This window comes from Rhizobium sp. LARHSG275 (assembly GCF_052871115.1).
Map to the genome: position 1 here is coordinate 57,672 of NZ_JBIXJN010000011.1, position 110,738 is coordinate 168,409.

General features: G+C 60.7%; 112 protein-coding genes and 1 pseudogene (2 of these 113 cut by a window edge). 65 read left to right on the forward strand and 48 right to left on the reverse strand.

The window, feature by feature from the left end; translation table 11 throughout:
- Positions 1 to 439: the 5' portion of an aldose 1-epimerase family protein gene (locus tag ACIPSK_RS16390; RefSeq protein WP_162116616.1), read on the reverse strand. The gene continues 431 nt to the left of window position 1, outside the view; only the first 439 of its 870 coding nucleotides appear in the window; it begins with the start codon at positions 437 to 439; the stop codon falls past the left edge of the window.
- Positions 440 to 544: 105 nt separating this feature from the next.
- Entirely contained in the window at positions 545 to 874 is a 330-nt protein-coding gene (locus ACIPSK_RS16395) for a DUF6665 family protein (RefSeq protein WP_162116617.1), read from the reverse strand.
- 203 nt (positions 875 to 1,077) lie between these two features.
- Here ACIPSK_RS16395 and ACIPSK_RS16400 point away from each other — a divergent pair, with 203 nt between their 5' ends.
- The 4 genes from ACIPSK_RS16400 to ACIPSK_RS16415 all read left to right on the forward strand — a co-directional run bounded on the left by ACIPSK_RS16400 (position 1,078) and on the right by ACIPSK_RS16415 (position 4,065).
- The gene (locus tag ACIPSK_RS16400) at positions 1,078 to 2,700 is read left to right on the forward strand and encodes an ABC-F family ATP-binding cassette domain-containing protein (RefSeq protein ID WP_162116618.1); all 1,623 of its coding nucleotides are present in this window, start codon (positions 1,078 to 1,080) and stop codon (positions 2,698 to 2,700) included.
- An 18-nt stretch (positions 2,701 to 2,718) separates the two neighbouring features.
- Positions 2,719 to 3,063 (forward strand): VOC family protein, encoded by a 345-nt coding sequence (locus ACIPSK_RS16405; RefSeq protein WP_246709712.1) that lies wholly within the window; start codon positions 2,719 to 2,721, stop codon positions 3,061 to 3,063.
- A 147-nt stretch (positions 3,064 to 3,210) separates the two neighbouring features.
- Complete coding sequence (locus ACIPSK_RS16410) at positions 3,211 to 3,801, forward strand: hypothetical protein (protein ID WP_162116619.1); 591 nt, start codon at positions 3,211 to 3,213, stop codon at positions 3,799 to 3,801.
- A gap of 99 nt (positions 3,802 to 3,900) precedes the next feature.
- A complete protein-coding gene (locus ACIPSK_RS16415; RefSeq protein ID WP_162116620.1) occupies positions 3,901 to 4,065 on the forward strand; it encodes a DUF1328 domain-containing protein in 165 nt (54 codons plus the stop codon).
- A gap of 77 nt (positions 4,066 to 4,142) precedes the next feature.
- On the opposite strand, the gene ACIPSK_RS16420 is transcribed toward ACIPSK_RS16415, so the two are convergent.
- Both ACIPSK_RS16420 and ACIPSK_RS16425 read right to left on the reverse strand, forming a co-directional pair.
- Positions 4,143 to 4,502 carry an EF-hand domain-containing protein gene (locus ACIPSK_RS16420; protein WP_162116621.1) on the reverse strand — a complete coding sequence of 120 codons (360 nt, stop codon included), beginning with the start codon at positions 4,500 to 4,502 and terminating at the stop codon, positions 4,143 to 4,145.
- Between the two features lie 20 nt (positions 4,503 to 4,522).
- Entirely contained in the window at positions 4,523 to 4,771 is a 249-nt protein-coding gene (locus tag ACIPSK_RS16425; RefSeq protein WP_162116622.1) for a hypothetical protein, read from the reverse strand.
- Positions 4,772 to 5,362: 591 nt separating this feature from the next.
- On the opposite strand from ACIPSK_RS16425, the gene ACIPSK_RS16430 reads away from it, so the two are divergent.
- Together ACIPSK_RS16430 and ACIPSK_RS16435 are read left to right on the forward strand one after the other, a co-directional pair.
- Positions 5,363 to 5,884: a DUF992 domain-containing protein gene (locus tag ACIPSK_RS16430; RefSeq protein ID WP_017969341.1), complete on the forward strand. Its 522-nt coding sequence runs from the start codon at positions 5,363 to 5,365 to the stop codon at positions 5,882 to 5,884.
- Between the two features lie 100 nt (positions 5,885 to 5,984).
- Positions 5,985 to 6,083 (forward strand): annotated as a pseudogene (locus tag ACIPSK_RS16435) (GNAT family N-acetyltransferase); the annotation flags it as partial.
- Between the two features lie 56 nt (positions 6,084 to 6,139).
- Here ACIPSK_RS16435 and ACIPSK_RS16440 read toward each other — a convergent pair.
- Together ACIPSK_RS16440 and ACIPSK_RS16445 are read right to left on the reverse strand one after the other, a co-directional pair.
- Positions 6,140 to 6,910: a hypothetical protein gene (locus ACIPSK_RS16440; RefSeq protein WP_162116623.1), complete on the reverse strand. Its 771-nt coding sequence runs from the start codon at positions 6,908 to 6,910 to the stop codon at positions 6,140 to 6,142.
- Between the two features lie 189 nt (positions 6,911 to 7,099).
- Positions 7,100 to 8,029: a LysR family transcriptional regulator gene (locus ACIPSK_RS16445; RefSeq protein ID WP_162116624.1), complete on the reverse strand. Its 930-nt coding sequence runs from the start codon at positions 8,027 to 8,029 to the stop codon at positions 7,100 to 7,102.
- A 73-nt stretch (positions 8,030 to 8,102) separates the two neighbouring features.
- Here ACIPSK_RS16445 and ACIPSK_RS16450 point away from each other — a divergent pair, with 73 nt between their 5' ends.
- The 10 genes from ACIPSK_RS16450 (at position 8,103) to glpK (ending at position 19,266) form a co-directional block, all read left to right on the forward strand.
- Positions 8,103 to 9,020 (forward strand): DMT family transporter, encoded by a 918-nt coding sequence (locus ACIPSK_RS16450; protein ID WP_170280650.1) that lies wholly within the window; start codon positions 8,103 to 8,105, stop codon positions 9,018 to 9,020.
- A 97-nt stretch (positions 9,021 to 9,117) separates the two neighbouring features.
- Positions 9,118 to 9,891, forward strand: coding sequence for a DeoR/GlpR family DNA-binding transcription regulator (locus tag ACIPSK_RS16455; RefSeq protein WP_017969345.1), 774 nt, complete (start codon positions 9,118 to 9,120; stop codon positions 9,889 to 9,891).
- 122 nt (positions 9,892 to 10,013) lie between these two features.
- Positions 10,014 to 11,528, forward strand: a complete 1,515-nt coding sequence (glpD, locus tag ACIPSK_RS16460) for a glycerol-3-phosphate dehydrogenase (RefSeq protein ID WP_017969346.1) — start codon at positions 10,014 to 10,016, stop codon at positions 11,526 to 11,528.
- 41 nt (positions 11,529 to 11,569) lie between these two features.
- Positions 11,570 to 12,649, forward strand: coding sequence for an ABC transporter ATP-binding protein (locus ACIPSK_RS16465; protein ID WP_017969347.1), 1,080 nt, complete (start codon positions 11,570 to 11,572; stop codon positions 12,647 to 12,649).
- A 9-nt stretch (positions 12,650 to 12,658) separates the two neighbouring features.
- A complete protein-coding gene (locus ACIPSK_RS16470; RefSeq protein ID WP_162116626.1) occupies positions 12,659 to 13,729 on the forward strand; it encodes an ABC transporter ATP-binding protein in 1,071 nt (356 codons plus the stop codon).
- A gap of 2 nt (positions 13,730 to 13,731) precedes the next feature.
- Complete coding sequence (locus tag ACIPSK_RS16475) at positions 13,732 to 14,598, forward strand: carbohydrate ABC transporter permease (protein WP_162116627.1); 867 nt, start codon at positions 13,732 to 13,734, stop codon at positions 14,596 to 14,598.
- Position 14,599: 1 nt separating this feature from the next.
- The gene (locus tag ACIPSK_RS16480; protein ID WP_017969350.1) at positions 14,600 to 15,511 is read left to right on the forward strand and encodes a carbohydrate ABC transporter permease; all 912 of its coding nucleotides are present in this window, start codon (positions 14,600 to 14,602) and stop codon (positions 15,509 to 15,511) included.
- Positions 15,511 to 15,807: a DUF2160 domain-containing protein gene (locus ACIPSK_RS16485; RefSeq protein WP_162116628.1), complete on the forward strand. Its 297-nt coding sequence runs from the start codon at positions 15,511 to 15,513 to the stop codon at positions 15,805 to 15,807. Before ACIPSK_RS16480 ends, ACIPSK_RS16485 begins: the two co-directional genes overlap by 1 nt.
- 81 nt (positions 15,808 to 15,888) lie before the next feature.
- The gene (locus ACIPSK_RS16490) at positions 15,889 to 17,613 is read left to right on the forward strand and encodes an ABC transporter substrate-binding protein (protein WP_162116629.1); all 1,725 of its coding nucleotides are present in this window, start codon (positions 15,889 to 15,891) and stop codon (positions 17,611 to 17,613) included.
- Positions 17,614 to 17,763: 150 nt separating this feature from the next.
- Entirely contained in the window at positions 17,764 to 19,266 is a 1,503-nt protein-coding gene (glpK, locus tag ACIPSK_RS16495; RefSeq protein ID WP_162116630.1) for a glycerol kinase GlpK, read from the forward strand.
- Between the two features lie 78 nt (positions 19,267 to 19,344).
- On the opposite strand, the gene ACIPSK_RS16500 is transcribed toward glpK, so the two are convergent.
- Complete coding sequence (locus ACIPSK_RS16500) at positions 19,345 to 20,223, reverse strand: alanine--tRNA ligase-related protein (protein WP_017969354.1); 879 nt, start codon at positions 20,221 to 20,223, stop codon at positions 19,345 to 19,347.
- 139 nt (positions 20,224 to 20,362) lie between these two features.
- Here ACIPSK_RS16500 and ACIPSK_RS16505 point away from each other — a divergent pair, with 139 nt between their 5' ends.
- Both ACIPSK_RS16505 and ACIPSK_RS16510 read left to right on the forward strand, forming a co-directional pair.
- A complete protein-coding gene (locus ACIPSK_RS16505) occupies positions 20,363 to 20,794 on the forward strand; it encodes an antitoxin Xre-like helix-turn-helix domain-containing protein (RefSeq protein WP_017969355.1) in 432 nt (143 codons plus the stop codon).
- A complete protein-coding gene (locus tag ACIPSK_RS16510; RefSeq protein WP_162116631.1) occupies positions 20,791 to 21,273 on the forward strand; it encodes an RES family NAD+ phosphorylase in 483 nt (160 codons plus the stop codon). The genes ACIPSK_RS16505 and ACIPSK_RS16510 overlap by 4 nt, the downstream gene beginning before the upstream one ends.
- Before the next feature lie 270 nt (positions 21,274 to 21,543).
- Here ACIPSK_RS16510 and ACIPSK_RS16515 read toward each other — a convergent pair whose 3' ends face one another.
- The 7 genes from ACIPSK_RS16515 to ACIPSK_RS16545 all read right to left on the reverse strand — a co-directional run bounded on the left by ACIPSK_RS16515 (position 21,544) and on the right by ACIPSK_RS16545 (position 27,343).
- Positions 21,544 to 21,840 (reverse strand): hypothetical protein, encoded by a 297-nt coding sequence (locus tag ACIPSK_RS16515; protein WP_162116632.1) that lies wholly within the window; start codon positions 21,838 to 21,840, stop codon positions 21,544 to 21,546.
- A 58-nt stretch (positions 21,841 to 21,898) separates the two neighbouring features.
- On the reverse strand, positions 21,899 to 22,306 hold the full coding sequence (locus tag ACIPSK_RS16520) for a type II toxin-antitoxin system VapC family toxin (RefSeq protein WP_162116633.1): 408 nt from the start codon (positions 22,304 to 22,306) through the stop codon (positions 21,899 to 21,901).
- On the reverse strand, positions 22,306 to 22,560 hold the full coding sequence (locus tag ACIPSK_RS16525; protein ID WP_011649626.1) for a type II toxin-antitoxin system Phd/YefM family antitoxin: 255 nt from the start codon (positions 22,558 to 22,560) through the stop codon (positions 22,306 to 22,308). Before ACIPSK_RS16525 ends, ACIPSK_RS16520 begins: the two co-directional genes overlap by 1 nt.
- 168 nt (positions 22,561 to 22,728) lie before the next feature.
- Positions 22,729 to 23,715, reverse strand: coding sequence for a 4-hydroxythreonine-4-phosphate dehydrogenase PdxA (gene pdxA / locus ACIPSK_RS16530; protein ID WP_162116634.1), 987 nt, complete (start codon positions 23,713 to 23,715; stop codon positions 22,729 to 22,731).
- A gap of 30 nt (positions 23,716 to 23,745) precedes the next feature.
- Positions 23,746 to 24,879: an iron-containing alcohol dehydrogenase gene (locus ACIPSK_RS16535; RefSeq protein WP_162116635.1), complete on the reverse strand. Its 1,134-nt coding sequence runs from the start codon at positions 24,877 to 24,879 to the stop codon at positions 23,746 to 23,748.
- A gap of 359 nt (positions 24,880 to 25,238) precedes the next feature.
- The gene (locus ACIPSK_RS16540) at positions 25,239 to 26,426 is read right to left on the reverse strand and encodes a sialidase family protein (protein ID WP_162116636.1); all 1,188 of its coding nucleotides are present in this window, start codon (positions 26,424 to 26,426) and stop codon (positions 25,239 to 25,241) included.
- 11 nt (positions 26,427 to 26,437) lie between these two features.
- Positions 26,438 to 27,343 (reverse strand): dihydrodipicolinate synthase family protein, encoded by a 906-nt coding sequence (locus ACIPSK_RS16545; RefSeq protein ID WP_162116637.1) that lies wholly within the window; start codon positions 27,341 to 27,343, stop codon positions 26,438 to 26,440.
- Between the two features lie 322 nt (positions 27,344 to 27,665).
- On the opposite strand from ACIPSK_RS16545, the gene ACIPSK_RS16550 reads away from it, so the two are divergent.
- The 7 genes from ACIPSK_RS16550 (at position 27,666) to ACIPSK_RS16580 (ending at position 35,192) form a co-directional block, all read left to right on the forward strand.
- Positions 27,666 to 29,300, forward strand: coding sequence for an ABC transporter substrate-binding protein (locus ACIPSK_RS16550; RefSeq protein ID WP_162116638.1), 1,635 nt, complete (start codon positions 27,666 to 27,668; stop codon positions 29,298 to 29,300).
- A gap of 130 nt (positions 29,301 to 29,430) precedes the next feature.
- On the forward strand, positions 29,431 to 30,387 hold the full coding sequence (locus ACIPSK_RS16555) for an ABC transporter permease (RefSeq protein ID WP_026154671.1): 957 nt from the start codon (positions 29,431 to 29,433) through the stop codon (positions 30,385 to 30,387).
- A 2-nt stretch (positions 30,388 to 30,389) separates the two neighbouring features.
- Complete coding sequence (locus tag ACIPSK_RS16560) at positions 30,390 to 31,346, forward strand: ABC transporter permease (RefSeq protein WP_130676566.1); 957 nt, start codon at positions 30,390 to 30,392, stop codon at positions 31,344 to 31,346.
- Complete coding sequence (locus tag ACIPSK_RS16565) at positions 31,343 to 32,350, forward strand: ABC transporter ATP-binding protein (RefSeq protein ID WP_162116639.1); 1,008 nt, start codon at positions 31,343 to 31,345, stop codon at positions 32,348 to 32,350. Before ACIPSK_RS16560 ends, ACIPSK_RS16565 begins: the two co-directional genes overlap by 4 nt.
- On the forward strand, positions 32,350 to 33,342 hold the full coding sequence (locus ACIPSK_RS16570; RefSeq protein ID WP_162116756.1) for an ABC transporter ATP-binding protein: 993 nt from the start codon (positions 32,350 to 32,352) through the stop codon (positions 33,340 to 33,342). Before ACIPSK_RS16565 ends, ACIPSK_RS16570 begins: the two co-directional genes overlap by 1 nt.
- Positions 33,339 to 34,403 carry a four-carbon acid sugar kinase family protein gene (locus tag ACIPSK_RS16575; RefSeq protein ID WP_162116640.1) on the forward strand — a complete coding sequence of 355 codons (1,065 nt, stop codon included), beginning with the start codon at positions 33,339 to 33,341 and terminating at the stop codon, positions 34,401 to 34,403. The genes ACIPSK_RS16570 and ACIPSK_RS16575 overlap by 4 nt, the downstream gene beginning before the upstream one ends.
- 24 nt (positions 34,404 to 34,427) lie before the next feature.
- The gene (locus tag ACIPSK_RS16580; RefSeq protein ID WP_017969151.1) at positions 34,428 to 35,192 is read left to right on the forward strand and encodes a FadR/GntR family transcriptional regulator; all 765 of its coding nucleotides are present in this window, start codon (positions 34,428 to 34,430) and stop codon (positions 35,190 to 35,192) included.
- A gap of 78 nt (positions 35,193 to 35,270) precedes the next feature.
- Here ACIPSK_RS16580 and ACIPSK_RS16585 read toward each other — a convergent pair whose 3' ends face one another.
- Together ACIPSK_RS16585 and ACIPSK_RS16590 are read right to left on the reverse strand one after the other, a co-directional pair.
- A complete protein-coding gene (locus ACIPSK_RS16585; protein WP_017969152.1) occupies positions 35,271 to 35,723 on the reverse strand; it encodes a DUF421 domain-containing protein in 453 nt (150 codons plus the stop codon).
- Positions 35,724 to 35,733: 10 nt separating this feature from the next.
- The gene (locus tag ACIPSK_RS16590; protein ID WP_162116641.1) at positions 35,734 to 36,966 is read right to left on the reverse strand and encodes a protein-L-isoaspartate(D-aspartate) O-methyltransferase; all 1,233 of its coding nucleotides are present in this window, start codon (positions 36,964 to 36,966) and stop codon (positions 35,734 to 35,736) included.
- Between the two features lie 592 nt (positions 36,967 to 37,558).
- On the opposite strand from ACIPSK_RS16590, the gene ACIPSK_RS16595 reads away from it, so the two are divergent.
- The 5 genes from ACIPSK_RS16595 to ACIPSK_RS16615 all read left to right on the forward strand — a co-directional run bounded on the left by ACIPSK_RS16595 (position 37,559) and on the right by ACIPSK_RS16615 (position 42,347).
- On the forward strand, positions 37,559 to 38,440 hold the full coding sequence (locus ACIPSK_RS16595; RefSeq protein ID WP_162116642.1) for an alpha/beta hydrolase: 882 nt from the start codon (positions 37,559 to 37,561) through the stop codon (positions 38,438 to 38,440).
- 167 nt (positions 38,441 to 38,607) lie between these two features.
- The gene (locus ACIPSK_RS16600; protein ID WP_162116643.1) at positions 38,608 to 39,264 is read left to right on the forward strand and encodes a class I SAM-dependent methyltransferase; all 657 of its coding nucleotides are present in this window, start codon (positions 38,608 to 38,610) and stop codon (positions 39,262 to 39,264) included.
- Positions 39,265 to 39,677: 413 nt separating this feature from the next.
- Positions 39,678 to 40,550 (forward strand): glycosyltransferase family 2 protein, encoded by an 873-nt coding sequence (locus tag ACIPSK_RS16605; protein ID WP_162116644.1) that lies wholly within the window; start codon positions 39,678 to 39,680, stop codon positions 40,548 to 40,550.
- A gap of 67 nt (positions 40,551 to 40,617) precedes the next feature.
- Positions 40,618 to 41,355, forward strand: a complete 738-nt coding sequence (locus ACIPSK_RS16610; RefSeq protein ID WP_162116645.1) for a class I SAM-dependent methyltransferase — start codon at positions 40,618 to 40,620, stop codon at positions 41,353 to 41,355.
- A 2-nt stretch (positions 41,356 to 41,357) separates the two neighbouring features.
- Complete coding sequence (locus ACIPSK_RS16615; RefSeq protein ID WP_162116646.1) at positions 41,358 to 42,347, forward strand: fatty acid desaturase family protein; 990 nt, start codon at positions 41,358 to 41,360, stop codon at positions 42,345 to 42,347.
- A gap of 41 nt (positions 42,348 to 42,388) precedes the next feature.
- On the opposite strand, the gene ACIPSK_RS16620 is transcribed toward ACIPSK_RS16615, so the two are convergent.
- On the reverse strand, positions 42,389 to 43,408 hold the full coding sequence (locus ACIPSK_RS16620; protein WP_162116647.1) for a hypothetical protein: 1,020 nt from the start codon (positions 43,406 to 43,408) through the stop codon (positions 42,389 to 42,391).
- 128 nt (positions 43,409 to 43,536) lie between these two features.
- Between ACIPSK_RS16620 and ACIPSK_RS16625 the strand changes: the two genes are divergently transcribed.
- Together ACIPSK_RS16625 and ACIPSK_RS16630 are read left to right on the forward strand one after the other, a co-directional pair.
- Complete coding sequence (locus tag ACIPSK_RS16625) at positions 43,537 to 44,718, forward strand: ATP-grasp domain-containing protein (RefSeq protein ID WP_246709714.1); 1,182 nt, start codon at positions 43,537 to 43,539, stop codon at positions 44,716 to 44,718.
- Entirely contained in the window at positions 44,715 to 45,929 is a 1,215-nt protein-coding gene (locus ACIPSK_RS16630) for a Gfo/Idh/MocA family protein (protein WP_162116649.1), read from the forward strand. The genes ACIPSK_RS16625 and ACIPSK_RS16630 overlap by 4 nt, the downstream gene beginning before the upstream one ends.
- Positions 45,930 to 46,202: 273 nt before the next feature.
- Here ACIPSK_RS16630 and ACIPSK_RS16635 read toward each other — a convergent pair whose 3' ends face one another.
- From ACIPSK_RS16635 to ACIPSK_RS16650, 4 genes are all read right to left on the reverse strand, one after another.
- Positions 46,203 to 47,312, reverse strand: coding sequence for a DegT/DnrJ/EryC1/StrS family aminotransferase (locus ACIPSK_RS16635; RefSeq protein WP_162116650.1), 1,110 nt, complete (start codon positions 47,310 to 47,312; stop codon positions 46,203 to 46,205).
- A 225-nt stretch (positions 47,313 to 47,537) separates the two neighbouring features.
- A complete protein-coding gene (locus ACIPSK_RS16640) occupies positions 47,538 to 47,798 on the reverse strand; it encodes a hypothetical protein (RefSeq protein ID WP_246709716.1) in 261 nt (86 codons plus the stop codon).
- Between the two features lie 91 nt (positions 47,799 to 47,889).
- Positions 47,890 to 48,792: a proline iminopeptidase-family hydrolase gene (locus ACIPSK_RS16645; RefSeq protein ID WP_162116651.1), complete on the reverse strand. Its 903-nt coding sequence runs from the start codon at positions 48,790 to 48,792 to the stop codon at positions 47,890 to 47,892.
- Between the two features lie 65 nt (positions 48,793 to 48,857).
- The gene (locus ACIPSK_RS16650; protein ID WP_026154676.1) at positions 48,858 to 49,655 is read right to left on the reverse strand and encodes a helix-turn-helix transcriptional regulator; all 798 of its coding nucleotides are present in this window, start codon (positions 49,653 to 49,655) and stop codon (positions 48,858 to 48,860) included.
- A 158-nt stretch (positions 49,656 to 49,813) separates the two neighbouring features.
- Here ACIPSK_RS16650 and ACIPSK_RS16655 point away from each other — a divergent pair, with 158 nt between their 5' ends.
- The 5 genes from ACIPSK_RS16655 to ACIPSK_RS16675 are packed head-to-tail and all read left to right on the forward strand — an operon-like array spanning position 49,814 to position 55,783.
- On the forward strand, positions 49,814 to 50,704 hold the full coding sequence (locus ACIPSK_RS16655) for a proline iminopeptidase-family hydrolase (protein WP_162116652.1): 891 nt from the start codon (positions 49,814 to 49,816) through the stop codon (positions 50,702 to 50,704).
- A gap of 51 nt (positions 50,705 to 50,755) precedes the next feature.
- Entirely contained in the window at positions 50,756 to 51,694 is a 939-nt protein-coding gene (locus ACIPSK_RS16660; protein ID WP_017969169.1) for an ABC transporter permease, read from the forward strand.
- Positions 51,691 to 52,542, forward strand: a complete 852-nt coding sequence (locus tag ACIPSK_RS16665; protein WP_017969170.1) for an ABC transporter permease — start codon at positions 51,691 to 51,693, stop codon at positions 52,540 to 52,542. The genes ACIPSK_RS16660 and ACIPSK_RS16665 overlap by 4 nt, the downstream gene beginning before the upstream one ends.
- Complete coding sequence (locus ACIPSK_RS16670; RefSeq protein ID WP_162116653.1) at positions 52,539 to 54,272, forward strand: dipeptide ABC transporter ATP-binding protein; 1,734 nt, start codon at positions 52,539 to 52,541, stop codon at positions 54,270 to 54,272. The genes ACIPSK_RS16665 and ACIPSK_RS16670 overlap by 4 nt, the downstream gene beginning before the upstream one ends.
- Positions 54,269 to 55,783, forward strand: coding sequence for an ABC transporter substrate-binding protein (locus ACIPSK_RS16675; RefSeq protein ID WP_162116654.1), 1,515 nt, complete (start codon positions 54,269 to 54,271; stop codon positions 55,781 to 55,783). The genes ACIPSK_RS16670 and ACIPSK_RS16675 overlap by 4 nt, the downstream gene beginning before the upstream one ends.
- Positions 55,784 to 55,867: 84 nt before the next feature.
- Here ACIPSK_RS16675 and yghU read toward each other — a convergent pair whose 3' ends face one another.
- Positions 55,868 to 56,743: a glutathione-dependent disulfide-bond oxidoreductase gene (gene yghU, locus ACIPSK_RS16680; protein WP_162116655.1), complete on the reverse strand. Its 876-nt coding sequence runs from the start codon at positions 56,741 to 56,743 to the stop codon at positions 55,868 to 55,870.
- Positions 56,744 to 56,957: 214 nt separating this feature from the next.
- On the opposite strand from yghU, the gene ACIPSK_RS16685 reads away from it, so the two are divergent.
- A complete protein-coding gene (locus ACIPSK_RS16685; RefSeq protein WP_003551937.1) occupies positions 56,958 to 57,206 on the forward strand; it encodes a type II toxin-antitoxin system ParD family antitoxin in 249 nt (82 codons plus the stop codon).
- Positions 57,203 to 57,493, forward strand: coding sequence for a type II toxin-antitoxin system RelE/ParE family toxin (locus ACIPSK_RS16690; protein WP_017969175.1), 291 nt, complete (start codon positions 57,203 to 57,205; stop codon positions 57,491 to 57,493). Before ACIPSK_RS16685 ends, ACIPSK_RS16690 begins: the two co-directional genes overlap by 4 nt.
- 11 nt (positions 57,494 to 57,504) lie before the next feature.
- Here the strand turns inward: ACIPSK_RS16690 and ACIPSK_RS16695 are convergent, their stop codons facing one another.
- The gene (locus tag ACIPSK_RS16695; protein WP_162116656.1) at positions 57,505 to 58,407 is read right to left on the reverse strand and encodes an NAD(P)-dependent oxidoreductase; all 903 of its coding nucleotides are present in this window, start codon (positions 58,405 to 58,407) and stop codon (positions 57,505 to 57,507) included.
- Between the two features lie 160 nt (positions 58,408 to 58,567).
- Here ACIPSK_RS16695 and ACIPSK_RS16700 point away from each other — a divergent pair, with 160 nt between their 5' ends.
- The 3 genes from ACIPSK_RS16700 (at position 58,568) to ACIPSK_RS16710 (ending at position 60,396) form a co-directional block, all read left to right on the forward strand.
- Positions 58,568 to 59,035, forward strand: a complete 468-nt coding sequence (locus ACIPSK_RS16700) for a universal stress protein (RefSeq protein WP_017969177.1) — start codon at positions 58,568 to 58,570, stop codon at positions 59,033 to 59,035.
- 120 nt (positions 59,036 to 59,155) lie between these two features.
- Positions 59,156 to 60,070, forward strand: a complete 915-nt coding sequence (locus ACIPSK_RS16705) for a DnaJ C-terminal domain-containing protein (protein WP_017969178.1) — start codon at positions 59,156 to 59,158, stop codon at positions 60,068 to 60,070.
- 2 nt (positions 60,071 to 60,072) lie between these two features.
- Positions 60,073 to 60,396: a chaperone modulator CbpM gene (locus tag ACIPSK_RS16710; RefSeq protein ID WP_162116657.1), complete on the forward strand. Its 324-nt coding sequence runs from the start codon at positions 60,073 to 60,075 to the stop codon at positions 60,394 to 60,396.
- A 14-nt stretch (positions 60,397 to 60,410) separates the two neighbouring features.
- Here ACIPSK_RS16710 and ACIPSK_RS16715 read toward each other — a convergent pair whose 3' ends face one another.
- From ACIPSK_RS16715 to ACIPSK_RS16725, 3 genes are read right to left on the reverse strand one after another with little or no spacing between them, the layout of a single operon-like run.
- Positions 60,411 to 61,340 carry a phosphatidate cytidylyltransferase gene (locus ACIPSK_RS16715; protein ID WP_162116658.1) on the reverse strand — a complete coding sequence of 310 codons (930 nt, stop codon included), beginning with the start codon at positions 61,338 to 61,340 and terminating at the stop codon, positions 60,411 to 60,413.
- A complete protein-coding gene (locus ACIPSK_RS16720) occupies positions 61,337 to 61,957 on the reverse strand; it encodes a lysophospholipid acyltransferase family protein (protein ID WP_162116659.1) in 621 nt (206 codons plus the stop codon). Before ACIPSK_RS16720 ends, ACIPSK_RS16715 begins: the two co-directional genes overlap by 4 nt.
- A complete protein-coding gene (locus tag ACIPSK_RS16725; RefSeq protein ID WP_162116757.1) occupies positions 61,954 to 62,583 on the reverse strand; it encodes a CDP-alcohol phosphatidyltransferase family protein in 630 nt (209 codons plus the stop codon). Before ACIPSK_RS16725 ends, ACIPSK_RS16720 begins: the two co-directional genes overlap by 4 nt.
- Positions 62,584 to 62,790: 207 nt before the next feature.
- Here ACIPSK_RS16725 and ACIPSK_RS16730 point away from each other — a divergent pair, with 207 nt between their 5' ends.
- From ACIPSK_RS16730 to ACIPSK_RS16755, 6 genes are read left to right on the forward strand one after another with little or no spacing between them, the layout of a single operon-like run.
- Entirely contained in the window at positions 62,791 to 63,777 is a 987-nt protein-coding gene (locus ACIPSK_RS16730; protein ID WP_130705739.1) for a BMP family protein, read from the forward strand.
- A gap of 8 nt (positions 63,778 to 63,785) precedes the next feature.
- Positions 63,786 to 65,198 (forward strand): amidase, encoded by a 1,413-nt coding sequence (locus tag ACIPSK_RS16735; RefSeq protein WP_162116660.1) that lies wholly within the window; start codon positions 63,786 to 63,788, stop codon positions 65,196 to 65,198.
- Positions 65,195 to 66,727 carry an ABC transporter ATP-binding protein gene (locus ACIPSK_RS16740; RefSeq protein ID WP_162116661.1) on the forward strand — a complete coding sequence of 511 codons (1,533 nt, stop codon included), beginning with the start codon at positions 65,195 to 65,197 and terminating at the stop codon, positions 66,725 to 66,727. The genes ACIPSK_RS16735 and ACIPSK_RS16740 overlap by 4 nt, the downstream gene beginning before the upstream one ends.
- Positions 66,717 to 67,766, forward strand: coding sequence for an ABC transporter permease (locus tag ACIPSK_RS16745; protein WP_162116662.1), 1,050 nt, complete (start codon positions 66,717 to 66,719; stop codon positions 67,764 to 67,766). Before ACIPSK_RS16740 ends, ACIPSK_RS16745 begins: the two co-directional genes overlap by 11 nt.
- Entirely contained in the window at positions 67,763 to 68,707 is a 945-nt protein-coding gene (locus tag ACIPSK_RS16750) for an ABC transporter permease (protein ID WP_162116663.1), read from the forward strand. The genes ACIPSK_RS16745 and ACIPSK_RS16750 overlap by 4 nt, the downstream gene beginning before the upstream one ends.
- 32 nt (positions 68,708 to 68,739) lie before the next feature.
- Positions 68,740 to 70,029 (forward strand): amidohydrolase family protein, encoded by a 1,290-nt coding sequence (locus ACIPSK_RS16755; protein WP_162116664.1) that lies wholly within the window; start codon positions 68,740 to 68,742, stop codon positions 70,027 to 70,029.
- A gap of 63 nt (positions 70,030 to 70,092) precedes the next feature.
- On the opposite strand, the gene ACIPSK_RS16760 is transcribed toward ACIPSK_RS16755, so the two are convergent.
- Positions 70,093 to 70,791: a ribonuclease activity regulator RraA gene (locus ACIPSK_RS16760; protein ID WP_162116665.1), complete on the reverse strand. Its 699-nt coding sequence runs from the start codon at positions 70,789 to 70,791 to the stop codon at positions 70,093 to 70,095.
- A gap of 27 nt (positions 70,792 to 70,818) precedes the next feature.
- Positions 70,819 to 71,604 (reverse strand): SDR family oxidoreductase, encoded by a 786-nt coding sequence (locus ACIPSK_RS16765; RefSeq protein ID WP_162116666.1) that lies wholly within the window; start codon positions 71,602 to 71,604, stop codon positions 70,819 to 70,821.
- Positions 71,605 to 71,699: 95 nt separating this feature from the next.
- On the opposite strand from ACIPSK_RS16765, the gene ACIPSK_RS16770 reads away from it, so the two are divergent.
- Positions 71,700 to 72,572 (forward strand): LysR family transcriptional regulator, encoded by an 873-nt coding sequence (locus ACIPSK_RS16770; protein ID WP_162116667.1) that lies wholly within the window; start codon positions 71,700 to 71,702, stop codon positions 72,570 to 72,572.
- Between the two features lie 6 nt (positions 72,573 to 72,578).
- Here ACIPSK_RS16770 and msrA read toward each other — a convergent pair whose 3' ends face one another.
- A complete protein-coding gene (msrA, locus tag ACIPSK_RS16775; RefSeq protein ID WP_012760071.1) occupies positions 72,579 to 73,088 on the reverse strand; it encodes a peptide-methionine (S)-S-oxide reductase MsrA in 510 nt (169 codons plus the stop codon).
- Between the two features lie 187 nt (positions 73,089 to 73,275).
- Here msrA and ACIPSK_RS16780 point away from each other — a divergent pair, with 187 nt between their 5' ends.
- The 6 genes from ACIPSK_RS16780 (at position 73,276) to ACIPSK_RS16805 (ending at position 79,837) form a co-directional block, all read left to right on the forward strand.
- Positions 73,276 to 74,421 carry an extracellular solute-binding protein gene (locus tag ACIPSK_RS16780; protein ID WP_162116668.1) on the forward strand — a complete coding sequence of 382 codons (1,146 nt, stop codon included), beginning with the start codon at positions 73,276 to 73,278 and terminating at the stop codon, positions 74,419 to 74,421.
- The gene (locus tag ACIPSK_RS16785; protein ID WP_162116669.1) at positions 74,421 to 75,311 is read left to right on the forward strand and encodes an ABC transporter permease; all 891 of its coding nucleotides are present in this window, start codon (positions 74,421 to 74,423) and stop codon (positions 75,309 to 75,311) included. Before ACIPSK_RS16780 ends, ACIPSK_RS16785 begins: the two co-directional genes overlap by 1 nt.
- Complete coding sequence (locus ACIPSK_RS16790; RefSeq protein ID WP_162116670.1) at positions 75,308 to 76,135, forward strand: ABC transporter permease; 828 nt, start codon at positions 75,308 to 75,310, stop codon at positions 76,133 to 76,135. The genes ACIPSK_RS16785 and ACIPSK_RS16790 overlap by 4 nt, the downstream gene beginning before the upstream one ends.
- A 29-nt stretch (positions 76,136 to 76,164) precedes the next feature.
- Positions 76,165 to 77,253: an ABC transporter ATP-binding protein gene (locus tag ACIPSK_RS16795; RefSeq protein ID WP_162116671.1), complete on the forward strand. Its 1,089-nt coding sequence runs from the start codon at positions 76,165 to 76,167 to the stop codon at positions 77,251 to 77,253.
- A 320-nt stretch (positions 77,254 to 77,573) separates the two neighbouring features.
- On the forward strand, positions 77,574 to 79,364 hold the full coding sequence (locus tag ACIPSK_RS16800) for a methyl-accepting chemotaxis protein (protein WP_162116672.1): 1,791 nt from the start codon (positions 77,574 to 77,576) through the stop codon (positions 79,362 to 79,364).
- Positions 79,364 to 79,837, forward strand: a complete 474-nt coding sequence (locus tag ACIPSK_RS16805; protein ID WP_017969197.1) for a chemotaxis protein CheW — start codon at positions 79,364 to 79,366, stop codon at positions 79,835 to 79,837. The genes ACIPSK_RS16800 and ACIPSK_RS16805 overlap by 1 nt, the downstream gene beginning before the upstream one ends.
- Positions 79,838 to 80,018: 181 nt before the next feature.
- On the opposite strand, the gene ACIPSK_RS16810 is transcribed toward ACIPSK_RS16805, so the two are convergent.
- From ACIPSK_RS16810 to ACIPSK_RS16855, 10 genes are all read right to left on the reverse strand, one after another.
- A complete protein-coding gene (locus ACIPSK_RS16810) occupies positions 80,019 to 80,852 on the reverse strand; it encodes an inositol monophosphatase family protein (protein ID WP_162116673.1) in 834 nt (277 codons plus the stop codon).
- A 105-nt stretch (positions 80,853 to 80,957) separates the two neighbouring features.
- Complete coding sequence (locus ACIPSK_RS16815; RefSeq protein ID WP_162116674.1) at positions 80,958 to 81,851, reverse strand: ribokinase; 894 nt, start codon at positions 81,849 to 81,851, stop codon at positions 80,958 to 80,960.
- Positions 81,852 to 81,974: 123 nt separating this feature from the next.
- Positions 81,975 to 82,622: a TenA family protein gene (locus ACIPSK_RS16820; RefSeq protein ID WP_162116675.1), complete on the reverse strand. Its 648-nt coding sequence runs from the start codon at positions 82,620 to 82,622 to the stop codon at positions 81,975 to 81,977.
- A gap of 2 nt (positions 82,623 to 82,624) precedes the next feature.
- A complete protein-coding gene (locus ACIPSK_RS16825; RefSeq protein WP_162116676.1) occupies positions 82,625 to 83,467 on the reverse strand; it encodes a BtpA/SgcQ family protein in 843 nt (280 codons plus the stop codon).
- A 35-nt stretch (positions 83,468 to 83,502) separates the two neighbouring features.
- Complete coding sequence (locus ACIPSK_RS16830) at positions 83,503 to 84,276, reverse strand: glutamine amidotransferase (RefSeq protein ID WP_162116677.1); 774 nt, start codon at positions 84,274 to 84,276, stop codon at positions 83,503 to 83,505.
- A 117-nt stretch (positions 84,277 to 84,393) separates the two neighbouring features.
- Positions 84,394 to 85,473 (reverse strand): phosphotriesterase family protein, encoded by a 1,080-nt coding sequence (locus ACIPSK_RS16835; protein WP_162116678.1) that lies wholly within the window; start codon positions 85,471 to 85,473, stop codon positions 84,394 to 84,396.
- A 4-nt stretch (positions 85,474 to 85,477) separates the two neighbouring features.
- Complete coding sequence (locus tag ACIPSK_RS16840; RefSeq protein ID WP_162116679.1) at positions 85,478 to 86,482, reverse strand: ABC transporter permease; 1,005 nt, start codon at positions 86,480 to 86,482, stop codon at positions 85,478 to 85,480.
- On the reverse strand, positions 86,479 to 87,300 hold the full coding sequence (locus tag ACIPSK_RS16845; protein ID WP_017969205.1) for an ATP-binding cassette domain-containing protein: 822 nt from the start codon (positions 87,298 to 87,300) through the stop codon (positions 86,479 to 86,481). The genes ACIPSK_RS16840 and ACIPSK_RS16845 overlap by 4 nt, the downstream gene beginning before the upstream one ends.
- Complete coding sequence (locus tag ACIPSK_RS16850) at positions 87,297 to 88,250, reverse strand: ABC transporter substrate-binding protein (protein WP_162116680.1); 954 nt, start codon at positions 88,248 to 88,250, stop codon at positions 87,297 to 87,299. Before ACIPSK_RS16850 ends, ACIPSK_RS16845 begins: the two co-directional genes overlap by 4 nt.
- Positions 88,251 to 88,288: 38 nt before the next feature.
- Complete coding sequence (locus tag ACIPSK_RS16855; protein ID WP_162116681.1) at positions 88,289 to 89,311, reverse strand: LacI family DNA-binding transcriptional regulator; 1,023 nt, start codon at positions 89,309 to 89,311, stop codon at positions 88,289 to 88,291.
- A gap of 54 nt (positions 89,312 to 89,365) precedes the next feature.
- On the opposite strand from ACIPSK_RS16855, the gene ACIPSK_RS16860 reads away from it, so the two are divergent.
- Positions 89,366 to 89,536, forward strand: coding sequence for a hypothetical protein (locus ACIPSK_RS16860; protein WP_162116682.1), 171 nt, complete (start codon positions 89,366 to 89,368; stop codon positions 89,534 to 89,536).
- A 27-nt stretch (positions 89,537 to 89,563) separates the two neighbouring features.
- Here ACIPSK_RS16860 and ACIPSK_RS16865 read toward each other — a convergent pair whose 3' ends face one another.
- The 6 genes from ACIPSK_RS16865 to ACIPSK_RS16890 all read right to left on the reverse strand — a co-directional run bounded on the left by ACIPSK_RS16865 (position 89,564) and on the right by ACIPSK_RS16890 (position 95,877).
- Positions 89,564 to 90,640 (reverse strand): ABC transporter ATP-binding protein, encoded by a 1,077-nt coding sequence (locus ACIPSK_RS16865; protein WP_162116683.1) that lies wholly within the window; start codon positions 90,638 to 90,640, stop codon positions 89,564 to 89,566.
- 61 nt (positions 90,641 to 90,701) lie between these two features.
- Entirely contained in the window at positions 90,702 to 91,589 is an 888-nt protein-coding gene (locus ACIPSK_RS16870) for a carbohydrate ABC transporter permease (RefSeq protein ID WP_162116684.1), read from the reverse strand.
- A 3-nt stretch (positions 91,590 to 91,592) separates the two neighbouring features.
- Positions 91,593 to 92,501 carry a carbohydrate ABC transporter permease gene (locus ACIPSK_RS16875; protein WP_162116685.1) on the reverse strand — a complete coding sequence of 303 codons (909 nt, stop codon included), beginning with the start codon at positions 92,499 to 92,501 and terminating at the stop codon, positions 91,593 to 91,595.
- A 66-nt stretch (positions 92,502 to 92,567) separates the two neighbouring features.
- Entirely contained in the window at positions 92,568 to 93,830 is a 1,263-nt protein-coding gene (locus ACIPSK_RS16880) for an ABC transporter substrate-binding protein (protein ID WP_162116686.1), read from the reverse strand.
- Positions 93,831 to 93,931: 101 nt separating this feature from the next.
- A complete protein-coding gene (locus ACIPSK_RS16885) occupies positions 93,932 to 94,831 on the reverse strand; it encodes a sugar phosphate isomerase/epimerase family protein (protein ID WP_162116687.1) in 900 nt (299 codons plus the stop codon).
- An 11-nt stretch (positions 94,832 to 94,842) separates the two neighbouring features.
- On the reverse strand, positions 94,843 to 95,877 hold the full coding sequence (locus ACIPSK_RS16890; protein ID WP_162116688.1) for a Gfo/Idh/MocA family protein: 1,035 nt from the start codon (positions 95,875 to 95,877) through the stop codon (positions 94,843 to 94,845).
- Positions 95,878 to 96,092: 215 nt separating this feature from the next.
- On the opposite strand from ACIPSK_RS16890, the gene ACIPSK_RS16895 reads away from it, so the two are divergent.
- Positions 96,093 to 97,136 (forward strand): substrate-binding domain-containing protein, encoded by a 1,044-nt coding sequence (locus tag ACIPSK_RS16895; RefSeq protein WP_162116689.1) that lies wholly within the window; start codon positions 96,093 to 96,095, stop codon positions 97,134 to 97,136.
- A 40-nt stretch (positions 97,137 to 97,176) separates the two neighbouring features.
- Here ACIPSK_RS16895 and ACIPSK_RS16900 read toward each other — a convergent pair whose 3' ends face one another.
- Complete coding sequence (locus ACIPSK_RS16900; protein ID WP_162116690.1) at positions 97,177 to 98,511, reverse strand: LLM class flavin-dependent oxidoreductase; 1,335 nt, start codon at positions 98,509 to 98,511, stop codon at positions 97,177 to 97,179.
- Positions 98,512 to 98,832: 321 nt separating this feature from the next.
- Here ACIPSK_RS16900 and ACIPSK_RS16905 point away from each other — a divergent pair, with 321 nt between their 5' ends.
- Positions 98,833 to 100,050 (forward strand): SfnB family sulfur acquisition oxidoreductase, encoded by a 1,218-nt coding sequence (locus ACIPSK_RS16905; protein WP_162116691.1) that lies wholly within the window; start codon positions 98,833 to 98,835, stop codon positions 100,048 to 100,050.
- 81 nt (positions 100,051 to 100,131) lie between these two features.
- Here ACIPSK_RS16905 and ACIPSK_RS16910 read toward each other — a convergent pair whose 3' ends face one another.
- Both ACIPSK_RS16910 and ACIPSK_RS16915 read right to left on the reverse strand, forming a co-directional pair.
- Positions 100,132 to 101,340, reverse strand: coding sequence for an acyl-CoA dehydrogenase family protein (locus ACIPSK_RS16910; RefSeq protein ID WP_162116692.1), 1,209 nt, complete (start codon positions 101,338 to 101,340; stop codon positions 100,132 to 100,134).
- A gap of 78 nt (positions 101,341 to 101,418) precedes the next feature.
- Entirely contained in the window at positions 101,419 to 102,465 is a 1,047-nt protein-coding gene (locus tag ACIPSK_RS16915; protein WP_162116693.1) for a substrate-binding domain-containing protein, read from the reverse strand.
- Positions 102,466 to 102,700: 235 nt separating this feature from the next.
- Here ACIPSK_RS16915 and ACIPSK_RS16920 point away from each other — a divergent pair, with 235 nt between their 5' ends.
- From ACIPSK_RS16920 to ACIPSK_RS16950, 7 genes are all read left to right on the forward strand, one after another.
- Positions 102,701 to 104,185, forward strand: coding sequence for a sugar ABC transporter ATP-binding protein (locus ACIPSK_RS16920; protein WP_162116694.1), 1,485 nt, complete (start codon positions 102,701 to 102,703; stop codon positions 104,183 to 104,185).
- Positions 104,182 to 105,243, forward strand: a complete 1,062-nt coding sequence (locus tag ACIPSK_RS16925; protein WP_162116695.1) for an ABC transporter permease — start codon at positions 104,182 to 104,184, stop codon at positions 105,241 to 105,243. Before ACIPSK_RS16920 ends, ACIPSK_RS16925 begins: the two co-directional genes overlap by 4 nt.
- A 17-nt stretch (positions 105,244 to 105,260) precedes the next feature.
- A complete protein-coding gene (locus ACIPSK_RS16930; RefSeq protein WP_162116696.1) occupies positions 105,261 to 106,658 on the forward strand; it encodes an LLM class flavin-dependent oxidoreductase in 1,398 nt (465 codons plus the stop codon).
- A 122-nt stretch (positions 106,659 to 106,780) separates the two neighbouring features.
- Positions 106,781 to 108,391, forward strand: a complete 1,611-nt coding sequence (locus ACIPSK_RS16935) for an ABC transporter substrate-binding protein (protein WP_162116697.1) — start codon at positions 106,781 to 106,783, stop codon at positions 108,389 to 108,391.
- A gap of 40 nt (positions 108,392 to 108,431) precedes the next feature.
- A complete protein-coding gene (locus ACIPSK_RS16940) occupies positions 108,432 to 109,421 on the forward strand; it encodes an ABC transporter permease subunit (RefSeq protein WP_162116698.1) in 990 nt (329 codons plus the stop codon).
- The gene (locus ACIPSK_RS16945; protein WP_162116699.1) at positions 109,418 to 110,251 is read left to right on the forward strand and encodes an ABC transporter permease; all 834 of its coding nucleotides are present in this window, start codon (positions 109,418 to 109,420) and stop codon (positions 110,249 to 110,251) included. Before ACIPSK_RS16940 ends, ACIPSK_RS16945 begins: the two co-directional genes overlap by 4 nt.
- On the forward strand, positions 110,248 to 110,738 hold the 5' portion of the coding sequence (locus tag ACIPSK_RS16950; RefSeq protein WP_162116700.1) for an ABC transporter ATP-binding protein. It continues 301 nt past the right edge of the window; 491 of the gene's 792 nt are visible here — the first part of the coding sequence; the start codon lies at positions 110,248 to 110,250; its stop codon lies off the right edge, out of view. The genes ACIPSK_RS16945 and ACIPSK_RS16950 overlap by 4 nt, the downstream gene beginning before the upstream one ends.

The window sequence follows — 110,738 nt, forward strand, 5'->3', positions numbered from 1 at the left end:
AGGCGGAATGGAAGCCGAGGCCGAAGGGCATCGGCTTAGGGTCGCGATTGGTGACCTCCGCCGTGACAGTCAACGCGCGGCCCTCGACCGCATGCACCACGGCCAGCTGAAATTCGAACGGATAGACCGCCCGCGTCGCCTCCGAGGCTGCCAGTTCGAACCGGCACATCGTCTCAGTGGAGGCCGCAAGGGCGAATTCGCTGCGGCGGGCAAAGCCATGCTGGGCCATTGGATAGACCGCGCCGTCAATCGCGATCATGTCATCAGGCGCCTTGCCGACGATCGGAAACAAGATAGGTGACCGCCCGGTCCAGAAGGCTGCATCGCCGGTCCATAACCACGAGCGTCCGTCGCTTGATGTCAGCGCCTGCATCTCGGCGCCGAGAGAGGAGACATCGATGGTGAGATCCTGATTCCCGATCCTGATGGAGATTGGCATCGCGTTTCCTTTCGCATTGGTGCGGCACCAAGCCATACCGTTCCGAACGGAGGATTTCCACCCAGTAGAGGGGCGGTACGGCAGCCACACCAGCCGCTGCCCTCGTCATTTCCTGATCGCGCCCAATCTCGCGATCACTTCGTTCGGGATGCCGTAGCGCTGGATGGCGTCGCGGTTGTTCCGCAAGCCGCAAATCTCACGCTGGATGAAGAACGCCCAGACGGCATCGGAGGCTTCGTTGAGAAGCCTCTCGCGGTCTTCGGCGCTCTGGCGGTCAGCAGCCCAGGCCTTCAGGGCGGCAAGGGCTGCCTCCACCTTTAGCCCGTGCCGTCCGAGCGAATCCGCGCGCGCCGACATCAACTCGTATTCGAGGACGTTGAAGCCGTTTCTATCCTGCTCGGATTGTCTGAAGGATTGCGGCAGACGAACGCTCATTGGCACAGGTCTCCGTTGGCGCGAGCCACAATATTAGCCAATCCTGCCCAAAATTAAAGAAGGTGAGCATGATGTCGTCCGAAAACCGCTCACAGTTTCAGTATCATGCTCCTGACATCGAGAGGGTGGAAACAGGCCTATCCTGCCGTGTCGGCGCGTGGCATAAGGGCGCCAAAATCTCTTTCCAGGCTCCCGCGCAAACCATGATCCGTATCGAAAATATCAGCAAGCAGCTCAGCCATCGCATCCTCTTCATCGAGGCGTCCGCAGCGCTCAACAGAGGCGAGAAGATCGGTCTCGTCGGCCCGAACGGCGCCGGCAAGACGACCGTCTTCCGGATGATCAACGGCGAGGAGCAGCCCGACGAGGGGCAGGTCTCCTGCGAGAAGGGCGTCACCATCGGCTATTTCAACCAGGATGTCGGTGAGATGGCAGGCCACAGCGCCGTTGCCGAGGTGATGAATGGCGCAGGTCCTGTCAGCATCGTTGCTGGGGAATTGCGTGAGCTCGAGGCGGCCATGGCCGATCCCGAGCAGGCCGACAACATGGAAGAGATCATCGATCGCTACGGCGAGGTGCAGGCGCGCTACGAGGAGCTGGATGGTTATGCGCTCGAGGGACGCGCCCGCGAAGTGCTCGCCGGCCTAAACTTCAGCCAGGAGATGATGGATGGCGATGTCGGTGCGCTGTCGGGCGGCTGGAAGATGCGCGTGGCGCTCGCCCGCATTCTGCTGATGCGTCCCGACGTCATGCTGCTCGACGAGCCGAGCAACCATCTGGATCTGGAAAGCCTGATCTGGCTGGAAGAATTCCTGAAAGGCTATGAAGGCGCGCTGCTGATGACCTCCCACGACCGCGAGTTCATGAACCGTATCGTCACCAAGATCATCGAGATCGACGGCGGCACGCTGACGGCCTATTCCGGCGACTATGAATTCTACGAGCAGCAGCGGGCGCAGAACGAGAAGCAGCAGCAGGCCCAGTTCGAACGCCAGCAGGCGATGCTCGCCAAGGAGATCAAGTTCATCGAGCGCTTCAAGGCACGCGCCTCGCATGCCTCCCAGGTGCAGAGCCGCGTGAAGAAACTCGAGAAGATCGATCGGGTGGAGCCGCCCAAGCGCCGTCAAATCGTTTCCTTCGAGTTCCAGCCGGCGCCGCGCTCCGGCGAGGACGTGGTCAACCTGAAGAATGTCCATAAGAAATACGGCAGCCGCAGCATCTATGAGGGTTTGGATTTCGTCGTGCGCCGTCGGGAACGCTGGTGCATCATGGGCATCAACGGCGCCGGCAAGTCGACGCTGCTGAAGCTGGTGACCGGCTCCACCGCGCCTGATCAGGGCAGCGTTGCGCTGGGCGCCAGCGTCAAGATGGGTTATTTCGCCCAGCACGCCATGGACATATTGGATGGCGAACGCACGGTGTTCCAGATGCTGGAAGACCAATTTCCCCAGGCCGGGCAGGGGCCCTTGCGCGCGCTGGCCGGCTGTTTCGGGTTCTCCGGCGACGATGTCGAGAAGCGGTGCCGGGTCCTATCCGGCGGCGAGAAGGCGCGGCTGGTCATGGCGATCATGCTGTTCGACCCGCCGAACCTGCTCGTGCTCGACGAGCCGACGAACCATCTCGACCTCGACACCAAGGAAATGCTGATCAAGGCGCTGTCGCAATATGAGGGCACGATGCTGTTCGTCTCGCACGATCGGCATTTCCTGGCCGCACTCTCCAACCGGGTACTGGAGCTGACGCCCGAGGGCATCCATCAATATGGCGGCGGCTATACCGAATATGTGGCGCGCACCGGCCACGAGGCGCCCGGCCTGCGAAGCTGACGATTTTCTTTGCGCGGCATGTCGAAACCGTCAGCGTCGGAACGACAAGCGGAGAGCCGGCCAGCGATATCGGTTGGCCGCTCGAAGCAACTCGATGCAGCGCAGGCGCATCAACTGGTCGAGCCGGTCGCAGTGTCAGCGCTCGGTTCGGGCGCACGCGTGCTGCTGACGATCAAGGTCGATGACGTCGATGCGGTTTTTGCAGAACTGCGCAAACTCGGGGTCACGCTGCTCAACGGCCCGACCGATCGCCCATGGGGCCGCCGCACCGCGGCTTTTGCCGATCCGTCGGGCCATGTCTGGGAGGTCGCGCGGAATTGCGCCAAAGCATGTCGCGCAAAAGTGTGCAGCGGTTTGCGATAACGATATGCGCAAAAATAAAGATTTAAAGCGACGCACTTTAGACGGCTGTTGCAGTACTCTGATGCCACCTTCGTATTTTGCCGTCATCGGCCGTACAGGCAGGCGGCTTCTTCCACGCAAAGAACGGATTCGGCGGCTGTTGCCACGATGATGACCAAATTCCGTGGTGTTCGGAGGCCTCTTCATGCAATCGGGGACGGGCGCATCGGCATGGACTGGATCAATCGCTACATCGATCAGCCGCTACTGCACGGCGCGGCGGGTTTGCTGCGGAGTTGGCATATCCGCACGCGGCAACCGCCGGAGCTGCTGGAGCCGACGTGGAATCTCGTTGTGCTCTCCTTTCTCCTGATCGCGAGCGGGCAGGTCATGGCCGGCGAGACTTTCACGCTCAGTGTTGCCGCGCTGGTCATGCTGGCGCTGCCCTCCGCTCGAAAGCTGCTTTCGGCTGTGAAGGCAGGGCAAGGCGGATACGGCGCCCGGGAATACAAGTCGCTGAGAGCGCGCGCCATCGCTAAACGTGAGGCGGAGTGGTCGGTGCGGATCATCGTCCTCTTCGCATCCGCCTGCCTTCCGTTCATCGCCCGCATCGACGATCCGGTGGGAGCCTATTTCATGCTGGGAGCCAGCATCTGGTTCGTCCTGACCGGGCCGCTCAAGGCCTATCTCGACGCAGCCGAACCTCCCGAGCCGAATGAAGGCGACCGGATGTACAGCGGCGTCTTTCACGTCGGCTGAATGGAGCTGATGCGACGCTGCATGTCCCGGCCATCAGACGGACGGGAACCAAATGGGGCTGCCTTCGTTATCACCGCAGCAACGTACAAGGAGATTGCGATGCTTTATTACGCTCTCGTGTTTCTCGTCGTGGCCTTGATTGCCGGCGTCCTCGGATTTGGCGGCATCGCAGGGGCTTCAGCTTCCATTGCCCAGGTTCTGTTCTTCATTTTCCTGGTGCTGTTCGTCGTCTCGCTCGTTATGCAACTGATGAGAAGAACCTAGTGCGAACAAATCGAGCATAAAACCCGGCGAACATTGCCGGGTTTTTCTTCATTGCCACATCCGGTTTGACGCCTCCGTCACTGAAGGTTTCCGTCCCGGTCGTGGTCGGCTGTCGCGAAATCCGCCATCACCCGCTGCATGAATTCGCTGCGGCTGATGCGGCCGTCGTGGTTCGCGTCAGTCAAAGTGAATTGCGCGACCGTCAGAATCTGCACCGTCTCATCGGACTGCAGGCTGCCGTCCTTGTTTTTGTCGAGACTTCCGAAAGCCGTGCCCATGAAGGTCTCGTATTCCGATCGGTCGACGGTCTTGCTGGTATTCGTGTCAAGCCGATCCATCTGGCCCTGATACATCGATCCAGGCTGTTGCTGTTGTTGCGCCACTGCCCCAACGCATTGGCCCAGTATGAATGTGGTCACCAAAGCAAAGGTCTTCATCGCTTGTTATCCCTCCCCAATTAGCGGCAAGCCAGACGGTTGCCGACGTAACCGCCGCCGCCGATGCCGGCGCCGATAGCAAGCACTTGCCCGGTTCCGGCGCCGATCGTGCTGCCGATCAAGCCGCCGACAATCGCGCCGCCGACGGTTCCCGCAATGCAGCCGAATTCGGAATTGCGATCCGAGACGGCCTGTGACGTCGGGCCGGACTGGCAGGCGGAGATGGCAAGGCATCCCGCCAGTATGATGTTTGTCCTGCTTATGCGCATCTTTCCCTCCCGATAGATTGCCCGCCATCTCCAATAGAGATCGGCGGGCGTACGATTGTCCGCCCCCCGCGAAAATATCGCCTGATTATATTTCTCAAATTCAAACTTTGGTTTCTGTTCGAACAGAAGCATAATTCCGGAAAGCAAGCGGAAATTCTGCGGCAATGCCAAGACATCATGCCGTTTCCTCTCCAGTTAAAGTGCCGCATGGAGAGTATCTTCAAATAGTACAGATATCTATATGGCATGGCAACCTACGCGATCATCGATCGTCTACGCAAATAGGGGTGCCTGCGATGTGCATAGTACCGCTCGTTGAGAGTTGACAGCGCTCGGGATCGTGCCTTTCCGGCAACCATCGCTGATAACATCGTTAAATAACCGGATGACGCGAAAAGATGCCTTCGAAATGTCCCAAAGGGGGCTGAACCGTATGCGTGTTTGTCGCTTGCGCCCTCCCACGCGCTTCGACATGCGATGCGTAAATGATGCCGGTTCGGGATCGTTTTGCGGTTCCGTCCGTTATCTGTTGCCGAATCTGGTGGCGAGTAGCCGGGTATGCTCCCGTCACGATTTGAGAAGGAGAGACTTATGAAGAAAATTGTTGCGACGGCGTTTGCCGCGGTATCGTTGACGCTTGTCGGCGCAGGGGCGGTCAATGCCGCTGACCTCGTCACGAGGACATATGAAGAGCCGGACCTGCGCAATGGCGTGAAAATCGGCTACCTCACCTGCGATATTGGTGGCGGCACGGGTTATGTGCTTGGTTCATCCAAGGAAGCTGATTGCATCTTCCAGTCGACCGTCGGCAACGAACTTTCGGATCGTTATACCGGCGAAGTGAGAAAGCTCGGCATCGACATTGGCTTCACCACGCGCAGCCGCCTGATCTGGGCCGTGTTCGCGCCGACGGCCGGCTATCACCGCGGATCGCTCGCCGGCCTCTATGTCGGCGCTACCGCCGAGGCGACGCTCGGCGCCGGTGTCGGCGCCAATCTCCTGGTTGGCGGCACCTCCGGTTCGATCCATCTGCAGACGGTCAGCCTGACCGGTCAGCTCGGCCTCAACGTTGCGGCCGGCAGTGCCTCGATGACGCTGACGGCAGCGAATTAATATGCCTGTTTGGCGCCTCCCGCCGCATAGCGGCAAGGGGCGCTATCTCTTCTGAGGAGCGATTTCGCGCGCTCGCACGCCCAAGCCGGATCACGACATCATGGATATTCGAATAGGAACGCCCGACGAGGACGAGGTCTTGGTTGGGCATTGTCGGAAGATCGGGGATGGCTACGGCACGCCGCCCGAGCACTATAGAGGGCGTAGCATTGGTTTCACATCAAACTACGCTATTTGAGAGCAAATAGAGGACGCTTAGGAAGCGTCGTCAGATAGCCAAATCCTCAGTTTGCCGACTGACCTGAAGCCGAGCTTTGTCATTTCGTTTAATGCTGCGCCACTGTCATACCCGACCAGCGGCACATCGGGTGAAAAGGCGATAGTGGCCAACGAAATGACATCTCGGAAAGCCTGCGGCGAACCAGTCAAGCTAAAGATATTGGAGATCCCTACAGCTTGGGGTGATCGATTTACGATGCAGCCCGCATCAAAACCATCGCCGGCCCATCGGCCGTAGATATGCATGTTGGGATCGGAAAGCAGCGCCGGTGTGAAGACGTTGGCATCGGTCGGGCTACCAGCCTCTTTCCAGGAATGTTCCCAGCGATCCAGTGCCGCCGCATCGCGAATGCGTGCCCAATCTTGAGGCGTACGCGCTGAAAGTCTGTGAGGTTCAGCCCAAATCCATGATGCGGAAAACAACAACTGGAATCCCTTGTTGACGAGATCCAGCCTGGAAAACCCGTCTTTGAAACCAGGTCGCCGTCCTAGTCGATCTGTCAGTCGACCGATTTCAATCAGCTGTTCCTCTGTTGCGTCCGGGTCGAGTGTCGTCATGTTGGAATAGTAGGGGGGCGCGATCGCATCGCTTGACCAAAATGCACTGGTCCGCTGATCAGGCAGTCCATGGGCACGGAGCATCGCCTGATAAAGGTCTGCATTGTTCGCGGCACAAATGCGCGCTTTTTCTGCATCGGATCGCACTGTGTGTTTCAGGATATTGCTTGGCGAGGAGCTGCGTATCATAAGAAATCCTATTGCTCGGAGGTCTGACATCTAGCCGGTGCATTCGCGATAAACAGTTGAGCGGCCCCGACTCTCTTGCCATCGAGTGGCTGGCGCCATGGTTTCTTTCCCTTCGCCCGCGTAGCGGCATGCCGTCGTTTGTCTGCTCTGAGATCAACTGGTTCGATTAGCGCGGGCCGTCCGTTCCGCCTACGCTTTTACTCGACCGGGTGCGATAAAAGTAGCGATCGTCGCCTCGTCATGGCCAGCCTCGCGCAGAAAGCGGCTGGCGAATTCGATGGCAGGGCTTCTAAGCGCATCGTCCGGTCTAATCAGGTGAAAGGCCACATGGTAATCGAGTGTCCGCTCCGAGACGGCTACGACGCGCCCGGTGGCCAGCGCGGCATCCGACAGCGGCGGGCGCGCGAGCGCGATGCCGAGCCCCTGCGCACAGGCATCGATCACCAGATTGTAGTCCTCGAAGCGCCGGTCGTGGCCGCGCGGCGTGTAGTCGACACCCTCACGGGAGAGCCAGCGGCGCCAGCCTTCAATATTCGAATCATGCAGGATCGGCATCTCGAGCAGCGAAAGGGCATCGGAGCGCTGCCCGAGCCGGTCCGCCAGCATCGAGGCGGCGATCGGAAACGATTTCTCCTGCCAGAGCGGCAGGGCACGCACGCCGGCCCACGGCCCCTTGCCGCAGCGAATGGCGAGATCCGTGCCTTCGCCGAAATCCGCCAGCCGGTGTTCGAGCGTCAACTCGACATGCAGCTCGTTTCCTTCGAGCTTCGGCAGGCGCTGAAACAGCCATAGAGAGGCGACGGAGGGCGTCACCGAAAGGCGCACCACTGCTTTGTTGCGACGAGGCAGCCAGCGCTCGCCGCTATTGCCGAGCAGCGCGAGCGCTTCCTCCGCCCGCGCGAAGAACCGCATACCTTCCGGCGTCAGGCGCACGCCCCGAGCTTCGCGCGCAAACAGCCGTACGCCCATCCAGCGCTCCAGGCGCGAGACCTGCCGAGACACCGCGCCGTGGGTGATGCCGCTTTCCTCCGCCGCGGCCGAGAACGATCCGAGCCGGGCGGCACGGGCAAAGGTCTCGAGCGTATCGAGCGGCGGAAGCACTGGCGAGCTGTGAACCATACGCACATTTGATCATCGATTGCGATGCTTTTCAAGCACGCATCGATGGCCTAATCCACTGTTGCAGGAACATGTGGAGGCGAAAATGAGCATGGCGGCAAGCGCACCGATTTCGACGAAACAGCAAGGCGGGTTTGATCTGGTGGCCTTTGCGGCGATCCTCGTCACCATCCTCTTCTGGGCGTCCTCCTTCGTGGTGATCCGGATCTGCCTCGGACCGCTGACGCCGATCGAACTGGCGACAGCCCGCTATGTGGCAGCCGGTGTCATCGCGCTCGTCTATCTCGTTATCTACCGGCCGATGCCGGAAAAACGCGATTTCGTTCGTCTCTCCGTTGCCGCCGTGCTTTTCATTGCTGCCTATGCGGTTCTGCTGAACACCGGCGAGCAGACCGTTGCCGCTGGACCGGCGAGCTTCATCATTAACACCATGCCGGTCTTCACCGCCCTCATCGCCACATTCGCGCTCGGCGAGCGCTTCGGCCGCTGGGGCTGGGCGGGCACCGCGATTTCCTTCGGCGGCGTGGCGCTGATTGCAGTCGCCTCCGACGGTGGTTTCAAGCTCGATCCAAATGCGGTCCTCATCCTTGGCGCAGCGCTTTGCTCAGCGATCGCCAGCGTGTTGCAGAAGCCGCTGCTCGGGCGGCTGCCGGCGCTTGCCGTCACTGCCTGGATCCTGCTGATCGGTTCCGTGCCGCTGTTTCCGGCCGTTCCAGCGACGATCCAGGCGCTTGCCGCCGCACCGGCGAAGGTGAACTGGGGGGTTGCCTATCTCGTCATCTTCCCAACCGCGATCGGCTACCTCACTTGGGCGATTGCCCTGAAGCGGTTGACCGCCGCCCGCGCCTCGAATTTCCTCTACGGCGTTCCGCCGGTCGCCACGCTGATCGGGTTCGTCTGGCTGAGCGAAACACCGACCATGCTCGGCGCAATCGGCGGCGTCATGGCAATCTTCGGCGTGCTGGTCGTCAACGTGATGCGGAAGCGGTAGCGTCGAATTCGGGCCGGGAAGGCGGCCCGGCAACAGATAGGCATTGCGCTGCGGTTCGCTTTCTCTAAAACGAAAGCAGATCGAAAGGCGCGCGCTCATGTTCTTGACCGACCGGCAAATTGAAATCGTGGCGATTGCGAAATCGAGCGGCAGGGTTCTGGTGGAGGAGCTCGCCTCCCGCTTTTCGGTGACGCCCCAGACGATCCGCAAGGACCTGAACGATCTCTGCGATGCGCAGCTGCTGACGCGCATCCATGGCGGCGCCACATTCCCGAGTGGGACGGAGAATGTCAAATACGAAGCGCGCCGCCAGATCGCCGCTTCCGAGAAACAGGCGATCGGCATTGCGACGGTCGAGCTCATCCCGAGCGGCGCCTCGCTCTTCATCAACATCGGAACGACGACAGAGGCGGTGGGCGAGGCGCTCGCCAACCATCACGAGCTGATGGTGATCACCAACAATATAAACGTTGCCAATAGGTTGCGCCTTTTCCCGGCAATCGAGGTGGTAATCGCAGGCGGGGTCGTGCGCGGTTCGGACGGCGGGATCGTCGGCGAGGCGGCCGTCGATTTCATCCGCCAGTTCAAAGTCGACTACGCCGTGATCGGCGCGTCTGCGATCGACATCGACGGTGCGCTTCTTGACTATGATTTTCGCGAAGTGAAGGTCGCTCAGGCAATCATCGCCAATGCCCGACATGTCATTCTCGTTGCCGATTCGACGAAGTTTGAACGCACCGCACCCGTCAGGATCGGCCAGCTTTCCCAGGTTCATACCTTCATCACCGATCACTGTCCGGTGCCGTCGATCCGCAGTCTCTGCCTCGAAAACAATGTGAAGCTGATCGAAACCAACGGCAGATTTCGTTAGACAGCCATCTCCCCACCAAACATTCGTTTGACATTCGGATCTCTTTCGTTTTAACTGATGTTGCTTTCGCAATTGCGCAAGTTTTGTGCGATGCGAAATTGGGAGTGGGCTCGGAGGGGATATTGGGCCGGGAGATTTACGACATATTCGTCATCGGCGGCGGCATCAACGGCTGCGGCATCGCGCGCGATGCCGTCGGGCGCGGCTATTCGGTGGCGCTGGCGGAAATGAACGATTTCGCCTCGGGTACCTCGTCGGGCGCCACCAAGCTGATCCATGGCGGCCTGCGTTATCTCGAGCATTACGAGTTCCGCCTGGTGCGAGAATCGCTGATGGAGCGCGAGATCCTCTGGGCGATGGCGCCGCACATCATCTGGCCTCTGCGTTTCGTGCTGCCCTACCACAAGGGCGGCATCCGGCCGGCCTGGCTGATCCGGCTCGGTCTCTTCCTTTACGACCATCTTGGCGGCCGCAAGCTGTTGCCACCGACATCGGTGCTTGACTTGCGCCGCGATCCGGCCGGAAAGCCGCTGAAGGCGCTGTTTTCCAAGGCCTTTGAATATTCCGACGGCTGGGTCGACGATGCCCGCATGGTGGTGCTGAACGCCCGCGATGCCGCCGACAAGGGCGCGACCATCATGCCGCGCACCAAGGTGGTGTCGGCAAGGCGCGAGAACGGTCTGTGGCATATCGAGACCACCGACGTGGTCACCAGCCGCAACGATAGCCATCAAGCTCGTATGCTGGTCAATGCCGCCGGCCCCTGGGTCGACCATGTCATACGTTCTGCTTTCGGCCAGAACGAAGCCCACCATGTCCGCCTCGTCCAGGGCAGCCATATCGTCGTGAAGAAGAAATTCGACGATCCGCGCGCCTATTTCTTCCAGAATCCCGACAACCGCATCATCTTCGCCATCCCCTATGAGGGCGACTTCACCCTGATCGGCACCACGGATCGCGACTACACCGCCGATCCCAAGGATGTCAGGATTTCGGAGGAGGAGACGGTCTATCTCTGCAATGCTGCGTCGGAATATTTCAAGGAGCCGGTCAGGCCGGAGGATATCGTCTGGACCTATTCGGCGGTCCGGCCACTTTATGACGACGGCGCCTCGAAAGCGCAGGAGGCGACGCGCGACTACGTGTTGAAGCTGGAGGGCGAAGGAAATGCCGCGCCGCTGCTCAACGTCTTCGGCGGCAAGCTCACCACCTATCGTCGGCTTTCCGAACATGCGCTGGAGAAGATCGGCGCTGCGATCGGCGTCAAGGGCGCCCCGTGGACGGCCAAAAGCCATCTGCCCGGCGGCGACTTCCCGGTCCGGGGTTACGATGCCGAGGTCGCCGATCTGAAACGGCGTTATCCGTTCCTCGCCGATCGGCACGCCCGCCGGCTGGTACGCCGCTACGGCACCAGGGCCAAAATGCTGCTCGGCGAAGCCCGCGGCCTCGACGATCTCGGACGGCTGTTCGGCGGCGATCTCTACGAGGCCGAGGTAACCTATCTGGTCGAATATGAATGGGCCCGGCACGCCGAAGACGTGCTGTGGAGGAGAACAAAGGATGGTCTGCGCCTTTCGAAGGAGCAGGCCCAGTCACTGGAGGAGTACATGGCTGCCATACCGGCGATGGTCGGATAGGCGGCGTGTGGTCCCCGCTGCGTGGAGGCACGGGAACAGGAATGCTGGAACTGCGGAAGGCCGCAAAGATGGTGGGAGGAGACTATCATATCCACCCAACCGATCTTGTTTTTGAAAGAGGAACGCTAAACGTTCTGCTTGGGCCGACCTTGTCGGGCAAGACCTCGTTGATGCGTCTGATGGCCGGCCTTGATCGGCCGACGACCGGTACGATCCATTTTGATGGCGCTGACGTGACGGGTATGCCTGTCCAGAAGCGCAACATCGCGATGGTCTACCAGCAGTTCATCAATTATCCGGCATTGACGGTCTACGAGAATATTGCCTCGCCGCTGCGGATTGCCGGCAAGGATGCCAAGACCATCGATCTGGAGGTGCGCAAGGCCGCCGAACTTCTGAAACTCGGGCCTTATCTCGATCGCACGCCGCTCAACCTCTCGGGCGGCCAGCAGCAGCGCACGGCGCTTGCCCGTGCACTCGTGAAGAATGCGAGCCTCGTTTTGATGGACGAGCCGCTTGCCAACCTCGACTACAAGCTGCGTGAGGAACTGCGGCAGGAATTGCCGCGCATCTTCGCGCAGTCCGGCGCAATCTTCGTTTATGCCACGACGGAACCCTCCGAAGCCTTGTTGCTGGGCGGCAATACGGCAGCGCTCAGTGAGGGCCGGATCACCCAGTTTGGCCCGACGGTCGAGGTCTATCGTCATCCACTCGATCTGACGACGGCGAAAACCTTTGCCGATCCGCCGCTGAATTTCATTGATCTGGTCAAATCGGAGGGCAACTTCCTGCGCGATGGCGTTTTGCTTTTTGCAGTGCCGCCGCATCTTCAGAATGTGCCGGACGGGCCGGCCACCATAGCGTTTCACCCGCATCATCTTGCACCAACTGCCCAGACGGCTGGTTCGGCGCGGATGACGGCAAGGACGCAGGTTTCGGAGATCACCGGGTCGGAAAGTTTCGTGCATCTGCAATTTGCCGACACCCGCTGGGTGATGCTTGCGCACGGCATCCACAATGTCGACCCGGACACGGATCTCTCCGTTTTCATCGATACGCGCCACCTGATGGCGTTCGGCGCGGACGGCCGGGCGATCACCACTGCCAGGCAGAGGGGCTAGGAGAAGATCATGGCACGTATCACCCTCGATCATATTCGACATGCCTATGGGCCGAACCCGAAGAGCGAGAAGGACTACGCTCTCAAGGAAGTGCACCACGAGTGGAACGACGGCGGCGCCTATGCGCTGCTCGGGCCTTCGGGCTGCGGAAAGACCTCGCTGCTCAATATCATTTCCGGCCTCATTCAGCCTTCAGAAGGGCGGATTCTCTTCGACGGGCAGGATGTTACGAACCTGCCGACGCAGCAGCGAAACATCGCGCAGGTATTCCAGTTTCCGGTCATCTACGACACGATGACGGTTTACGATAACCTGGCCTTTCCTCTGCGCAACCGCGGCGTGGCCGAGGCGGAAGTCGACCGGCGCGTCCGCGAGATCCTCGAGATGATTGATCTTGCCGGCTGGGCCAAGCGGCGGGCGCGCGGCTTGACTGCGGACCAAAAGCAGAAGATTTCGCTCGGCCGCGGACTCGTGCGCTCGGATGTGAACGCGATTCTCTTTGACGAGCCGCTCACGGTTATCGATCCGCATATGAAATGGGTGCTGCGATCGCAGCTGAAGCGGCTGCATAAGCAGTTCGGTTTTACCATGGTCTATGTCACGCATGACCAGACGGAGGCGCTGACCTTCGCCGACAAGGTCGTTGTGATGTACGACGGCGAGATCGTGCAGATCGGCACTCCGACCGAACTCTTCGAGCGTCCAAGCCATACCTTCGTCGGCTACTTCATCGGTTCGCCGGGCATGAACTTCATGCCGGCCAAGGTAGAGGGCAGTACGGTTCGGGTCGGCGAGCACGCGCTGTCGCTCGACTATGCGCCAAAGACTTCGTCGGCGTCCAAGGTAGAGCTTGGCATCCGGCCCGAATTTATCCGGGTCGGCCGCGAGGGTATGCCTGTGACGATCAGCAAGGTGGAAGATATCGGCCGGCAGAAGATCGTCCGCGCGCAATTTGCCGGCCAGCCAATCGCAGTCATCGTTCCTGAGGACGAGGAAATTCCGGCTGATCCCCGGGTGACCTTCGAGCCATCGGGCATCAGTATCTATGCCGACTCCTGGCGCGCCGGACCGGAGGCTTAATCATGGAAAAAACCTGGAACAACAAAGCCTGGTTTCTGGTTCTGCCGGTCCTCGTGCTGGTGGCTTTCTCGGCTGTCATTCCCTTGATGACGGTTGTGAACTATTCCGTTCAGGACACTTTCGGAAACAACCAGTTCTTCTGGAACGGAACGGACTGGTTTACCGAAATCCTGCATTCCGACCGATTCTGGGCCGCCCTGCAGCGAAACCTGATTTTTTCGTTGATCATTCTCGCTCTTGAGATCCCGCTCGGTATCTTCATTGCGCTCAACATGCCGAAATCAGGCATCGGCGTGCCGGTTTGCCTGGTTCTGATGGCGCTGCCGCTGTTGATCCCGTGGAACGTGGTCGGCACGATCTGGCAGGTGTTCGGCCGCAACGACATTGGTTTGTTCGGCTATTACGTCAATGCCATCGGCATCGATTACAACTATGTGCAGGATCCGCTCGACGCCTGGGTGACGGTCATCATCATGGATGTCTGGCACTGGACGAGCCTGGTCGTCTTGCTCTGCTATGCAGGCCTCGTTTCCATTCCGGATGCCTTCTATCAGGCAGCCAAGATCGACGGTGCCTCTCGTTGGGCTGTGTTCCGCTATATCCAGCTGCCAAAGATGAAGCGCGTTCTTCTGATCGCCGTACTGCTGCGTTTCATGGATAGTTTCATGATCTACACCGAGCCTTTTGTCGTCACCGGTGGCGGTCCCGGCAACGCGACCACTTTCTTGTCGATCGATCTGGTCAAGACCGCCCTCGGACAGTTTGACCTCGGTCCGGCCGCTGCCATGTCGCTGGTCTATTTCCTGATCATCCTGCTGCTTTCGTGGGTGTTCTACACCGTCATGACAAGCCACGACGCGGAGAATTGAAATGAGCGCCTCCAACGAAACGACAGCGAGCCGAAAAATCTCTGGCGTTACCAGTGTCGCAAGCGGGCTCTCCGCCGATGAAGTCGGCCGTCTGATGCGCCGGCGAGGCGAGGAATCGCGCTGGTGGTGGCTGGTTCCAACGATCTATATCATTGTGCTCCTGCTGCCGATCTATTGGCTCGTCAACATGAGCTTCAAGACCAACGCGGAAATCGTCAATTCTCTGACGCTTTATCCTCATAACCCGACGATCGCCAATTACGTGACGATCTTCACGGAAAAGGCCTGGTATTCCGGCTACATCAATTCAATCACCTATGTCGTGATCAACATGGTGATCTCGGTGGCAGCCGCGCTGCCGGCGGCCTATGCCTTCTCCCGTTATCGGTTCCTTGGTGACAAGCATCTGTTCTTCTGGTTGCTGACGAACCGGATGGCGCCGCCGGCGGTCTTTGCCCTGCCGTTCTTCCAGCTCTACTCAGCCTTTGGGCTCATCGATACGCACATCGCCGTGGCATTGGCGCATTGCCTCTTCAACGTGCCGCTTGCGGTCTGGATCCTTGAAGGCTTCATGTCCGGCGTGCCGAAGGAAATCGACGAAACTGCCTATATCGATGGCTATTCGTTCCCGCGCTTTTTCCTGAAGATCTTCACGCCGCTGATTGCGAGCGGCATAGGTGTCGCCTGCTTCTTCTGCTTCATGTTCTCTTGGGTCGAGTTGCTGATCGCACGAACGCTGACGACGACCGACGCGAAGCCGATCGCTGCCACCATGACCCGTACCGTCTCTGCATCCGGCATGGATTGGGGCCTGCTCGCCGCCGCCGGTGTTCTGACCTTGATCCCAGGGGCGCTGGTGATCTGGTTTGTGCGCAATTACATCGCCAAGGGCTTCGCCCTGGGGAGGGTTTGATGAGCTTTTCGCTTCCCGATTTTTCATGGATGGCATGGACCTGGCCGACGGCCACTTTCTTCGTCGTCATCGCATTGCTGCTGATCGGCATGGGGGTCTGGGAATACGCCGCTCCGGGCGGCAATCCCCGGATCGGAATCCTGCGCTTCGAGACGACGCGCGGTGACCGGCTTTTCCTTTCGCTGCTCGGCAGCGCCTTTATCCATCTGGCCTGGCTTGGTCTCGTTGGATCAAGCCTCTGGTGGGCTCTCGCTCTCTCCGTTGTCTACGCCGTCGGCGTATTCCGTTACGTGTGAGGCAAACTGATGCAGACGGCCGGGGTTTTTCTGGCCGCCTGAGACGTGAAGACTGCAATCGCAAAACCCTGGGAGGATATCATGCGAAGGCATTTATTGACGACGACAGCAGCCGTGCTGCTGGCCATGACCGGGTCGGCCTATGCCGGCATGGACGAGGCAAAGACTTTTCTGGACAAAGAGATCGGCGACGTGTCGACGCTCTCTCGCGCCGACCAGGAAAAGGAAATGCAATGGTTCATCGATGCTGCGAAGCCTTTCCAGGGGATGGACATCAAGGTTGTTTCGGAAACCTTGACCACCCACAAGTATGAGTCCGAGGTTCTGGCTCCGGCCTTTACTGCGATTACCGGGATCAAGGTCACGCACGACGTCATTCAAGAGGGTGACGTTGTCGAGAAGATCCAGACGCAGATGCAGACCGGTCAGAACCTTTATGACGGCTGGGTCAACGACTCCGACTTGATTGGCACCCACTGGCGCTATCAGCAGGTGCGCAACCTGACCGACTGGATGGCCGGCGAAGGCAAGGACGTTACCAACCCCGGCCTCGATATCGACGACTTCATCGGCACCAAGTTTACGACGGCACCGGACAAGAAGCTCTACCAGCTTCCCGACCAGCAGTTCGCAAACCTGTACTGGTTCCGATATGACTGGTTCAACGACGAGAAGAACAAGGCCGATTTCAAGGCGAAGTATGGCTACGATCTTGGCGTTCCGGTCAACTGGTCCGCTTATGAGGACATCGCCGAATTCTTTACCGGCCGTGACGTCAACGGCAAGAAGGTCTTCGGCCATATGGATTACGGCAAGAAGGACCCGTCGCTCGGCTGGCGCTTCACCGACGCCTGGCTTTCGATGGCCGGCAATGGTGACAAGGGTCTGCCGAACGGTCTTCCGGTCGACGAATGGGGTATCAAGGTCGACGAAAAGTCGCGTCCTGTCGGTTCGTGCGTCGCGCGCGGCGGTGACACCAATGGCCCAGCTTCCGTCTATTCGATCCAGAAGTATCTCGATTGGTTGAAGGCCTATGCACCGCCGGAAGCTCAGGGCATGACCTTCTCGGAATCCGGTCCGGTGCCGGCACAGGGTAACGTCGCGCAGCAGATCTTCTGGTATACGGCGTTTACCGCAGACATGGTCAAGCCTGGCCTGCCTGTCATGAACGAAGACGGTACGCCGAAATGGCGCATGGCACCGAGCCCGCATGGCGTTTACTGGAAAGACGGCATGAAGCTTGGCTATCAGGACGTCGGTTCCTGGACGCTGATGAAATCGACCCCGACGGACCGTGCAAAGGCCGCGTGGCTCTATGCACAGTTCGTGACCTCGAAGACGATTGACGTGAAGAAGAGCCAGCTCGGTCTCACCTTCATCCGCGAATCCACCATTCGCGACAAGAGCTTCACGGAGCGCGCTCCGAAGCTTGGCGGTCTGATCGAGTTCTATCGTTCGCCTGCGCGTGTTCAGTGGTCGCCAACCGGCACCAACGTTCCCGACTATCCGAAGCTGGCTCAGCTTTGGTGGCAGGCTATCGGTGACGCCGCTGCCGGCGCCAAGACGCCACAGGAAGCCATGGATTCTCTTTGCGGCGAGCAAGAGAAGGTCATGGGCCGTATCGAGAAATCGGGCGTCCAGGGCGATATCGGCCCGAAACTCGCCAAAGAGCATGACCTCGCTTACTGGAACGCGGATGCGGTGAAGAAGGGCAATCTTGCGCCGCAGCTGAAGATTGAGAACGAGAAGGAAAAGCCGGTCACGGTCAACTACGACGAACTCGTCAAGAGCTGGCAGTCGAAGTAAGGCGGACCTCGGCCGGAGGCAACGAGGCTTCCGGCCATCACTTCCCGCCACCGGCCGCAAGCCGGTGGCACCCACAATCTTTCTCTCATGAAATCTCCGCATCCGCCCTCTTTGCCGGGCGGAGCGGTTTCGTGCGAGCCGGAGACGGATATGAGCGGCTATATTCTTTCGATCGACCAAGGCACAACGTCGTCGCGCGCGATCATCTTCGACAGCGACATGAAAATGGCCGGCTCGGCGCAGGCAGAGATCACCCAATATTATCCGCAGCCCGGATGGGTGGAGCACGACGCCGCCGAAATCTGGCGGTCCGTCGTCGATACTGTGCGCAGGGCGATCGCCGATGCCGCTATTGATGCCGCCGACATTGCCGCGATCGGCATTACCAATCAGCGCGAGACGGCGGTCATCTGGGACCGACGGTCAGGCGCGCCGCTTCACCGGGCGATCGTCTGGCAGGACAGGCGCACGGCCGAAATGTGCGAGAGCCTGAAGGCCGATGGCTACGAGAAGCTGTTCAGCGCCAAGACCGGCCTGCTGCTCGACCCCTATTTCTCCGGAACGAAGCTCGGCTGGCTGCTCGACAACGTCGATGGCCTGCGTGAGAAGGCCGAGGCCGGTGAGGCCTGCTTCGGCACGATCGACAGCTGGCTGATCTACAATCTGACTAATGGACGCGTGCATGCCACCGATGCGACCAATGCGTCGAGAACGCTGCTCTATAATATCGATGACGGTGCCTGGGACGGGGAGCTTCTCGGCGTTCTCCGCATTCCGGCCGCCATGCTTCCTGACGTCAGGGAATGCGCCGATGATTTCGGCCGCGTCGCCAAGGCGCTGTTCGGCGCGGAACTTCCGATCCTTGGTGTCGCCGGCGACCAGCAGGCAGCGGCGATGGGCAATGCCTGCTTCGAGCCCGGCATGATGAAATCCACTTACGGCACCGGCTGCTTTGCCCTGTTGAACACCGGCCGGGATCGTGTTTCCTCCTCCAACCGGATGTTGACGACGATCGCCTGCCGGCTCGACGGCGAGACGACCTATGCGCTCGAAGGCTCGATCTTCATCGCCGGTGCTGCCGTGCAATGGCTGCGCGACGGCCTCGGCATCATCGGCCAGGCATCCGAGGCCGGGGTGCTTGCCGCCAAGGCCGATCCCGAACAGCAGGTCTACATCGTTCCGGCCTTCACCGGCCTCGGCGCTCCCTATTGGGATCCGGCTGCGCGCGGCGCGATCTTCGGTCTGACGCGAAACAGCGGGCCGGCGGAATTCGCCCGCGCCGTGCTCGAATCCGTCGCCTACCAGACGCTCGATCTGCTGGTGGCGATGAAGAAGGACTGGGGCGTCAACCAGCTGGAAACCGTGCTGCGCGTCGATGGCGGCATGGCGGCTTCGGATTGGACGATGCAGTGCCTGGCCGACATGACCGGAAACCCTGTCGACCGCTCGGCGATCCGCGAGACGACGGCGCTTGGCGCAGCCTGGCTTGCCGGCTCGAAAGCCGGCATCTGGCCAGGCAAGCGGGATTTTGCGCAGTCCTGGGCCTGCGACCGCCGCTTCAGCCCTTCGATGGATGAGACCGAGCGGCAGGGCAAGATCATCGGCTGGAAGAATGCCGTATCCAGAATGATTTCGGACGCCTCGGCGGGGTAGCAGCGCGGGGCCATCGCCACGAGGCTTCCATAGCGATGGCAAGGCCTCCCGCAATTGTCTCAGGAAGACTTGTCCCTGCTATTTGCCGATGATCTCCTGTATGTCGGAGAGATCGATGCCGTGGGTATCGAACCACCACTCCGGTCCCCTATCGGAGTGACGGTCACGCAGACGCAGATATTTGGCGCGTAGCCGCTTCTGGCGTTCGACCTCTTCCGCGAAGAAGGGATGGTCGAGCGTGCCGCCCATCTTGTGGATGCGACGGAGCAGTTTTCGCAAGACGTATCCTTGCTCCTTGTTGCCCGGCCGATAGCCGCTTTCGACGATTGTCATCACCGTTTCGCACAGCGTTCCGAGCGCATCGTCTTGCGGCGTGCCGTTAACGATCATGTCGAGCCGTTCCGCGCCGAAGCCGACGTCGATGCAGCTTCCGAGCGGATTGACGATGTTTCCGATCTCGACGTCATCCTTGTAGAACTCGGTGCAGTAACCGCTGATGCTGCCGTCGCTCCACATGCATTCCGGATCCGGCACGATGGGCACGCGCCCGCCATAGAGCGGCGTCCATTCCACCAGACGGTCCGGATGGATCGTCACATGATCCGGCACGAGCCCCAGCGTTCCCAGAAACTCGAGCCAGAAATCGATGGCGTTGCCGACGGTCATTTCCCTGAAGGAGAAAAGACCGAGCATGGTGAAGTGGAGAAGATGAGTTCCGTCGCCGATCTCGTCGAGGTCGCCCATGCGCAGGCAAGCCTGGCTGTTTGCGACGGTTCCGCGATAGGAGGGATCGGAGAAGAGGGGCTTGTACTGCTGCATTCCAGCGCTGCAGAAGAGCGTGGTATCGTCATGCGGCCGTATGGATTCGATGCGTATGAAATCAATGCCCTTGGAAAGGCAGAAGTGTTGATATTGCTGGATCAGGCGTCCCGCGGTGACATAGGCAACCTCCTTCATTCTTCGTGTGCCTCAAGGAAAGATAGCGATCTCCCGCGCGCGGGGCAATCCGCCGCTATCGAAGACAAGCCGGGATGGCACTCTTGAACATTGGCTCACTTGAGGCTAAATATAACCTCAAGTGAAAAGGAGCTTTGCCATGACGGGATTTGCAGTCATCGCCGACGTTCTCGGATTGCCCGCCAGGGAACCGGCGTCGCGCTCAGCCTTTGGCCTGCTTTCCAGCATCGAGGAAGGATTGCCGGTCAAGGCGCTTGATCGCATGGCGCTGCTTCTGGCGCCTGACGATACCCAGTTCAAATATAGGCTCGTTCCAAAGGCCACCTATGAGCGGCGCAAGTCCAAGCATCGGCTCTCCTCCGACGAGGGCATAAAGCTCGCCCGTCTGGCGCGCGTCTGGGGATCGGCACTCGATGTCTGGCAGACCGAGGCCGAGGCGCGCGATTTCCTGTTTCGGCCGCATGCAATGCTGGAGGACAGGCGGCCGATCGACGTGGTCATCCAAAGCGAGATCGGCGGCGAGCTCGTGCTCGATATCCTCGGAAGCCTGAAATACGGCAGCGCTGCGTGAGCGCACAGGTTCTTGACCGCACACTCACATCCGTTCGCATCGGAGATCCCAACGGAGCCTATCCGATCTTCGACGCCACCGGCTCGACCATCGCGCCGGGGCGGTGGAACACATCGGGCAGCCCGATCATCTATACGAGCGAGCACTATTCGACGGCGCTGCTGGAAAAGCTCGTCCATGGCAGCGGGCGGTTGCCGCCCAACCAGCACTATGTCACGATCACCCTACCGCGGGGGCTAAGCTACGAAGTCTTCTCCGAGCCCGCGCTGCCCGGCTGGGACAGCATGCCGGCTGTTGTCAGCAAGGTTTTCGGCGAAAAATGGTGCCAGGAAAAACGCAGCGCCATCCTGCTGGTCCCAAGCGTCGTCGCCCGAGTCGACCGCAACATATTGATCAATCCGGCCCATCCGGAATTCGCCTCGATCGCGGTAAGCCTCCACCAACCGGTCTTCTGGGATCGTCGCTTGTTCGGCATGTGATGGGGAGGGCCCTTCAGTCAGCGCTCCTGCATCCCCGATCGGGATCACGCTCTGCAGCTCCTTTGCGGGTTGGCCTTCAAGCTGCTGTGCATCGGGCTCCGGAATGGCATCGGTCGCGAGCCCCGGCAATCTTACCGTTGAGGATGCCAGGCACTTAGTAAATTGGGAATCATGGACCGAAAAGAACCCATCGTCCGTTGTAGCAGAATGTACATTGCGCCTTGGCTTGCCATCGCGAGCCCTGAAATTCCCGGTTAGATAAAACGAAATTTACTGCGACAATATAATCGCCCCACACGCGGTCAGCAGTACTCCGAATCCGAAAATCATAAACGGAGTACCGAAACAAACCCTTGATTTGTTCGAAACTAGATCTTTTTCGTCGGTTGAATCGCCATTATACAACCTAATCCCGACGTTGCTGTCTAAATCAAAGTTCCAATTATTTCTTTTATAGAATATAACCTCTCGAACTTCCTGAATAACCAAAAATAAAACCACAATCGACAAGATTATCGCGCCGGCAACAACGCCACCGGTATCAAGATATTTCTCTGCTGAAAACATTTTCTTCCCTTTAGGTGCCGCCAGACTGGGTTTCTGCGGTGAGCGCTGCTTCGACTACTCACGCGTCCGTCTCCCATGGATTTATCACCGCTGCGCCGGTGTCATCGAAATCACCGACATTGCGAGTGACGACAATCAGATCATGAACGATCGCGGTTACGGCGATCAGCCCGTCGATATCGCCACGCGGCCGGATACCGGCGATACGGCCCCATTCGACGGCGATCTCGTCGGTCACCGGCAGGATCCGGTCGCCATGATCATAACGCAGCTTGCGTAGCCACTCGGCGAGATGCGCCGCGGTCTTCGGATCCGATTTCTGTTTGAGGGCAATGCCGCGCATGATCTCGCCAAGCGTCAGCGCGCTCAGGTGGATGGTGAGGGGATCGACGGAGCGCAGCCAGGAGACCGCCTGCGGCGTGCCGCGTCGCGCCTCCGAGACGATGTTGGTATCGACCAGATACATCAGAAGGCAACGTCGCGGCTTGGCGTCTTGTTGCGTGCTTCGACCGCATCGGCGAACTCATCGTCCCAGGCGGGGCCACCGAGAAGGTCGTCGACGAGCGTCGGCCTGCCGGCGCGCAAGGCGTCATAGTCGCGGGCGGACAAAACGACGGCCGTGCGCTCGCCACGCACGGTCACTACCTGCGGCCCTTCTTGTCGGGCCTTCTGCACGACCTTCGAAAATTGGTTTTTGGCGTCCTGCAGTTGCCATTCCATCGATTCCGCTCCTAGCTAGACTGTCTAGCTATGTAGGCGCGGATGCTTGTACGTCAACGGCGGGACGTTCCTGAACGACAGAGTCCGGTTCTGCTATGAGGTGTCATAACAAAGTTCGACATCGTTGTGTTGGTGATCGGCGCCTGTCGGTCTTACTGGAAGCCGCGATCACGCTCTCTGCCGCGGCGAGCGGGCCATCAGCCTAGCATAGGCGATGGCCGAGAGCATGTTGACGTGGTTTGCCTTGCCGGTGCCGGCAATGTCAAAGGCGGTGCCATGATCGACCGAGACGCGGTCGATCGGCAGGCCGAGCGAGACGTTGACCGCCGTGTCGAAGGCGACGAGCTTGATCGGGATATGACCCTGGTCGTGATACTGGGCGATGACCAGATCGAAGGCGCCGTTATACGCGCGGGCAAACACCGTATCGGCCGAGATCGGCCCGACGACGTCGATGCCCTTTGCCTGCGCCTGCTCGACGGCGGGCGCCAGGAATTCCGCGTCCTCGGTGCCGAACAGGCCGTTTTCGCCGCAATGGGGATTGAGGCCGGCGACGGCGATGCGCGCCTTGCGGCCGAGCCGCAGGAAATGCCGGTGGCCGGCTTCGATGGTTGCCAGCACCCGCTCGGTCTTGGCGCTCTCGATCGCACCCTTCAGCGAGATATGGGTGGAGACGTGGATGGTGTTCAACCGCTCGGAGGCGAGCAGCATGAAGGAGCTCTTCGAGCCGGTGAGATGCGCGAGCAGCCCGGTATGGCCGTCATGGTGATGGCCGGCGAGGTTCATCGCCTCTTTGTTGATCGGCGCGGTGACGATGACGTCGGCTTGACCCGACATGGCGAGATCGACGGCGCGGGTGATGTAGCGCACCGAGGCATCGCCGGCGACGGGGCTGACCTTGCCGATTTCGGGGAGGGCAGCGCCGAGCGCGACTTCGTCGACGGCGATCCTGCCGTCACCGAGTGCATCGGCAGGTCCGAACCGCAGTCCGGTGCCGCTGACGCGGTCGGCGCGCTCCAGCGCTTCGACATTGCCGACGATGACGAAATCGCGGCGCTCTTCTCTTGGAAGGGCTGCCAAGGCCTTGACGATCACCTCGGGGCCGACGCCGGCCGGATCGCCGAGCGTTACCGCGACTTTAGCATTCCTGTCCATCGATCGAATTCCTCCTGAAAACTTTGTGGCCTAGAACGCGGCTGCGTAAATCGAGCGAATGTCGGCGCGCGAGAGATCGCGCGGATTGTTATCGAGCAGACGGCGAATGGCAAAGGCGTCATCGGCCATGGCGTCGAGGTCGCTTTCCGGCACGCCGAGACCGGAGAGCTTCATCTCGATGCCGAGTTCGGCGCAGAATGCGTAAGCCGCATCGAAGACGGAGGTGACGTTCCCGGAGGTTTCACGCCCAAGCGCTTCCATTACCGCCTTGGTTTTCTCAGGCGCGGACGGTGTATTGAAGGCGAGAACATGCGGAAAAATCAGCGCATTGGCTGCGCCATGGGCGACATGCCAGCGCGTGCCGAGGGGATAGGCGAGCGCATGGCCGCCGGCAGTGTTGACCGGGCCGAGGCAGAAGCCGCCGTAAAGCGAGGCGAGCGAGAGGCCGGCGCGCGCTTCGGCGTCATTGCCGTCCTTGACGGCGCGAGCGAGATATTTGCCGACGAGGCGGGTTCCCTCGATCGCATAGATGTCGACCATCGGATGGGCCTTGCGGTTGGTGAAGGCCTCGACGCAATGGGCCATGGCATCGACGCCGGTTGCCGCCGTCGTGCGGGCCGGGACGCTGAAGGTCAAAGCAGGATCGATGACGGCGATATCGGCCAGCATATGCAGGCTTTCCACGGCAAGCTTTGCCATCGTCGCCGGATCGGTGATGAGCGCGCGGATGCCGGCCTCGCTGCCGGTGCCCGATGTCGTCGGCACTTGGGCAAGCGCGACCTTGCGCGGCCCATGCACTTTGTTCGGACCGACGACCTCCCGCAGCGTCTGGGCGGAACCGGCAAGCACTGCGGCGAGTTTTGCCAGATCCATGGCGCTGCCGCCGCCGAAGCCGACGATCAGTTCGGCATCGGCGGCGTTTGCCGCCGCCAGGACCTTTTCGAGATTGGCCGTATCCGGTTCAGGCGTCACTTCGGCAAAGACCGTAACCTCGCCCTTCAGCTCCAGCACGTCGACGCGCGAAGCGTTGAAGGCATCGGAGATGACGAGCGTGCGCCGATAGCCCTTTTCATCAGCCCATTTGCCAAGCTTTCCCGCCGTGCCGACCCCGAATTCGATCAGATGCGGCCGAACTATCGTGATCGGCGAATCCCAGCTGGCCATGAACCAGTCCTCCCTGCAAGATCTTGCGGCACTATCGTCGCCCTCTTTAATGTAAAGTTGTAAGATCAATGTCAAGCCGACATTCCAGCGAGCGGAATTTTTTATCATCGGATGTGCGCTCGGCCGCGCGCTTTAAGGCGGCGTTTCGCGCTGGTATCGATAAAGATATCAAAGTATTATTAAGTCTGTAGTGATGAAACGACATATCAGACACCAACTAGCCATCAACTTTGCGGCGGCGGTGAATTGCCCAAACCTGCTGTCAATTTTTCTGTCAGCCAGCCCCACACCCGCTGTCATCCCGCATGCTTGCGCATGCGAGCGGATGCAGGACGACAATTTTCCGGCTGCCGCTTTGTTTACGGCAGGAATTGCCGGGCGAGGCGCACATATTTGATGGCGCGTCGGTAGTAGGTGTAGGCGATATGGAGCGTGCCGTCGCTGCCCTGGACGATCGAGGGATAGGAGAATTCGCGGTTCAGCGAATCCTTCGAATTGTTGCTGAGACAGAAGCCGTCGCCGGTATCGAGGTCGATGCGATGCGGAAAGCTCTTGCCGCCATCCCTTGATATCGCAAGGCTCAGCGGCGCGCGCGGAACACCCCAGACGGCCTTGCGTGAGCTGGTATCGGCAACGACGGCGGTCTCTCCAGCCTCGCCACTCTCTATTTCGTCGTAGAGAGACTGGCGCCGCGCGTCCGACATGGCGGCATTCGAATGGTTGTAAACCATTGCGATTGCTCCATCATTCAGGACAGTGGCCTGGATCGAGGAATTGTTGTTCGGCAATTCGGCAGGCTCGGGCGCGCTCCATGTCTCGCCGCCGTCGGATGATCGGCTGGACAGGATGTTTTCGGCGAAACGGTTTCGGTAGAAGGCGATCATCTCGTCGCCGCCAAGCGGCAAGATATTCATGTGCACCGCGCCGATACTGTCTGGAATATCGCGCATTTCCCAACTGGCGCCGCCATCACGCGACATCAGCACGGCAGCCGTATCGGCATCGCCGCTCCAGCGCTGGCCATTCAGGCCGACGCAGCGGAAGACCGGAAGCAGCCAGTCGCCTTTGCCGTTGACGACGATCTGCTGGCGAACGAATGTGCCGGGGCTGTCGCAGAGGATACGAACCGGGCCGAAGGCCTGGCCGCCATCACCAGAAATCCGGCATTTGACAACCGAGCCGTCCTGATTGCCCGAGGTCTGCGAGGTATAGAGCAGCCATATTTTTCCGTCCGGAGCCTTGAAAATCAACGGGTTCTGTTCGGATTTCTCCGGATCGTCGCTCATTTTTTCCGGCACGGACCAGCGCTCGGAGCCCGGAGCCAGCCGCGACATGTAAATCGAGATATCACCCATGCCCTCCATCGTGCCACCGAACCAGACGCAGGTCAGCGTGCCGTCGCGCAGAAAGGCGAGATTTGCGGCATGGTTCTGGATGCAGGGGGAGGGCAGATAGGCATCCGCACGACCCTCGACCGTGGGGTGAGGGGCGATGACCCCGGTCATCAGGGCCGGAACGGCTTCCGAAGGCAGGCCGGTAAAACTCATGACGGATCTCCTCAAGGCAGCTTGGCGTAACTTTCGGCGAGTGCGGTATAGTCGGCATCGCCGAGCGGCATCAACGGTGCGCGCGTGCGCTTCCAGGCGGGATTGCCGGTCTTCAGCCCCACCATCGCCTTGATGGTGGGTATCTGGACGTAGGAATTGGAAAGCGTGCGATAGGCGTTGATCCGGGCCTGCGCCGCCTCGACATCTGCGGCGCGCGCCTCGTCATGGACATGGTCGTAGACGGTGCGGAGCGAATTCGCCACGAGATTGGAGGTGGCCGTGATGCAGCCAGCGCCGCCCGCCTTCAGCAACGGCAGCAGCAGCGGGTCGGCGCCCGCTAGCACCGAGAAGCCTGGATAGGCGGCGATGATCGCCTGCATGTTATTGAAATCTCCGGCAGATTCCTTGATGCCGACGACCGTTTCCGGGAAGGCCGCAATCAGCCGCCCGATCAGCGGAATGGATAGCGGAACGCCTGAAACCTGCGGAATATGATAGAGGATGACCTGCAGGCGGGTGTCGGCGACTTTCTCCAGCACCTGCGAATAGGCGGCGAAGAGACCATCGTCGGAGACGCCCTTGTAGTAGAAGGGTGGCAGCATCACCACCTTGGTGACGCCAAGCGACAGCGCGTGCCGGGTCAATTCCACGGTCTCGGGAATGGCCACAACGCCGGTGCCCGGCAAAAGCCTGTCGGCGGGAATACCAGCCTCAAGTGCTGCTTCCAGAATGGCGCGGCGCTCGGCTCCGGAGAACGAATTGGCCTCGCCCGTCGTGCCAAGCAGCGCCACGCCATGGCATCCCTCGGCCAGCAGCTGTCGGCAATGATCGGTGAATAGTGCGAGATCGGGTGAATTGTCTGCAGTCAGCGGCGTTGCGGACGCGCTGAATACGCCTGTAATCCTGTGATGGCTCATTTTGCCCTCCTCGGCGCGTCCTGTCCGGGGATCCGTGTTCGAACGCCCGGCTGCGCATTCGATGTCATTCGTTTGTCGCCATGGAGAGCAAGAACTTTTCCATCGCCGCGCTTTTGTCAAGAAGACAAAACGCGGCGATGCAGCCGCTAAAACCTATCTATCTGTTATCATTTGTATATTTTTAAGATAAAATTTTGATTGGATGAAAATAGAGATTTTTTGTTGACATATTTACAATAACGAGAGAACGATACGGAACGGATTGTGCTGCGCCTGGCAGGTGCAGGGAGAGCGCTGCCGAATTCACTCTGGGAGGAATGCCATGTCTGATCAATCGGATAAAACCAATATATCACGTCGCAACGCGCTGAAGCTCGGCCTTGCAGCCGGCGTCGGCCTCACCGTATTCGGGATGAATGCCCGCATCGTCATGGCCGATGAAGGCCAGGTCCTGAAGGTCGCGCATCCGGCCTTCGACCAGGACTGGTCGCCGCTGCGCGGCGGCGGCAGGACGTTCCGCTGGAATTCGATCTGGTGGGCATCGCCGATGTATTTCGACAGCAAAGGCAATATCAAACCTTACGTCTTCACCAGCTGGGAATCGGCTGACAACACAGTCTGGACCTTCAAGATCGACCCCAAAGCCGTCTTCTCCGACGGCAGCAAGATCACCTCGGCGGACGTCAAGGGATCGTGGGAAGTCGCCTCGATGCCGAACACCAAGAGCCAGCGCGCCGACCAGGTGCTGAGCAAGGTCAAGGGTTATGCCGAAATCGCCTCCGGCTCCGGCAACGAGTTGACGGGTGTCGCGACGCCCGACGATGGAACGGTCGTCGTGACGCTGGCAGCCGCCGATCCGATCTTCTTCATGCGCCTGGCAAACCACATCGCGCCGATCACCAAGGCGTCGCAGTCGCGCGGCAGCGACGGCGAGGAGATTATCGACTGGTACAAGCCTGACAGCAAGCCGGTCTTTTCGGGTCCGTTCAAACTCACCAGCATCGACATCGACGCCGGCAAGATCACGTTCGAGCCGAACGAAAACTTCTTCGGACCGAAGCCGAAGCTTGCGCGCATCGACATCACCTCGATCGAGGACAATGTCTCCGCGACGTCGCTGATCAAGTCGGGCGAGTTCAACGCTCATACCGAACTGATCACCTCGACCATCATCCAGGATCTCGGCCCGGAATTTTCCGCCGGCCCGCTGATCCCGACCAGCCAGCACTTCTGGTTCAACATCTCCCGTGCGCCGATGGACGATCCGAAGGTCCGCCAGGCACTGATCATGGCGGTCGATCGCGATGGCCTGTTCAAGGCGTCCTACCCCGACGGGCCGCACAAGAAGGCCGATCAGATCCTCAACTCGGTTCCGGGTGCGGAGAATTCCGGCTTCGAGCCATACCCTTACGATCCGGCGGCTGCCAAGAAGCTGCTTGCGGAATCGACCTATGGCGGCCCGGAGCGCTTGCCGAAGATCCTATTCGTCGGCATCTCGGGGCCGGCCATTCAGGCTGCCGCCCAGTTCATCGCCGAGCAGTGGCGCCAGAATCTCGGCATCACGGCCGTCGACATGAAGCCGCAGCAGGACGCCTATGCGGGTCCGGATCAGAATTCGATCCAAATCTTTCGCGACGACGTCGGCACCCGTGTGCCGGATGCCGTCTCCTATCTGGCGGGCAGCGTCGCCTCGACCTCGTCGAATGCGCAAAACAAGCTTGGCGGATACAAAAACGACGAGGTCGACAGCGCTCTGGCCGAAGCCACGACCAAGGCTGCGGACGATCCGCAGCGTATCGCTCTCGCTCAGGCAGCCCAGAAGGCGTTCCGCGAGGATTGGGCTTTCATTCCATGGTATTCTCAGGCGATGTCGCGCTGGGCCACCAAGGACGTCAAGGGCCTGGAAAAGAACCTTGACTGGCAGGTCGTCGAACCCTGGAACATTTCCATCGGTTGATCCGGCGGAAATCGTTCCAATCGGCAATAACCCGCGCGAAGGCCGCAAGGCCTTCGCGCAAGTTTCAAGAAGAAGAGATGCGATCGCAGCCAAAAGCGGGAACGCATCGAACAACAGGTGGGAGGTGGCCTTGCTGCGCTACGTGCTAACCCGATTTGCCATCTGGATTCCGTCCGTTCTGGTGGTGATGCTGGCGGTTTACGCGCTGGCCTTCTATGGCGCCGGCGATCCGATCAAGCTGATCTTCCTGCGCGCGCCGGGCGACGTCGCCTATAATCCGCAGCGCATCGAAGCCATTCGCGAAAGTGCCGGCCTCAACAAACCCTTCATCATCCAGTTCGGCCTTTACATCTGGAACCTGCTGCACGGCCAGTTCGGCAATTCGCTGACCTCGGGCCGCTCCGTCTGGGCGATGGTCTCGGCCGCAGCCCCCGTCTCCTTCCAGCTTGCGCTCTGTTCCATCATCCTGACCGCCGTCGTCGCGATCCCGCTCGGCATGATCGCCGCGCTCAACCAGAATTCGCGCATCGACTATGCCATTCTGGGCTCCGCGCTCTTCCTCTGGGCGATCCCGGCCTATGTCGCCGGTCCGCTGCTGATGGTCGGCCTGATCGTGCTGCTGCCGGGTGCGAGCGTGCCCTATGGCTGGGGCGGCATCCTCGATGTCCGTATCCTGCTGCCGCTGCTCGTCCTTTCCTTCCAGCCGATCGCGCTGATCGTGCGTCAGACGCGCGCCGCCGTCATCGAGGTTCTGTCGGAGGATTTCGTCCGCACCGCTCGCGCCAAGGGCGTGCCAGAGATCATCGTGGCGCTGCGCCACATCCTGCGACCGGTGCTGACGCCCGTCGTCACGCAGCTCGGCCTGATCATGATCACCATCGTCAACGGCGCGATCTTCGTCGAACTTGTCTTCGGCCTGCCGGGCCTGGGCCGGTTGACGGTGCAGGCGCTGATCAATTCCGATTATCCCGTCATTCTGGCGATCACGCTGATCGGATCGTTCCTGGTGATGGTCTCGAACCTCCTGGTGGATGTGCTCTATCCGCTGCTCGATCCGCGCGCCAACGATTCAAGAAGGAGCCGCTGACCATGTCCGCCATCCCTCTTTCCACCATCGAAACCGTCGAAGAGCCGGTCAGCCTGTGGCGCGACGCCTGGTATCGGCTGAAGCGCAACAGGCTTGCCATCTTCGGCCTCGTCATCGTCGTGATCCTCGCCTTCACGGCAATCTTCGGGCCTTACCTCACGCCCTATGATTATCTGAGCCAGGATCTCAACGCCCGCAACGTCCTGCCGTCGATGAGCCACCTCTTCGGAACCGATGATCTCGGCCGCGACGTCTTCAGCCGCGTGGTTTTCGGCACGCGCACCGCTTTCCTCGTCGCCGTCATTGTCACCGTCTTCGCCGTGCTGATCGGCCTGGTGCTCGGGGCAGTCGCCGGTTTCTTCGGCAATCCGTTCGATCGCGTCATCATGTGGCTGACCGACGTGACGATGTCGGTTCCCAACCTGTTGCTCGTCGTCGTCATCAACGCCTCGCTGAAATCGCCGATCAGCAAATGGATGGAGGCGCGTTACCTCGCGACCCTCAATCCCTTCTACCGCGAAACCATGTGGGTGGATTTCATCCTCGTCTTCGGCTCGATGGCGCTGATCTCCTGGCCGCCTTACGCCCGTCTCGTCCGCGCCCAGGTGCTGTCGATCCGCAGCCGGCCCTATATCACCGCGGCCCAGGCGCTCGGCCTGTCGAACTGGATCATCATCAAGCGTTATGTCATTCCGAATGCGCTGGGGCCTTTGATCGTCTCGGTCAGCGCCGGCCTCGGCACGGCGATGGTGCTGGAAAGCGCCTTCAGCTTCCTGGGCGTCGGGGTCAATCCGCCGACACCGAGCTGGGGCAACATGATCTCCGACGGCCTGCGTGTCTGGCAGCATTATCCCCACCTTCTCGCCGCTCCGGCGGCCGTGCTCGGCCTTGCCTCAGTTGCCTTCAGCTTCCTCGGCGATGGCCTTAACGACGCGCTCAATCCGCGGGGCAGCAAATGATGGATACGAAAAGCACCGACCGCCTGCTCGATGTCAGGAACCTCACCGTCGAGATCGATGGCCGCAACGGCCCCGCCATCGTCGTCGACGGCATTGATCTGCATGTCAACAAGGGTGAGACCCTTGGAGTCGTCGGCGAATCCGGCTGCGGCAAGAGCCTGACCATGCTGAGCCTGATGCGGCTCCTGCCGAACAAGATCAAAGTCACCAGGGGATCGGCGACATTCGACGGCCGCGACCTGCAGACGATGTCGAATCGCGAGCTGCGCAAGGTACGCGGCGGCGATATCGGCTTCGTCTTCCAGGATCCGATGACCTCGCTCAATCCGGTGATGCGCGTCGGTGATCAGATCTGCGAGCCGCTTATCTATCACCGCGGAATGAAAAAGGCGGAGGCCCGTAGACGTGCCGTCGAGCTTCTGCGCCTTGTCGGTATTCCCGGCCCGGAAGAGCGTCTGCAGGCCTATCCGCACGAACTTTCCGGCGGCATGCGCCAGCGCGTGATGATCGCGATCGGCCTTGCCTGCAATCCGAAGCTTTTGATCGCCGACGAGCCGACGACGGCGCTCGATGTCACCATCCAGGCCCAGATCGTCGACCTGGTAAAGGATCTCAGGGCAAAGCTCGGCATGTCGGTCGTCTGGATAACCCATGATCTGGCGCTGATCGCCGGCCTCGTCGATCGCGTCGCCGTGCTCTATGCCGGCACGGTGGTCGAGGATGCGCCGGTCGACGAACTCTATGCCCGCCCGAGCCATCCCTATACGCGCGGCCTGCTGTCATCGATCCCGAAGCTCTCGGACCCGCCGGCAAGCCGGCTGAGCTCGATCGGCGGCACGCCGCCGGAGCCCGGCCGCCGGCCGAAGGGCTGCCCGTTTGCACCGCGCTGTCCGCTTGCCGAAAACATCTGCCACGAGAAGGTGCCGCAGCTTGAGCCGTTAAGCGGCAGCAGCAATCACCGCGCCGCCTGTTTCGTCGTCCAGAGAATGCAGGAGGCCGCATGATGGGTGCTCAACCGCTGCTCAAGGTCGAAAACCTGGTCAAGCATTTCCATGTCAAGCTCGGCGCCTTCGGCGAACGCTCGGCAACCGTCTATGCGCTCGACAATGTCAATCTAGACATCATGGAAGGCGAGACGCTGAGCCTGGTCGGCGAATCCGGATGCGGCAAGTCGACCACCGGTTTCACCATCCTCAACCTCTATAAGGCGACCAGCGGCAAGGTCGTCTACAAGGGCCAGGACCTCGCGACGCTCGATGAAAAACAGATGCGGCCCTTCCGCCGCGATTTGCAGATTGTCTTCCAGGATCCCTATTCGACGCTCAATCCGCGCATGACGGTGGGCGAGGCGATCGGCGAGCCGATCCTCTTCCACAAGCTCTGCACCAAGGCCGAGCTGAAGGACAGGGTCGCGACGCTGCTCACCGATGTCGGCCTGCCCAAGCGGTTTGCCCAGCGTTACCCGCATGAGCTTTCCGGCGGCCAGCGCCAGCGCGTCGTCATTGCCCGCGCGCTCGCCTGCCAGCCGAAATTCATCGTCTGCGACGAGGCGATTTCGGCGCTCGACGTGTCGATCCAGGCGCAGATCATCAACCTGCTGCTCGATCTGCAGGAAAAATACGGGCTGACCTATCTGTTCATCGCCCATGATCTCGCAGTCGTGCGCCATATCAGCACCCGGGTCGGCGTCATGTATCTCGGGCGGCTCGCCGAACTTGCCACCCGCGAGGAGCTCTTCGACAATCCGCTGCACCCCTATACCAGGGCGTTGCTGTCGGCCGTCCCGGAAACCGATCCGGAGCATGAGCGCACGCGCCAGCGCCAGATCCTGCAGGGTGATGTGCCGAGCCCGCTGAACCCGCCGTCGGGCTGCCGTTTCCACACGCGTTGCCCGATCGCCATGAACGTCTGCAGCAAGGTCATTCCCGCGTGGAAGGAGGCAAAGCCCGGCCATCTCGTCGCCTGCCACGCCGTCAACACCGGACAGACCGCATGACGCTGAAGGCGGCCATTATTGCCGATGATCTGACGGGCGCGCTCGATACCGGCACGCCCTTCGTCGAAGCCGGGCTTTCGGTTGCGGTCGCCGTCGATGTCGAGGCCGCAGAGGATGCGATCGCCACCGGCTGTGACGTTGTCGTCATCAACACCGCCTCCCGCGCGCTGGATGAGCGCGAAGCCGCCGAAAGAGTACGGTCGGCGGCAGCGGTGTTTCGTCGCGAGAAGCCGGCGGTCATCATGAAGAAGATCGATTCCCGGCTCAAGGGCAATGTCGCGGCCGAGAGCCTGGCGCTGGCGAAGGCATTCGATCTGAAGACCATCCTAGTAGCGCCCGCCATTCCCGATCAGGAGCGGTTGACCTACCGAGGGTGTGTCGTCGGCCGCGGCATCAACCAGCCGCTACCGATCGCTGAGCTGTTCGAAATCAGCGCGGACGGCGTCGTGATTGCCGATGCCGAGGACGATGGCGATCTCGACCAGATCGCGGAGGGGCATGACTGGCTGACGACACTTGCTGTCGGCGCAAGAGGCCTCGGGGCCGCGCTTGCCCGCCAGCTCGGCGAAATGGGGCGGCAGCCGCTGCCGGAATTTGCGGCGACCCGGCGCACCCTGTTCGCCTTTGGCTCGCGCGACCCGATTACTGCTATCCAGATGGACCGGCTCCAAGCCTCGGGTGTCCTACGCATGGTCGTGGACGCGCCGAAGGGGCAGGTCGAAGTCGGAGAGGGCATAGCGCTGCCGGCGCTGCTGCGTTGCACTGGCGATATGGCGGCCGATGCGGCACTGGTCGCCCGCCGTTTTGCGTCAGGCGTCAGAACGGTCATCGACGACACGAGGCCTGATATGCTGATGGTCGGCGGCGGCGATACGGCGCTTGCCGTTTTCCAGGCGCTCGGGGTCAGAGTTCTGGCGCCGAAGGGCGAAATCGAAGCCGGCGTGCCGTGGTTCGATGTCACGGCAGCCGACGGGCGGCATTTTCGGTGTGCCGTGAAGTCGGGGGGCTTCGGCAAGCCCGATAGTTTGTTAAGACTGGTTCTTTGGAATCGGGCGGCATAGCAAGATACCGCCGGGGAGAATGACGTGGCTGAAGTGAATGGCGAATCTTTGAACGCGGAAGCCGGCCCGCCGGGCAAGCCCGAACGCGGCAAGGCCGTCAAGCTGGTCGATCGCGTCTTCGACCAGTTGCTCGAGCGTATCCGCGGCGGAAACTATCCGCCGGATTCACGCCTTCCCGGCGAGCATGAGCTTGCCTCGATTTTGGGTGTGTCGCGGCCGATCGTCCGTGATGCGCTGGCGCGCCTGCGCGATCAGGGCATGGTCTATGCCCGGCAGGGCGCCGGCACCTTCGTCAGCGCGCATGGATCGCCGATGACGCAGCTTGCCTATTCGCCGGTGAAGACGATCGCCGACATTCAGCGCTGCTACGAATTCCGCCTGACGATCGAGCCGGCGGCCGCCTATTTTGCCGCCAAGCGCCGCAATGAGCAGGCGATCCAGAAGATCGCCAGCGCGCTTGCGGATCTGCGCGAAGCGACCAGCCATCAGCTTCACCGCACCGACGCCGATTTCCTCTTCCACCGCGCGGTCACGGAGGCTGCCAACAATCATTATTACACGGCGTCGATCGACGCGCTGAAGGCCCATATCGCCGTTGGCATGCATCTCCATGGCCTCTCTTTGCTTGGCCCCCGCCAAGGGCTGGAACAGGTCTACGAAGAGCATAACGCCATCTACAAGGCGATCGCCGATGGCCGGCCCGACGATGCGCAAAGACTGATGAAGGCGCATCTCGAAGGTTCTCGGGATCGTCTGTTCGAGGGTAGGGTGCTCGACCTATCCTTCTGAAGCACGTCCCACAGCTGGCAGCTCGAAATTGCCAGGGAGTTCCTGCCATACCGCGGGATGCTCCTTCGCTGGCAATTGTCAGCCGGATTTCTGCTTCTTGATGATGCTGATGTTGCCGCTCACTTCGAGGATGGCAAATTTTATCTCCGCAACGCTTTCAATGCCTTCCTGGCTTCGAGCCGCTTGCATGACGTCTTCCTTCTGCAGTCGGGCGCCTTTGAGCGCGCGCTCATCGTAGACGCCATCCGTCACCAGAACGGTCGGAACGCCATCGATGATATGAGCTGCGCGAGGCCACCACCTCTTCACGTAAGACAGGCCGATGTCGGTCGTAAACAGCGTGAGGATCAGGATAACGGCGTTGGTGATCGAGAAGTCATCGCCCAGCATCGCCTGCTGGGTAGTCTCGGAGATCACCAGCACGATGACCAGATCGAACGGGGTCATCTGGGCCAATGTCCGTCTTCCCGACAGACGGATGATCACAAGCAGCGTGAAATAGATTGCCAATCCGCGTAATACTGCATCCACCGTGCCGCCCTCATGGAAAGATGAACGTGGATTGGCTGCGAGTCTCCCCGCCCATGCCGATAGTGGCGCGGCGAGGGCCGGCGAGTTGCGTTTGCAGACGGAAGACGATCTGTGTCGGTTCTGCCGGGTCGGCAGGAAACACATAGCCTATCCGGCCACCGCGCGCGAAGGTCGCCTTTTGAGGCGGATCGATGCCCTGGACCGAAAAGCCTTGAAGAAAGGCGGCATCGATCGTGAAGACCCTGTCTTCGGATGACGGCGCGAAGGTCACCGTCATGTCCTCGGGAGCATTCCATCGGGAGATGACCGGAAAATCCACGGATCCTTCGGGCAACAAAAGTGTTTGCCGTGAAAACGGACCGCCTCTTCCAAGCAAACCCAGCAAGCAGGTCAGCAGAAGAAGCGTGAACACGATCCAGGAAGTACGTTGAACTGCCCAGAAGCTTCGCTGAAATTCGCTATGGTCAACCACACCTTCCGGCAACGCGAGCAATGTCTGTGTCTTACCCATGCCCCCTCCCTGTCCTTCATGCGGAGAACCTGGTTCGGAGGCAACCGTTCCCGGCAATGAGGGGGCCGTTGCCGTGTACATCGGATGGGTTGCAGTCCAGGCGTCTTCGCCGATCAAGGGAACGAAGATCACCCCGCCGAGATCTTCTTCTTCGAACGTGACGTCCCCGGTACGGGTGAGGCGTTTCAGGCGCTGCCCTTCACCGCGGCCGACCGGAATGATCAGCCGCCCTCCGAAGCCCAACTGTTCTTTCAAGGCGGCTGGCACCTCGGGCGCGCTCGCAGAAACAATAATGGCATCGAACGGAGCGGCTTCCACCCAGCCTTTGCTGCCGTCGCCGACGCGAACGTCAATGTTGCGGTATCCCAGCTTCTCGAACCGTTCCTTGGCTTGAAGCGCCAGCCCTTCATGGCGCTCGATGGAATAGACATGCCTTGCTATCCGGCTCAGGAGGGCTGAAGCGTAGCCGGAGCCCGTTCCGACCTCGAGCACTGTGTCGCCGGCATCCAGATTGGCCTTTTCGAGCATCAGAGCGACGATGAACGGCTGCGAAATTGTCTGGCCTTCGCCGATCGGCAGCGGCGCATCCTCATAGGCGCATTCCTCGGAGCCTGGAGGAACGAATTTTTCGCGCGGCACCGTGCGCATCGCTTCGGTCACGCGTGGATCGCGAATGCCACGGCGCGTAACGTGGTACTCCACCATGCGATCTCGGATGCGCGTCATATCCATGGATCAGTCCCACTGTCGCCGATTGCGCCTTGGGCAAACTTCTGGGTGATGCAGAATGTAAAACAAGTCAGCGGCTGGCGAGTTCCTGAGAGGAGCAGGTTTTCGGCAAGCGCCAAGGGTATAGCAAAGCGACACGCAAGATCACCAAGGCGAAACATTGTAAACATTGGCATGTCGCAGTTGGAAGTAGAATGTCGGCTACACAAATTTGCGGCGTAACGCATGTTATGGAACTAGATACATCTATGTTATTACAAAGACTTAAGTTCCGCTCTATCCTTTGTAGCCGCAACTTTGTGGCCGCAAAGTTGACGTGTCTTGTTCTGCAAAATTGGAATGTCACACTCGCGTGTTGAATAGCGCGGCCAGCGATCGAAGAACGAGACCGGCGACTCGATAGCTCCGGTTCTTCAAATCATGCCTTGAACCAGGTTAGATCAGCCTCCGTAAACGTCCGAACCGAGATTGCCATGATGCGCTTTCGCGGAAGTCTGGATATAAGCAAGCGTAAGCTTCGAACCCCACTGATGAACTGCACCAACATCAATTTCCCTTCTCCGATCCTCTTATCCAAGCACCAGAAAACGTTCTCATGATCAATCATACCAGCGTCTATTCGATGCCCGGAACGTGTTTTTTCGATCTAGCTCCTGCTGCGGGCGGCGAGCCCTATCGCATATTCCTTTCCATTCCGGCGGCGAGACCGCCGACGGGAGGATGGCCGCTTCTCGTCATGACCGACGGCAACGCCACTTTCCCCTTCGCGGTCGCCAGCTTGGTCACCCAGGCACCTTATCCGACGGGGACGAATGTCGGTTGGGGGGTGATCGCGGCGATCGGCTACCCGTCCGACGAGCCCTATGATCCGCTCCGCCGGTCTTGGGACCTGGGGCCTCCGCCGGTCAAATCCTATCCGCCGTTCGTTGAGGGCGGTCCGCCCGTTGTCATCGGAGGGACCGGCAAACTGGTGGATTTCATCGAGAACGAGCTTATCCCGCGGATTGCAGAGATGGTGATCCTGGATCCGAGACGCCGATCGCTTTTTGGACATTCCTTCGGCGGCCTCTTTACTCTCTATGCCCTGTTCGAGCGTCCAGCTCTGTTTGCCAATTGGATTGCGGCCAGCCCAACCATCTATTGGGAGAACAGCGAAATCCTCAAGAACGAGGCGCAACGTCAAGAGGCACCGGGGAATGCACCCTTCCTGCATTTGTCCGCCGGAGAATACGAAGGCGATGAGCTGGCACCCTTCCAGTACCGGAACGAGGATGCCCCTGCGCGTCTGGAGAAGAGGAAGACGGAGCGGACCGTCCTCCTGGCGCGGGAGATGGCGGAGCGATTAGACGGCACTGCAGACGGAGTGCGTACGGAATTCGAGCTTTATGCCGGCGAGACCCACATGTCCGTTCTTGCGGCGGCCGTGAATCGTGCGGTTGGAATCGCATTCGCCGTCCAGGATTTGACCGACGTGTGACGCTCTCTACAAGGGTTTCATCGGTGAATACGATCCGGCGGTTAGACGATCGTACTTGAAGTCGGTTCCGGCTGGGGCCGAAATGGGGCACTCCATATTGACAGAATCAGAGCAATAACACATCGAAGAAATGGTAGAAATCTGGCAGGCCAATCACGGACAGGGTAATGGATAGTCTTAAAACGCTGATGACGGACCCTGCAACGCGGGCACGCGTGGACAATGAATGGGATAAGCTGGGGACAGATTTTGCCGCAGCTTATGCCGCGATGCCAGCCAAGTACATGTCGCGGACAGAATTGTCTTTTCATACTTACGTCAAGCTTTTGGGATTTCTCAGTATCGACGTGGCCTCACTCGAGGGAGACATCGTTGAGATCGGAGTCTGGAAAGGCAAGTCTCTCGCCTTTATGCAAAGGCTTTCGTCACCTTCAACAAAGCTCGTTGGAATTGATCCATTCGAACTGCAAGGGCAGCTTCAAGAAGTCGATTATTTTCGCAATATTCTTTATAGAGCCTGCATTTTGATAAGAGGTTACTCGCAGAATGCCGTCGAGCGCACGCTGCAGGCTTCCCAACGGTTCAAGATTTTGCATATTGATGGCGGTCATGCGAGCGAGAATGTATGGGCAGATTTCCTTCTTTATGAGCGATTTGTCGTACCTGGTGGCTATATCGTCTTCGATGACTATGGCGATTTTGCCCATTCACCAGAAGTAGGACCCGCCGTAGATCGGATACGTGCAGCGGGCTTATTCGAAAGCTATGATATCTTGGGTCAATTGCCGGAGTACGAGCACAGCTACGTCCTGCGAAAGCGATAGGGCGAGTGAAATTCGCCGCTTCTCGAACGCCAGCGAGCATTCTGTCTTTACCCTCAGCCAGCTTTCGAGCCGCCTGAATTACCTTAGAAAAGATCTATTGTCATTTTGGAAGAGACGATGAATTCTGTCTTGATGCCGAGATAATCGCAGATTTTCGTGATTGAATTGAATATGTAAGAATCTCGTGGAACGCACTTGCGAATGCCCGAGGGCGTGCCACGTTTCTCCCAAAGATTATCTATGTATTGGGCGAGATCAGGGCCTTTTTTCCGGTTGTGCCTCTTCCTCTGCACAAGCCTCGCGTAACGTCCGCGCTCTATGATCATGGCAAGTAGTCTGCTTCGGTCGTTCGGAGCGCCGATCACCGCTCTCGCCGACGGAGGCTGGAGGGGGCGTCTCAAGGGGAGAAACATTTGCCGCGCGTATCGATCTGTATCCCGGCCTATAAGCCCGATTTCTTTGAACTCGCCCTGAAGAGCGCAATCGCGCAAAGTTTCGATGACACGGAAATCATAGTCTCTGACGATTGCCCGACGGATGCAATCGAGAAAATCTGCGAGAGATACTCAGGCGTTATCCAGTACAGCCGCAATCCGGATCCGGCCGAGTACAAGAACGTCATACGGCTCGCCGGGCTCGCCAGCGGCGAGTACATCAAATATCTCTTCGACGACGACGTCCTTAATCCGTTCTGCATCCAGTACCTGCTCCAGGCGCTTGAAGCCACACAGAACAGAGGAACGAAACTCGCGTTTTCCCCGCGCTATTTCATCGACGAGCGGAACCAGGTTACAAATCTCGGTAACGGATTGATGGTCGAAGGCTCGCTGAAGGTGATCGAGGGCCGCGACTTCATACGCATCACTGCCGTCAAGCATCATAATCTGCTTGGCGAGTTCTCATCGGCGCTCTTGAGAACGGCCGATTGCTTTGATGAATCCGGCCGTTTCAATCTTTTCAAGGTCGTGGACGGCATCATTTCCGGACCGCTCGATCTTTCATCCTGGGTTGGGCTCTCCCTCCGCGGAGCGATCGTCGGGCATCCTATGCCCCTCTCCTATTTCCGTCAGCATTCCAATTCGCAGTCCAATCCAGCGGCCAACCGCTATTTCATCTACTCGATCACCTACTACGAGGAAGTGCTCGATCTCGCGATCGAGAAGGGCTACCTGCAGCCCTCCGATCTGCCCATCGCCTATCGGAACCTCATCAATCACTATTCCTACTGGAGAGGATCGTTCCCGGAACTGGATGAACGGATCGCCCGAATCAGCACACGTCTCTAAGTCCCACGCAGGCGCAATAGAAATCGCAAAGGATTAAATCACGATGGACGGAATCACGGGATCAGAGATGCAGAAGCTCATTGAAAGTGCCGCGGCGTTGCGCCCGGCGCTTGCTGCGAAATCGGGAGTTTACGAACTGAAATTGCGAGCGCTTCTGGAACTCGCCGACGAATTGAAAATTGCGAACGAGTACACCGCCAGTCTGCCGCCGATTGATATCGGCAGCATCACGCTTGTCGACCAAGTTGTCCTGGTGTTGCTCGCCAAGATCGTGAAGCCCCGGAAGATCATCGAGATCGGCACGTACAAAGGTTTCACCACACGCCTTTTCATCGAAAACACGCCGGAAGACTGCGACGTGGTCTCCATCGACCTGCCGAAGGGCCTCACGGCGCATCTAGCCGAGACGGACGAGCGTAGCGCCTTGTCATCCGCCGAGCAGAATGACGACTATCTCCGCAAGCGCCAGGAAATCGATGGCGAGGCCTATCTGGCGTCGATCACCGAGACGCAAAGGAAGCGCCTCACACTCGTCAAGGAAGACTCAACGACGATCAATTTCAAGGAGGCCTTCCAGTCGGCCGAGATGATCTTCATCGATGGCGGACATGAGAACCAGATCGTCCGGGCGGATACGGAAAACGCATTCGGCATCGTCAAGCGCGGCGTCATCGTCTGGCATGACTACAATTCCAAGATCCACGGGGACGTCACCGAGTATTTGGCGGAGTTCTCGAAATCGCAGGTGGTCTTCCATGTCGCAAACAGCCTTGTGGCCTTTGCGTTGGTTAATATAGAGCTCTGATCATGGGTGCTAGCGAGATCAGAATCGGCAGCCTGTTGACGAAGGACGAGTTCCGGGACCTCACGGCATCGAACGACCGGATCGCTTATTCCCACCTCGCGCTCAGGATCGGCATCCACGCCGGCCTGCTTTTCGCGATGGTCCGCGCATGGGAAGGCGGCTATCCCGCGCTTGCTTTCGCAGCCTTTTATCTTAACGCCGTCCTATGGCAGTTCGCCGGCTATGCCGGCATCGGCCATGAGCTGTTTCACAAGAAGGTCTTCAGCAGGAAATGGCTGAACACTCTGTTCTTCAAGCTGTTTTCCTATGTGACCTGGAACAATCCGAGCTATTTCGAAAAAAGCCATCAGTTCCACCACGCTTCCACTTTCCATGAGGATGACAGCGAAATCTATCGCGATTTTCCGCTCGACTTGCTGGGCGCAGCGCGTCTCGTCCTGCTTGATTATCAAAACCTTTGCAGGCGGATCCTCTATGCGCTCTGCAACGCCTTCGGCTACGAAGCGTATTTCGGCAAAGGCATCCGATTGAAACTGATGCCCGCCGAACGACGCGCGGCGCAATCCGATGCGATCTTTATGCTTGCGCTCAACGCCATCTGGCTGGCGCTGTTTTTCCTTGCGACGCGGTCGCCTGCCCTGACGTTCATGTTTTTCATCACACCGTTCGTCGGATCGCTCCCAAATCGTGTTCTGGCGCTAGCGCAGCACGTCGGCCTCGAAGATCACAAGGACGAAAGCGCGCTTCTTTTTTCAAGAACGATCAATCTGCCGACACCGATTGCATTCTTCTATGCCAACATGAATTATCACGCCGAGCACCACCTGCTGCCGTCGGTTCCCTATTACAATTTGCCGAAGCTGCACGATATCTTGGATGCCAAGCTCAAAGTAGAGCGCGAGGAAAAGGAATTCGGCTACCTCTTCACCCGGGACTTCTGGAGCTCGGTGGGAATATCGGCAAGATTGGAAGGCAATGCCGCGCCTGAATGACAGGCTGGAGCGCTTGTGTGCGCACCAACCTGTCGACGCAATCAGCCTTTGGGCGTCAAGAGCATGAAGCGCATGATATTTGGCCGCCCCTCGGAGCAAATGAGGTAGCGGTTGTCGTCGGTGAAATCGTTCAATTCCGGAAATTGCGTCAGATCTCTGATGGCGGGCGCAATGAATTCGACATTGAATAACGCTGAAGCCGAGGTGAGGAGACGGGTGTACTTGTCCCAGAAACCCTCGACCCAGTTGTGAATCTCGATGACAATCGTTGCCTGTTTCAATGCCGATAAGGAGTCATCGTCAAGGATTTCGAACTCCGCACCCTCGGCGTCAACGAGGACGACTGTTTTCGCCAGATCAAGATGGCTGAGCTTTTCATAAAACAGCCTGTCTGCGGCGCCGAATATTTCGATCCTGTCCGACGCGGAATTCGCCTCGGCGTTTGATGCAATGGTGCGCTGCCCTTCCTCGCTCAGTTCAAAGCAGACGGCGTTTTTCGCCCGACCCGACCGAACCATGCCGATCGCGTAATATCCGTCGGCGGCGCCGACATCGACGAAGCTCTCAACGGCATCCAATCTTTCGGAGAACAGGAAATCCAGTACTTCCTTCTCATAAAGGCCCAAGAGCATCGACCCGAAGTCGCCACCGCCCCACCAGTTGTTCTTCGCAAGCGACAGCCCCTTGAACGGACCGTATTTCACGACCCCACCAAGCAGATCGTAGATCTCAGACGACACGCGTCTTCTGCGCTGAAGAATCGTTTCCGCGCGCCATTGCTCCCGCATCTCCATTGTCGCGCGGGACTGCCGTTCGAACACCTTTTGGAAGAAGATACGCTCGCCTTCAATCAGATCAGGCAGTTTTTCGTTCATTGCGCGGTGTCTCTTTTCGCAGCTGCAGTCTGCATCTTTGTCCGATGCCGACGTTGGAATCACAGCCGAAAGCGTATGAGATGGTACTCGGCTTAACAAGGCGGCCCGTCTGCTTCCCACAAGCAAGACAACAACGCCGACAGACGCCCCGACATCCAGGCGGCAAGCCTCGGGTAACGCCCGCATCCTATGACTCTCGCTATCGCGTCCGTTTCAGTCTTTCGCATATCAAAAACGGACGAAGTGGGACTGCACACCCTGTTTCGGCTGTGCCGTTCCAACAGGCCAGCCGGGTGCGTGGAATGGATTTGAAAATGACCAAGAGAGCATTGCTCGTCGGCAGTAACTTCAGCGCAGTTCCTCTTCTATTCGCTTTGAAAAGGCGCGGCCTCCATATTTCCGTTTGCGGAAACCGGCCAGACGAGCCCTGCCATGCGCATGCGCATCAATCGCATTTCATCGACTACAGCGATCCGAACGCGCTGCTCGCCCTCGTCGAGAACGGTGATTTCGATTTCATCGTGCCGACGGGCAATGATGTTGCCTATATGTCGACCAGCTTCGTTGCCGAAAAACTCGGATTCCCACGCTTCGATTCGATGGAAACTGCGACCATCATTCACACGAAGCAGGCATTCCGTAGCTTTACTGAGCAGCACGACATCCCTGCCCCGCGTTCGGTGCGCCTGCATGGCGACTCGCCGGTCGAGACGGGCGCGCTGCGTTATCCGCTGCTGGTGAAGCCGAGCGACAGTTTCAGCGGCCGCGGCGTCACAAAGGTTTTCGACCGGACTGAACTTGCCGGCGCCATCGCCGATGCCCAGCGAAACTCGCGCGCGGTGGAGATCGTTATCGAGGAATTCATCGAAGGCAGCCTGCATAGCCATTCCGCCTTCATCAAGGACCAGGAGATCGTATTCGACGTCTTCGTCGACGAATATTGCACGGTCTATCCATACCAGGTTGACTCATCGAACCATCCCTCGCGCCTTTCCGAAACCGTCCGCTCGAAGACGCGGGCCATTATGGCGCGCGTCGTCAAGCTGCTCGGACTGCAGGACGGCCTCATTCACACGCAGTTCCTGTCGAATGGCGACGATGTCTGGATCGTCGAATGCATGCGGCGCTGCCCGGGCGATCTTTACGGCTCACTTGTCGATCAGTCTCTCGGCATCGATTATGCCGATCTCGTCATAACGCTGCTGCTGGGTGAGGAATTTTCGGCCGAACCGCGCTTCGATCCACCGCTGTTCTTCGGGCGCCACACCATCACCTCCGACACGCCCTCGACGCCGTTTTCCTTCTCGCATTCCATTCCATCATCCGATGTCCGCATCACGCAGCTCAAGACCACCGGCAAACCAATGAATGCGGCACCGCTCGACAAGCTCGCCATCCTATACGCCCGTTTCGAGTCGCGGGACGAGATGCTGAAGGTGGCGCCGGATTTCAAAACGTTCATTTCGCTCCAAACGATGCAAGGAGATCTCGCATGATCCGCTCAAATCAGGGAGTACCGGAGAAGCTGCGCCTCGCCTTTCTAGGCGGTGCCGTCAATTCCGCTGTGGGTCGCGCTCATCGCGATGCGATCGAGCTTGATCAGAAATTCGATCTTGTCGCCGGCTGCTTCAGCCGCCATGGCGACATCAATCGCGAAACGGCGGGGCAGTACCGCATTTCGCCGGAGCGCTGCCACGCCGACTTCGATACCTTGCTCTCGAAAGAGGCCGACAACATCGATGCTCTCGTCGTGCTAACGCCGACGCAGCAGCATACGAAGCAGGTTGTCGCCGCACTTGAGGCAGGTGTTTCGGTGATCTCGGAAAAGGCCCTTGCCGGTTCGAGCGCCGAGACGCGCATGATCGGCAATGCCCGCAGTAACGGGGCCTTTTTGGCCGTAACCTACAACTACACGGGATATCCCATGCTCCGTGAAATCCGCGGCATGGTCGAGCATGGTGTTTTCGGCGAATTGCAGCAGATCCATATTGAGATGCCGCAGGAGAGTTTTCTCCGGCTCCGCCGTGACGGGACGCCGATGACACCGCAGGATTGGCGCCTGCGCGACGGCGCCGTGCCGACGGTTTCGCTCGATCTCGGCGTTCATGTGCACTCGCTGCTTCATTTCCTCACGCAGCGGGAGCCGGAAGAAGTGTGCGCAACCAGCCACAGTTTCGGTCACTTTCCGCAGGTGCTCGACAATGTGCAGGCGCTCGTGCGCTGCGCCGGCGGCCTGCATTGCAGCATGTGGTACGGCAAGACCGCGCTCGGGCAACGCAATGGACTGCGTGTGCGGCTCTATGGCTCCAAGGCATCGATCGAATGGCTTCAGGAAACCCCCGAGCTTGCCTATTTCTATGACTGTAACGGCCGCAAGCAGATCCTCGATCGCGCCAGCCCGGATATCATGATCGCTAACAATATCCGCTACGAGCGGTTCAAGCCAGGCCATCCGTCGGGATTCATCGAAGCCTTCGCGAATTATTATGTCGACCTTGCCGACGCCCTGCTGCAACGCAAGATCAATACCGCACGCCTGCCCCATCCCTACGTGCTTGGGCTAGAGGAGGCGGAGGAAGGATTACGGCTGCTGGAAGCGATCGAATGCTCGCGGCTTGAACACCGCTGGATCGAGATTGAACCGCGAGGCGTACAGCGCCCGGCGACGGAGCGGCTCGAAATCCGACCTCCGCAACTGGCGCTTTAAATCTGGCGTCTATGAGATGACGAAAGCGGCGGATCGATGGTCACGCCGCTTTCGTATGAGCAGCCACCTGCAACGCGCCGGCTCGCGATTTTCTTATCTGGCAGGCAGAACTCGCGCTTCAAGTCTTTGCTGACAAGTGAGGCGGCTAGAACAGGATGTCGCCCGAAAACCGCTTATGTTTTTCGGCATCATGCTCTAACCGGCCTATTGGCGCACGATCTCGCACCGCAGATACTTTCGATCTGCGGTGCGATGACAGTCGAAGCAACTTTTTTAAGCCGACTCGATCAGCGCGCAGACCTTGTCGACGATCTCCATCTCCATGTCCGGATAGATGGGAAGGCAGAGCACCTGTTGTGCGGCTTCGGTTGCGACCGGCAGATTCGACGGCTGCGAGGAAGGCAGGCTGCGGTACATCGAGAAGCTTGAAATCAGCGGATAAAAATAGCGGCGCGGATGAATGCTGTTTTCCTTCAACAGTTCATAGAGCCCATCGCGTGAAATGGGATAGCCGGGACGTACGAGGATCGGGAAATAAGAGAAGTTGGAGACGGTCTCGCCGGAACGCTCCAGGCATTCTATGCCTGCCACGCCGCGGAGCCGCTCACGGTATGCACTGTCGATGAGTCCACGCCTTTCAAGGACGAATTTGATATATTTCAGCTGCAACAGGCCGAGCGCAGCGTTGAACTCGCTCATCTTGCCGTTTGTGCCTGGTGCCACCACGGTCACTTCGTCGACGTAACCGAAGTTCTTCAGCTGGTCGATTCGGGTCTTTGTCTTGATATCAGGGCAGATGATGGCTCCGCCTTCGAATGTGTTGAAAACCTTCGTCGCGTGGAAGCTCAGGATCGAAAGGTCGCCGTGATTGAGAATGCTTCCCCGCTCGTCTTCCACGCCAAAGGCATGGGCAGCGTCATAGATGACCTTGAGATTGTAGAGATCGGCGATCTTCTGGATCGCATCGACGTCGCAAGGGTGGCCGTAGCAATGCACCGGCATGATCGCCGTTGTCTGCTGCGTGATCGCCGCCTCGATCTTCGCCGGATCGAGATTGAGCGTCACCGGGTCGACGTCGACGAAGACGGGCTTCAAGCCGTTCCAGAGAAGCGAATGCGAAGTGGCCACGAAGGAATAAGGCGTGGTGATGACTTCGCCCGTGACGCGCAGCGCCTGAAGCGCCGTCAACAGCGCGACCGTGGCGTTGGAAAAGAGGCTGATGTGCTTCACGCCGAGATGGCTGCAGAGCTCCTGCTCCAGCTGCTGGTGGAATGGCCCGCCATTGGTCAGGATGCGGTTGTTCCAGATCGCTTCCAGCGACGGAATGAATTCTTCGAGCGGCGGCAGGCTGGGCTTCGTTACATAGATCTTTTCGTTTGTCATGACGCCGTCGAGGAGGTTGGGCATTATCGCGCAGTGGGCCTGGTCCGAACATCACGGCTTAACCTGTTCCCAAGCTGACCAGAGCATGATGCCGAAAAGTGTGGGTGGTTTTCGGATGACATTATGCTCTAATTATATGCGGGAGATTGCCTTCGCGGGATCGCGGCCGAGATCGATCGCAGCCCGATGGAAAAGATCCTTGCTGATCTCCAGCCGCAGGATCATTCATTCGCGGACGCCATCAAGGCCGGCTGCCACCACGTCGGTATCGCCATGCTTCTGCAGTCGGCGATGCTCCCGCCCGTCACAGCGGCATTGGGCCCGCACCGGCCGGCCGACATGGATTCCGAGGCGATGATAGGGCGTGCCTGAAATATGCGTGCGGCCAGGCGGGATGCGCACAAGATCGGCCTCTAGACCGCGCCAGCCGCGTCCCGCGCTTGATGCGAGGATTGTCGCGCTCCCTGCCTGCGGATGATCGTTCATCGGTCCGTTCCGTCGTTCTCGAATGGGACCAAGACTATCCCAAGCGTCGCCTTCGCGGCAAGAAACGGTGTTGCGGCGTGGGCGGGTTTTCTCAGTCGTGCCGGGACAGGAAACCGGAAACGGTCGCCAGGCAAAGCTGCTTTTCCTCGACATGCGGCATGTGGCTGGAATTTTCGAAGAGCACCCATTCGCAGCCCGGAACGCGTTCGAGATAAGGCCTGACCACCAAGGGCGTCGCCTCGTCGTATTTTCCCGAGATCAGCAGCGTCGGGGCTTCGATGCGGTCGAGCCTGTTCTCGATCGTCCAGTCCTTCATCGTGCCGATGACGTGAAATTCCGTCGGGCCATTCATGTTGCGGTAGACGGTGTTGTCCTCGTCCATGATCGCAAAGGTCCGCGCCACTTCAGGCGGCCACGGCACCACCCGGCAGACATGGCGGTCATAGAAGACGCGTGAGGCGGCGATATAGTCCGGATCGGTGAGGCTTCCCGCCAGTTCATGCTTCAGCAGCGTGTCCTGCACTTCCTTTGGCAGTTCCTGCCTCAACCGGTTCGCCTCCGAAACCCAGGTATGCATGTTGGCCGGCGAGTTGGCGATGACAAGCGCCTTCAGGCCTTGCGGCCGGCGCACTGCGTGTTCCGCACCCAGCATGCCGCCCCAGGACTGGCCGAGGAAGGCATAACGATCCCGAATGCCGAGATAGGAAAGCAGTGCATCCAGCTCCTCGAGGAACAGTTCGACGGTCCAGAAATCCGGGCCCTTTTCCGGAAGTCGGGTGGAATTGCCATTGCCGAGTTGGTCGTAATGGATGACGGGACGGCCGTCGAGGGTGGCGATATCCTTGAAGGAATCGACATAATCATGGGTGCAGCCGGGGCCGCCATGGGCGACGACGAGGGGCAGCTTGCCGCTCTCCAGCGAACCGGTAACGCGATACCAGGTGCGATAATCGCGAAAGGGCAGATAGGCTTCGTTGGTCGTGACTTCGCCCACGGGCGTCTCCATCTCTTGGCGTCATGAAAAAAATCATAACGCGGCGGCGACGGCCAAGGCAGCTATCACAAGTTATAGGGTGGCCAATTATGGGTCGGCCGGTCTTCGAGCAGGCGGTAATGGGTGGCACGCACCACCGCCTGGGTGCGGTTGCGGGCGCCGAGTTTCTTTGCCGCGGCGTTCAGATGCATCACGACCGTCGGTACGGAACGGTCGATGATGCGGGAAATTTCCTTGGCGGAATAACCTTCCGCCGAATGGCGCAGGCATTCGCGTTCCCGCTCGGTCAGGCGGATCGTGCCGACGCTTTTCGCCCGCGTGTCGAAAAGCGAATAGGCGGTCTCATGGAAAACATGGGCAAGCAGGTTGAAGTCGGCGATATAGCGCAACGCATGCCGTTCGAACTCTTTGTTCCGGCCGAACCGGATGCCGGTGACGGTCGCATAGTCGCCGCGTGGCATATGAACCGGCACGGTGACGCCGGTCGACATATCGCGTTCGCTCAGATAGCGCGTCACCGGCGCGGTGTCGTCGTTCATGAAGCGGTTGATCAGCGTGTCAGCGTCCGGGTCATAGTTCCAGAAGAAAGGTGCGGAGGTTCGCAGCGCCACCTGCTGCACCGGATCGATACGGAAATAGCCGCGATTGAACCAGTAATCGTGCATGTCGTCCGAGATATTCCGCAGCTTCAGCAGCGACGGTATCATGATCGCGCCATCGAGATCGTAAGGCACCGGGGTATAGTCGTAGATCAGCGCCTCGAAGCCGATCTGCTTCATCGCCTCGAAGGCCTGGTCGATCCTGCCGTCCAGCGTTTCATGTACTGTAAACTGCCGTCTGATCGTTCCGATCTCGTCAAGAATGGGGTCGTCACGAATGGGGTCGTCAAGCATGGGCTGCTCCCAGGTTCGGCATGGCGCCCACCCTATCACTTCTTATAGCTGGCACAGAATGGGATTTGAGGTAAAAATTTAGCCATGCCCAAATATTGAGCAAGCGAAATCTTCTGCCGGAGCGATCAATGTGGCGTGAAATACGGCCGAACGAGCGATTCGAGATCGATGTCGATGGCTATCGCGTCGTTGCCTATAGCTTCGGGACCGGCAGCGAGACGGTTTTCTGCCTGAACGGCGGGCCGGGTCTGCCCTGCTATTACCTGCGCGAGGCGCATTCCTGTCTCATCGACAAGGGCTATCGTGTCGTCGCCTTCGATCAACTCGGCACTGGCGCTTCCGATCGTCCGGACGATCTCTCGCTCTGGACGATCGGCCGTTACGTCGAGGAGACGGAGACCGTGCGCAAGGCGCTGGGGCTCGGCAAGGTCCACATGCTCGGCCATTCCTGGGGCGGCTGGCTGGCGATCGAATATGCGCTGACCTATCCCGAGAACCTGAAGACACTGATCCTCGAGGATACCGTCGCCGACATGCCGCATCTGATTTCGGAACTGGAACGGCTGCGCGCGGCACTCGGTCCCGAAACCGTGTCGATGATGCAGAAGCACGAGGCGCAGGGCACCTACAATCATCCGGAATATCTCGCTGCCGTCACCATCCTCAACTATCGCCACGTCTGCCGTCTGCCGGAATGGCCGGCGCCGGTGCGCCGCTCGCTCGACGATTGGAACATGGCGCCTTATCAGACGATGCAGGGGCCGAACGAGTTTCTCTATATCGGCAACCTCAAGGACTGGAACCGCATTCCCGATCTGCCGCGACTGACGCTGCCGGTGCTCATCACGACGGGAGAGCATGACGAGCTGACGCCAGCCTGTGCGCTCAGAATGAAGCTTGCGCTGCCGAATGCCGAACTCAAGGTATTTGCCAATGCCAGCCATATGCCGTTCTATGAGAACCCGCAGGATTATTATCCGGCGCTTCTCGATTTTCTCGACCGGCACAAGGCAGGCTGATGCAAGAGGGAGCGGACCGAACCCGACGAAGACAAGGGGGCGATCGCCGTCATGCATCGCTATAAATTCGTTCTGATGCGACCGCTGCAGTTCCTGCCCGTCATCTTCGGCATCAGCGTTATTACTTTCATTCTGGTCCGGCTGATCCCCGGCGACCCGGCGCGCAACATCCTCGGCACGCGCGCGACTCCGGCAGCCATTGCCAGCATCCGCGCCCAGTACGGCCTCGACCAGCCGATGTGGCTGCAATATGTCTATTTCCTCAAGAATCTCGCCAATGGCGAGATGGGCAAGTCGATCCTTTACAAGATCGACGTGCTGAAGCTGATCGTCACCCGTATCGAGCCGACGCTTGCGCTCGTGGTCTCCAGCGTCGTGCTTTCGGTCCTGATCGCCGTGCCGATGGCGGCGATTGCCGCACGCAATGCCGGCCGGGCGCCGGATCATGCAGTGCGCATCGTCTCGACCTTCGGCATCGGCTTTCCGCCCTTCTGGCTGGGGTTGATGCTGATCATCCTCTTCAGCGTCGAACTCGGTGTGCTGCCGGTTTCGGGCTATGGTGCGACGATCGGCGAAAAGCTGTCGCATCTCGTGCTGCCGAGCCTGACGGTGGCGCTGTCGCTCTCGACCGTGCTGACGCGCAGCCTGCGGGCGGCGATGATCGAGCAGCTGAAATCGGATGTCGCAACGGCGGCGCGCGCCCGCGGCATGCCGGAGGGGATCGTCTTCTGGCGGCATGTGCTGCCGAATTCGCTGGTGCCGACGATCAACCTGCTGGCCGTCAATATCGGCTGGCTGATCGGCGGCACGGTGGTCGTCGAGAGCGTCTTTGCGTTGCCCGGCATGGGGCAGCTGCTCGTCAGGGCGATCTTCTCGCGCGACTACATGGTGGTCCAGGGTGTCGCCATGGTCTTTGCCTGCGCCACCGTGCTCATCAACTTCATCGCCGACATCGTCACTGTCGCCGTCGATCCGAGGGTGAAGCTATGAGCATCGAGGCGATCGCCCCGGCATCTCTTGGCTGGCGCCGGTTCTTCGGCCGGCGGCCGATGCTTGTTCTCAGTGCCGGCCTGCTGCTGTTCTTCGTCCTGCTGGCGATCGGCGCACCCATTGTCGCGCCTTACGACCCGATCATGCAGAACGCCGAGGTGCGCCTGCAGGCGCCTTCGCTGTTGCATCCCTTCGGCACCGACAATTTCGGCCGCGATATCCTTTCCCGCGTCATCTGGGGCGCGCGCCTCGACCTGCAGATGGCGCTGATCGGCGTCATCTTCCCCTTCGTGATCGGCACGACGGTCGGCACGATCGCCGGCTTTTTCGGCGGCATCGTCGATGCGCTGTTCATGCGCCTCGTCGATATCATCCTCGCCTTCCCCTTCCTCGTGCTGATGCTGTCGATCATCGCGATCCTCGGCCCGGGCCTCGGCAGCTTCTACATTGCCATGGCGCTGGTCGGCTGGGTCTCCTATGCGCGGCTGATCCGGGCGCAGATGCTGGTGCTGAAGGGCAGCGACTATGCCGTTGCCGCCGTCAGCCTCGGCTTCAGCCGCCCGCGCATCATGTTCCTCCACCTGCTGCCGAACGCGATCGCCGGCTCGGTCGTCTTTTCGATGTCCGATGCGACGCTGGTGCTGCTCAGCGGCGCTGCTGTGAGCTATCTCGGCCTCGGCGTCCAGCCGCCGACCGCCGAATGGGGCGTCATGGTCGCAGAGGGACAGAGCTTCATCACCACGGCATGGTGGATCACTTTGTTTCCCGGCCTCTCCATCGTCTGCCTCGCCTTCGGCTTCAGCATGCTGGGCGATGCGCTCGGCGAACTGCTGGGGGTGCACGAATGAGTAGCTCCGTGCTGTCCGTCCGTGATCTCACCGTCAGGGCGCATGTCGATTCCGGCCCGCGCACGCTGCTCGATGCGGTCTCGCTCGACCTCGGCAAGGGCGAGATCCTTGGTCTCGTCGGCGAGAGCGGCTCGGGCAAGAGCCTGTTCTGTCGTTCCCTAGTGCGCCTGCTGCCCTCCTCGCTGCTGAAGATCGAAAGCGGTAGCGTGCTGCTCGAAGGGCGTGACCTCATGCGGATCGACGATGGCGAGATGCTGAAAGTGCGCGGCGGCGAGATCGGCATGATCTTCCAGAACCCGACCAGCCATCTCGACCCGGTGATGCGGATCGGCGATCAGATCGCCGAGGGCATCCGCTATCACCAGGGCCTCGGCGCCCGCGAGGCCCGCGTCGCGGCAACAGAAATCCTGGCGCAGGTCGGCTTCCCCGATCCGAAGCGCCAGTACGACAATTATCCGCACGAATTTTCCGGCGGCATGCGGCAGCGGGCAATGATCGGCGCGGCGCTGTCCTGCAATCCGAAGATCCTGATCGCCGACGAGCCGACCACGGCGCTCGACGTGACCATTCAGGCGCAGATCCTGCGGCTGTTGATTGACATTCGCGATCGGCGCGGCCTGTCGATCATTCTGATCACCCACGATCTCGGTATCGTCGCCCAGACCTGCGACCGCATTGCCGTGCTGCGCAGCGGCAAACTGCTCGAAGAGGGGCCGAAGCGGACGATCCTCGCGCGGCCGCAGCATCCCTATACGATCAACCTGATCAACAGCCATCCTTCCCTGCCGGGCGCGATATCAGCGCTGTTGCCCGAGATTGCCGAAGCCAGCAACCCGGCGAGACCGTTGCTCGAAATCGACGATCTCCACGTGCACTTCAGAGCCGGCGGCGCCCTGCTTAAGGGCGGTGCCAAGACGGTCAGCGCCGTTGCTGGCGTCAGCCTGCAGATCATGGCAGGCGAGACGGTCGGCATCGTCGGCGAATCCGGCAGCGGCAAGAGCACGCTTGCCCGCGCCGTGCTCGGCCTCACACCGCTTTCCTCGGGTCACGTCACCTTCGACGGCGTCGATCTGGCGCTGCAGAAAAGCGCCGGCCTGGCAAAGCTCCGGCGCGAGACGGCGATGGTGTTTCAAGACCCCTATAATGCGCTTAATCCACGGCTGACGGTCGGGCAGATGCTGGCCGAGGTGCTGAAGGTGCAGGGCAAGGTCGCCAGGGCCGATATCCCGACGCGGATCGGCGAACTGCTCGATCTCGTCGGTCTCGACCGCGAATTCGCCGGCCGCAAACCGCGCAGCATGAGTGGCGGCCAGTGCCAGCGCGCCGGCATTGCCCGGGCGCTGGCCGTCGATCCGAAGATGATCATCGCCGACGAATGCGTGGCGGCCCTCGATGTCACCATCCAGGCGCAGATCATCGAGCTCTTCCGCGAGCTCACGGCGAAGATGAATCTCACGCTGATCTTCATCGCCCATGATCTTGCGATCGTCCGCAATCTCTGTGAACGGGTCGTCGTGATGTATCGCGGCGAGATCGTAGAGGAAGGCCGCTCCGAAGAAGTCTTCGCGCGGCCGAAGCATTCCTATACGGCGGCGCTGATCGCCGCCATTCCCGACATCGATCCTGACAAGCGGCTGCTTCAAGATGCCGACGGCAAGGACGATCCGCATTCGATGCCGATTCAATCAATCAAACGCATGCCCATAACAACGAAGGGAACGAACTCATGACAAACAGGTGGAAATCAATCGGGCTTGCAGCCTTGCTCTCCGGTCTGACGCTCAGCGCAAGCTATGCCGAGGCCGCCGGTGTGCTCACCATCGGCCGCCGCGAGGATTCGACGACATTCGATCCGATCAAGACCGCGCAGAACATCGACAACTGGGTGTTCTCCAACGTCTACGACGTGCTGATCCGCGTCGACAAGACAGGCACGAAACTGGAGCCGGGCCTTGCCGAAAGCTGGACCGTCTCGGATGACGGACTGACCTACACGTTCAAGATCCGCGACGCAAAATTCTCGGACGGTTCGCCACTGACGGCGGAAGACGCGGCCTACAGCCTGCTGCGTATCCGCGATGACGCTGCCTCGCTCTGGAGCGATTCCTATAAGGTGATCGACACGGCCGTGGCGACCGACGCGCACACGCTGACGATCAAGCTCAAGAACCAGTCCGCGCCGTTCCTGTCGACGCTGGCGCTGCCGAATGCCTCGGTCATCTCCAAGAAAGGCATGGAATCGCTGGGCGCCGATGCCTATGGCGAAAAGCCGATCGCATCCGGCGCCTTCGTGGTCGAGGAATGGCGGCGCGGCGACCGCGTCATTCTCAAGAAGAACCCGAACTTCTGGCAGGCCGACCGCGTCAAGCTCGACGGTGTCGAGTGGATCTCGGTGCCTGACGACAACACCCGCATGCTGAACGTTCAGGCCGGCGAGCTGGATACGGCGATCTTCGTTCCCTTTTCTCGCGTCGAGGAGTTGAAGAAGGATCCGAACCTCAACGTCGATATCGACGCTTCGACCCGCGAGGATCATCTTCTGATCAACCATGCGCATGGCGCACTCGGCAAGAAGGAAGTCCGCCAGGCGCTGGATCTCGCAATCGACAAGAAGGCGATCGTCGATACCGTCACCTTCGGCCAGGGTACGGTCGCCAATTCCTATATTCCGAAGGGCGCGCTCTATTATTATGCCGACAATCTGCAGCGGCCTTATAATCCCGAAAAGGCAAAGGAGTTGCTGGCGGCAGCCGGCGCCTCCGACCTGACGCTGAACTATCTGGTGCGCGCTGGCGACGAAGTCGACGAACAGACGGCTGTGCTCGTCCAGCAGCAGCTGCAGAAGGCTGGCATCACCGCCAATCTGCAGAAGGTCGACCCGAGCCAGGAATGGGACATGACGGTCGCCGGCGACTACGATATCTCGGTCAATTACTGGACCAACGACATTCTCGATCCGGATCAGAAGACCACCTTTGTCCTCGGCCACGATTCCAACAACAACTATTCGACCAATTACAAGAACGAGGCGGTGAAGGAACTGGTGGCCAAGGCGCGCCTCGAACTCGACCCGAAGAAGCGCGAAGCGATGTATGTCGATCTGCAGAAGATGGCCAAGGACGACGTCAACTGGATCGACCTCTATTACAGCCCCTACATCAACGTCTCGCGTAAAAATATCGAGAACTTCTACCAGAACCCGCTCGGCCGCTTCTTCCTGGAAGACACGGTCAAGAACTGAGTTCGGGCAGCTCGTAAATGCTCCGCCGCCGTAAAGGCGGCGGAGCTTCATTTATTGCTGCGGCACGTGGCTGGGGTCGCTTGCTTACTCGGCAGCCGCGAGCTTGTCCTGCGTCCTGGTGTCGAAGTCGCTGGCGTCATGGCGCTCGTGCAACTGGCTCGATGGCTCGCCGGAAAGCCGGTTGACCATCCGGCCGCGTTGCACGGCCGGCCTGCTGTGGATGGTGTCGGCCCAGCGCAGAACGTTCTTGTACTCTTCGACCTGCAGGAATTCGGCTGCACCGTAGGTCCAGCCCTTCACGAGGCCGCCGTACCAGGGCCAGATGGCAATATCGGCGATCGTATATTGACTGCCGGCCACATATTCGCTTTCGGCAAGGCGGCGATCGAGCACGTCGAGCTGACGCTTCACTTCCATGGCGAAGCGGTCGATCGCATATTCGATCTTCGTCGGCGCATAGGCGTAGAAATGACCGAAGCCGCCGCCGAGATAGGGCGCGCTTCCCATCTGCCAGAACAGCCACGACAGGCATTCGGCGCGGTCGGCCGGTTCGGTCGGCAGGAAGGCGCCGAACTTTTCGGCGAGATAGGTCAGGATGGCGCCGGATTCGAAGACACGGATCGGTTTTGCCCCGCTGCGGTCCATCAGCGCCGGGATTTTGGAGTTGGGATTGACCGCGACGAAGCCGCTTCCGAACTGATCGCCATCGCCGATCTTGATCAGCCATGCATCGTATTCGGCACCGCTATGGCCAAGCGCCAGCAGTTCCTCGAGCAGGATGGTGACCTTCTGGCCGTTCGGGGTGCCGAGCGAATAGAGCTGCAATGGATGCCGGCCGATCGGAAGCTCCTCGTCATGCGTCGGTCCCGCGATCGGGCGATTGATGCTGGCGAACTGGCCGCCATTCGCCTTGTTCCAGGTCCAGACTTTCGGGGGTGTATATTCGGAAGAACCGCTCATCTTTCAAACTCCTGGCATTGGTCGGACAGAGCGCGACGCCAATCGGTTTGGCCACCGCATTTTTCCTCACATAGCAGAGGCAATCAGGTTTCGTCAGAGGTGTCGGAGCGGCTTCACACAATCGTCAGAGTTGGCCAGGGATCAGATTCACGCTGTGAAGACTAGGTTTTGTTATGTACCAAAAATTGGTATATTGGCTTAAAGGAGATTCAGCATGGCCAGAAATACGTCCATATCGCTCGGCGAGCATTTCACCAGCTTCATCGATACGCAAGTTCAGGCTGGCCGCTATGGTTCAGCCACTGACGTTGTTCGGGCCGGCCTTCGCCTCCTTGAAGAACACGAAGCCAAAGTGAAAGCATTACAGGATGCCTTGATTGAAGGCGAGGAATCCGGCCCTGCCACGCCCTTTGATTTCGATGCGTTCAACGCTCGCAAACGGGCGGCGTTCAAGGCGAAATGACCGACATCATATTTTCTCCCGCTGCGCAAACCGATATTGACAAGATTTGGGATTACACAGCGACGAGTTGGAATGTCGATCAGGCAGAGCGTTATATTCAGGACATAAGAGACGCCTGTCAGGATCTGGCGGAGGGAACACGGATGAGCCGCCCCTCAGATATTCGGAAAGGGTACAGAAAGGTCTCCGTTGGCTCTCATTTTCTGTATTTCCAAAGCAATGATGCGGGCCAGATCATCATCGTGCGCATCCTTCATCAACGAATGGACGTAGCCAAGCACCTGTAAGGCTATTGCGGTCAGCGATCGAAGTCGGGGCGCGCGAGGATTTCGTCCAACTGCCCGACGAGCACGCGGCTGCCCTCCACGTCTCCGGCCATCCTGCAGAAAACGTCCGCCATGCCGCGGAAGATGGTCGCGGCCGGATCATCCTCGCCGAGGAAATCGGCGATCTCCTGCATTTCGGCAACCCACCGATAGGCTTTCGGATACATGTCAGGTATGGATCTCGACAGCTTGCGGTCGACGTCGGGAAGGCTTTCGGAGAGCTCGGTTTTCAGGCTTTCGGCAGCACCCGAACGCGATGCGGCAAGCAGCATGGCGGCGCCAAGGCCGATAAATCCCTTGTTGATGCCGGCATAACACATCTTCAGTGCCGAGGCGGCGCCGAGCGGTCCGTCGAGCCTGCGGATCCTGAGGCCGCAATCCTCGAGCGGCCGGCTTCGCCCCGCGGTATCGCCGCTGATATAGATGGTCGGACCTGATTTGCCGGGGACCGGCGGCCCGCCGATGATCGCACCGTCAAGCACCTCCACGCCGCTGCCTTCGAAGCGTGCTGCCAACGCCCGCATCGTTTTAGGCGCAATCGCGTTGAGGTCGACGAAAGGCGGCGGCGCCGACATGGCGGATGATATGTCCGCGACGAATTCGGCGACCTTGATCGCCTCCGCCGGCGGAACGATCGACAGGATCAGCTCGGCCTTCGTCAGTTCCTGGCGGCCGACAGGCACCATGCCGGCTGCCTTTGCCCGCGCTATCGACCGCTCGCTCCTGCCCTCGAGGTAAGTCAGCACCGTGGCGCCGTGGTCGATCAGCCGTGTGGCGACAGCACTTCCCATCGCACCCGATCCGATAATCGCAAAATTTGGCATGTGAACCTCAATCAGTGACGACGTCAGGTGAGAAATGTTGCTGAGGGCCATGCCGTCAACTGCGACGATTCAGCCGGAGGTCCGTTCCGAAGCAGATGGCCGTTTTATGCGCGCTGCCGTTGCGGTACTTTTGCTTGATATTCGTCAATGTCGGGACGGTCGACACCGGTATGATCGGTGCTATCATTCGCATTCAAGGATATGGATTTCAATGTATCGGACGATCATCTGCGGCATCGGCATGGGTTCCAGGGAAACGGCAAGCCGCCTTCTGCGCCGGGCTGCTGCGCTGGTGGACGAAGGTGGAAGCATCGTCGTCATGCACGTCATCGAGAATATCCCGCGCCGTCACCTGACGGAGCTTCCCGAGGAATTCGAAACGACCGCCATCGTCGACGCAGAAAAGAAACTTGCATCGCTCTGCAAGGAGATGGGAATTCCGGCGACGATCGAGGTGCGCGTCGGCGTTGCCGCCTCCCTGCTCGTCTCCGTCGCAAGGGAGAAGTCGGCTGATCTCATCCTGCTTTCATCCCATGTGACGGATATTACCGACTACCTCTTCTCCTCGATCGTCGACAAGGTCGTGCGCCACGCCGGGTGCTCGGTTCTCATCGACCGGCGACCCGATCCCACGCATGAAGGCTCGGCGCCTCAAGCGGAAGACGCGGCGCTGTTCTAGCTCCGCTGCGGATTGATGAAGTCGATCACAGCGAACGACCTCCCCTCCCCGGCGCCAGCCCGACAACCTATATCATCCCCAAGCCAACCAGCAGTATTCGCTGCCTGACCGGAGAGATGCATGAGCCAGGATCCATATGAGCTTCTGGGCGTAAAGCGGGATGCGACGCAAAAGGACATTCAAAGCGCGTTCCGCAAGCTCGCCAAGAAACTTCACCCCGACCTCAACCCCGGCGACAAAAAAGCCGAGGCACGGTTCAAGGAAATTTCAACCGCCTACGAGATTTTGAGCGACGAGGAAAAACGCGGACGCTTCGATCGCGGCGAGATCGATATAACCGGTGCCGAGCGGGCGCAGCGCAATTATTACCGTGACTATGCCTCGAAGAGCGGCCCCGGCGACCCCTATCACAACAGCGCAGGCTTTGCCGATTTCGGCGATGCCGACGATCTCTTTGCCAATTTCTTTTCGCGACGTACCGGCGGCGGCCGGGCCCGCAGTCGTGGCCGGGACAGCCATTTCTCGATGGAAGTCGGCTTTCTCGACGCCGTCAACGGCATCAGGACTGAGATCAAGCTGCCGGAGGGCCCAGCGCTCGATGTACAGATCCCGCCGGGAACGCGCGACGGCCAGACTTTGCGGCTGCGCGGCAAGGGCGAGCCGGGCATCGGCGGCGGGCCGGCGGGCGATGCCCTCATCGACATCCGTGTGCGGCCGCACCGCTTCTTCACGCGCGACGGCGACGACATCCGGCTCGAACTGCCGATCTCGCTCGGCGAGGCCGTGCTCGGCGGCAAGGTTCGTGTGCCCACGCCGTCAGGACCTGTCAATCTGACGCTGCCGCCTCATTCCAACACCGGCAAGGTGCTGCGCCTCAAGGGCAAGGGTGTTGCAAAACGCGGCGGCGAACATGGCGACGTCTACATCTCCCTGAAGATCGTGCTGCCCGATGCTCCGGATGAACGACTGAAGTCCTTCATCGAGGAATGGGCGACGGCAAACCCATACGATCCGAGAACGAACATGGAGGCCTGATCATGGATGATCTCCAATTCCGTCTTTACTTGAAAATCGATATCGTCCAGCTCGACCTCTGGGTCGAAGAGGGTTGGCTGATCCCGGAGACGTCAGGCGGCCAACGGCAATTTCGGGACGCCGATGTCGCACGCGCCCGGCTGATCCTGGATCTCATGGGAAACATGGGTGTCAACGAAGCCGGCGTCGATGTCATCATGGACCTGGTCGACCAGTTGCACGGCCTGCGGGGCACGATGGGCAAGCTGATGACCGCCATCAGCATGCAGGAGCGGGATGTTCAGCGCCGGCTGTTCGAGAGCCTCGAGGAGATCGACCGGTTTTAGCCAGAACCAATTTTCTACACGGTGAACCAATAGCGGATGATATGAAAGAACAGCGGCGCTGCGAAGGTGATGGAATCCAGACGATCGAGCACGCCGCCGTGACCCTCGATCACATAGCCCCAGTCCTTGGCATTGAGATCGCGCTTGATGGCCGAGAGCACGAAGCCACCGAAGAAGCCGGCGACGACGATGACCGTGCTGATGGCAGCTGCCTGCAGCGGCGAGAACGGCGTCAGGCGATATAGCAGTGTTCCCACGAGGATGGCCGAGGCGCCGCCTCCGACCAGCCCTTCGATCGTCTTCGACGGGCTGATGTTCGGCGAGAACCGGTGCTTTCCGAGGAGCTTGCCCCAGACATATTGGAAGACGTCGCTGAGTTGCACGACCACGACCAGATAGACGAGAAGAAGTGCCGGCGGGGTACCGGTCTCCAGCATGAGGAGGGCGGGAGCATGGCTGATCGAATAGACCGTCAGCATCAATCCCCATTGCACCCTTGCGCTGCGGGCGAGGAATTCGTTGACGTCGCCGGTCAGAGTCGCCACCGCCGGCAGGATCAGGAAGGCATAGACCGGGATGAAGATGGAAAAGAGGCCGTACCACTCGGTTCCGAGCAGCACGTAATGGATCGGCAGGACCACGAAGAACGACAAGAAAAGCGCCAGATGATCGCCGCGTCGCGATGGCGTCAGCGTCCAGAATTCGCGAAGCGCCATGAAGGATAGAAATGCGAACAGCGTGACCGTCGACGTTTCGCCGAGCAGGATCGCGCCGCCGAACACGGCGACCATGATCCACCAGGAGCGGATGCGGGCGTTCAGATTATGGACGGTGGCGACGGAGCCGGGCTCCGTCGCGCGTCGCTGAAGAATGAAACCGATGGCAGAGGCGACGGCTAGCAGGCCGAGGATAGCGGCCAGCACGAGAGAGAACATACTGGTCATGCCGTGTGTCCCCCATCCGCTAGCTCGATGACGGCGGCACGGGCGCGCGCCAGGAATTCAGCCTTTTCCTCGCCCGGTTCGACGCGCAGCGGTTTGCCGAAGCGTGCCGTGCAGGTGATCGGCACGATCAGCATGCTTCCCTTCGGCAGGATGCGCTGGAGGTTGTCGAGATGGATCGGCACCAGATCGACATCTGGGAAACGGCAGGCAAGGCGAAAGATGCCGCTGCGGAACGGGGCGATCTCATCGGTAGTGCTTCTCGTTCCTTCCGGGAAAATCAGGACTGAGCGCCCCTCCTCAAGCAGGTGCTCTATCGGAGCCAGGGGGTCGGTATCGGGCAGAGGCTTGCGGTCTATCAAGACGGCGCGCAGGCCTTTCTCCGCGATGAAACGGCGAAAGGCGTTCGTTCCCCAATAATCGCGCGCCGCAACCGGATGGGTCATCCGGCGCACCGGCCAGGGCAAGGCGGCCATGACGGCGACGGTATCGATATGGCTGTTGTGATTGGCGAAATAGATGCGGCGGCTGGGATCGGGCGCGCAGCCCCGCCACTCGCTTCGGGCGCCGACCAGGATACGGACGAGCAGCACGAGAAACCGACGGATAATCGCGATCATAGTCTCTCCAGGGAGTGTTTCAGCCTCAACGTGCGGGTGATGCAGGTGACGAGGCTGCCAGCGGCGATGATCGAGGATGCAAGGATCAGCGACCAATGGCTGGGGGATATCAGCGTCTCAACGCTCTGGGCAAGGAGACCCGCTGTCAGCACGGCCATGCGGCGTTGCTTGGCCATGATGCCGCTGAAATCCTGCGACAGACCCACCGATCCGCCGAACACCCTAATATAGGCAGTAACGGCTGCGAGCAGCGCACACAACCAGCCAAGCCAGCCAAACCCGCAGGCATAACCAGCCGCGATCAGAAACAGGCTGTCGGCGACCCGGTCGGGGAATTCGTTGTAGATCGGCCCGCTCTTGGTTTTCTTTCCACCCTCGATCGCGACCATTCCATCCAGCAGATTGCAGACGAGCCGCAGTTGTACCGAGATCGCGGCACAAACCACGGCAATCGGATGTGTTGTGAAAACAATGAGCGCTGCGCCTATACCCGCGAATACGACCGATAAAAGCGAAATGCCGTTCGGTGTCGCGCCGCTCCGCGCCAGCCACGCGCTGAGGCCGATGGCCCAGGACGACGACCGGCTCGCGATCGGTCGCCGAGAGGCGTCCTCTTCTTCCCCCATTTCATGTCCCCCAACCCCAATGATGCTTGCATATCCTGCCGATGTCCTCACGCCAAGATATAACACCTTGTAAATCCAGCCCATCGCCTCAGCGCTTCGGCGAGCATGGGTCGAACAGCCTGATTTTTAAGCCCGTTTACCGCTTGACACATTTTTGGGCGCTACTATGATTTTTGAACCAAATGGTAAAAAAAGGGGAGCAAAAAAATGACCAAAGACATGCTGATCTCACGCCGGGCAGTGATTGCGTCGGGCATTGCGCTCGGCGTCAGCGGCTTCGCCCCGCTGGCAAGGGCGGCTGCGCCACTGAAGGTTGCCGGCATTCATGCGTCGCCGGTGGAAAATGCTTGGAATTCCTGTCTGCACAAAGCCCTGCAGGACGCGGCTAAGGAAGGCATGATCGAATATGTCTTCTCCGAAGGCGTCTCCGGCACCGATTATCCGCGCGCCATGCGCGAATATGCCGAACAGGGCAACAAGCTGATCATCGGCGAGGCCTATGCGGTGGAAAAAGAGGCCCGGCAGGTCGCAGCCGACTATCCCGATACCGCTTTCGTGCTGGGTTCGAGCGGTGAGCAGGCCGGCGACAATTTCGGTGTCTTCGGCACCTGGAACCATGACGGCGCCTATCTTGCCGGCATGCTGGCCGGCAAGATGACCAAGTCGAATGTCGTCGGTTCGGTCGGCGCCATTCCGATCCCCGAGGTCAACATGCTGATCAATGCCTTCGCGGCCGGCGTCAAGGCGGTCAATCCCGATGCCAAGCATCTTGTCTCGTTCATCGGCACCTTCTTCGATCCGCCGAAGGCCCGTGAAGCCGGTCTTGCCCAGATCGACGCCGGCGCCGATATCCTGTTCGGCGAGCGCATCGGCACCGCCGATGCCGCCAAGGAGCGCGGCATCAAATCGGTCGGCTCGCTGATCGACTATACGCCGCGTTATCCCGATACGGTGTTCGCCAACGCCATGTGGTATTTCCGCCCGATCCTGAATGCCGCCATCGCCGATGTCGCGGCCGGAAAGCCGGTCGGCAGGAACTACACGTCCTACGGCCTGATGAAGGAAGGCGGCAGCGATATCGTCTTCGTCAAGGGCGTGGCGCCCGCCGATGCCGAGGCTGCGATGGAGGCCAAGCGGGCGGAGATCAAGGCCGGCACCTTCGAAGTTCCGAAGATGATGGACGAGCCGAAGTAATTCGGATCATGCAGGGCGATGCGACGGATCTGGCGGCAGCGATCAGGCATGGCAAGCTGAGCGCTGCGGAGGCGATGCAGGCTTCTCTTGCCGCAGCCGTGCTGCAAGAGCCGCTCGGCGCGATCGCCTATCTCGATGTCGCCATGGGCCTCGCCTCGGCCGACGACCGCGACCGGGAACGGCAAGGCGATCCCGATCGCTTTGCCGCCAGGCCCTTTGCCGGCGTGCCGACCTTGGCAAAGGATCTCGGCGGCCCCTTCGCCCGGCTGCCGGTGACGGGCGGTTCCTACCTGTTCGAAAGAAAGGGCAGCGAAGCGGATTCCGATCTCGCTGCTCGTTTCCGCAACGCCGGCTTCTGCCTGTTCGGCCTTACGACCAGCCCGGAATTCGGCCTGTCGCTCGCCAGCGAACCGGCGATCGGGCCGATCTGCCGCAACCCACTCGATCCGGCACGGACCGCAGGCGGCTCCTCCGGCGGTGCGGCGGCAGCGGTTGCCGCCGGAATCGTCGCGATTGCGCATGCCACCGACGCCGGCGGCTCGATCCGTGTACCCGCCGCCTGCTGCGGCCTTGTCGGGATGAAGCCGACGCGTGGCGCCATCCCCGGCGGCCCCTCCTTCGGTAACCACCTCGCCGGCATTGCGAGTGAACTCGCGATCTGCCGTTCCGTGCGGGATACGGCGCTGATCTTCGACAGGCTGGCCGGCAAATCGCGAGGACCTTTTCCCGACCCCTCCCCTGTCGATAGCGATAACGGCCGTTTGCGGATCGGTCTGCTCGCCGATACCGGGTCGGACTACCCGACAGAGAGCGATCGGCGCGCAGCCGTCGAGGATGCGGCCCGTGCCCTCGAGAGTGACGGACACCTCATCGTGCCGCTGAGCTGGGCCGAGTTCGAATGGAGCGTCACTTCAAGCGGCCGCGCCTTCGCCGATATCGTCTCGGTCAATCTTGCAGCACTCATCGAGGCAGCGGCGCTTGATGACAGCAGGGCCGAGCCTCTGACGCAGGCCTTTGCGGCGCGGGGACGAGCGATTTCCGCGACATCGCTCTGGAACAGTCTGAACGATGCCGTCCTGGTGAGCCGTAACCTCTGGGCGCTGTTCGACAGGGTCGATTGCATCCTCATGCCGATGCTATCTTCCGCACCTCTTGTGATCGGCTCCTTTCCATCCGATCATGCCGACACGGATCTGCATCTCGAGCGGATGACGGCATTTGCGCCGCTTGCCTGCCTCGCCAATATTTCGGGTTTTCCTGCTTTGACACTGCCTTTCGGACAGGATGTGCACGCCATGCCGCTGCCGGTGCAAATCATGGCGCCGATGGGTCACGAGCCGCGTCTCCTGTCGCTTGCCGCACGCCTGGAGGCCGAGGGGCGATGGCAGCACCGTTTTCCCGTTGCGGGATTGCCGTCATGACCCGGCCTGTGCTGGAAATTATCGGCGTCAGCAAGCGCTTCGGCGACAATCTGGCCAATGACGATATTTCCATGACGCTTGCCAAGGGCGAGGTCGTGGCCCTGCTTGGCGAGAATGGTGCCGGCAAGACCACGCTGATGAGCATCCTTTTCGGCCATTACATGCCGGATGCCGGGCGAATTCTGATCGAGGGTGCGGAGGTTCCGCAGGGCAAGCCGCGTGCGGCGATCCGCGCCGGCGTCGGCATGGTGCATCAGCATTTTTCGCTGGCGCCCAATCTGAGCGTTCTCGAAAATGTCATGACCGGCACGGAAAGACTGTGGTCCTGGCGCTCGGGAACAACAGCGGCGCGGACAAAGCTGCTCGCAATTTCCGAGCGCTTCGGGCTCAAGGTCGATCCGGATGCGCGCCTTGGCGACCTGTCGGTCGGCGAGCAGCAGCGCGTCGAGATCCTCAAGGCGCTCTATAACGATGCCCGCATCCTGATCCTTGACGAGCCGACGGCGGTGCTGACCAATATCGAGGCCGAACGGCTGTTCACGACGTTGAGGGAAATGGCCCGCCAGGGCCTGTCGCTGATCTTCATCTCGCACAAGCTGGACGAAGTCATGGCGGCTGCCGACCGCATCGTCGTGCTGCGCGGTGGCAAGATGGTCGCCGAACGCAAGGCGTCGGAAACCAGTAAGGCGGAACTCGCCGAGCTGATGGTTGGGCGCCGGGTGACACGGCCCGTGCGCGAGCCGTCGACCCCCGGCGCCGTTGCCCTGGAAGCGGTCGATGTGACGGTGCGTATCGACGGCGTCGATCGATTGAAATCGATCAGCTTCCGCCTGCATCAGGGCGAGATCCTCGGCATCATCGGCGTTTCCGGCAATGGTCAGGCGGCACTGGCGCATCTTCTTTCCGGCATACTGTCGCGCAGCGCCGGCGACCTTCTGCTGTTCGGGGAAGCCATCGGCAATCTCGGTGTTACCGATGTCGTCGAAGCCGGCATCGGCCGCATTCCCGAGGACCGCAACGAAGAGGGCGTGATCGGCGAAATGGCGATCTGGGAAAATGCCGTGCTGGAGCGCATCGCATCGCCGGCCTTTTCGCGCCGTGGTCTCGTCAACCGCAAGGCGGGCATGGCTTTCGCCAGGGAAATCATCGACGGATTCGATGTCCGCGGCGGCGGGCCAGCGATCCGCACCCGGCTGCTTTCCGGCGGCAATATGCAGAAGCTCATTCTCGGCCGCAACCTGCATCGGCGGCCGCGCATCCTGATTGCCGCGCAGCCGGCGCGCGGTCTCGACGAAGGGGCCGTGGCCGCTGTCCACGCGCGCCTGCTCGAAGCCCGCCGCCAGGGTACCGCCGTGCTGCTGATCTCGGAAGACCTCGACGAGGTGATCGCGCTTGCCGATCGCATACAGGCAATCGTCGGCGGCCGCCTGTCTCCGCCCGTCGAGGCCGAAAGCGCCGATGCCCGCAAGCTGGGGCTGATGATGGCCGGCGAATGGCAGGAAACCCCAGAGGCCGGCCATGCGATTTGAGCGTCGCGAGCACCGTCCGCTTTACCTGCTGATCGTCACGCCTGTGATCGCGGTGATTGCCGCGCTGGCGCTGGCCGGCATCCTGATCGCTATTGCCGGCGCGCCTGTTATCGATGCCTATTGGCGCATCCTGACGGGTGCCTTCGGTTCGCGACTGTCGGCGACCGAGACGCTGACGCGGGCAACGCCGCTGATGCTGACGGGGCTTGCTGCCGCCGTCGCTTTCCGGGCGCGACTCTGGAATATCGGCGCCGAGGGTCAGTTCTATCTCGGCGCCATCGCCGTTGCCGCGGCAAGCGCCAAACTGTTCGGCGATCTTCCCGCCCCCATCCTCATTCCGCTGCTGCTGCTGGTCGGCGCCATTGCCGGTATGGTGCTGATCCTGATCCCGCTCTGGCTCAGGCTGCGCTTCTCCGTCGATGAGGTCGTCACCAGCCTGCTGCTGAACTTCATCGCCGTGCTGTTCGTCTCGATGCTGATCGATGGCGTTCTCAAGGATCCGCTGGCCTTCGGCTGGCCGCAGTCGCAATCCGTCAGCGATCACGCCATGCTGCCGAAGCTGATCGCCCGCTCGCGCCTGCATATCGGCTTTGCGATTGCAATCGCGCTGGCTGTTGTCGTCCATTTCGTCCAGTCCCGCACCGTGTTCGGCATGCAGTCCCGCGCCGCAGGCCTCAATCCCGGCGGCGCCGTCTTTGCCGGCGTCCCGCTCGGCAGAACGTTGGTGAAGGTCGCCTGTCTCTCCGGTGGGCTGGCGGGGCTCGCTGGAGCGATCGAGGTCATGGGCGTCAAGGGTTATGTGACGACCGACCTATCGCCGGGCTTCGGCTATGCCGGTATTGTTGTCGCGATGCTCGCCAACCTCAATCCACTCGGCGTCGTCTTCGCTGCCATTTTCACCGCCACCATGTTCGTGGGTGCGGATGGCATGAGCCGCGGCCTCGGCATCCCGACCTATATCGCCGATGTCACGGTGGCGCTGTCGCTGCTGACGATGCTGATCGCATTGTTCTTTACCCAATACAGGATCCGGCGATGATGCAACTGTTCGACATCATCGCTTCATCCGGGCTCTGGGCGGCAATCCTGCGGATTGCCACGCCGCTGATTTTCGGCACGCTCGGCGCCCTGCTCTGCGAACGGGCGGGCGTGCTCAATCTCGGCATCGAAGGCATCATGACCTTCGGTGCGATGATCGGCTGGCTTTCGGTCTATCACGGCGCCGATCTCTGGACCGGCCTGCTGATTGCGGCGGTGGCCGGCGGCGTCTTCGGCCTGCTGCATGCGGGGCTGACGGTGACGCTCGGCCTCTCCCAGCATGTCTCCGGTCTCGGCGTCACGCTGTTTGCCTCCAGCTTCAGCTATTATGTCTTCCGGCTGATCGTGCCGCTTGCCAATACCCCACCCACCATCGTGGCCTTCCAGCCGATTGCCATTCCGGGTCTCTCGACGCTGCCTTTCATCGGGCCGGCCTTCTTCACCCAGACGGCGCCGACCTATCTCGCGATCGCCATCGCCCTGCTGATGGCCTACATCATCTTCCGCACCCCAGTCGGCCTTGCAATCCGCATGACCGGCGAGAACCCGCATGCGGCGGAAGCCCAGGGCGTCAATCCGATGAAGGTGCGCTACGGCGCGGTGATTGCCGGAAGCGCGCTGATGGGAATGGGGGGCGCTTTCCTGACATTGTCGGCGTTCAACAGCTTCTTCCCCACAATGGTGCAGGGACGCGGCTGGATCTGCATCGCGCTCGTCGTCTTCGCCTCCTGGCGGCCCGGCCGAGCGCTGTTCGGCGCCCTGCTCTTTGCCTTCTTCGATGCCTTTCAGCTTCGGCTGCAAACCGCACTCAGCGGGCTCGTGCCCTATCAGCTGTTTCTGATGACGCCCTATATCCTTTCCATTGCCGCCCTTGCCGTCATGGCCCGCCGCGCCCGCGTGCCGCAGGCGCTGATGCAGCCCTATCGCCGCGGCGAACGCTGAAACCACACACACACACATCAAATGAGGTTCCGATGTTCGACCTGATCGTCAGAAATGCAAATCTCCCCGATGGCCGAACCGGCATCGATATCGGCATCCAGAGCGGCAAGATCATCGCTGTCGAGCCCAATCTCCAGGCGCAGGCGGGAGAGGAAATCGACGCGTCAGGCCGGCTGGTCAGCCCGCCTTTCGTCGATCCGCATTTCCATATGGACGCCACCCTGTCGCTCGGCCTGCCACGCATGAACGTATCCGGCACGCTGCTGGAAGGCATCGCGCTCTGGGGAGAATTGCGGCCGATCGTGACGAAGGAGGAACTGGTCGATCGTGCGTTGCGTTATTGCGATCTGGCGGTGACGCAGGGGCTGCTCTTCATTCGCAGCCATGTCGATACCAGCGATCCCAAGCTTGTGACCGTCGAGGCGATGATCGAGGTTCGCGAAAAGGTCGCGCCCTATATCGATCTGCAGCTGGTCGCCTTTCCCCAGGACGGTTATTACCGCTCGCCGGGCGCAATCGATGCGCTCAACCGCGCCCTCGACATGGGCGTCGATATCGTCGGCGGCATTCCCCATTTCGAGCGGACGATGGCGGAAGGTACGGCGTCGGTCGAGGCGCTCTGCCGCATCGCCGCCGATCGTGGCCTGCCGGTCGACATCCATTGCGACGAAACCGACGATCCGCTCTCGCGCCATATCGAAACGCTGGCTGCGGAAACCATCCGCTTCGGCCTGCAGGGGCGTGTCGCCGGCTCGCATCTGACCTCGATGCATTCGATGGACAATTATTATGTCTCCAAGCTCATCCCGCTGATGGCGGAGGCCGAGATCAACGTCATCCCCAATCCGCTGATCAATATCATGCTGCAGGGCCGGCACGATACCTATCCGAAACGCCGCGGCATGACTCGCGTGCGGGAGCTGATGGATGCCGGGCTCAACGTTTCCTTCGGTCATGATTGCGTGATGGACCCCTGGTATTCGATGGGATCCGGCGACATGCTGGAGGTCGGCCATATGGCGATCCATGTCGCGCAGATGGCCGGCATCGACGACAAGAAGAGGATCTTCGACGCGCTGACCGTCAATTCGGCGAAGACGATGGGGCTTGCAGGCTACGGCCTGGAAAAGGGATGCAACGCCGACCTCGTCATCCTTCAGGCGAGCGACACACTGGAAGCGCTACGGCTGAAACCCAACCGGCTGGCGGTAATCCGCCGCGGCAAGGTCATCGCCCGCTCGGCGCCACGCATCGGTGAGCTTTTCCTCACCGGGCGTCCGGCACGGATCGACGGCGGGTTGGATTACACGCCTCGTTGTTGAGATGCGGTGGAAGCAAAAGAGCCGTGAAGCCGCGACCCTCTTCAATCCGCATTGGCCTGAAACCTACTTCTTCGAGGCCTCGTAGAGCGCCTTCGTTTCGGCGTTCATCGGGTAGAGACCGGGCAACGGTGTGCCTTCATCGATCCTGGTCATGATCCAAGCTTCCATGCGCTCCTGTTCCGGCGCTTCATCAAGCACCGCCTCGAGCAGATCCGCTGGAATCAGCACCGCGCCGTCCTGGTCGACGACGATGATGTCGTCGGGGAAAACAGCCACGCCGCCGCAGCCGATCGGCTGCTGCCAGGCGACGAAGGTGAGGCCGGCGACCGAAGGCGGGGCCGAGACGCCGCGGCACCAGACCGGCAGGTTGGTGTCGAGCACACCGGCAAGGTCGCGCACGACGCCGTCGGTGACGAGGGCTGCAACGCCTCTCTTTTGCATGCGGGCGCAGAGGATATCGCCGAAGATGCCTGCATCGGTGACGCCCATCGCGTCGACGACGGCGACACAGCCTTCCGGCATCGCCTCGATCGCGGCGCGTGTCGAGATCGGCGAGGCCCAGGATGCCGGCGTCGCCAGATCTTCGCGGGCCGGAACGAAGCGGAGGGTGAAAGCCGGGCCGACGATGCGCGGCTGGCCGGGCTTCAGCGGAACGGCGCCGCGGATCCAGACGTTCCGCAGGCCCTTCTTGAGAAGAACGGTCGTCAGTGTCGCCGTCGAGACGGTCTTGAGGGTTGCTATCGCTTCAGCGCTGAGGGCCATCGGGTATCGGTTCCACTTCGGTTTCTATCAGATGCTCTGGATCATGCCGCCATCGACGCGGATCACCGATCCGGTGAGATAGGAGGCAGGTTCGCTTGCCAGGAAGGTGACGACATTGCCATATTCTTCCGGCCGTCCATAGCGGCCGAGCGGAATGCTGCCGGCGCTCTCGGTGACGACGTCATCGACCGAGCGGTTTTCGCGTTTGGCCTTCTGCTCGTCGAGGAAGGTGATGCGGCCGGTGGCGATCCGGCCGGGCAGGACGATGTTGACGGTGATGCCGTCGCGCCCGACTTCACGCGCCAGTGTTTTCGACCAGCCGACCAACGACAGGCGCAGCGCGTTTGAAATGCCGAGATTGGGGATCGGCGCGACCACGCCCGACGAGGTCGAGGTGACGATGCGTCCCCATTTGCGCGCCAGCATCTCAGGCAGCACACGATCGGTAACGGCGATGACCGAGAGCACCATGCTTTGGAAATACTGGTTCCAGACCGCCGGATCCTGACCGGAGACGGTGGTCGGAGGTGGGCCGCCGGTATTGTTGACGAGGATATCGACCGGTCCGAACTGGCGCTCGATTGCAGCGACATGGGCATCGATCGAACCGAGATCGGAAAGGTCCCATTGCAGCGCCAGCGCCTTGCCGCCCTCGGATTCGATCGCAGCCGCGGTCTTCTCAGCGGCGGTGAGATCGATATCCGCCGCGGCAATTCTGGCGCCTTCGCGCGCAAGTTTGACGGCAATCGCGCTGCCCAGTCCGCCGCCGGCGCCAAGCACCAGGGCGGTCTTGTCCTTCAGGCCGAAATCCATTCCATCCGTCTCCTCAATGATCGGCCATCCTTCGGAGCAATGGACTATAAATAAAATATCGCTTCTGCTTCGTTCAAGAGATAGAAAAACTATCGATGGACACACGTTTTCTCGAAACCTTCATTGTCGTTGCCGAGCGGCACTCGCTGGCGGAAGCCGCCCAGCGGCTGAACCTCACGCCTGCGGCCGTCGCCCAGCGCATCCGCGCATTGGAGGCTGAGCTCGGGGTGCGGCTGCTGGTGCGCTCCGGCCGCGTCATGCGGCCGACGGAGGCGGGTTTTGCCATTCTCGAACGCTGCAGGGATCTGGTGCGCGATACACGCGACCTGAAGGCGATGGCCGGCACCGCGACGATTTCGGGCGAGATGCGGATCGGGGCGATCAATACGGCGCTGACCGGTCTCGTTCCCGACATTCTTCACCGTCTCGCCCAGGACTATCCGCTGATCGAGATCTTCCTCAAGCCGGGCGCTTCGATGGACCTCTATGCCGAGGTTTTGAACGGCGGGCTGGACGCAGCCTTCATCATCGAACCGCGATTTCCGATGCAAAAGACGCTGACTTTCAACAAGCTGCGCCAGGAACCCCTGGTGCTAATCGCTCCGCGGGACTGCGAAGGCGCGGATCCGCTCGAACTCCTGCAGACCCTGCCCTTCATCCGTTACGACCGCAACCAGTGGGGCGGCCACATCGCCGACGAATATCTGCGCGAGATCGGCATCCGCCCGGTCGAGCGTTATGAGCTCGACGCGCTGGAGGCGATCGCGGTGATGGTAGACCGTGGTCTCGGGATATCGATCGTGCCGGATTGGGCGCCGCCCTGGCCGGCTGGGCTTAATATCCTCAAGCTGCCCCTGCCCCGCTCGTCCGCCGTGCGCACCGTCGGCATCGTGGTGACGCGATCCTCGCCGAGGACAAATCTCGTCGCCGCGCTTCTGGAAACCAGCCGCGCGGCGATGGGAGCCTGATCAATTTCAGGCGATCTTCTGGCGGACCGGCAGCTTCCAGCCGGGCCGGACGAAATGGCAGGTATAGCCATTCGGAATCCGCTCCAGATAATCCTGATGTTCGGGTTCGGCTTCCCAGAAATCGCTGACCGGCACAACTTCGGTGACGACCTTGCCAGGCCACAGGCCTGATGCATCGACGTCGGCGATCGTATCCCTGGCGACGCGCTCCTGCTCAGGGGTGACGTAGAAGATTGCCGAGCGGTAGCTCAAGCCAACGTCGTTGCCCTGGCGGTTGCGCGTGCTTGGGTCGTGGATCTGGAAGAAGAATTCGAGGATTTCCCGATAGCTGATCCTTGCGGGATCGAAGATGATCTCGATCGCCTCGGCATGGGTTCCGTGGTTGCGGTAGGTGGCATTCGGCACATCGCCGCCGGTATAGCCGACGCGGGTCGAAATCACGCCCTTATATCGGCGGATGAGGTCCTGCATGCCCCAGAAGCAACCACCGGCGAGGACTGCACGTTCTTCGGTCATTGGATATCTCCTTTTCGCAAGAGATAGTATCTCCTGCCGGCGATTTCCACACGGTGCAAAGAGCACAGCTGTGCAATTTGCCTGCGGATACGCCCGATCCTGTCATGTCGATGTTACGCGCCGGCGCTAGCAAGACCTTGGACAATCCCTGCGGAGGCTGAGCCTCGACACCTGATGGAGACGGGTTATGAATAGACGCGAATTTCTGATCACATCGTCGGCTGCAGCTGGCCTGCTGGCTCTTCCGCGTTTCGCGTCGGCTGCCGCCGGCACGCTCGATCTCTACAGCGGTTCGGATGCCAACATCGTCGACCTCTGGAACAACGTCATCCGCCCGGCCTTCGAAAAGGCGCATCCAGGTGTTGCGCTGAAGGTGACCGATGCCGGCGACAATAATGGCCTGCGCGCCATCGCCGACCGTGCGCTCGCGGCACTGAAGACGAAGACCGATCCGCAGGCCGACCTTTTCGAGCAATTCGATCCGCGCCTACCGTCCGGCGGCATCGATGCCGGGCTCTGGGTCAAGTTCTCCGGCGAGAACGTCGAAGGCTACGACCATATCAATCCGCTTGCCTTCGACACACCCTACTCCCTTCCCTATCGCGGTTCGCAGGTCCTTCTCGCCTACGATACGACCAAGCTCGATCCGAAGGATGCGCCAAAGAACTGGGATCAGCTCACCGCCTGGATCAAGGCCAATCCGGGCCAGTTCATCTACAACCGTCCCGACAAGGGCGGTTCGGGCGGAAACTTCGTCCGCCGCGCGATCCATGAGGCCAATGGCCGCGATCCGAAGAAGTTCAAGATCGACAATTTCACCGCCGAATTCGCCACCGAGACACTGACGCCGGCCTGGAAAATCCTCAACGAGCTCGCGCCTGCGCTCTACGACAAGGGCGCCTATACGTCAGGCAACACCCAGTCGATCCAGCTGCTCGCCCAAGGCGTCGTCACCATGGTGCCGGTCTGGTCGGACCAAGTGCTGCAGGCGATCTCCCAGGGTGTGCTGCCTGATACGACCGGCCTCGTGCAGCTTGCCGATCTTGCCCTTTGCGGCGGCTTCTCCAGCATCACCGTGTTCTCGAACGGCGCCAACAAGGATGCGGCGCTGAAGCTGGCTGCATTCATGCTGACGAAGGAAATGCAGGAAGCGATCATCACGGAGATCGGTGGTTTCCCCGCCATCTCCTGGGATCACATCTCCGACGATCTTCGCAAGAAATATGCCGACGTCATCCCCTCGACCATCCCGACCTTCCCGGGCGGCGATTGGGAAAAGGCGATCGCCGACGGCTGGTACCGCAACGTCGCGCCGGGCATCAGCCGCACCTGATGTCCACTGACACTGCGCCGGCGGTTCTGCGCCGTCACCGGTCCATGGGAAGGGGGAGCTCGATCGGGCTCCTCCTCGTTGCCCTGCCGGTCCTCCTGCTGGCATGGCTGATCGTCTTTCCGATCTTTTCGGCGGTCCTCGGCACGATCTTCGTTCGAGGCCCTGACGGCGCGACGGAATTCTCGCTTGCCTCCTATCGCTTCTTCTTCACCGACGGCTACAGCCTCGGCAATCTGTGGCTGACGCTCTGGACCACTGCCGTCTGCGGCATTCTGCTTCTGGCGATTGGTCTTCCGATCGCGCTCTACCTCCGGTTTTCGCAAGGGCGTCTCGCCGCCTATGTGCAGGCTCTCGCGATCTTCCCGATGTTCGTGCCGTCGATCATTCTGGCCTATGCGCTGATCCGCACCATCGGGCCGAACGGCACCGTCGACCTGCTGCTGAACGCCGTCGGCCTGCCCAAGCTGCGCACGCCCTACCTGACGCCGTGGGGGCCGGTCATCGGTCTCGTCTGGGACAATCTTCCCTTGACGGTGCTGATGCTGACATCAGGGCTCTCCTCCGTCTCGAACAGCGCCATCGAAGCCGCCCGCGATGTCGGCGCAAGACCGCTTCGGGTGTTCATCTCGATCATCCTGCCGCGCATGGGTAACTCGCTGCTGGTCACCGCGTCTTTTGCCGTGCTCGGGATCTTCTCCGCCTTCACCCTGCCCTATGTGCTCGGCTCGGCATCGCCGGAGATGATGGGACCGTTCATGCAGCGCACCTTCGCCGACATGAACGACCCGCTGAACGCCATGACCCAGGCCGTCATCACATTCGGCTTCTGCCTAGTCTTCGGCATTCTCTACATCAGGTCGATCGCCCGCAACCGCGAGGCCCGGCCATGAGTGCCGTCAGATCGAGCTTCGGCCTGCGCTTCGACTGGATCGGCTTTCTCTTCGCCTGCCTGCTGACGCTGTTCATCGCGCTGCCGCTGATCGTCGTCGGGACATGGGCCTTCACCGAGATCTGGCGTTACCCCTCGGTGATCCCGCAGCAGTTCGGCCTGCGCTTCTGGGGCCAGACGCTGGCGCGTCCGGATGTCTGGGACGCGCTCTTCCTCAGCCTGCGGTTGACGACGACGGTAACCGTTCTTTCCGCCGTCATCTGCCTTCCCGCGGCTTACGCCTTCGCGCGCCTGCGCTTTCCCGGCAGGAACATCCTGTTCCTGTCGTTCCTCTCATCGCATGCCTTTCCGAAATTCGGCCTGCTCGTCGCCATTGCCGGCATCTTCCTGCAGCTCGGCCTGATCAGCACCTTCTGGGGCGTTGTGTTGATCCAGCTTGTCGGCACGCTGATGCTGATGATCTGGATTCCGGTCGCAGCCTTCCAGAATGTCGACCGGCGCATGGAAGAGGCGGCGCGCGATGCGGGTGCCACGCCGCTGCGCGTCTTCTGGTCGATCACGCTGCCGCAGGCCGCACCGACGATCGCAGCTGCACTGCTTTTGACCTTCGTCGGCACATTCTACGAGACCGAAGGCGCCTGGCTAATCGGCGCGCCTCAAGTCCGCACCATGCCGGTGCTGATGATCAGCTTCATCAACAATCAGATCGTCGTGCAATACGGTGCCGTACTGTCAGTCATGCTGTGGGTGCCGTCCTTCATCGCGTTGATGTTTGCCCGCCGGGTGATCGGCACCGGCGCCTTTGCGAGAGGCTTCGGCGCCTAAGGCATCGCTTATCAGGAAAGGGTTTGAGAATGGCACATCTTTCGATCGAGGGCGTTTCGAAGCTGTTCGGGACCACCTTTGCCGTTCGCGACTTCTCGCTCGAAGTGAGCGATGGCGAGCTCGTCTGCCTGCTCGGCCCATCCGGTTCCGGCAAGTCGACGCTTCTCAGAATGATCGGCGGTTTCGAGCGCCCGAGCGGCGGAACGATCCGCATCGATGCGAAGGATGTGACGGCGCTGCCGCCCGAGCGGCGCCCGACCGGCATGGTGTTTCAGAGCCATGCGCTCTGGACGCACATGGATGTCTTCAACAACATCGCCTTCGGCCTGAAGCTCCGCCGGCTGCCGAAAGCGGAGATTCGCCAGCGTGTCGAGGATGCTTTAGCCTTGGTCGGTCTCGCCGATTACGGACGGCGGATGACGACTCAGCTCTCCGGCGGTCAGCAGCAGCGCGTCGCGCTTGCCCGCTCGCTCGTGCTCGAGCCGAAGATCCTTCTGCTCGACGAGCCCTTCGCCAGCCTTGACCAGCATCTGCGCGAAAGGCTGCGGGAGGAAGTGCGCGATATCCAGCAGCGCCTCGGCATCACCACGCTCTTCGTCACCCATGGCCAGGACGAGGCCTTAGCGCTCGCCGACCGCATCGTCGTCATGCGCGACGGACGCACCGAACAGATCGCGCCGCCAAGCACTATCTACCGGCAGCCGCAGACCGCTTTCGTCGCCGGTTTCATCGGCTCGATGAATTTTGTCCAGAGCCGCGTTAGAAACGGTGTCTGCGAGCATCCGCTGTTCCCGCTTGCGGTTCCCGTCGAGGATGGGCCGGTGACGCTGGCCGCTCGGCCGGAAGCGCTGACGATCCGTTCCTCGGACCGCGTCGATGCCGCGACAGTCCATCGCATCGTCGATTTCGGCACCCACAAGATGGTCGATGTCGATCTTGCCGACGGCACCCGTCTGAAGGCGATGATGGCGCCGGACGATCGGATCCGGGCCGGGATGAGGGTCGAGCCGTGCTTCTCCCGCTTTTTTATCTTCCGTCACAACGAGCTTGTGCATTCCGAGTTGCAGATCCTGCCGCAGTACCCCGGTGAGCGAATCAAGTCGAATACATGCCTTTGATTCGGCATGAGCGGCGCTTCAGATGTTGACTGTGCCGGCTCACGCCGTGTGATCTGATACCAGGTCGGTGTTTTCGAACTAAAGTTAAAGTTTATTCTGCGTTTTCCATAGGCTTTTTATGTATCCGTGGTTGTGCGGAGCGACCGCCATTTCGATTATCTGAAACAATTCAAATAGAAATGCGCGAATCTTACACGAATGCATTCGTACATTTACATATTATAAATGTCTTCATTTAAGAATTGGCCCTATCAAAAGTGATGGTATTTGATGGCTTCCCGCCTGCGATAATTGGCCATTGTGAAACTATGGAGGAATGAATGTTGGGATTTGGCGCAGGCGTCGATGCAAGGGCCGTTCTCGAAGCGATGAGCAAGTCTCAGGCGATCATCGAGTTCAAGCTGGATGGTACAATCATCACCGCGAACGAAAACTTTTGCCGGGCGCTCGGTTATCAGCTTTCCGAAATCGTCGGTCAACATCATCGCCTCTTTGTCGATCCGGCTGAGGCAGCCAGCTCCGACTATAAAGACTTCTGGGCAAAACTAGCGCGCGGCCAGTTCGATCAACGGCAATATAAGCGCATCGGCAAGGGCGGCACGGAGGTCTGGATCGAGGCCTCCTACAACCCGGTCATTCGCGGGGGCAAGCCGTATAAGGTCGTCAAATTCGCGACCGATATCACCGCGCAGAAGCTCAAGGCGGCCGAAGATAGCGGTAAGCTGAACGCCATCTCGCGCGCCCAGGCAGTCATCGAGTTCACTCCGAAAGGCGATATTCTCACCGTAAATGAGAATTTCCTGACGACACTCGGCTACGAGCTGGCGGAAATCCAGGGCAAACATCACTCGATGTTCTGTGAGCCAAGCTATAGCAACAGTGAAGATTATCGTCGGTTCTGGACGAAGCTTGCCGCGGGAGAATTTGTTGCGGATGAGTTCTTGCGCATCGGCAAGGGCGGCAAGAAGGTCCATATCCAGGCATCATACAATCCGATCTTCGACATGAACGGCAAAGTTTTCAAGGTCGTCAAATTTGCGACCGATGTCACCACGCGCGTCGGAAATGTCGACCAGCTCGCGGGAGCGCTAAAGGCTTTGTCAGAGGGCGATCTGATGCAGACCATCGCCATGCCCTTCCTGCCCGCCTTGGAGAAACTGCGCGCCGATTTTAACGACGCTTCATCGAAGCTTCGCGTTACATTGCAGACAATCTCGCAGAACGCTGGCGCCATCGCTGCGGCATCGCAACAAATACAATCCGCCTCGAACGATCTGTCCAAGCGTACCGAGCAGCAGGCTGCTTCCGTCGAGGAGACGGCCGCAGCGCTGGAGGAGATCACAACCACCGTCGCTGATTCCAGTTCCCGCGCCCAGGAAGCAGGGCAGCTTGTTCGCAAGACCAAGGAGAATGCGGAGAATTCCGGCAACATTGTCAGTCAAGCCGTGGACGCGATGGGCAAGATCGAAAAGTCCGCCGGCGAGATCGCCAACATTATCGGCGTAATCGACGAAATCGCCTTCCAGACGAATCTTCTGGCGCTCAATGCCGGTGTTGAAGCGGCCCGGGCCGGCGACGCTGGCAAGGGCTTCGCCGTCGTCGCTCAGGAAGTTCGCGAACTCGCCCAGCGATCGGCCAAGGCGGCAAAGGAGATCAAGGAGCTGATCAACGCCTCGAACGAACACGTCAAAAGCGGTGTCACATTGGTTGGTAACACCGGCAAGGCATTGCAGGAAATCGTGACCCAGGTCGTCCAGGTGAACGGTAATGTCGGCGCCATCGTCGAAGCCTCCAAAGAGCAGGCAACGGGTCTCAAGGAAATCAATACCGCCGTCAATACGATGGACCAGGGCACACAGCAAAATGCCGCCATGGTCGAGGAGACGACGGCCGCGGCGCATAGTCTTGCCAAGGAAGCAGATCAACTCTTCGATCTCCTCGGTCAGTTCAACATCGGGACAGGTGCCGGTGCACCTCGCGCCGTCCCGGTTGCAGCCGACCGGCATTTGCGGGCTATGCCGTCGCCAGCCCGTCAGATGACGGCGAAGGTTGCCCGAGCATTCAGCGGCAATGTGGCGCTCAAAGGCGGCGACAGCTGGGAGGAGTTTTGATGGCGTCGATATCCAAAAATCGCGATGGACGCACGTCTCTCGAAATCATTGCATTCCAATTGCATGGTCAGAGCTTCTGTATCGAAACCACCTCCATTCGAGAGATACGTGGATGGGCAGCTTCGACGCCGATCCCGCACGCGCCGCCGGAAATGGTCGGCATCATTAACTTGCGAGGCGTCGTCATTCCCACCATCGACTTATGTCGCAAGCTGGGGATGCCTTCGTCGGAAGCGACCGAACGCAGCGCAATCGTGGTCGCCGAAGTTCACGGCAAACCGATCGGCCTTATGGTGGATCAGGTCACCGATATGCTTTCGATCAACGCCGATGATCTGCAACAGGCTCCAGAGATTGTCAGTTCGCCGGACCGCTCATACTGTGAAGGAATTATCACTCACCAGTCTGGGATGATTTGCTTCCTGAGCTTGACCCGGATGTTCGCTGACGATGACGAAGCATTGGCCGCTTAGATGCTGATGATTTTAGGCCGGCTCGGCCTAAAACCTGAATCAGCATCTAAATCAAATAAATAGAGCATGATGTCGTCCGAAATCCGCCCATAGGCATCGTCCGCTAGTACCGCGCCAACACAGTTGTTGGCGCGGCATTCGCCTATGCGAAACCGGGATAATTGCGCCGGAATGCATCGGTTCACGTCCTGATCTGGAAGCCTTCCAGCAGCCAGGGATGCAGCGCCTTGCTGGCAGCCAGGACGTCGCTCTTTCCGACAACCTTAGCGCCGGAAAAACGGGTGACGATGCCGCCCGCCTCTTCGACCATCAGAGCCGAGGCGCCGAAATCATGGATCGCGAGCCCGTCCTCGAAGAATCCGTCCAGCCGGCCGCAGGCGACATAGGCGATCGACAGGGCCGCCGAGCCGAGGCGGCGCACACCCGCCGTATTCGCCATCAGGCGTTTGATGGCCTCGAAATAGGTCTCTTCCGCAACCGCCGTGACCTGGCCAGGGATCGGCAGCCCGGCGCCGACAAGCACGTTCTCGACGTCGCCGACATCGGCGCAGTGGATACGCCCGCCGTTCAGATAAGCGCCGCCACCGATCTCGGCGCTGAACAGCTCGTCCTGCATGGCGTCATAGACGACGCCCATGACGAGCCTGCCGCTTTCGACGATCGAGATCGTCATGCCGAAATGCGGAACGCCCCAGGCGTAATTGGTCGTGCCGTCGATCGGGTCAATATAGATGATCGGCGTTTCCGGACCCGCCGTGCGGTTGCCGACGGCTTCCTCGCCTTGGATGGCGTAGTCCGGGAAGGCCTTCGTCATCTCGTCGACGATGATCCGCTCGACGGCGAGATCGATTTCGGTCTGATAGTCGCGCGGCGCCTTGGCGAGCATCTCCTGGGATCTGCGCCGCCGCAGGGAGCCGCGGGCAGTTTCGCCCGCCTTCAATACCGTTTCGGCAAGCACGACAAGGCGGAACGAGGCGTTCGGGGAAAGACGCGCGGAAATCGGGGAAGATGTCATGAGAAAGGTCCGGATGCTGCTGGATATGACGGAGTGAATCGCAAGGAGCCCATCCCTTCGCAGAGGCCGATGATGATTTTATGAAGCGCGCTCATGCCGAGCGGATTATCGCAGGATCGTTTCAAGCTCGGAAATGGTCGGAAACGCCTTTCTTGTTCCATGTCTTGAGACGGTGATGGCTGCGGCTGCCACTGCGTGTTCGATGGCTAGCCTGTCCAACCGCTGTCCGCGCAGCGCGCAGGATGCAAGTGCTGCGGCCATGAATGTATCGCCTGCGCCCGTTGTATCCACAACATCGCAGACCTGGGCGGGCACTTCGATGCTATCGTGCCGATTCACCAGCGTCGCGCCTTCGCCGCCCAGCGTCAGGACGATTTCGCGCAGCCCTCGGCTCAGCAGATATTCGGCAGCATCCCTGCCCGTCGTTCCCGTCAGGGCCCGCGCCTCGCCCTTGTTGAGGAAGGCGATGTCGATCAATCCCCAAAGATCGGAGAAATAGGTGCGCACCGGCGAGGGATTGAAAGCGGTGACCATGCCGATCGCTCTTGCATGCTCGAGAATGTCGCGTGTCGTCCGGTCGGACAGATTGCCCTGCAGCATTATGAAATCGCCGCTACCGGCCGCCGACAGCGTCCGCCTGACATGGGAGAGGGACAGGCTTTGCGCCGATTCCGTCGTCGTGACGATGGCATTTTCGCCGCTCGGCAGCCGGAAGATGATCGAGACATCGCTCGATGCATTTTCCATTTCGATCAGTTCGCTTTGAAGCGGTTCGTCCGCGAGGTAATGGCGAATGGTATCGGCCCTGGCATCCCTGCCGACCGGCGCCACCAGCGTTGTCGGAACGCCGCAGCGGGCCATGACGACCGCCTGGTTCGTGCCCTTGCCGCCGAGATCGCTGCCCCCGGCATTGCCCAGAATGGAGGCGCCGATGACGGGAAGTTCGGAGACGGCGATGGTTTCGTCGATGGCGACGTTACCGATTATGTAGGCGCGCATGCATCCGCTTTCGCAAGGTGGGGTTTAGAGCGGTTCAGCTTTTCATAAAAGCGCAGAATCGTTCTAACCTTTTGTTTTTACGCAATTCCGGCAAAGCCGCTTCGCGCTTTGCCTGGAATTGCTCTAGAGGTAAGGCGCATCGTGAAAATCGATCTCGAGCTGCATCGCCCGGCGGAAGATCGCGCTGAGCCGCGCTTTTTCATTCTCTTCCAGCGTTTCTCCTGTCATGTCGAGTTCATTTTTCAGCCATTGCGCCTGGGCGGCGAAATTCGGATCGACATGCAGGTCGACCCATTCCTTTAGCAGCGGATCGCTGATTGGACGGGTCGCCGCTTCCTTCGACCAGGTCCAATACATCCACTCGGCCGCAAACATGGCCGCGACCGTGTCGAGGAAGTCGCCTTGGCGGGCGATCTCCAACATGCCGGTGCGAAAGGCCTCGACTTCGGCGATGCCGGTATCGAAGGACGAGGGATTGATGCCGCGGCTGGCGAAGGTGCGCTCGAAATAGGCGATTTGCTCGTTGGCGAGCGCATCGAGAACCGCGATCAGCCAACGCTTCTGCGCTATCGTTCCGGCTGTCGCCGCCGCATAGGCGAAGATCGAGATGGCGCTGTCGACGAAGGCGCCTTCATAGACGAGATAACGCTCGAAAGCCGCCTTGCTCAGCCTGTCGTTCTTGACGTCCTCGACGAAGCGGTGGCTGAGCATCGTGCCGAAGACGGCGTTGTTCTCGCGCAGGATGCGGTCTGAAAGGCTTTCTGCCGCCATGCTCAGCCCTCCAGTCCCGGTTCGGCCGCCGCCCGGAAGGCGCGCACCCGCTCGATGTCGACAGGGTTCCACCAGACGCCGCCTTGCTTCAACGAAGAGGCGACGATGACCCCGTTGGTGCGGCTCAGAATACCGACGATATTGTCCTTGTTGACGCCGGAGCCGACGAGCAGCGGCAGGTGCGTCGCCGCACCGATCTCCTCGATCTCCTCCATCGTTGCCGAATTGCCGGTCCGCTGGCCGGTGGCGATGACGCCGTCGGCATCGAAGAAGGCGAGATCGCGCGTCAGTTCCTGGATCGAGCGGTCGGCAACGATGGCGTGGCTGCCATGCTTGACGTGGCTGTCGGCAAAGACCTTGATGTGCTCGGCTCTCAGCAGCGAGCGGTAGCGCATGGCTTCGGCAGCCCTGCCCTCCATGAAGCCTTCATTGGCGACATAGGCATTGGCCCATTGGTTGACGCGGATGAATTGGGCGCCACCGGCCATGGCAATGGCGAAAGCCGGGATAGGCGCGTTGGCCAGCACGTTGACGCCGAGCGGAATGCCGGCGGCACGCGCAATCCGGTCGGTGACGACCGACATGAAACCGGTCGTCTCGGGGCCGATATCCTCGGGCTTCGAGAACGGCACGTCGCCGTGATTTTCGATGATCAGCCCATGCAGGCCGCCTTCCACGCAGGCTTCGGCGTCGCGCATGCAGGCGTCGTAGATCGCATCCATCGCAGCCTCCCGGTAGCGCGGCGCGCCCGGAAAGGCCGGGCAATGGATCATGCCGATCAGAACCTTGTCCCTGCCGAAGATATCCCTGATGGCGTTGGACGGCCTATCCGAAATTTCCTGCATGTCATTCCCTTTCCAATTCCTGCCCGGCGCTGACATCACGCCTGCTTTTCGGTGAGCCAGCCGAGAATGTTCTTCCAGAGCCGGCCATAACCTTCCCATTCGCAGAAAGCGGGCGAGAGCCAGTGCGGGCCGATATCCGACGTCCAGGCCGCCGTCCGCCCGGTGCCGTGCGTGCCGACGACGAGCAGAGGATGGCCGCCCTGATTCTGAGGCAGGCGCGCAACGATCTCGACATCGGCACGGTCTCGCACTTCGACCTCGTTGACGCCGAGAAGCCCCGGCCAGGTGCCTTCGAGGCCCCGCATCGTTGCATGCTCGGGCTTTACTACCTCGGCAACGGTTCCTTCGGGAATTTCGACGCGGTCGTCATAAGGCAGGCAGGTGACGGGCAGCGTGTCTTCGACGGGGGTGCGCCGCCAGCGCGCCTTGCCGTCGATGCCCTGGAAAGAGAAATAACCGCCGACCATCAGCAGGCCGCCGCCCTTCTCCACCCACGCCTTCAGAAGCTTCAGCCGGTTCGGCACCGTGCGCGAATGCAGCCACACATCCGGCGGCAGCAGCAGCGAATTGGCGCCGATATCGGAGAGAATGATGGCGTCATAGGCGTCGAGCCCGGTCATCTCGAAGGGGAATTTCTCCACTGCCTCATGCGCCGGCATATAGGTGAGCTCGAAGGCGCTGCCGGCGAGCGCCTTGACCAGCGGTTCGGCGCCGAGATGGAAGGTGACGCTGCCGAACTGGTCGAAGCCTTTGTAATGCGTGGCGGAGCTGACCCAGCTTTCGCCGACAAGGAGGATTTTCTTGGTCATGGTCTGCGTTTACCTGTGATCGATTGAATGGATGGAGCTAAAGCATGTCGCGCAAAAGTGTGCAGCGGTTTTGCGATAACGACATGCGTAAAACGAAGACCTAAAGCGCGACGCGCTTTAGGTCCCGGCATGAAAGACGCGGCGCGGATTGCTGCGCATCATCTCGTCGAGAACCGTCCTGTCGAGGCCGTGCCGCTGGAGACGGGGCAGGAAGTGGCGAAGGATATAGGCGTAGCCGTTACCGCCGTAATGCGTCAGCATCATCTTCAGAAACACGTCGTGCGACAGAAGAATACGGTCGAGATAACCGGCCTCGACGAGACGGACGATGGCGCGCGCCGCCTCCTCGTCGCTCGGGCACTGCACCTGCTGATCGGCATAGAAGAAATCCATGCCGATCATGTCGTATTCGATGAAGGCGCCACGCTCCGCCAACTCGCTCTGATAGGCAATGTCGTCATGCGACGGGTTCATGTGGCAAAGCACGGTGTGGCGGAGATCCGCCCCCTCCTCCGCCACCACGTCGAGCACGCGGTGGCCGAGACGGAGCCAGCCCGGCAGATGCACCATCAGCGGAAGTCCAGTCAGCACCTGCGCGCGGGCAGCGCCGCGCAGAGATTTTTCTTCCTCGCCGGTGAAATCTGAGGAGACGCCGATCTCGCCGATCAAGCCGATCCTGACGCCGGTGCCGTCGACGCCTTGCCTCGCCTCGCGGACAATTTCCCGCGCGATGTCATCGGCGCTCATTGCCGCGACGCCTTCGGGATGTGAGGAGCCGAGGTAATAACCCGCTCCCATCACGACGTTGAGACCGGATGCTTTCGAGATGCGCTGGAGCGCCAGCGGATCACGGCCGATGCCCTTGCAGGTCGGTTCCACCACCGTGCGGCCACCTTCTGTTACGAAGTCCTTGAGCTCGGTGATCGCCAGATGTTCGTCGTCGAGCGTGATATTGTGCTTGTTGACAAAAGGGTCCTGCCGGAGTTCGCCGAGGATCTCCATGCAGACGAAGCTTTCGGCGAGATATTGCCGTTCCGGCGTCTTCGGCGCGTGCCACCAGCAGCGGCAGTCGTTGAGGATATGCTCGTGCATCAGCGTCACGCCGAGCGCATCCGCCGAAATTGGACCGGTGACGGTCATAACCTTGCCGGATCGGACATGCGCTTCGGACAGGTTCTCTCCATTCTGTTCGCTCATCGCTTCATCCATTCCTGCCCAGCCGGAAATGGAAATTGGCAGTGAAGATGCGCGTGTTCAGCCAGATGGCGACGAGGATGATGGCGCCGGTGACGATCTGGGTGAAGAAAGGCGATATGTGCATCAGGATCAGGCCGTTGCCGATGACGGCGATCGTCAGCGTGCCGAGCACGGTGCCGAGGATGGTGCCGCGTCCGCCCATCAGCGACGTTCCGCCGAGCACCACGGCCGCAATCACCTGCAGCTCGAAACCGACGGCGGCATTGGACGAGCCGGAGCCGAGGCGAGCGGCGATCAGCAGGCCGGCGACGGCGCAGGCGATACCGGAGACGATATAGACCGAGGCGATGATCCATTTGGCCGGCATTCCGACACGCCGCGCCGCCTCCGCATTGGAGCCGACCGCCACGACCTGGCGGCCATATTTGGTCGCGGTGATGACGACATAACCGAGAATGGCGATGACGACAGCGATGACCGCCGGGATCGGAAAACTGAGGATTTCACCCCGGCCGAGCGCAAAGAAGCCCGGCGCATCCTTGATCGGGATGGAATAGCCCTGGGTCAGATAGAGCGCCAGACCGCGCAGGATCGAGAGCCCGGCAAGCGTGACGATGAAGGCCGGGATGCCCTGATAGGCGGTGAACCAGCCCTGGACCAGTCCCATGAAGCCGCCGAGCAAGACCATGCCGATGACGACTGACGGCCAGGGTACACCCATTGCCATGATGATCGCCGCGACCGCATTGACGAGGGCGACCTGCGAGCCGACCGACAGATCGATGCCGCCAGTGATGATGACGAAGGTCATGGCGATGGCGACAATCAGGATGGGGGCTGCCTGGCGCACGATGTTCAGGATGTTGCCGAGCGTGAAGAAGGTTTCGCTGCCGATCGAGAAGAAGATCATGCAGGCCAGGAAGAAGATGGCGATCGACAGGACCTGTGCGTGTTCACCGAAGAAATCGGCGACGCGCGAGCCGTGGCCGCGTTCCGTATAAGCTGTCATTGTCTGGCTCCTTCACCGACGATCAGCCTGACGAGATCCTCGAGGTTGGTGCTGCCGATCTGCCGTTCGGCCACCTTCGTGCCCTCATACATCACCGCGATACGGTCGCAGACCCGGAAGAGGTCCTGCAGCCGGTGGGTGATGAGGATCACCGAGACCCCGTTTGCCTTGACGCGGTTGATCAGGGCGAGAACCGCCTCAACCTCGGCCACGGCAAGCGCCGAGGTCGGCTCATCCATGATCAGCACCTTCGGTTTGAAGGAGGCGGCGCGTGCAATGGCGATCGCCTGGCGCTGCCCGCCGGAGAGCTGGGCGACCTTGCCGGTCAGCCTCGGGATGCGGATCTCGAGCGAATCCAGCATCTTGCGGGCCTCGGACAGCATCGTCCTGGTGTCGAGAAACGGCCCGCGGCTGAGTTCGCGGCCGAGGAAGAGATTGCCGACGACATCGATATGATCGCAGAGGCTGAGATCCTGGAACACCATTTCGATGTTCCGCCCACGCGCATCCGCGGGGCCGGAGAAGCGAACCTCTTCGCCCTCCATGGTGATCGTGCCGGCATCCGGAATGTAGGTTCCCGAGATGATTTTCGTCAGCGTCGACTTGCCGGCGGCGTTATCGCCGACAAGGCCCAGGCATTCGCCGGGGAAAATGTCGAGATCGACGCCGCGCAGGGCCTGGTGCGAGCCGAACGACTTGCGGATGCCGCGCAGCGAGATGCGCGGGTCGGATCGGGTGCCGCCGGATGTTCCGCTTCCGGAGGATGCGACCCCTCCGGAACCGGCGGCAGCGATGTCACGCTGTCCGCTTGCGATCATTTGAAGACGGCCCGGTACGGCTCGACATTCTCCTTGGTCACGATGGTGATCGGCACCGAGATCGTCTTGGTGACGGCTTCGCCGGCCGAGGCCTTGACGAGTGCGTCGACGGCGGCACCGCCCATTGCGGCCGGATCCTGCTGGACAACGGCGACGACGAAGCCGGCATCGATGCCGGCAATGGCTTCGGCAGTCAGATCCCAGCCGAACACCTTGATTTTATCCTGCTTGCCCTGGCTCTGGACAGCGGCGATCGCCCCCATCAGGGCCGGCTCGCCGGTGGCGTAGATCGCGGTCAGATCAGGATTGGCGGTGATCAGGTTTTCAGCCGCCGCAAGAGCGTTGTCCTGGATGTTCTGTCCGTCGACGACGCCGGCCATTTCAACGCCGTCGACGCCTTTCAGGGTCTTCTCGAAGCCGTCCTGGCGGATGTTCTGAATGAACGAGTTCAGCGCGCCGACAACGCCGAGCTTGGCCTTGCCGCCCATGTTCGCCTTGACGTAGTCGAGGAAGTATTTGCCCATGTCGGCACCGGCCGCGGCGTTGTCCACGCCGATCTGCGCCTTCTGCGGACCATCAGGCAGGATGGCGTCGATGGCGACGACCGGAATGCCGGCATCGGCCGCCTGCTTGACCGCCGGCATGATGCCGTTGACGTCGATTGCCACGACGGCAAGGCCGGAGACCTTTTCCTGGACGTAGGTTTCGATCGCGCTGTTTTGCGCCGTCGTCTCGTTGTTGGCGTTGAAGATCACCAGCTTGACGCCGGCGGCATCGGCCGCCTTCTGGGCGCCCTCATTCATCTGATTGAAAAAAAGCGCCTGCTGGTTGATCTGCACCAGCGCGACGGTCTTCTTTTCCTGTGCCGCAGCGCTGGCCAGGCCGATGAAGGTCAATGCCGTGAAGCCGGCGGCTGCGATCATCGTTCGTCTTGTCAAATTCAGTGTCATGTTCTCATCCTCTTTTGGTTTTTTGACGTTGCTGATTGTTATTTCGCAGGCGGCGCAACGGAGTTCCGCACCACGATTTCGACAGGCAGGAGTTCTTCCGAAGCGGATGGTTTCCACTCGTGCCAATTGGTTTCCAGAAGCAGCTCCAGCGACCGCCGACCGATCTGGCGCACCGGCTGGCGGATGGCCGTCAGCGGCGGTGCAAAGAGATGAAGCGGACCGACGTCGTCGAAGCCGATGACCGAGATGTCATCAGGAATCGAGACGCCTCGGCTTCTGAAGACCTCGACCAGCCCGATGGCGATCTCGTCGGAGCTGGCGAAGATCGCCGTCGCCTTTCGGTCCCCGGAGAGATAGTCGAGTGCCGCCGCGCGGCCGTATTCGATCGTGTATTCGCCGGCATAACGATCGGCCCGGGCTTCGTCGCCATACCGTTCTCTGAGCGCCTTCAGCAGGCCGTCATAACGCCTGCGGGCGCTGATCATGCGCTCGTCGCCGCCGATGAAGAGGACATGGCGATGGCCTTGCTCGGCCAGATGCTGGCCGGCGAGATAACCGCCCTGCTCATTGTCGCAGAACAGCTTCGGCGCCTTCGAATCGGGAATGTCCTCGTCGACGATGATGACCTTGCCGCTGCCGTTGATCAGCGCGGCAAGCGCGCCGTCGTCTGGGTGGTTGGTGACGAAGATCAGGCCGTCGACGTGATTGCGCTCGATCAGCTGCAGATATTCGATCTCGCGTCCCGGCCGATTGAGCGTGGCGTGCAAGGAGACCGCCAGCTTCTTTTCATCGGCCGCCTGCTCGACGGCGGCGACGAGGGTCGCGAAGAAGGGATTGGCGATATCGGGCACGACGAGGCCGATCGTGTCCGAGCGCCCCCTGCTTAACCGGCGCGCATGCGGGTTCGGCCGGTAGTTCAGCGTCTTGATCGCATCCTCGATACGCTTCTTGGTCTGAAAAGGAAGATCGAGGCTTCCGTTGACGAAACGCGACACTGTGGTGACCGACACCCCGGCGGCGGCGGCAACATCCTTCAGGCTCGGTGTCGTTCCCTTGGCCATCGGCTGAACTCACTGTAAAGCGGTTTAGTAAAGCGCTTTACAAGACAATATCGATTGCTCGCCGTTGTCAACAGCGATGAATGTGCAGGATCTGTTTTTCTTGCGATCCGATCGATGCTCGACCGGCAGGCCGTCAGGCGATCGTCGGGTCGAGTTGTCGCGCAGCCGGTCGCCGGTGATGGCTTCGAGATCTGGCTCGACGGCGTCACCGGGTTTGATTTATGACCTTTCCAAGCCGATCGGCTGCTGTCTTTATATGACGTGGTCCGTCGACGCGTCGAAGAGATGGATCTGGTCCGGATCGACCGAAAGTCCGATCATCTCTCCCGCCTTGACCCTGTCGCGGCGCGTCTCGACGATCGTCAGTTCCGGCTGGGTCTTCGCGACGATGAAAGTCGACGAGCCGGTCGATTCGACGAAGGCGATCGGCACGTCGAAGCTGCCATGGCCGGGCTCGACGACGCCGATATGTTCCGGCCGGATGCCCGCGATGAGCTTACGCCCGGGTTCGATGGCGCGGGTGATCGCAAGCGTCTGCTTCACCGCGCCGAAATCCAGGATAAGGCTCTTGCCGTCTTCCGCGGCAATCGCGGGAATGAAATTCATCGCTGGCGAACCGATGAAACCGGCGACGAACCGGTTCGCCGGCCGGTCATAGAGATCAAGCGGCGCGCCTTGCTGTTCGATGATGCCGTCGCGCATCACCACCACATGGTCGGCCATCGTCATCGCTTCGATCTGGTCATGGGTAACATACACCGAGGTGGCGCCCAGCCGGTCGTGCAGGGCGCGGATTTCCTTACGCATCGAGACGCGTAGCGCCGCATCAAGATTGGAAAGCGGCTCGTCGAACAGGAAAGCCTGGGGGTTGCGGATAATGGCGCGGCCCATGGCTACACGCTGCCGTTGGCCTCCCGAAAGCTGGCGCGGATAACGGTCGAGCAGCCGGGAAAGACCGGTGATGACAGCGACTTCCTCGGCTTTCCGCTTTGCCTCAGCCTTGGGGACGCCGTGCATTTTCAGCGAATAGGTCAGGTTCTGTTCCACCGTCATATGCGGATACAGCGCGTAACTCTGAAAAACCATGGCGATATTGCGCTCCCGCGGCGGGACGTCGTTCATCACCTCGCCGGCAATCTTCAGCGTGCCGCCGGTAATTTTTTCCAGCCCGGCAAGCGAGCGGAGCAACGTGGACTTGCCGCATCCGGACGGGCCGACCAGCGCGACGAACGTGCCCTTGGGAATTGAAAGGTTGACATTCTTCAGCGCATGAAAGGCGCCGTAGTGCTTCTCGATGCCCGAGAGTTCGATCTGGATGTCCTGGCTCATGCCGAAAACCTTGCTGGTCCCCAAGCGGGGCCGATGAGATGGCCAAGGGTGAAAAACGTTGTCATTTGACTGCTCCGGCGGCGATGCCGCGCGTTAACGTGCGCTGGAAGATCAAGAAGAAGATCACGGTCGGTATTATACCCAGGAAAGCCGCCGAGGCCTGCAGCACCGGGTCCGACATATTCTGACCGCGGGTGAGGCCCATGGCGACCGAGACCGTCTGGTTGTTGTTGGACACCAGCATGACGAGCGGGATCAAGAATTCGTTCCAAGTCCAGATGAAAAAGAAGGTTCCGAGGACCATGAGTGTCGGCCGCAGTACTGGGACGACCACGAACCACAGCGTTTTCCAGTGGGTCGAACCATCCATCTCGGCCGCTTCGAGGATTTCCTTCGGAAAGGTGCTCAGCACGGTCGAGAGCAGGTAAGTCCCGAACGCGCTTTGCAGGACCGCGAAAATAATGATCACGGAAAGCTGCGTATCGTAGAGACCGCTCGCTTTCGCCATGTAGTAAAGTGGGTAGATGATCGATTCCTGCGGCACCATAATGCCGAGAAGAAAGACCACCAAAATCAGGCGCGAACCGGGCACCTTGCCGACCCCAATCGCATAGGCGTTGAACAGGCTTATCAGTACCCCCAACACCGACACGGCGAGACTGATCACCACGCTGTTGAGCAGCTTGCGGCTGAAATCAGACACGGTCCAGAATTTCTCGATCGCCGTGAGATCGATCGACCGGGGAATCGAAAGCGGTCCGCCGACCGCGTATTCGGCACTCGCCTTGACGGCGTTGAGCAGAGCAAGGAAAAAGGGAAACAGCGTAAAGGCGAGGAGTAGAATAAGGATGGCCAGCACCACCCACCGCATGGGATCGCGTCGCGCGCGATCGGCTGCCACCGTCGCCTTTGCCTTGGTCGTACCATCGCTGAGAACTGAGTAAGCCATGATCTACTCCTTCGACTCCTGCTGGCTCTGGAAGCGTAGGAAAATGACAGCCAAAGCGATCGTCAGAGTCGTTTGCACGACCGCGATGGCTGCGGCATAGCCGACGCGCTGTGTTGTGAAGAAGTGGTAGTAAGTCAGATAGGATGGCACGAGGGTGGCGTTATCGGGGCCGCCGGCGGTGATGACAAAGATTGGCGCAAAGACTTTAAGCGCTGCGATCAGCGTGGTCAGCACAACGACGAAAATCTCCGGCGCCAGAAGTGGAATGGTGATCGTCACCAGCCGGCTCCACCAGTTTGCCCCATCGAGCTCGGCAGCCTCGTAGAGCGAAGGGTCGATACGCGAAAGACCGGCCATGAAAACCACCAGACAGTAACCGACCTGTATCCAGACAATGACCAGCGAGACGGCAGCAAGTGCGTATGTCGCATCGCCGATCCAGTTCTGTGCGAGATTATCAAGGCCGATGGCCTTTAGCGTGATGTTGATGACACCGACGGGATTGAGAATCCAACCCCAGAGGACGCCCGCGACCGTTACGGGCAGAATCTGCGGTAAGTAAAAGCCGGCTCTGAAAAAGCTCGAGACCCATTCACCGAATTGGTCCCTGACATAGTCGAACAGCAGAGCGGCCAGGACCAGGCCGATGCACACCGGTATCACGGTCATCGAAACGATGAACAGCAGCGTGTGATACATCGATCCCCAGAATTGATCATCCGTCAGCAGGCGATGATAGTTCTGCAGGCCGACCGGTCGTGGCGTGCCGACGCCTTTCCATGCCGTGAAGCTCAGCCCGAGATTCGCAAGCTGCGGTATGAGTACGATCAGAATGAAGCCGATCGTCCCCGGAATGAGATAGAGGCTATAGCTTCGTGAACCGTCGCTCGATCGCTGGCTGGATATGGCCATATCATTCTTCTTTCAGCCTCGCCCGCTGGGCCGCGCCTTCGGCGCAGCCCAGCGTTCAAGGTCGCGCTACTGATTTTCCTGCGTGTCGTCGTAAACCTGCTTGATCTGTTCGACGAACTGCTCCGCAGTAAGACTGCCCTGGAAGAGACCGGTGTCCTTCTGGTTGAGCACGTCGTAGTAGCCGGGAACCGGCCAGTCAGGATAGAAACCGAGGCCGTTTTTGTCAGAGATCTGCTTGAAAACCGCTGCGGCGTTCTTACCGATGGGGTTGGTGATGACGGAAAGATCAGCGGCGATCGGCACGCCGCCGGCATTGCCGAGTTCAGCTTGGTATTTCGGCGACAAGGTCAGGCTGATCCACTCGGCGGCGAGATCGGGATTCTTGCTACCCTTGGGAACGACCCAGAGATTGCCTGTCGAGCCAACCGAATATTTCGGCGTCGGAATGACGAACTGACCCCACTTGAAGTCCTTGATGGTCGAGGCGAAGGTGCCGAGATTCCAAGTGCCCGAGACGTACATCGGCGCCTTGCCGGAGGTGAAGAGCAGAGCCGCGTCCGGGTCCTTCATGCCCGTGGAGTCCTTGTTGATGTAGCCATTTTTGACCCAGTCGAGCAATGTTTGCGCCGCATAGAGATAGGGCGCGCCGTCGAGGGGAGCCTTCAAGCCCTGATAATTCTGGACCCAGGCGTCATCGGCCTTGGTATAGGCTAGAGAGGCTAGCAAGTGCTGGCCACTGGTGTCGATCGCCCCGAGCGCGAGAGGCGTCAGACCCTTCTGCTTGAAGGCTTCCATGTCAGCGACCCACTCTTCGAGCGTCGTCGGCGGCTTGAGGCCTGCCTTTTCGAACATGTCAATATTGTAGAAACACGAGACGTATTCGCCGAAGACCGAAACGCCCCAAACAGGGCCGGAGCCATAGATGCCCTTTTCGTCATAACGGCTAAGGACAAAATCGCCTTCGTTAAGGATCTTGTCCCAGCCTTCCTTCTTCACATAGTCATCCAGATTGGTCAGCAATCCCTGGCTTGCAACCAAGCCAGCGGTCGCATTGCCCTTGTTGTACTCGAGCACGTCGGGGGCCTGATCGGAATTGAGGATCATGCCGCCTGAGGCCTGCAACTGCTGAAAGGTCTTCTGCTCGAAGCTGACGTTGATGTCTGGATGTTTCGTCTTGAACTCCTCGAGCGCTTTCTTCCAGACAATGCCCTGAGCCGTGGTCGGCTCCTCGAACCACCAGATCTTGAAGGTCTTCTGTTCGGCATGGCCGACCGATGTCATCAGCATCGCCGTGCCGAGTGCCAGCGCAAGTCTTGCAATTCTTTTCATGCTTTCCTCCCAAAAAAGCGGCTGCGCCGCGAAAAAACCAAGTTAGTCAGGCGTGGCGCCGCCGGGCCTCCCAGCCCGATGGCCCTAGCTTAGGCGGTCGATCAGGGATCAACAACGAAATCTCCGCCCCGGCACTTCTTCAGATAGTTGAGTCCGTGAACCTGACCAGTCATTTCAAGCGCGTCGCGATAGACCGGGTCGTGCCAGCCTTCGATGTCGATCGAGCCAGACCAGCCGGCAAGGCGCAGTTCTGAAATGATGTCGGTCCAGTTGCTGTCGCCGAAGCCCGGCGTGCGCATGAAGACGAACTTCTCCTTGCCGAAGATGCCGTGTTCCTTGATGACCTCCCAGCGGATGGTCGCATCCTTGCCGTGGACGTGGAAGAATTTGTGCGCCCATTTGCGGATCTGCGGCAAAGGATCGATCAGATAGACCATCTGATGGCACGGCTCCCATTCCAGACCGATATTGTCGTCCGCCGTCTCGTTGAACATCAGTTCCCACGCATCGGGATTATGGGCGATGTTCCAGTCGCCGCTTGCCCAATTGCCGTCCATGGCGCAATTCTCGAAGGCGATCTTGATGCCCTTGTCGGCCGCCCGCTTGGCAAGCTCGCTCCAGACCTGCTTGTAGCGCGGCAGGCTGTCGGTCAGCGGCTTGCCACGGATGCGGCCGGTGAAGCCGGCAACGCAGGTGGCGCCGAAGTGATGGGCATTGTCGATGCAGTGCTTCCAGCCCTCCAGCGTTTCGAGGTCGATTGCGGTTTCTTCCAACGGGTTGCCGAACATGCCGAGCGTCGAGATGGTGATGTCGCGGTCGCCGATCGCATCGAGGCAGCGCTTGCCGAGTTCGGCAAGGTCCTGGCCCTTGGTCGTTTGCCAGAAGAAGGGCTCAAAGCTTTCGAAGCCCATATCGGCGATCTCGCCGATGCGCGCGGCGGCATCGCCGTTGTTGCCGCTGACCATGGTGCCGATACGAATGGATTTTGCAGGGTTGCTCACGTCACTTGATCCTATGCTGAAATTTCGACGCGCCTGCCCGTCTTGGCGCTTTCGATCGCGCCGAAGACCATGGCAAGGCTTCTGATATTGTCGGAATTGACCGTCTCGGGCCGTTTGCCGGTGCCGATCGCCGCGATGAAGTCGGCGATGACGCTGGCGTGGCCATGGGTCTCCTCGTCATGTTCCGGACCGGGAACGTTTACGGCTGCAGAGCCGCGTAGAAGACCGGGCTCTTCGCCGGCAACAGTCGCCTTGAAATTCTCCTCGCCATCCCAGGTGAGCATTCCCTTCGAGCCGACGAGACGCCATTGGCTTTCCCAGCTGGTGCGCTCGCCCTCGGCGCACCAGGAGCCGCGGTAGGTGAAGACGATGTCGTCGGAAAATTCGAAAATGGCATTGGCTGCGGCGCCGTGCCGGTACCACGAACCCTTCGGATTGCGCTCGACGCAATAGACGGCGAGCGGCTTTCTGTCGGCGACGTAGCGCGCCGCATCGAAGGTGTGGATCGCCATGTCGAGAAGCAAGACGTTGTCCATCTCTTCGCGGAAGCCGCCAAAATGCGGCGCCAGGAAGAAGTCGCAATGGATGCCGGTGAGTTCACCGATCGCGCCGCTGTCGACAAAGCGGCGCAGGCGCCTGACGCCTGATATGAAGCGACGGTTCTGGATGACGGCGTGGATGCGGCCGGTCTCGGCGGCTAGATCGATCAGTGCGGCGCCCTCGGCAAGCGAGGCCGCCATCGGCTTTTCGCTGAGCACATGGCAGCCGGCCTTGAGTGCCGTCGAAACGACGTCGTAGCGGGCCGCCGGAATGACGATGTCGAAGACCAAGTCGGCCTTCGTGGCCGCGATGACGTCGGACAGGTCCGAACCGATGACGGCGCCATCAAGGCCGAACTCCGCGGCAAGCTTTTCCGCCGTCTCCCGGTTCAGGTCGACGAGGCCGACAATGGTGATGGAGTCGGCCAGCAGAGGGTTGGAAGCGATGGCTCGCAACCAACCTTTGGACATAGCTCCGCACCCGCACAGAATGGCACTGAATTTCACGACTTCCTCCAGGGGAATGGTGTCAACTCTCCTCGTGACACGCACTCCGTAAACGTTTACGACTGTATGCGGAAACATTTTGCGGTGTCAATAGACGCCAACTGGGAAATTACAGGCCCAGATCCGGACGGATCTGAACTAAAGAAAGGGAGCAAGATGTCGTACGGAAACCGCGCACACTTTTCGGCGTCATGCTCCGGGGAAAATCGTCAGCGATGAAGGGGATTCGCCAGCTTGCCGAACACTTGAATATCTCGATCGGCACGGTCTCCCGCGCGCTGAACGGCAAGCCTGATGTCAATCAGGAAACCCGCCGGCGGGTGCTGGCGGCGGCCGAGGAACTCGGCTATGTCGCCAACCAGTCTGGGCGGAGCCTGAGGCAGGGGCAGACGAAGGTCATCGGGTTGATGATCGAATCCAGCAAGGAGACGGTCGAGAACGCCGACAACTTCTTCCTCGGCGTCACCAGCGGCCTGCAGAGCGTCTTTGCCCGCCACAAGCTCGACCTCCTCATGTTGCCCTGCCCGAGCGACGAGGACCCGCACGAATATCTGAAGCGGATGGTGGCGCGGCGCATCGTCGACGCGATGATCATCTCGGACACGCAGCGCGTCGACCGACGCATCGACTTTCTGTCGCGGGCGAAGATCCCCTTCGTCGCGCTCGGCCGCAGCCTTTCGGCCAGCAATTTCCCCTGGATCGATCTCGATTTCGAGGGCGTGGCTGACCATGCCGTCGAGCGGCTGATCGCGCTGGGCCACCGCCGGATCGCGATCACCGCGCCGTCGAGCGAGGCCAACCTCGGCTATCTCTTTATCGACAGCTATCGCCGGGCGCTCGAGCGGCACGACATTGCCTTCGACCCGTCACTCGTCATCCGCGTCAGGTCGAGTGAACAGGGCGGCTATCAGGCAGCCCATGAGCTGCTGCTGCTCGAAGAGCGGCCGACGGCGGTGATCCTGATCTACGAGCTGATGGCGATCGGCCTTTACCGCCGCCTGATGGAATCGGGCGTCATGCCCGGCCGCGACCTTGCGGTGATCGGCTTCCGCGACGCTCCGCGCGCACGGTTCCTGCAGCCGTCGCTGAGCTGCTTCCGCATCTCGCTCTACGATCTCGGTGTTGCGCTCGGCCAGATGCTTCTCGCCAACATGCCGGTCTATCGAGATTTCTATCCGGGAGGCGAGCGCAACATCATCTGGCCGCTCGAACTGATGCCGGGCGAAAGCGATGCGTTTCGGGTTGGGGTCATGGCCTGAGCACTATCGGCTTGCTTCCGGAAAGCAGAAGCGAGCCCCCTCATGTACCTGATGCAAAGAACCGGTTCTCCGGTCGCGGCAATCCGAGATGTTCGCGCAGCGTCGTGCCCTCGTATTCGCTGCGGAACAGGCCGCGGCGCTGCAGTTCCGGTACCAGCCGTTCGGTGACATCGAGGAGACCCTGCGGCAGATAGGGGAAGACGACGTTGAAACCGTCCGAACCCTCCTCGTCAAGCCAGCGCTCCATCTCGTCGGCGATGCTGGCCGGCGTGCCGACGAAGGCAAGGCCGGCATAACCGCCATAACGTTGCGCCAACTGACGCACCGTCAGATTTTCTTCGGCGGCAAGCTTCAACACCTGTGCCCGGCCAGTCTTGCTGGCATTGGTATCGGGAATATCTGATGGCAGCGGTGCGTCGGGATCGAAGCCGGAAGCGTCATGGCCGAGCGCGATCGAAAGCGAAGCGATGGCGCTGTCGTAATGCACCAGACTGTCGAGCGTAGCGCGTTTGGCGCGGGCCTCCTCGATGCTGTCGCCGACGATAATGAAGGCGGCAGGCAGGATCTTCAGATGGTCGCGGTTGCGGCCGATCGCTTCCATGCGGCCCTTGATATCGGCATAAAGCGCCTTGCCTGCGGCAAGATCGCGCGGCGAACAGAAGACCATCTCGGCGGTCTCCGCGGCAAGCTGGCGGCCGGGGTCCGACTGGCCGGCCTGGACGATGACGGGCCAGCCCTGCGGCGGCCGGGCGATGTTGAGCGGCCCGCGGACGCTCAGTTCCTCGCCCTTGTGGCCGAGCACATGCATCTTTTCCGGATCGAAGAACAGGCCGCTCTCACGGTCGCGGATGAAGGCATCGTCGGCGAAACTATCCCAGAGCCCGGTTACCACGTCGTAGAATTCCCGGGCGCGATGATAGCGCTCGCCATGCTCCACATGTTCGTCGAGGCCGAAATTGAGCGAGGCATCGGGGTTAGACGTCGTGACGATGTTCCAGCCGGCGCGGCCGCCGCTGATATGGTCGAGCGAGGCGAAACGACGGGCGATGTGATAGGGCTCGTCGAAGGTGGTGGAGGCGGTGGCGACGAGGCCGATGCGCTCCGTCACCGCCGCCAGCGCCGAGAGCAGCGTGAGGGGCTCGAAGGAGGTGACCGTGTGGCTGCGCCTGAGCGCCTCGACCGGCATATTGAGCACGGCAAGGTGATCGGCCATGAAGAAGGCGTCGAATTTCGCCCGTTCCAGCGCCTGCGCAAAGGACTTCAGATGGGCGAAATTGAAATTGGCGTCGGGATAGGAGCCGGGATAGCGCCAGGCGCCGGTATGTAGGCTGACGGGGCGCATGAAGGCGCCGAGGCGCAACTGCCGTGGGGTCATGATCTTCCTCATGGATCGGGCAAGGCGGCCGCCTGCCCTGCATTGTGCGTTCTGACTGAAGCCGCTGCAGCGACGCATCGGATATCGGTTACGTAGGAACTCGACGAATTCAAATCGAGGCCGGCTCCGCCAATATCCGGTGGCGATTTCGGCGCTTTTCCGGCCACGTTTTGGCAGAACCGCCCGACTGAGACACGAATCGCGGCAGTCAGACGCCGATAAGCAAACACTTTTCATTTTCTATTGCATCTATAGAATTTGTACTCTTATCTCGGCGCTTAATTTCTTTCACCGATAGGCTCGTCAGAATGGGAGACATCGATGAACACCGTGCTGAGGCAAGCAGACCAGATCCGGCCCGTGGCCGACCGTATCGGCAGCGACGAGGAAGCAATCGCCACCGCCCACAGACTGGCGGCGCAATTTGCCGCACGCGCAGCCGAGCGCGACGCGGGCCGGATCCTGCCGTTTGGTGAACTCGATCTTCTCGCCCAGTCCGGCCTTCTGGCGATCACCGTGCCTGCGCAATATGGCGGGCTCGACGTCTCCAACGCCGTGCTTGCCGAGATCACTGCGATCCTGTCGGAGGCGGACGGCTCGATCGGCCAAATCCCGCAGAACCACTTCTATATTCTCGAGGCGCTCAGAACCGACGGCGGCGAGGAGCAGCAGCGTTATTTCTTCGGCCGCGTGCTGGCCGGCGATCGTTTCGGCAATGCGCTATCCGAGCGCGGCACCAAGACGGTCGGCCACTACAATACGCGCATCACCCGCGACGGTCCCGGTTACCGGATCAACGGCCGCAAATTCTATTCGACCGGCGTCCTCTTCGCCGACTGGATCACCATCTTCGCGCTCGATCCGGAGGATCGGCTGACCATGGCCTTCGTGCCGAAGGGCACAGAAGGCGTCGAGATCGTCGACGACTGGGACGGTTTTGGCCAGCGCACTACCGGCAGCGGCACGACGATCCTCGACAATGTCTATGTCAGTGCCGATTGCGTGGTCTTCCATCACAAGGGCTTCGAGCGGCCGACGACGATCGGCTCCGTCGGCCAGATCATCCATGCCGGCGTTGATCTCGGTATCGCACGGGCGGCCTTTGCCGAAACGCTTGAGTTCGTCAGGACGAAATCGCGCCCCTGGATGGACAGCGGCCTTGAGCGTGCCTCAGACGATCCGCTGACGATCGCCAAGGTCGGCCAGATTGCCATCCGGCTGGAAGCCGCAACGGCTCTGGTGGAGCGCGCCGGTCACAAGGTCGATGCCGCACAGGTCGAGACGACCGAGGAAAAGGTGATCGCGGCGACGCTGGCAGTCGCTGCGGCGAAGGTGCTGACGACCGAAGTGGCGCTCGAGGCCTCGAACACGCTTTTCGAGCTAGCCGGAACTTCGTCGGTGCAGGCTGGCCTCAACCTCGACCGCCACTGGCGCAATGCCCGCACCCACACGCTGCACGATCCCGTGCGTTGGAAATATCACGTCGTCGGCAACTACCATTTGAACGGCGTAACGCCGCCGAAGAACGGCGCGCTCTGAAATCTCCCCGTCTTCCAACCGAAAACGCCACGGCCGGTGCGCCGGCAGCGGGGATTTTGCTTTCGATGAAAGACGGCCGCCTCAGCTATAGAGGCTGACCTCCGGTATCTTGTCGTTCAGCACGAATTCACCGACTTCCTTCGCCTTGTAGAAGACAGGATCGTGCAGCGTGTGAGTGCGGACATTGCGCCAGAACCGGTCGAAACGGTATTTGTCGGCCGTCGAGCGAGCGCCCGTCAGCTCGAAGACCCGCGAGGTGATGTCGAGCGAGACATGGGTGGCGTGGACCTTGGCGGCATAGGCTTCCGCCGCCGCCTCGCCGCGCTCACGCGCCGTCACATCTCGGCCGCGGGCAAGGCCCGCCTGCACGGCGGCTGCCGCATTGTCGGCAAGGGCTGCCGAGGCCTTCACAGCTGCGGTGAATTCGCCGACGCGTTCGAGGATATAAGGATCATCCGCCGCCCGCTCGACGCCGGAGGTGATCCACGGCCGGGTGGTGGTGCGGACATAGTCGACGGCAGCCTGCAGCGCGCCTTCGGCGGTGCCGAGATAGAAGTTGACGAAGACCAACTGGATGAACGGCGTGTTGAAGGTCGACAGCACCGGCGGCGCCACGTCGGGTGCAGCCGGCGCGCCGACGAAATCCTCCTCGTAAACGGGGAAATCATGAAATTCGACGCTGCCGCTGTCCGACAGGCGCTGGCCGATATTGTCCCAATCGTCATTGGCGACGTAACCCTGACGATTGGTCGGCACGGCGAAGCCGGCGATCTTGTCGTCGAGTGTTGCATTGGCATTGATATAGTCGGAGACCCGAGCTGCCGTGGAGAAGGACTTGAGTCCGTTCAGCACATAGCCATTGCCGCAACGGGTGAGCACCAGCCCGGGATCGCGCGGATTGACGGCGGCCCCCCAATAGAGGTTCCTGGCGACCGTATCGCTGCCCAGGGCATGGGCCCGCGCCGGATCAAACGCCCAATAGATGTACTGGCTGTTGACATAGTGGTAGCCGAGCAGCTGGCCGATTGAACTCTCGCCACGGGCGAGGATGCGCACCAGCTTCAGCCCGTCGACCCAATCGAGGCCACCGCCGCCGATTTGCGTGGGATGCAGCGCATTGAGCAGCCCGGCATTCTTCAATTTGACGATTTCGCCAAGCGGCGGACGGCCTTCGCGGTCGAGGTCTGCGGCGCGCCGCGACAGGTCGGCAGAGATCTCCTCGGCACGGGCAAAGAGGTCTTCGCGCGTTGGGTTGCGGCTGGCCGCGAAGATGACATTGGATTGGCTCATGGGCGAAACTCCAATTCTGCAAAAAGATGATCCGGCGGAAGCCGCACGCTTCCGCCGGAAGGATCGAAGTGCGGGGTCTCAGAACAGCTTGTCCGGGATCCAGCTGGCGGTCGCCGCATCGCTCGTGCTGAAGGCCGGGATCTTTTCGGCCAGTTCCTCGATCGTCTTGACGCCGGCTGCACGCAGGCTCTCCTGCGTCAGAAGCGTCGGCTTCACGGTGATTTGGTGGGGAACCGTCTGCCCGGCGATTTCGAGGGCTGCGGCGCGAATGGAGACGGCGCCGACGACGGCAGGATTGGTCGCGACGGTCGCAACCCACGGGCTGCCTTCCTCGGTGATTTCCTGGATATCGGCCGTCGAGACGTCGGCCGAATAGATCTTGAGCTTGCTTGCTATGCCGAGATCGTTGGCAGCGAGCTTCACGCCGCGGGCGAATTCGTCATAGGGGGCGAAGACGACCGATATATCGGGATTGGCGGTGAGCACGGCCTTCGCCTGATCGGCGGTTGAAGTCGCCGTCGTGTCGCTGACATTGCCGAAACGGGCCTTTTCGACCACGCCTTTATTGTCCGACTTGAACTTGTCCCAGACTTCGTTGCGGCGGTCGAGTGGCGCAAAGCCCGCGACATAGACGTAGCCGGCGCTGAAGCTGTTGCCGTTGTCCTTCACCACCTGCTCGAGCGCCAGTGAGGCGAGTTCGTGATCGCTCTGCTCCACCTGCGGAATCTTGGGATTGTTGAGGTTGACGTCGAAGGCCACGACCTCGATGCCCTTGTCGAGCGCCTGCTGCACGACGTCGCCGAGCGATTCAGGCAGACCGTGGTCGATGACGATGCCCGAGACGCCGAGATTGATCGCCTGGAGGATCTGTTCGCGCTGCTCGGCGGCATCCTGCCGGCCGGGGAAGATGCGCAGGTCGATAGCCAGCGCCTTGGCCTGGGCTTCAGCCCCTGCCTGATAGGCCTGGAAGAAATCGCCGGCCGAGATGTAGCTGATCAGCGCGACCTTGACGCCGCCTTTGTCGAAAGGGGCAGGAGCGCCGGACAGACCGTCGGCTTTTGCGCTTTGAATGAAAATGAACGGAATGACGGCGGCAGACAGTGCGAGCCGTGCGAGGGATTTCATCGTCGCGTTCCTTCTAGCAATCGGAGGCGTCGTCTGACAGGTCTGGAATCCCTCGCGACGCGTCGGATTATTAGATATAATCTCTATGTTTTTAGTAGAGTAAATGATCCGATTTTATGGGCTGTGGGAGATTCTTTGTTTCCCGAGGGCAGTTCGCGGGGGAAAGGCGTGCCTGGAATTCGACCGCCCGGACAGGGCACACTCCGGCTTCGATTGCAGTCCCGGACCTTTGTCGATGCCGCTTCTTCACGTTGAAAATGTTACCCGCAGTTTCGGGTCGACGAGGGCGCTTGCCGGCGCTGATTTTTCTATGGAACGCGGCGAGATCGTGGCGCTGATGGGCGCAAACGGTGCGGGCAAATCGACGCTGGTCAAGATCCTCTCCGGCGTGCTTCCGGCTGATGGCGGCACGGTCAGCCTCGATGGCCGCCCCTTTGCGCCGCATAGCCCGGCCGAAGCGGCAAGGGCCGGCGTCGTTACGGTGCATCAGTCGACGGATCTCGTCGGCGCGGCCGGTCTGAGCGTTGCCGATGCCCTGCTGCTCAACCGGTACGCCGATCGCAGCACACCCCTCTTCGTCTCGCGCGCCGGCATCCGCCGTGCCGCGCAGTCCATGCTCGATGCCGCCGGCTTCACCCTGCCGCTCGACCGTGATTTCGGCACCCTCGCCAGCGCCGATCGGCAACTGGTGGCAATCGCGCGTGCGCTTGCCAACCGCGCCGACCTCCTCATCCTCGACGAGCCGACGGCGAGCCTTTCTGGAGAGGAAAGCCGCCGCCTCTTCGATATTCTGCTAAAGCTCCGCAAGCGGGGCCTGGCGATCCTCTATATCTCGCACCGTACCGCCGATCTCGAAGCCATCGCCGACCGCGCGCTCGTCGTGCGCGGCGGCCGCGTCGTCGGCACCTTCGCGCGGCCGATCGATTTTTCGAGTGCCATCGAGAAGATGATCGGCCGCAGACTGGATGCGGCGCGGCCGGATGCGCGTGCCGCGACCGGCCCGGCGATCTTCGAGATGCGTGGTGCCCGCCTGTTGCCGACGGGCGCACCCTTCGACCTGTCTTTGCATGAAGGCGAGGTGGTCGCGGTAACAGGCGTGCTCGGCGCCGGCAAAAGCCGGTTGCTCCAGGCGATCTTCGGCGTGACGGCGCTTGCCGGCGGCCAGATGTTCCTCGATGGCCGGCTTTATCGGTCGAAAAGCCCGGCTGAGGCAATTGCGGCGGGTGTCGCCATGGCCGCCGAAGACCGTCACCGTTCCTCGCTAATGCCGCCGGCATGGCCGGGCAATTCACTGTCGGCGACGATCAGCCTGCCCCATCTTGCCAAGTGGTATCCACACGGTTTCCTCGTCGGCGGCCGCGAGCGCCGCGAGGCCGAGCAGGCGATCGCCCGTCTTGGCATCAAGGCCGCGGGGTCGCTCGCTTCGATCTGGTCGCTCTCCGGCGGCAACCAGCAGAAGGCGGTGATTGCCCGCTGGGAGGCGGAACCGAGCCGGCTGCTGCTGCTCGACGAACCTTTCCAGGGTGTCGACATCGGCGCCCGTCATGACATCATCCGGGCAATCCGCGCCCGTAGCGACCGGGCGACGCTGATTGCGACCTCCGACCCGGAGGAGGCCTATGAGGTGGCAGATCGCATTCTCGTCATCGACCGCCACGTGTTGAAGCCAGCTGCAGGCGGAATTGCCGCTCCTTCCGCCATCCAGGGAATATCCGCATGACGGCGATCGATGACGACACTCTTCCACAGGCAAACACCCGGTCGAAGGCATCGCCGCAAGCCGATAGCGGTCGTCTTGCGGCTCTCGGGGCATTTCTCCGGGCGGGCGCGGTGTTCATCCTGCTGGCACTGCTCGTCGTCGGCTTCACCGTCGCCGAGCCCGCCTTCATCAATATCGCCAATCTGATGAGCATCCTGCAGGCGGTTTCCGTCGTCGCCATTCTCGGCGCCGGCGTTACCGTCACGCTTGCCGTCGGCGGTTTCGACCTGTCGATCGGCGCGGTCGCCGCATCGAGCGTGATGGCGGCGAGTTACGCGATGATCGTCTGGCATCTTGATGCCTATGCGGCGGTGCCGCTGGTGCTCGCCTTCGGCGCCCTGGTCGGTCTCGTCAATGCCTTCCTCATCGTGCGCCTGAAGGTGCCGGATCTGCTCGCGACACTGGCGATGATGTTCCTGCTTTCCGGGCTGCAGCTGATCCCGACCGCCGGCCGGTCGATTTCATCAGGCCTCACCCTGCCCGACGGATCGAAGGCGACAGGCGCTTACGACCCCACCTTTTTGCTGATCGGCCGCTACAGCATCCTCGGCACCCTGCCCGTTTCCGTGGTGCTGATGGCGGTGGTCGCCATCGCACTCTTCATCCTCACCGAACGCACCCGCATCGGCCGGCTGCTGTTTGCGACCGGCGGCAACGAGGTCGCGACCCGGCTTGCCGGCGCCTCGACCGTGCGGCTGAAGACGCTTGCCTATGTCCTATCGGGCACGCTGGCATCGCTCGGCGGCATTGTCATCGCCGCCCGCGTCGGGCGTGGTGATATCTCGTCCGGCGGCTCGCTGCTGATGGATTCGGTCGCCGCCGCGTTGATCGGCTTTGCCGTCTTCAACCTGCGGCGTCCAAACGTGCTCGGCACCATTGCCGGCGCCGTCTTCGTCGGCGTGTTGCTGAATGGCCTTACCATGCTGAACGCCCCTTATTACACCCAGGATTTCGTCAAGGGCGCCGTGCTCGTCGGCGCCTTAGCGCTGACCTACGGCCTCGGCCGCAGCAATCCCTAATTCCAAGGAAGAAAGACATGACCCGCGAAATCCGGCTGAACGCCTTCGACATGAATTGCGTCGGACACCAGTCGCCAGGGCTCTGGCGCCATCCGCGCGACAAGTCATCAACCTACAAGGATCTCGACTACTGGGTGCATCTGGCAAGGACGCTGGAGCGCGGCAAGTTTGACGGGCTGTTCATCGCCGACGTGCTCGGCGTCTACGATGTGCTGAACGGCAATGTCGATGCCGCACTTCGCCATTCGGCGCAGGTGCCAGTCAACGACCCGCTACAGCTGATCCCCACCATGGCCTACGAGACCGAGCATCTCGGCTTCGGCCTGACGGCGTCGCTCTCCTTCGAGCATCCCTATACCTTCGCCCGCCGCATCTCGACACTCGACCACCTGACCAAGGGTCGCGTCGGCTGGAATATAGTCACCTCCTATCTCAACAGCGGCGCGCTCAATATCGGCCAGCCGGCACAGACGAAGCATGACGATCGCTACGATCTCGCCGAGGAATATCTCGAGGTCTGCTACAAGCTCTGGGAGGGAAGCTGGGAGGACGGCGCCGTTGTCCGCGACCGGGAAACCGGCATCTTCACCCATCCAGATAAAGTCCACCCGATCCGCCATTCCGGCAAGCATTTCAACGTGCCCGGCATTCACTTGAGCGAACCCTCGCCGCAACGTACACCGGTGCTCTACCAGGCCGGCGCCTCGAGCCGCGGCAAGGACTTCGCTGGCGCCCATGCCGAATGCATCTTCGTCGCCTCTCCATCGAAGGCGGTGCTGAAGCGCTACGTCGCCAATGTCCGCGAGACGGCCGAACGCATCGGCCGCAACCCGCGCGAAATCCTTGCCTTCAACCTGCAGACCGTCATCCTCGGCGAGACCGATGCGGAAGCACAGCGGAAGTTCAACGAATATCGCGAATATGCCTCCTTCGAGGGCGCGCTGACGCTGATTTCCGGCTGGACCGGCATCGATTTCGGCCAGTTCGGGCCGGACGAGGTGCTGCGGCACCGCCATACCAATGCTGTGCAATCGGCCGTCGAGACCTTCACCACCATCGATCCCACCAAGGAATGGACGGTGCGCGAAATGGCCGACTGGGTCGGCGTCGGCGGTTTCGGCCCTGTTTTCGTCGGCTCGCCGCAAACGGTCGCCGACCTGATGCAGGAATGGATCGAGGACACCGATGTCGACGGCTTCAATCTTGCCTATGCCGTGACGCCCGAGAGTTTCGAGGATGCCGTCGATCTGCTGGTGCCGGAACTGCAAAAGCGCGGCGTCTACAAGACCGACTACGCCAAGGGAACGCTGCGGGAAAAACTTGGACGGGCGGGGCCGCGGCTCGTCGCGCCGCATCCCGGTGCTGCCTATCGCAATCTCTTCGGCGAGCCGGCACATGTCGCGGCCAACGGCTGAGCGAATAATGGTTGGGTGACAAAAAATATCTCGCCCAGTCCAACCATTCGAATCTAACTTCTATGACAATTTGCATTTCGCCCTGAATATGGGCAGCCGAATTTCACCGATCAGGAGGGGTCATGACCGTATCATCTATCTCGCGGCGCACGCTGATGAAGGGCACCGCCCTGCTGCTGGCCTCGACAGCGCTCGCCCGGCAGGCGCTCGCGCAGGCAGCGCCAAGCGGTGGCCGGCTGATCGTTGCCGCCGATTCCGAGCCGAAGAACCTCAATCCCGCAATCGTCGCCTCGAACGGCGTTTTCTTCATCGCAAGCAAGGTGATCGAGCCGCTGGCCGAAGCGTCGTTCGACGGCAAGGACGGGCTCTCGCCGCGCCTCGCCACCTCCTGGGAGGGCTCGGCCGACGGCCTCTCCGTCATCTTCAAGCTACGCGACGGCGTGACCTGGCACGACGGCAAGCCGTTCACCTCGGTCGATGTCGCCTTTTCCGCGCTCAATATCTGGAAACCGCTGCAGAATCTCGGCCGCCTGGTCTTCGCCAATCTCGAAGCCGTCGACACGCCTGACGATTACACCGCCATTTTCCGCTTCTCCAAGCCGACGCCGTTCCAGCTGATCCGCAACGCGCTGCCTGTCGTGACCAGCGTCGTCGCCAAGCACATCTTCGACGGGACCGACATCGCTACCAACCCAGCCAACAACACGCTCGTCGGCACCGGTCCCTTCAAGTTCGCCGAACACAAGGCCGGCGAATATTACCGGCTGACGCGCAATGAGAATTACTGGGACAAGGAGCAGCCGAAACTCGATGAGATCGTCTTCCGCGTGCTGCCCGATCGCGAAGCAGCGGGCTCGGCGCTCGAAGCCGAAGAAATCCAGCTTGCCGCCTTCTCGGCTGTGCCGCTGGCCGATCTCGACCGTATCTCGAAGGTCGCCGGCATCAAGGTGATCTCGAAGGGCTATGAGGCCCTGACCTACCAGCTCGTCGTCGAGATCAATCATCGCCGCAAGGAGCTTGCCGATCTGAGAGTCCGCCAGGCGATCGCCCAGGCAATCGACAAGAACTTCGTGGTCGACACGATCTTCCTCGGCTACGCCGCCGCCTCCACCGGTCCCGTGCCGAAGAATGCGCCGCAGTTCTACACGCCGGATGTCGCGGCCTATGATTTCAACCCTGCCGCCGCCAGCGACATCCTCGACAAGGCAGGATACAAGCAAGGGGCAGACGGCAACCGATTCACGCTGAAGCTTCGCCCCGCGCCCTATTTCAACGAAACCCGCCAGTTCGGCGATTACCTTCGCCAGGCGCTGGCCGTGATCGGCATCAATGCCGAGATCGTCAATGCCGATGCGGCCGCGCACCAGAAAGCTGTTTATACCGATCATGACTTCGATCTCGCCGTCGGCCCGCCGGTCTTCCGCGGCGATCCGGCGATCTCCACCACCATTCTCGTCCAGTCCGGTACGCCAGCCGGCGTGCCCTTCTCCAATCAGGGCGGCTACGTCAATCCGGAACTCGACAAGATCATCCTGCAGGCATCCGAAACCATCGACACGGCGGCGCGCACCGATCTCTACCGCAAGTTCCAGCAGTTGGTCGTCGCCGACCTCCCGCTGATCAACGTTGCGGAATGGGGCTTCATCACCGTCGCGCGCGACACCGTGCTCAATGTCTCGAACAACCCGCGCTGGGCCGTCTCGAACTGGGGCGATACCGCGCTGCAATCGTGATAGAATCGGCAGCAATTCTCTTTCAGAGGCCCTGTCCGGCGTGAGACGTGCAATCATCCTCCTGAGGCGCAGGGCGATCAGCAGCATTCCCGTGCTGCTGATCGTGGTGATCTTCACCTTTTTCCTGCTTGAGTCAGCCTCGGGCGATGCCGTCGACGCCTATCTCGGTTCGATCGGCGGCGGCGATGCCGCACTGAGGCAGTCGCTGCGCGAGAGCTACGGCCTCGACCGGTCCGTTCTTGCGCGCCTCTGGCTCTATCTTTCCTCGCTGGCGCGGCTCGATCTCGGCTGGTCGGTCGCCTTCGGCCGGCCAGTCGGTACGCTCATTGCCGAACGCCTGCCCAATACGCTGCTCCTGATGGGCAGTGCGACGGCACTCTCCTTCGGCCTCGGCTCGGCGCTCGGCATCCTTGCCGGGGCGCGGCCGGGCAGCCTGCGGGACCGATTGCTGTCGATCGGCTCGCTGATCGTCTATGCCATTCCGAGCTTCTGGCTCGGTCTGGTCTTGAGCATCGCTTTTTCGGTGAAGCTGCGCTGGTTTCCGATCGCCGGCGTCGAGACGATCGCTTCGGGCAAGACAGGATTTTCCCGTGTGCTTGATATCGCTGACCATCTCATTCTGCCGGTCGGCGCGCTCGCCCTGATCTATCTCGCTCTGTTCCTGCGGGTGATGCGCAGCGGTATGGTCGAGGCGTGGAAGCTCGATTTCGTGCTCTTCGCCCGCGCCAAGGGCCTGTCGCGCAGCCGGATCGTGCTGCGCCACGTGGCGCGCAATGCGCTGCTGCCGCTCGTCACCATGCTCGGGCTGCAATCGGCGGCCATGCTCGGCGGCAGCGTGGTAATCGAGAGCATCTTTGCGATCCCGGGTTTCGGGCGGCTGGCACAGGAGGCGGTCAACGGCCGCGACGCGCCGCTGTTAATGGGCATCGTCGTCATCAGCGCCGTCTTGGTCATCTCGGTCAATTTCCTCGTCGATCTCGTCTATGCCGCACTCGACCCGCGCATCGGCGCATCGGAGGGCGGCGCATGAACTGGCTGTGGCGACTGCTGCGCACGCCGGAAGGTGCGGCAGGATTTGCAATCCTTTTCGTCCTGCTTTCGGCCGGGCTGCTCGCTCCCATCCTTTCACCGGGCGATCCGTTGAGGATCGCCGGCCGCGCACTACTGGCGCCTTTCGCCGATCGGGGTTTTCCGCTCGGCACCGATCGGCTCGGTCGGGACGTGCTGGCCGGCCTGCTCTATGGTGCCAGAACCGAGCTTGCCGTTGGCCTTGCGGCGGCGTTTTCGGCCATGGTGCTTGGGCTCTGCGTCGGCCTTGCGGCCGGTTTTGCCGGCGGGCTCATTGACGAGGCGCTGATGCGGGTGGTCGACGCCTTCCAGATCGTGCCGGCTTTCCTGCTCGCTCTTGCTTTCGTCAGCACCATCGGGGTCTCGACGCCCGTTGTCGTTTTTGCCATCGCACTCGGCACCTGGGCCGATCCGGCGCGGCTGACGCGAGCGCAGGTGCTTGCGATCCGTGAGCAGGATTATGTCGCCTCGGCAAGGGTGATCGGCATGCATCCGGCCGAGATCGCCTTCCGGGAAATCCTGCCGAACGCCCTGCCGCCGGTGCTGGCGCTTTCGGCCACCATCGTCGCCGGCGCGATCCTCACCGAAGCAGCGTTGTCCTTTCTTGGCCTCGGCAATCCCAATATCGCCACCTGGGGTTCGATGATTGCCGAGGGTCGCAGCGTGCTGCGTTCGGCGTCCTATCTCTCCGTCATACCGGGCGCGGCACTCGCCATCACCGTGCTCGGCGTCCATCTCTTCAGCGAAGGCCTCGGCAAGGTGCTCGGCGATGACGATGCGGGGGTGGCATGAGCATTTTCTGCAGCCTGCGACAGCTTTCGGTCACCTACGGGCGCGAAAGGACCGGCGCGGCCGCGCTCGACGGTATCGATCTCGATATCGCCGCCGGCGAAAGGCTGGCGATCATTGGCGAAAGCGGCTCCGGCAAGAGCACGCTCGCCCGTGCCCTTGCCGGTCTGCTGCCGGAGGAAGCGAAGGTCGGCGGCGAGATAGTCTGGCCGGAGCTTGGGCGTCCGCCCCGCCCCGGCCGCGATTTCGGCTTTGTCTTCCAGGATCCGGGCTCCAGTCTCAATCCCGTCCTGACGATCGGCGAGCAGATCGCCGAGGGCGCCAGGCGCCATCTCGGCCTCAGCTGGAAACAGGCCTATGTCAGGGCCGAGGAGCTGCTTGGGCGGATGCGGATACCGCAGCCTGACAAGACGATGCGGGCCTTTCCGCATCAGCTCTCCGGCGGCCAGCGCCAGCGTGTGGCGATTGCCGCTGCCATCGCCGCGAGACC

What these genes read in the sequence shown, in the direction of transcription:
- ACIPSK_RS16395 (WP_162116617.1), bottom strand. Translation starts at nt 874, where the DNA reads ATGAGCGTTCGTCTGCCGCAATCCTTCAGACAATCCGAGCAGGATAGA.
- ACIPSK_RS16400 (WP_162116618.1), top strand. Translation starts at nt 1,078, where the DNA reads ATGATCCGTATCGAAAATATCAGCAAGCAGCTCAGCCATCGCATCCTC.
- ACIPSK_RS16405 (WP_246709712.1), top strand. Translation starts at nt 2,719, where the DNA reads ATGTCGAAACCGTCAGCGTCGGAACGACAAGCGGAGAGCCGGCCAGCG.
- ACIPSK_RS16410 (WP_162116619.1), top strand. Translation starts at nt 3,211, where the DNA reads ATGATGACCAAATTCCGTGGTGTTCGGAGGCCTCTTCATGCAATCGGG.
- ACIPSK_RS16415 (WP_162116620.1), top strand. Translation starts at nt 3,901, where the DNA reads ATGCTTTATTACGCTCTCGTGTTTCTCGTCGTGGCCTTGATTGCCGGC.
- ACIPSK_RS16420 (WP_162116621.1), bottom strand. Translation starts at nt 4,502, where the DNA reads ATGAAGACCTTTGCTTTGGTGACCACATTCATACTGGGCCAATGCGTT.
- ACIPSK_RS16425 (WP_162116622.1), bottom strand. Translation starts at nt 4,771, where the DNA reads ATGCGCATAAGCAGGACAAACATCATACTGGCGGGATGCCTTGCCATC.
- ACIPSK_RS16430 (WP_017969341.1), top strand. Translation starts at nt 5,363, where the DNA reads ATGAAGAAAATTGTTGCGACGGCGTTTGCCGCGGTATCGTTGACGCTT.
- ACIPSK_RS16440 (WP_162116623.1), bottom strand. Translation starts at nt 6,910, where the DNA reads ATGATACGCAGCTCCTCGCCAAGCAATATCCTGAAACACACAGTGCGA.
- ACIPSK_RS16445 (WP_162116624.1), bottom strand. Translation starts at nt 8,029, where the DNA reads ATGGTTCACAGCTCGCCAGTGCTTCCGCCGCTCGATACGCTCGAGACC.
- ACIPSK_RS16455 (WP_017969345.1), top strand. Translation starts at nt 9,118, where the DNA reads ATGTTCTTGACCGACCGGCAAATTGAAATCGTGGCGATTGCGAAATCG.
- ACIPSK_RS16465 (WP_017969347.1), top strand. Translation starts at nt 11,570, where the DNA reads ATGCTGGAACTGCGGAAGGCCGCAAAGATGGTGGGAGGAGACTATCAT.
- ACIPSK_RS16470 (WP_162116626.1), top strand. Translation starts at nt 12,659, where the DNA reads ATGGCACGTATCACCCTCGATCATATTCGACATGCCTATGGGCCGAAC.
- ACIPSK_RS16475 (WP_162116627.1), top strand. Translation starts at nt 13,732, where the DNA reads ATGGAAAAAACCTGGAACAACAAAGCCTGGTTTCTGGTTCTGCCGGTC.
- ACIPSK_RS16480 (WP_017969350.1), top strand. Translation starts at nt 14,600, where the DNA reads ATGAGCGCCTCCAACGAAACGACAGCGAGCCGAAAAATCTCTGGCGTT.
- ACIPSK_RS16485 (WP_162116628.1), top strand. Translation starts at nt 15,511, where the DNA reads ATGAGCTTTTCGCTTCCCGATTTTTCATGGATGGCATGGACCTGGCCG.
- ACIPSK_RS16490 (WP_162116629.1), top strand. Translation starts at nt 15,889, where the DNA reads ATGCGAAGGCATTTATTGACGACGACAGCAGCCGTGCTGCTGGCCATG.
- glpK (WP_162116630.1), top strand. Translation starts at nt 17,764, where the DNA reads ATGAGCGGCTATATTCTTTCGATCGACCAAGGCACAACGTCGTCGCGC.
- ACIPSK_RS16500 (WP_017969354.1), bottom strand. Translation starts at nt 20,223, where the DNA reads ATGAAGGAGGTTGCCTATGTCACCGCGGGACGCCTGATCCAGCAATAT.
- ACIPSK_RS16505 (WP_017969355.1), top strand. Translation starts at nt 20,363, where the DNA reads ATGACGGGATTTGCAGTCATCGCCGACGTTCTCGGATTGCCCGCCAGG.
- ACIPSK_RS16515 (WP_162116632.1), bottom strand. Translation starts at nt 21,840, where the DNA reads ATGTTTTCAGCAGAGAAATATCTTGATACCGGTGGCGTTGTTGCCGGC.
- ACIPSK_RS16520 (WP_162116633.1), bottom strand. Translation starts at nt 22,306, where the DNA reads ATGTATCTGGTCGATACCAACATCGTCTCGGAGGCGCGACGCGGCACG.
- ACIPSK_RS16525 (WP_011649626.1), bottom strand. Translation starts at nt 22,560, where the DNA reads ATGGAATGGCAACTGCAGGACGCCAAAAACCAATTTTCGAAGGTCGTG.
- pdxA (WP_162116634.1), bottom strand. Translation starts at nt 23,715, where the DNA reads ATGGACAGGAATGCTAAAGTCGCGGTAACGCTCGGCGATCCGGCCGGC.
- ACIPSK_RS16535 (WP_162116635.1), bottom strand. Translation starts at nt 24,879, where the DNA reads ATGGCCAGCTGGGATTCGCCGATCACGATAGTTCGGCCGCATCTGATC.
- ACIPSK_RS16540 (WP_162116636.1), bottom strand. Translation starts at nt 26,426, where the DNA reads ATGAGTTTTACCGGCCTGCCTTCGGAAGCCGTTCCGGCCCTGATGACC.
- ACIPSK_RS16545 (WP_162116637.1), bottom strand. Translation starts at nt 27,343, where the DNA reads ATGAGCCATCACAGGATTACAGGCGTATTCAGCGCGTCCGCAACGCCG.
- ACIPSK_RS16550 (WP_162116638.1), top strand. Translation starts at nt 27,666, where the DNA reads ATGTCTGATCAATCGGATAAAACCAATATATCACGTCGCAACGCGCTG.
- ACIPSK_RS16560 (WP_130676566.1), top strand. Translation starts at nt 30,390, where the DNA reads ATGTCCGCCATCCCTCTTTCCACCATCGAAACCGTCGAAGAGCCGGTC.
- ACIPSK_RS16565 (WP_162116639.1), top strand. Translation starts at nt 31,343, where the DNA reads ATGATGGATACGAAAAGCACCGACCGCCTGCTCGATGTCAGGAACCTC.
- ACIPSK_RS16570 (WP_162116756.1), top strand. Translation starts at nt 32,350, where the DNA reads ATGGGTGCTCAACCGCTGCTCAAGGTCGAAAACCTGGTCAAGCATTTC.
- ACIPSK_RS16575 (WP_162116640.1), top strand. Translation starts at nt 33,339, where the DNA reads ATGACGCTGAAGGCGGCCATTATTGCCGATGATCTGACGGGCGCGCTC.
- ACIPSK_RS16590 (WP_162116641.1), bottom strand. Translation starts at nt 36,966, where the DNA reads ATGGATATGACGCGCATCCGAGATCGCATGGTGGAGTACCACGTTACG.
- ACIPSK_RS16595 (WP_162116642.1), top strand. Translation starts at nt 37,559, where the DNA reads ATGATCAATCATACCAGCGTCTATTCGATGCCCGGAACGTGTTTTTTC.
- ACIPSK_RS16600 (WP_162116643.1), top strand. Translation starts at nt 38,608, where the DNA reads ATGGATAGTCTTAAAACGCTGATGACGGACCCTGCAACGCGGGCACGC.
- ACIPSK_RS16610 (WP_162116645.1), top strand. Translation starts at nt 40,618, where the DNA reads ATGCAGAAGCTCATTGAAAGTGCCGCGGCGTTGCGCCCGGCGCTTGCT.
- ACIPSK_RS16615 (WP_162116646.1), top strand. Translation starts at nt 41,358, where the DNA reads ATGGGTGCTAGCGAGATCAGAATCGGCAGCCTGTTGACGAAGGACGAG.
- ACIPSK_RS16620 (WP_162116647.1), bottom strand. Translation starts at nt 43,408, where the DNA reads ATGCGGGCGTTACCCGAGGCTTGCCGCCTGGATGTCGGGGCGTCTGTC.
- ACIPSK_RS16625 (WP_246709714.1), top strand. Translation starts at nt 43,537, where the DNA reads ATGACCAAGAGAGCATTGCTCGTCGGCAGTAACTTCAGCGCAGTTCCT.
- ACIPSK_RS16630 (WP_162116649.1), top strand. Translation starts at nt 44,715, where the DNA reads ATGATCCGCTCAAATCAGGGAGTACCGGAGAAGCTGCGCCTCGCCTTT.
- ACIPSK_RS16635 (WP_162116650.1), bottom strand. Translation starts at nt 47,312, where the DNA reads ATGACAAACGAAAAGATCTATGTAACGAAGCCCAGCCTGCCGCCGCTC.
- ACIPSK_RS16640 (WP_246709716.1), bottom strand. Translation starts at nt 47,798, where the DNA reads ATGAACGATCATCCGCAGGCAGGGAGCGCGACAATCCTCGCATCAAGC.
- ACIPSK_RS16655 (WP_162116652.1), top strand. Translation starts at nt 49,814, where the DNA reads ATGTGGCGTGAAATACGGCCGAACGAGCGATTCGAGATCGATGTCGAT.
- ACIPSK_RS16660 (WP_017969169.1), top strand. Translation starts at nt 50,756, where the DNA reads ATGCATCGCTATAAATTCGTTCTGATGCGACCGCTGCAGTTCCTGCCC.
- ACIPSK_RS16665 (WP_017969170.1), top strand. Translation starts at nt 51,691, where the DNA reads ATGAGCATCGAGGCGATCGCCCCGGCATCTCTTGGCTGGCGCCGGTTC.
- ACIPSK_RS16670 (WP_162116653.1), top strand. Translation starts at nt 52,539, where the DNA reads ATGAGTAGCTCCGTGCTGTCCGTCCGTGATCTCACCGTCAGGGCGCAT.
- ACIPSK_RS16675 (WP_162116654.1), top strand. Translation starts at nt 54,269, where the DNA reads ATGACAAACAGGTGGAAATCAATCGGGCTTGCAGCCTTGCTCTCCGGT.
- yghU (WP_162116655.1), bottom strand. Translation starts at nt 56,743, where the DNA reads ATGAGCGGTTCTTCCGAATATACACCCCCGAAAGTCTGGACCTGGAAC.
- ACIPSK_RS16685 (WP_003551937.1), top strand. Translation starts at nt 56,958, where the DNA reads ATGGCCAGAAATACGTCCATATCGCTCGGCGAGCATTTCACCAGCTTC.
- ACIPSK_RS16690 (WP_017969175.1), top strand. Translation starts at nt 57,203, where the DNA reads ATGACCGACATCATATTTTCTCCCGCTGCGCAAACCGATATTGACAAG.
- ACIPSK_RS16695 (WP_162116656.1), bottom strand. Translation starts at nt 58,407, where the DNA reads ATGGCCCTCAGCAACATTTCTCACCTGACGTCGTCACTGATTGAGGTT.
- ACIPSK_RS16700 (WP_017969177.1), top strand. Translation starts at nt 58,568, where the DNA reads ATGTATCGGACGATCATCTGCGGCATCGGCATGGGTTCCAGGGAAACG.
- ACIPSK_RS16705 (WP_017969178.1), top strand. Translation starts at nt 59,156, where the DNA reads ATGAGCCAGGATCCATATGAGCTTCTGGGCGTAAAGCGGGATGCGACG.
- ACIPSK_RS16710 (WP_162116657.1), top strand. Translation starts at nt 60,073, where the DNA reads ATGGATGATCTCCAATTCCGTCTTTACTTGAAAATCGATATCGTCCAG.
- ACIPSK_RS16715 (WP_162116658.1), bottom strand. Translation starts at nt 61,340, where the DNA reads ATGACCAGTATGTTCTCTCTCGTGCTGGCCGCTATCCTCGGCCTGCTA.
- ACIPSK_RS16720 (WP_162116659.1), bottom strand. Translation starts at nt 61,957, where the DNA reads ATGATCGCGATTATCCGTCGGTTTCTCGTGCTGCTCGTCCGTATCCTG.
- ACIPSK_RS16725 (WP_162116757.1), bottom strand. Translation starts at nt 62,583, where the DNA reads ATGGGGGAAGAAGAGGACGCCTCTCGGCGACCGATCGCGAGCCGGTCG.
- ACIPSK_RS16730 (WP_130705739.1), top strand. Translation starts at nt 62,791, where the DNA reads ATGACCAAAGACATGCTGATCTCACGCCGGGCAGTGATTGCGTCGGGC.
- ACIPSK_RS16735 (WP_162116660.1), top strand. Translation starts at nt 63,786, where the DNA reads ATGCAGGGCGATGCGACGGATCTGGCGGCAGCGATCAGGCATGGCAAG.
- ACIPSK_RS16740 (WP_162116661.1), top strand. Translation starts at nt 65,195, where the DNA reads ATGACCCGGCCTGTGCTGGAAATTATCGGCGTCAGCAAGCGCTTCGGC.
- ACIPSK_RS16745 (WP_162116662.1), top strand. Translation starts at nt 66,717, where the DNA reads ATGCGATTTGAGCGTCGCGAGCACCGTCCGCTTTACCTGCTGATCGTC.
- ACIPSK_RS16750 (WP_162116663.1), top strand. Translation starts at nt 67,763, where the DNA reads ATGATGCAACTGTTCGACATCATCGCTTCATCCGGGCTCTGGGCGGCA.
- ACIPSK_RS16755 (WP_162116664.1), top strand. Translation starts at nt 68,740, where the DNA reads ATGTTCGACCTGATCGTCAGAAATGCAAATCTCCCCGATGGCCGAACC.
- ACIPSK_RS16760 (WP_162116665.1), bottom strand. Translation starts at nt 70,791, where the DNA reads ATGGCCCTCAGCGCTGAAGCGATAGCAACCCTCAAGACCGTCTCGACG.
- ACIPSK_RS16765 (WP_162116666.1), bottom strand. Translation starts at nt 71,604, where the DNA reads ATGGATTTCGGCCTGAAGGACAAGACCGCCCTGGTGCTTGGCGCCGGC.
- ACIPSK_RS16770 (WP_162116667.1), top strand. Translation starts at nt 71,700, where the DNA reads ATGGACACACGTTTTCTCGAAACCTTCATTGTCGTTGCCGAGCGGCAC.
- msrA (WP_012760071.1), bottom strand. Translation starts at nt 73,088, where the DNA reads ATGACCGAAGAACGTGCAGTCCTCGCCGGTGGTTGCTTCTGGGGCATG.
- ACIPSK_RS16780 (WP_162116668.1), top strand. Translation starts at nt 73,276, where the DNA reads ATGAATAGACGCGAATTTCTGATCACATCGTCGGCTGCAGCTGGCCTG.
- ACIPSK_RS16785 (WP_162116669.1), top strand. Translation starts at nt 74,421, where the DNA reads ATGTCCACTGACACTGCGCCGGCGGTTCTGCGCCGTCACCGGTCCATG.
- ACIPSK_RS16790 (WP_162116670.1), top strand. Translation starts at nt 75,308, where the DNA reads ATGAGTGCCGTCAGATCGAGCTTCGGCCTGCGCTTCGACTGGATCGGC.
- ACIPSK_RS16795 (WP_162116671.1), top strand. Translation starts at nt 76,165, where the DNA reads ATGGCACATCTTTCGATCGAGGGCGTTTCGAAGCTGTTCGGGACCACC.
- ACIPSK_RS16800 (WP_162116672.1), top strand. Translation starts at nt 77,574, where the DNA reads ATGTTGGGATTTGGCGCAGGCGTCGATGCAAGGGCCGTTCTCGAAGCG.
- ACIPSK_RS16805 (WP_017969197.1), top strand. Translation starts at nt 79,364, where the DNA reads ATGGCGTCGATATCCAAAAATCGCGATGGACGCACGTCTCTCGAAATC.
- ACIPSK_RS16810 (WP_162116673.1), bottom strand. Translation starts at nt 80,852, where the DNA reads ATGACATCTTCCCCGATTTCCGCGCGTCTTTCCCCGAACGCCTCGTTC.
- ACIPSK_RS16815 (WP_162116674.1), bottom strand. Translation starts at nt 81,851, where the DNA reads ATGCGCGCCTACATAATCGGTAACGTCGCCATCGACGAAACCATCGCC.
- ACIPSK_RS16820 (WP_162116675.1), bottom strand. Translation starts at nt 82,622, where the DNA reads ATGGCGGCAGAAAGCCTTTCAGACCGCATCCTGCGCGAGAACAACGCC.
- ACIPSK_RS16825 (WP_162116676.1), bottom strand. Translation starts at nt 83,467, where the DNA reads ATGCAGGAAATTTCGGATAGGCCGTCCAACGCCATCAGGGATATCTTC.
- ACIPSK_RS16830 (WP_162116677.1), bottom strand. Translation starts at nt 84,276, where the DNA reads ATGACCAAGAAAATCCTCCTTGTCGGCGAAAGCTGGGTCAGCTCCGCC.
- ACIPSK_RS16835 (WP_162116678.1), bottom strand. Translation starts at nt 85,473, where the DNA reads ATGAGCGAACAGAATGGAGAGAACCTGTCCGAAGCGCATGTCCGATCC.
- ACIPSK_RS16840 (WP_162116679.1), bottom strand. Translation starts at nt 86,482, where the DNA reads ATGACAGCTTATACGGAACGCGGCCACGGCTCGCGCGTCGCCGATTTC.
- ACIPSK_RS16845 (WP_017969205.1), bottom strand. Translation starts at nt 87,300, where the DNA reads ATGATCGCAAGCGGACAGCGTGACATCGCTGCCGCCGGTTCCGGAGGG.
- ACIPSK_RS16850 (WP_162116680.1), bottom strand. Translation starts at nt 88,250, where the DNA reads ATGACACTGAATTTGACAAGACGAACGATGATCGCAGCCGCCGGCTTC.
- ACIPSK_RS16855 (WP_162116681.1), bottom strand. Translation starts at nt 89,311, where the DNA reads ATGGCCAAGGGAACGACACCGAGCCTGAAGGATGTTGCCGCCGCCGCC.
- ACIPSK_RS16865 (WP_162116683.1), bottom strand. Translation starts at nt 90,640, where the DNA reads ATGAGCCAGGACATCCAGATCGAACTCTCGGGCATCGAGAAGCACTAC.
- ACIPSK_RS16870 (WP_162116684.1), bottom strand. Translation starts at nt 91,589, where the DNA reads ATGGCTTACTCAGTTCTCAGCGATGGTACGACCAAGGCAAAGGCGACG.
- ACIPSK_RS16875 (WP_162116685.1), bottom strand. Translation starts at nt 92,501, where the DNA reads ATGGCCATATCCAGCCAGCGATCGAGCGACGGTTCACGAAGCTATAGC.
- ACIPSK_RS16880 (WP_162116686.1), bottom strand. Translation starts at nt 93,830, where the DNA reads ATGAAAAGAATTGCAAGACTTGCGCTGGCACTCGGCACGGCGATGCTG.
- ACIPSK_RS16895 (WP_162116689.1), top strand. Translation starts at nt 96,093, where the DNA reads ATGAAGGGGATTCGCCAGCTTGCCGAACACTTGAATATCTCGATCGGC.
- ACIPSK_RS16900 (WP_162116690.1), bottom strand. Translation starts at nt 98,511, where the DNA reads ATGACCCCACGGCAGTTGCGCCTCGGCGCCTTCATGCGCCCCGTCAGC.
- ACIPSK_RS16905 (WP_162116691.1), top strand. Translation starts at nt 98,833, where the DNA reads ATGAACACCGTGCTGAGGCAAGCAGACCAGATCCGGCCCGTGGCCGAC.
- ACIPSK_RS16910 (WP_162116692.1), bottom strand. Translation starts at nt 101,340, where the DNA reads ATGAGCCAATCCAATGTCATCTTCGCGGCCAGCCGCAACCCAACGCGC.
- ACIPSK_RS16915 (WP_162116693.1), bottom strand. Translation starts at nt 102,465, where the DNA reads ATGAAATCCCTCGCACGGCTCGCACTGTCTGCCGCCGTCATTCCGTTC.
- ACIPSK_RS16920 (WP_162116694.1), top strand. Translation starts at nt 102,701, where the DNA reads ATGCCGCTTCTTCACGTTGAAAATGTTACCCGCAGTTTCGGGTCGACG.
- ACIPSK_RS16925 (WP_162116695.1), top strand. Translation starts at nt 104,182, where the DNA reads ATGACGGCGATCGATGACGACACTCTTCCACAGGCAAACACCCGGTCG.
- ACIPSK_RS16930 (WP_162116696.1), top strand. Translation starts at nt 105,261, where the DNA reads ATGACCCGCGAAATCCGGCTGAACGCCTTCGACATGAATTGCGTCGGA.
- ACIPSK_RS16935 (WP_162116697.1), top strand. Translation starts at nt 106,781, where the DNA reads ATGACCGTATCATCTATCTCGCGGCGCACGCTGATGAAGGGCACCGCC.
- ACIPSK_RS16945 (WP_162116699.1), top strand. Translation starts at nt 109,418, where the DNA reads ATGAACTGGCTGTGGCGACTGCTGCGCACGCCGGAAGGTGCGGCAGGA.